The organism is Pedobacter nanyangensis, from assembly GCF_003313505.1.
GTDB lineage: Bacteria > Bacteroidota > Bacteroidia > Sphingobacteriales > Sphingobacteriaceae > Pedobacter > Pedobacter nanyangensis.
Window position 1 is genome coordinate 533,674 of sequence record NZ_QMHO01000002.1, and the last position, 115,343, is coordinate 649,016.

The following is a 115,343-nucleotide window of genomic DNA, read 5'->3' on the forward strand; positions in this document are numbered from 1 at the left end:
GTTTTTTTCAGGTAAACATCGCCCACAAAGCTCAACCTGTTTTTGAAAAAAGATAGCTCCAAACCTAAATTGCTGTGTTGTGTTGATTCCCATTTTAGAGATGGGTTTGGAATGCCTGACAAAATCACGGCATTTTGCCCCAAGTAAGAGCCATTATTGAGGTAACCTCCTTGTCCTGCGTAGTTACCAATCGACTGATTTCCAGTAACACCAAAACTGGCACGTAACTTACCTTCATCCAGGAATTGGAACTTTTTGAAATAAGACTCTTCGCTAAATCTCCATCCTGCGGAAACTGCCGGAAAGTAGCCAAACCTGTTATTGGAACCAAAGCGGGAGGAACCGTCTCGCCTGATCAGTGCCGAAAACAAGTATTTACCTTTGAAATCGTAGTTGGCCCTGGCAAAAAAGGAAAGCAGTGCATTTTGTGAAATATTTTGTACGTAAGTTGACAGCACCGAGGCTGCACCTACATTGGTCAATTGCGCATCTGGCAATCCCCTACCTACCAAATCAAGGTTGTCCCTATTGAATTTCTGATAGGATTGTCCCAATAGGAAATTAAAGGTATGATTGTTTTTTAGCGTTAATTTATAGGTTAACGTATTTTCATTAATGAAAGAAGATGCCTTAGTGGTTTGCAGATACGAACTACTTAACTGTCCTTGCGGAAGCAAGCTTGTCGGTGTAAAATTAGATAGATCGCTGTTTTCGTAGTCAAATCCAAAATTGGTGGTAAACCTAAGATCTTTGGCTATCCACACTTTAAATTCTTGGTTGCCAAACATCCTAAAACGCTTGATCCTGTTAGCTGCCAGTTGGGCAATGGCCAAAGGATTTGGCTTGCTTCCCTCAAATAAAGGGATCAACTGTCCGGAGATGGGATCGTAAGGATTATAAACAGGCATGGTACTTAGCGCCTGGAAAACCACGCTTTGCCCACTTAAACCAGTTAAAATCCTCGTATAATCTGTATTGGATAAGTTGAAAGACGAGCTTCCAGAAATGGTTTTGTTGAACGTGTAATAAACCTTTGCTGTGGCCGTAGCTTGTTCATAATCGGTTTCCTTAACTATTGGATTAAGGTTTTTGTAACCCGCACTTAAATAATAGTTGATGGAATTGTCAGATGAACCACCACTTACACTTACATCATATTTCTGCTGAAGTGCTTGCCTGTACATGATCTCATGCCAATCGATCGATTTGGAATAATAAGGGTGCAGCGAATCAATTACCGATGGTTTGGTGGTCATTTGCCCCGTACTGTTAAAAATAGCATCAATATAAGCGCTACGCCATTGAGGTGCGTTTAGCACCCCTACCGTTCTGGTCAATTCAGCCAAACTGGTATTGGCCGAGAACCTTAAAGTGGGCTTTCTGGAATTTTTTCCAGATTTAGTGGTGATCAAAATTACCCCATTTGATGCCCTGGAGCCGTAAATAGAGGCCGTACCGTCTTTCAGAAAATCTATAGATTCGATATCTGCCGGATTAATATCGGCCAAGGGACTAAAGGTTGAGCCATCGTCGTTTAAGCCACCGGCATAAGTTTCTGTGTTGATAGGAACCCCATCTACAATGTACAAAGGTTGGCTGCTGCCATTTACCGAAGAAGCGCCCCTAATCCTAACCGTTGCCCCCGCTCCGGGCTCACCTGAATTTGAAGTAATCTGCAAACCAGCAATTTTCCCCTGCAAGCTGGTATTGATATCACCTAACGGATGGGTTTCCAACTGATCAGCCGATACCGAACCTACCGCACCGGTAACCTCTTTCTTTTTCTGGGTGCCGTAGCCTACGGTGATATTTACCTCATTAAGGCTAACCGTTTCGGGCTGCAGGACAATTTGCAAATTATCACGGCCTTTTACCGCAACTGATTGAGATTTAAATCCGATGGATTTTACCAGCAATATGGGGTTATTGCCGCTTACGGGGATTTTAAACTTCCCCTCCTTATCGGTAACGACCGTTTTGCCAGTACTCACAGATGATATGGTGATTCCCGCCAAGGCATCGCCAGTGGTTTCGTGCTTTACAGTACCGGTAATGGTTTTGGTACTGTTTACCTGGGCAAACGCAATATTTTGCATTGCGAAAGCCAGGAGCACCGCAAAGAGCAACTGTTGATAGAATTTAATTCGCATATTCTTTTTTAAATAGTTTATAATAGACATTAGGTTGTTGAGGTTAAAGGTACTGGTAGCGCATTATGGTTACAGGCTGAAAACGTCGAAAAAGCTTTAACAGCCAAAGAAATTTTTTCGTTAACGTAAACGAAAAATGAAAATAAAATATTTGAACGGTTTTTAACATGGTTTACTAACTAAAAAGTTTTGAAAAAATTGGCATGCCACAGCCCACTGCGATGATTTTACAGAAATACGGAATTTTATCTATCATCAGTTTAGCTTGCATTTGCGGATCAATTTGATCGGGAAAATACTTATCGCTACTCCTATGGTAAACGACGGTCATCAATCCCAAAAAAACCTATCAGCCGGTTAATATTCATTTATTTAATTATACAATTAGGCATTGCCTGTTGTACATACAAAATTGAGAGTACAGTTATATTTGGTTAACGGTAACGTACACGAAAATAGTAATTATTATTCTACTTCCAAATTTTTGGTGATTTTTTTGCTCTACGGAAAATTCGCAAGTAACGGCTATCAGTTGCTGTAATACTGATAATTCTCTCGGGTGATGATGTCAATTGGCATAAACTGCTCTTTTTCGATGTGAGTATTTAATACCAGATGATAGTATAGGCTCATCACACCTCTATAGCCCTGTTCCTGTGGTTTTTGGCAAATCAGAAAATCAATGGTTTTATTTCTGAGGTAATGGATATTGTCTTCCAAAAAGTCGTAACCGATCAGTTTAATGCCTTCCACTTTATGCTCTTCAAAATATTTGGCTACGGTAGCTACGCGTGAGTTGGTAACAAACACAATATTATAGTCATCCTGCTTTAACTGATCAGAAAGTTTTTGTTTAATGTGGGGATAATCGGTTTGTCGGATATCTATTTTAGTGAGCTTATTGGTACTTCCGTGCTGTTCAAAATAATTCCTAAAGCCCTCTTCTTTTCGCAACAGGTGGTGGTGCAGATCGATTTCCTTAGAGATGTTCACGATCAGCGTTTTTTTATCTACTGGTGAAAGATAATGAACGATATGGGCCGACAAATAGCCACTTTGATATAGGTTAGGACCGATGTAACACAAATTATTATACCCTGGGATATCCGAATTAATGAAAACCAAAGGAATTTTTTTATGGTTACACAGCTCTATGAAAGCAATGCTTTCTTCCTCAAACATTGGCGCCATCAATATGCCATCAAATTCGCCGACTGCTATTTTTGAGGCGCTATCGCTAAAACTCTCCTTATTATTCTGATCAAAGAAAAATGTAACCACTTCTATACCAAAATCCTTGATTTCATTTGCGGCTTGTTTGATGCCGTGTAAAGGGGCTTCCCAATAGGTGGTTTCGTCGGATACCTGGGGAATCAGCGTGGCAAATCTTAGTTTTTTCTTAGAAGCAAGCCGTCTGGCGAAGATATTGGGCTGATAGTCCAACTCTTGGATTATCTTCAGGATTTTGGCCTTGGTTTTTTCGGAAACACCCACCCTATTGTTCAATACCCTATCTACAGTTCCGATAGACACATTGGCCAATCGGGCTATTTCCTTAACGCCTACAGTTCCTGAATTCTTCTTTTCCATTGTAACAAAACTAATAAAAGTTTATTTGAAGTATTTAGCGCCTGTTTAAATTTTATTCAAAGAAAATACACGAATGGCGGAAATATGGTTTCTAGTGAACTAAAGCCGCTTGCCAAACATTTTATGGCGAAAGAATCACGGTATTGAACAGGCCAGAAACGTTGCAGTTAAGGACGCTATTTTAAAGTTAAAGAGGAAAGACTTACGAAGTTTTGAGCGCCTCGTAAGTCTTATTAGCCCGTATCTCCAGGAAAACGGGCTTTAAACTCCTCTCACTTATTTATTTAACCATTATTGATTGCCCAAAGTAAGGTAACGTTGGTACAATTTTTTGTAAATCGCCGCTTTTTCTGCCTGTGGCAAATATTCGGCGTCGTAACCTGAGCTCATTGCTTGTTGCGCTTGGGCAATATCTTGATATACTCCTCCTATTACTGCGGCAAACATGGCAGATCCCAAGGCACAAGCTTGTTCGCTGGTAGCCACTTTAATGGGAACATTGAGAATATTGGCCAAAGTTTGCATGACATAAGCTGATTTTTTAGAGATCCCGCCTAAAGCAATCACTTGTTTAATCGCTACTCCCTGATCTATAAAACGGTCCATAATGGCTTTAGAACCAAAAGCAGTAGCTTCTACCAGGGCTTTAAAGATATGCGGGGCGCTGGTTCCCAAGGTAATGCCGGCAATTACGCCTTTTTTGGTCAAGTCAACATCTGGCGTTCTGCGCCCGTTGATCCAATCCAGTGCGATCAAATCATGCTCCGTTACCGGAATTTGTGCGGCCTTTTCGGCCAGTTTAGGCAAAATTGCATCACTTGCGGCTTTTAACTGTTCTTTGCTAAGGGTTTCGGCCAAAATTTCCTTCATCGGAAATTCCAATATTTGCTTAAACCAACTATATACATCGCCAAATGCAGATTGTCCCGCTTCCATTCCCAACATGTCGGGAATGATCGAGCCATCCACCTGCCCACAAATTCCGTTCACCAGGCCTGTAAACTCCTGCTTAGGAACCACCACCATATCACAAGTGGAAGTACCCATTACCTTAACCAAGCTATAGGCTTCTATACCAGTTCCCACAGCGCCCAAGTGAGCATCAATAGCGCCTATGCCTATCTTTACGGTTGCCGGTAAGCCTAATTTTTCTGCCCATTCTGGCGATAGGTTACCCATCACTTCATTGGTTGTGTACGTATCATTGTAAAGCCTATCTCTTAGCGCTGCCAAATCTGGATGTAACGTACCTAAAAATTCTTTGCTAGGTAAGCCATTAAATTCTTGGTGCCACATGGCTTTATGCCCGGCGGCGCAACGGCTACGTTTTACCGTGAGCACGTTAGTGTTTCCAGTTAAAAAAGCGGGCATCCAATCACAGTGCTCCATCCATGAAAAGGCTTTTTGAGCTACCGCTCCATTCTTTTTGGTGATATGTAATATTTTAGACCAAAACCATTCCGAAGAATACAATCCGCCAGAATACTTGGTATAATCAATGCCCCATTTTTTTGCTAAGCTGTTAATATCATCAGCTTCTTTTAAAGCGGTATGGTCTTTCCACAAAACAAACATGGCATCTGGATCTTCCTCAAATCCGGGCAATAAGGCCAAAGGTGTCCCGGTTTCATCTACCGCACCCGGAGTTGATCCCGTGGTATCAATGGCCATGGCCACAATGTTGTCCACAATTTCTGGATTTAGCTTGGCTACAATGTCCTTAACGCTTTCTTCCATGCCTTCGATGTAATCCAGTGGATGTTGCCTAAATTGCGACTGCTCAGGGTTGCAATATTTCCCCTCGGCCCATCTTTTGTATAAACTTACGGAACATGCAACTTCGGCACCACTGTGGGCATCAACCAGTAATGCCCGTACCGAGTCGGTCCCGTAATCTAACCCAATGACATATTTTTTGTCCATCTTTAATTAAATTTTGAACCTTCTACGTCTACTGATCCACAAAAATGCGTTTTAATGCCCAGTTCTTCCAGTGCCGCAGCCTTAATCCTACATGCTTTGTGCGCCGCGGCTTCGTCTGTAGCATAAACCACTTGAATATGGTTGGCTTTGTGACGGGCCATCATTTGATCGCGGGTAACACCATCCAAAGTAGCATGCATCATTGGCCACTGGTAATTGGTTTCGTTCCATCTTCTCTCCGTTTCTTCTTTTGGCAGCTCAACGGATTTGCCTACACCTAAATCGCAATGCAATTCGTTATTGATAACATATATGCGGCTCCAAACTAAATTTCCGGGCTTGGCCACTCCCCGTAGCGTACCACCACCAAACTTAAAGAACATGGCCGGTTGACGTATGCTGTCCGAGCCTGCATAACCACCAATATGGTGTGCAGGTGGCGCCGCACCCGAAATTTCGAATACCCAAACAAAATCGTCTACGTTATTGCTTTTAAAATCTTCGCCCCAACGTAAATCATGCAAGGTATTTTCTCCCGGCATACCAAGCTTTTTCCATAGCTTGTAAGTAAGCAACCCATCAATCCCAGCGCATTCATCTACTTCGTTAAAGTGCGGGAGCGCCTCTCCGGCATAAAGTTCCTTGCCATTTTCATCAAAAACGGGTGGACGGTCCTGGTTGTTCAACAAGCCCTCTACCAAGTCGCTGGCCGGCACCAGGTCCTTTAATCCCTGTTGGTACTGGATACCAATGGTATCACAACCAAACTCATCAGCCAAACGTAAAGCAGCAATGTACATTTTGCACTGCGTTAAAGTTTGTGCCTTGGTCAGTTCGGTTGCGTCGTCGGTTCCCCAATCAAATTTCATCCCTTTATCCAACAACCAATTTAATACCTTTTCGGCATCACTGTCGCTTACGGTAAGCATTTTTGCATAAAGCGTTGATTGGCTCAATCTTTCTTTGAAAATTCCGGTGGCGTGTAAAAGATCATCGGGAACTATGGCATTGAACATTCCCATGCAGCCTTCATCAAAAACGCCCATAATGGCCTTATCTTCTTTGAGCTTTGCGGCAAAATCACGCCCTATCTGCTCATCTGCAGCTGGAATTTTGGCCGAAGCAAATGATTTCACATGCGTTTCAGGATGTTTGATATCTCCTTTTTCCAACCAGCTTTTAATGCCGTTTAGGAAAAACTCATCTTCAAAATTTACGCTCCATAAACTGCTATATTTTACATTAGCCTTGGTTAGCGAGCCATTTAAGTTGAGCAGGCCAACCAAACCTGGCCATTGTCCGCTAAAGTTTGCCAGGGTTAAAATTGGTCCACGGTGGGTGGTTAAACCGGCAAGTACATGGTGGCTATATTGCCAAACACTTTCCGCTACAATTAGTGGTGCATCTTTATCTATATTTTTAAATACTTCAATGCCCATACGTTGCGAGTCGATAAAGCCATGTTTTTTCTCGGGATCGTAAGCGTGTGCTCTTTTAATGCGGTAGCCAAATTTTTCGATAACGGCCGCTAATGCGTTTTCCATTTGGTTTTGCGTGGCCCAACAATTTTGGTTGGCCGCAATTCTTAAATCGCCACTGGCTACTAGGAATATCTCTTTGTTCATGTGCTAATAATATTTTGGTTGCTATTTAAAAGCCAGATAGCGTAGTTGTGACCCCAGCATTTTTGATGTCAACAAAGGGATTGCCCACCACATCTATATTTGGCTGTAACCAAGTTACTTTACAAAGATGCCCTTTGGAGCAAAGTATTTTTTGCGGCTTATTAGCTATTTATTGTAGGATGTTAGCATAATAACTATCCAATTTGGCAATATTCGAAATTATTTAGCTATAATTAAGGAATAATTACAAACCAAATATAAAACGAGTACCATGAAACCACACTTTCATAAAGTGCCTGTTAGTCTTCAAAATTCTTTCAGCATTAGGCACGATATTCAGGAAAATTTTGGCAAGATTTGGCATTACCATCCGGAATTGGAACTACACTACGTAATTAGAGGTGAAGGCGTGAGATTTATTGGAAACAACATCAGTAATTTTTCTTCGGGCGAGATTATTCTTTTGGGTGATAATTTGCCCCACACCTGGCGTTGCAGCGATGAGTATTTCCAGAACAACCCCAGCCATGAGGTGGAGGCCATTGTAATTCATTTCCTCCCCGATTGCCTTGGGAAAGATATCCTTAATTTACCGGAAGCATACTTAATTCCAAAACTTTTCGAGAAAGCCAAAAAGGGTATCTTATTAAAAGGCAAGCACCGAGACAAACTGGCCCAGTTGATGTTGCAGGCTAAAGATGCGCAAAATCTGGATAGGTTGATTGTATTGCTATCTATTTTGAAAACATTGGCAGAGGCCGACGACTACGCCGTACTTAATCCTGGCAATGTGCAGTATCAATCAGACGAATCGGACGTGATTAGGCTGAACAAGGTTTATAATTATACGCTAACCAATTTTAAGAAGGAAATTAGTTTACAGGAAGTGGCTTCCATCAGTAATTTAAGTGTAACCTCTTTTTGCCGCTATTTTAAGCAGATGACCAAAAAAACGTATTATGATTTTTTAATCGAAATTAGGGTGAGCCACGCCTGTAGGCTATTGATTGAGGATAAACATCCTACCAACATGATTTGCTACCAATGCGGCTTTAACAATGTTTCCAACTTTTACCGGCATTTCAAAAAAGTTAACGGAATTACGCCTCTGGAGTACAAACGTAAATACTTGGCCGAATAGCTACTAGCTTACCAAGCGCTTTACTTTCCTCATAAATTCATCAATATCAAATGGTTTGGCAATAAAATCATCGGCCTTGTAATAACCATTCAAATCGGAAAGCCCCTTATTGGCCGACATCATTAAAACAGGGACATGCTTTAATGCCCCATTAGTTTTCACGTCGTGGCACAATTCAATCCCATTACCATCAGGTAACATCACATCCATCACCATCATATCGGCATCGGAATTAGACAGCTGTTCCTTAAACATCGAGGCGTTGGGGAACAGGCACACCTCAAAGCCCTCATCATTTAGCAGGAAGGAAATAACTTCTCCAATATCGGGATCATCCTCCACTACCCAAACCTTCTTCTTCATCAAGTTTCTATTGTATATTTAGTTTTCAAACAAATATAAAAACATATTGTTTAACTAAAATTCGCAGATTTTATCCAAAACTAATTATTTAGGTCATCATCAGCCAAATGGCTTTGCGAACAGGCCATTAGCTGCTATTTTACAAACCTTAGCGTGCAGCCGTTTACTGTAGAACACTGTGGATTTGGTTGCATCATTTGAGGCAAAAATTTCGCAGTTGCCATTACAAACGCAGGAGAGCCTTGTGGATAAAAAAAAGACATTGATTAGCATGAAAGGCAGTAATTTAGTAACCCCATGAACAACCTCAACTCCAATATATTTGAATATTTGTACGTTTTAGAAAGCGATGATTTGTTTCTCGCCGAAATTAAACGAAACGACTTGGGCGAATATGCTGCCATTGGCGAGAGATTTCAATGGCTAAGGGTTGAGAAAAGCACTTGGGAAATCTCCAAGCTAACTTTTCGCTCCATGGATTCTTCCGAAGAAATAGAAGAAAGATATTTTGAGGAAGGTTTTTTGAAGTTCAATCCCGAGAGCGGAACCTACATTGAGAAATTCAACTCGGCGCAACATGCGCTTTCAAATGTAAGCAAACAGGAAGTACCTAACGGGCTAAATGAACACATCAGGGCCTTACTTTTAGGGAACGTGCTTAGCGCCTAATCCTTAACCGATCATCCTAATATTTTGTGGATAACGCTGCGCAAAGGCCATGACCAATTGTAGCATGTAGTGATTTCCCTTTACACGTGTTAAGCAGGTTTTAATTGCCAGGGCATCATCTAATTGTTGCTCCATTGATAAATATCCCATTCCATACAGCTCACCCTTTTCAATCCAAATACAGCTTTGCTCCTGGGGCTCCCGCCCTTCATCCAACAACATAAAACTCAAATGGTCTTCCTCAATACTCCCCAACAAGCGGTCAATGTTGGCATTATGTTTTTCCAGATCAGGCAATGGCTCATTGGTTTTAAACACAGCGCCCTTGCCATACCGGCAAAAACGTTGGTCAATATCAAACTGTTTACTTTGCGAAGCCAAGAAGTTAAGTCCATCCACTTCCCTATTAAAAATTTTGGCACATTTCAACTGTTTTGGTAGTCGGCCAACAGCCAGGTGGCTATAACCGTTTACAGCTACATAATGGTATAAACCAAATTTAGGTTCGGCACTTTTAAGCGCACTGTTATATATTGGCCACAAACGTTGTATTTCGGTGCACTCCAGCAACAGGGCCATCAGTTCCGAGCCGCATCGTTCAAAGGAAATTCCATGGATCTCCTTCAAAAAATGTTGTCGCCTAGCTCCTTCATTATGCCCCACAAAATGCGAAGCCACTCTCTTTTTAATGTTGATGGCTTTTCCCACGTAAATTACCTTTCCTTGCTGATTGTGAAAGTAATATACGCCAGGACCTGGCGGCAATGCCTGAAAGTCGGCCAAAGGAACATGTGCAGGCAAACGCTGTTCTGGCGATGCACGCCGCAACATTGCACCCACTAGCTGCTGTTGGTCTTTTGCCAATAATATCGAAAACAACTGGGCAGTGGCCTCGGCATCACCAAGCGCCCTGTGCCTATCGGTAATGGCAATACCTATGTTGCTACATAGTTTCCCCAAACTATAGGAACTAAATCCAGGCAACAATTTACGGGAAAGCCTAACCGTACAAAGCTTGGGCGCATCCCATTGGAAACCGCAAACAGCCAGCTGTGTTTTTACAAAAGAATAATCGAAGTTTACGTTATGGGCAATAAAAATCTTATCCTTGAGCCTTTCAAACACCTGAAGCGCCAATGTTTCAAAGGTGGGTGCTTGGGCCACCATTTGGTTACTAATTCCTGTTAAAGTGGTAATATGCAAAGGAATGTCCATTTCGGGATTGATCAAACTGCTCCAACGGTCTACCACCTGCGTTCCATCATGGCATAAAATGGCTATTTCGGTCATTCTACTACCCGCAGCACTCCCACCGGTGGTTTCAATATCCACAATGGCATAAATAGGCTTCTGTACGGATGCTTGATTTTTATTCCCTTTTGACATACCGCAATTTTACTAAAATTATTAGTAAATATCAATAACCCTTTACCGTTTTACGCCATAAATGAGTATGCGCTTAAAAGCATAAATGGCAGGTAACTTGGTGAATCTGTTCGCTATCCTTAATTTAAATTCGTGGATCAACTGTTGTTTTTCATTGCGTTGCAATCGGTCTAAATATGGGATGAGCGCAGTACCTGAAATAAAATTGTAAAGCGCGTCGTGATCTTGAGCTATAATTGGATATACTTTTTGAAAAATTTGGATGTTAGACAGTCCATGATCAAAAAGGATCTGGGCATAATCGTCCATGGATAATACCGGTGAATCCCTGTGCCAATTTTCCAAATGGGAAGCGTAAGGTTCTTCGCCTACCAAATTGGCCAAAATCTGGTTCAGGACATTCTCCTTTTGCACGGGCATTTGTATGGCCAGCTGCCCGCCGGTATGGAGCAAAGTGACCAGCTTGGGGAACAGCAGCTCATGCTGATCTACCCATTGTAAAGCTGCATTGCTAAAAACAAGGTCGTAACGTGTTGCCAACTTCACTTCCTGTTCAATAGTTCCAAGCCTAAAATGCAGGCGTTCATTTTCGAAACGTTTGGACTGCGCCAACATTTCTGCCGACGAGTCTATCCCTGTAAAACTTGAATTTCTAAACTTTTCGCTCAACAGGGCCGTTTGCTCCCCTGTTCCACAACCCAAGTCTATAGCTTTAAGCTTTTCTGCCGGCGAAATCAGGCTGGCTAAATCATAAAATGGCTGATAGCGTACTTCCTTAAAGCTATCATAAAGTTTCGGGTTCCAAGCCATAGGATTTTTGTAACTGGGTTTAAAAAAAATTGCTGGCACTGATATCAACAGATGCTGCTAAAAATGCGATGTATCTTATTTCCGCAATCGTTTAAAGGTACAAAATCTCCAACGCTTACAGGAGATCTCATGTATCATGTTTTTGTAAATACCAGATGCAAATAGTAGTTTCGAACAAAACTTAGGAGCTTTTAAAAGCTTTGTAAGCTTGGTTTAAACCTCATATTGAAAGCCCTGATTTGATCCAATGTTCTGCTAAGGATTTAGGTAAACGACATCTTGGTAGATTTACTGCATGATTTGAAAAGCCGCATTATAGAAGTGAGCGGCACCTTAGCAAACAGGAAAACACAGGTGTTAAACCAGCTTGCCCAGGTTCAAAATTAAATGCCCACAAACTTTATACCTGCAGTGTTTTTAAATCGCGGATAAACTCGTCTACCTTGGCTTCATCAGTAGCCCAAGAAGTAATTAAACGGATGGCAGCGTGGTGGGCATCGACAGGTTTCCAAACGTAAAATTCATATTTTTGGTTTAACTTGCTGATGATCCCATTGGGCAAAATGGGAAAAATTTGGTTGGTGGTAGATTTAGTAAGTGCAGCATAACCTTTTTCTTCCATTGCAATTGATATTTTCATGGCCATTTGGTTGGCGTGTGCCGCAAGAGAGAAATACAGATCATCTTTAAACAGCTCCAAAAACTGGATGCCCAACAATCTTCCCTTGGCCAATAAAGCTCCTCTTTGTTTAAGTGCATAATCAAACTCCGGTGCCATAGCAGGATTATTGAAAACGATGGCTTCTCCCAACAGCGCACCGTTTTTAGTTCCGCCAATATAAAAAGCATCGGTTAACGCCGATAGATCAGCCAGGTTCAAGTCGTTGTTACTTGCCGTGAGTGCATGACCCAATCGGGCACCGTCCATAAACAGATAAAGGTTTTTTGATTTGCAATAAGCCGACAGTTGGGCCAGTTCTGATTTTTGATAAATTGTGCCAATTTCGGTAGAGTTGGAAATATATACCATTTTAGGTTTTACAACATGCGGTCGTAGGCCATATTCCTTTAACACTTGCTCAATATCGGCAACCCTCAATTTGCCATCTGCAGTTTCTACGGTAATTACCCTATGGCCTGTAGCTTCAATGGCACCTGTTTCATTGGCGTAAATATGGCCAGTTTTGGCACTAATTACTGCTTCATGGATGCGCAGAAGCGAAGCTATTACGATCAAATTGGTTTGTGTACCGCCCGATAGGAAATAAATACTGGCCTGTGGATTTGCGATCTTTTGCTTGATCAGCTCCTTGGCTTCAAGTGTGTAGGCATCCTCACCATATCCCGCTTGTTGGCTAAAGTTGGTTTCCATTAATTTTTGGAGGATATTGGGATGGGCTCCCTCGGCATAATCGTTTTTAAAACTATACATGGACACTTTAAATAGAAATGAAGTTTATTGCGCAAGGCAAATCTCTTAAAAATCCATTAAACTTAAAGTTGTAATTATGAAAACCTAAAAATATTTTAAACGCTGATAAACTGGTGCATAATGTTTGTTTGGAATGCGTGCTACAATATCATTCCCGATTTGAGTAACGCATAGGACAATTTTCAACGCTTATAAAACAAAATCTCATGCAAAGGCCATATTAAAACAAAGTTAACACACAAATAGACAAGCAGATACATAAATACTTATATTTATGCACGACATTTGCGTTGCCTTAATTGGATTAAGCGAGAGGAAACATGGACATCAACTATTTTATCGAAAGTGGCCTGTTAGAACAATATGCCAAACATCAGTTAGACTGTGTACAAACAGCCGAAATTGAACAGCTTTTGCAAACCAACTTGGAACTTGGAGAGGCCTTGGAAAAAATATACCTCCGATTGGAAGGTAATGCACATGGCGACGAACCGCCAAAGAGCGAACAATAAAGCAAATGGCCTCGAACAAAAAAGCCTTCAGCGTAATGCTAAAGGCTTTTGGGTGGTACTGCCAGAGGACTTACTGCGAACCAAATCCTTAAAGAAATGCACAAAACTGCCGATTTACCCAATTTTGATGACAACCTGATGGTATTTATTTCGAACTAACTTGAAGCCATTGATATACATTTGGAGGCGGCTAAACATTACCACCAAGGGCTACACAGATCCAACTCGCAAAATCCAAACAAGGCTGTTTGCCGATGCGATTTTCAATGCAAATGGAATTTATACTACTACAGTATATCCAGATCAGAAGCGACGTAAAAGCTTGGAACCAATGGTCGAAAACCGGTCCACCTTCTCAGTTTTGTACTATCCATGGTACCTTCGAAGGGATCATTTAGTACCGTAGGTGCATTATCGAACACATCGCCAACCTTGCCAACAGATTCTGCAAGTTCATATAAGGTGATCGGTGCATCATCAGCAATGTTGAATATTTGACCATTTAATCCATCCAATTGCAGCAATAACATTAAACCCTGCGCCACATCTAAATGGTGTACCATGTGCATTCTATATCCTGCCGGACGTCCCCATTTTTTGAGTATTGGCATAATTTCATCAATATGCGGATCTTTGTCGCCATATACAAAACCCAAACGCAATATCCTTACATCTAAATTCATCGTTAGCAATTCTTGTTCGGCAGCTATTTTACTGGCTGCATAAGCCCTTGGATCGTTTATATTCACTACATCGTCTTCTTTTGCCGGATGACCATAGCCCGAACCATACACGTTACTGGTACTTACAAAAACAAATCGCTTTACGCCGGCACCAACTGCAGCATTGGCCAGGGCTATGGTGCCTGAATGATTGGTTTTAATAATGCCCTCATCATCAGTAAAGGTTCTGAATAATGCTGCCAAATGAATGACCGCATCTATGCCTTCTACTGCCGCTGGCAAACTTTCTGGCTCAAACAAATCGCCAACTACATATTTGGCGCCTGGAATGGCCTGAGCAGCATTCCGTATTAATATCGTAACATCATAGCCCTTGGCTATTAGGCGGGGAACAAACCTGCTCCCTACTTTTCCTGTTGCTCCTGTAACTAAAATTTTCATTCCACAAAGTTCGCCCAAAACACAGCATTGGTTAAATGATTATCAAACCAATAACTATAATTTTCAAACCTTGCGAATGGAACTAGGGGTGTTACCGGTTAATCGTTTGAAAAAATTATTGAAATAGGCAGGATAGGAAAAACCTAATGCGTAGGCAATCTCAGACACACTCCAATCCGTATGTTGCAAAAGCGCTTCAGCTTCTGCAGTAATACGCATGGAAATATGCACAGAGGTGGGCTTTCCTGTGGTGGCTTTCACAGCACGGTTAAGATAATTTACATGCACGGCAAGCGAAGCGGCAAAATCTTGGGCTGTCCGCAGTTGAAGCGCATCTGTGGCATGTTCGATCGGGAACTGTTTTTCAAGCATATCCAAAAACATATGCGTTATACGGCTGGCACCATTTTTTGGAACAGAAAGGTGTGGAGGTGGCTGTATGCTTAACGCTTCATGAATAATTAGGGCAATGCAATTCTTGATCAATTCTGCCTTATGTGCATAATCCCCTTCATAGGTTATGAGCATTTTCTGGAAAATATGATCCACAAAAGCTGCCTGCTCGCTATCTATCGGAATTACCGGGCTTTTTTCAATATTGAACAAGGGCGAGTCTCTTAATTCTCGATTGCTCATGAATGTTTCGGCAAAAATGCAAGCATAACCACTTGTTCTGTTCACTTTTCGAACAATCGATTTTGGTGCTTTTGGGTTAACGAAAATCAGGAAAGTGCCCTTAATATCTTTCAGTTGCCCATCTTGCTCGATGCTTATTTCTCCATTAATGAGGCCTAATTTATAATAGTCACGCCTACCAGTATGTACGGGCAATTCAGCTGAGGGCGATAACTTATGAACTTTAAAACCTTTCAATTTTAATTCTTCCAAATTCAGTCCCGGAATACCTGTATCCATGACACAAAGTTAATAAAATCAAACCTATTTAAGAATAACTAAACCAGAATGAAGGATTTGATTTGCGGCGTATGGACGAACAAATTCTAAGACATAAAAAAGGAAATGCCTTTGATCGGTACGAATGCGATAAAATGGCTAACCGCTATTCATTTGGGGATATACTAAAAGTGTGTCTTGTCTTGAAATAGCTTGTAGCTAATGCAAGCAAAAAATGATAACAAAAACAGAGAAGACTATTAAACCTACCATTGCCTCCCGAAAACCATGGAGCAGATTGGACGAGGAAACCAAGACCAAGATTGTTAGTGAAGTCAAAAATCAAATTTATTTTGCGTTCTCACAATTAAATCGTAATATTGCGATATATAATTATGGGACTTACAAAATCAGAAATATTCACCGACGAGCAGAACCAGCTTTCCACATTGCTGAAAGCAATTGCACACCCTGCCCGTATTGCTATCCTGCAAAGGATCATCATATCCAACACCTGCATTTGTGGCGATTTGGTGGGTGAGCTTGGGTTGGCACAGGCAACCATTTCCCAGCATTTGAAGGAATTGAAATTAGCTGGTATCATACAGGGAACAATAGAAGGTGTAAGCGTTTGCTATTGCATCAACCCTAAGACCTGGAAACTGTTGGAAGAACAACTTGGTGGATTTTTGGCATCCTATAAAGGCGAAACTACCTGCTGCTAACCTTTTTTTATCTATATCAATCGTTAAATTGCAATATATTATTAACACCTAAATCATGAAACTATCAGAAATAAAAGAAATCCTTGCTACGGCTGAAGGAGTGAATTTTAAATTGGAAAACGGCAATTCGGTGCCAGAACATTTCCATGTAACGGAGGTTGGAATTATCACAAAAGACTTTATAGACTGCGGTGGAACCGTACGCCATGAAAAAGTGGCTAATTTCCAGTTATGGGATGCCGATGATTATGAACACCGCTTAAAGGCTGGAAAATTGCTACATATCATTTCGCTTTCGGAAAAGGTTTTGGGGATGGAAGATCTGGAGATTGAAGTGGAATATCAGGCAGAGACCATCGGCAAGTATGACCTTGGGTTTGATGGGGAGAACTTTCTTTTACTGGCCAAGAAAACCGCTTGCCTTGCGACGGAAAAATGTGGTGTGCCGGCCGAAAAACAAAAAATTGAAATGGTAAATCTGGCTTCGGCTTCAACCTGTACACCAGGTGGAGGGTGCTGCTAATTTTAAGGCCGATAAATATAAAATGAACACAAAACTTTTTCAGGAACTTGAAAGTCTGGCCGGCGCTTTCAAATTTGACAGCATCACTTCGGAACGCAAAGCGATTTTACAGCCTTTGGTTGATTATATCCAAGACAAGCATGACAATAAAAGTGAGGTAAGACTCAACCTCATCTGTACGCACAATTCTCGCAGAAGCCACCTATCACAGGTTTGGGCGCAAACGGCAGCAGCTTATTATGGCATTAAAAATGTTTTTTGCTATTCAGGCGGTACCGAAGCTACTGCCCTGTTCCCGGTAGTTGCGGAAACGTTAAGACAAACGGGGTTTAAGGTACAAGTTATTGCGGAAGGAAGTAATCCGGTATATGCCATAAAATATAGTGAGAATGAACATCCTGTGATTGGCTTTTCAAAGGCCTACGACCATGAATTTAACCCTTCAGGCGAATTTGTGGCAATCATGACCTGCTCGCAGGCTGACGGTGGCTGCCCATTCATTGCAGGGGCCGAAAAACGTATTCCAATAACCTTTGATGACCCAAAGGCATTTGACCACACACCTCAGCAGGCAGAAAAGTATCAGGAAAGAAGTTTGCAGATTGCAACCGAAATGTTTTACGTCTTCTCACAAATCAAATAAATATGTCGGCTAATAACTGTGCCCCTGCGGCAGAACGTAAAAAATTAGGGTTTCTGGACCGTTATCTAACTTTGTGGATCTTTCTGGCAATGGCCATTGGTGTATCAATTGGCTTTTTTATTCCGTCCTCAGCAGGTTTCATCAATTCTTTTTCCAGCGGTACAACCAATATTCCATTGGCCATTGGACTGATACTGATGATGTATCCACCGCTGGCCAAGGTAAGGTATGAAAAAATGGGCGAAGTATTCCGCAATACTAAGGTGCTGGGCACTTCGCTGGCCCTGAACTGGATCTTCGGTCCAGCACTCATGTTTGTACTGTCCATAGTATTTTTACAGGATTACCCCGAATATATGGTGGGGCTGATACTGATTGGCCTTGCCCGTTGTATCGCAATGGTGGTGGTATGGAATGAACTGGCAGATGGAAATAGAGAATATGCAGCTGGTCTGATTGCGCTGAACAGTATATTTCAGGTATTGCTCTATAGCGTTTATGCCTATGTTTTTATTACCGTACTTCCACCGCTATTTGGTATTGAAGGACTGGCGGTAAACATTACTATTGCCGAAATTGCAAAAAGTGTAGGGCTTTACTTGGGTGTTCCGTTTGCCGCAGGACTAATTAGCCGTTATGCGCTGATCAAACTTAAAGGTGAGCAATGGTTTCAGCAAAAATATGTGCCATTTATTTCGCCAATAACCCTGGTTGCCCTACTTTTTACCATTGTGGTGATGTTCAGCCTAAAAGGCGAACTTATGGTACAGATACCAATGGATGTACTCCGCATAGCCATTCCGTTGGTCATCTATTTCGCAATTATGTTTATCGTTAGCTTTTTTGCAGGGAAAAAGATGGGTGCCGATTATTCGCAGAGCACATCCATTGCCTTTACTGCCGCTGGAAATAACTTTGAACTGGCCATAGCAGTAGCCATCGGAGTTTTTGGCATCAATTCCGGTCAGGCGCTCGTGGGCGTAATTGGGCCATTGGTCGAGGTACCTGCACTTATTGCATTGGTAAACCTTGCTTTCTGGTTCAGAAAAAAGTATTATGGTTAAACAACTGTTGAAAATGGCTGGTTTGGTTTTCCTAAATTAGTGGGACAACTTGTCTTTCGTCCTTGGCCGATAGAGCCTGTCCTCTTTTATACAGCCGAATAGGCGATGGATCAGTTTTTTACCATTTCTTCTAAAAGCTTCTCCAAAAATTGAAAATCCTGTTTCGTCCCTATCATCCCATAAATAATGAAAACTAACTTCATTTCCTACCTGGTCTTTTTTAACTTTTATTGTAAAAATTATCTGGTGTTGTTAAAGATGTTGATACCAATGCAAAACCACCAAACGGCTTAAATTTCAAATTTCTTTCATTATGCTTTACAACCTGTTTAAAAGGCTAAAATATCAATTAATTGCTCAATTATCTTCTAGAACTACTTTAAAAGTAACCTTCTTATTTGCCGGTATTTTAGCATCAAAACCTATCATGACTGTACCGATATTTTTTTGATTGTATTCGCCATAATTAGAATTACCAAATTCGTTTTTATACTTAGCAGGATCTTCTGACGGGCGTATAACCAAATTCAAAGGGATGTCTGATTTGAATTTCACCACAAGGTTTTTGCCTTGCTGAGATAACATGATAGTCTGCTGATCTATAATTTTAGCCGCAGCAGGTGTCAACATATTCCATCTCAAATCAACCGGATCAGCTCCAGTTTCTAACACATCTTCTATTTTAAGATAAGCACCATCAACAATAGTTGCCTTTCTAGTTGCTACTTTCAATTCATTTTTAAGGTTTAAGGCTGGTTTAATATCAACTAAAGCTCCTAATTCTTTTCTATTATCGAAAGTTGACACCATTTTTGCAAAACCATTTACATTATGGCGCTGATTATTGATCGTTAAAGTGTTATGATTTAAATTATTATACCTAAAAATATCCCATCTCTCTGAGTTTTGCGACATATTCCATAAATCAACTCCTTTTGATTCGAGTGTAATATAGCTTTGTAAACCAAAATCTGCAGCCCACCTTAAGTAGCCAACATCGTAAACAAAAGTTCCTTGATCCATGTGTCCGTGTGCGTCTTCAGCCTTTCCTCCCTTTATCCCTAAATATCTTCCTTTTCCACTCTCCCAATCCGTACGTACTATTGCTATCGGGGTAATTCCATTCCCCTTATAAAGCTGATTTATAGGAGCTTTCAATGCTGATAATTTCAAATTTTTAGCAAAAACCAGCATATTAGGGATTAACCTTTCTTCGTCAGACTTATTGGTTCTGGTATACAGTCCGTTCTTAATTGCTTTTATCTCAGTATACACCAAGGAAGGATCTTTTAGCTTACTAGCAAACCAAAACATAGATGGTGAAGCAGCTACGGAAGCGCCACCATCGTAATAATTAAAATACTTTCCCGAAGTACCTACTGCATATAACATGTAGTTTGCCGTATTCATAAAACCTGGAGCTTTGGAAAGCCCGTTATCGGACCCCAGGGCGCTCTCTAAAGCCGCAAACAACATTACCTGAAAAGACGTTCCATAATTCCAATAGCCTGGTCCTTCAGGGTAATTGCCATCTGGCCCATAAGCTTCTAATGGTAGTTTGTTAGAGGTTAATGTTCTTTCTATAATGGCTATCGATTTTTCTTTTTCGCTCTCAAAAATTGCCAATGCACCAAATAATAAGCCCGCGTTACATACCGAATTCCAATTGTTATGTCGCTCTAAAAACCATGCATCTTCCTTTATATAAGATGGTTCAAATGCTTTTTCCAAGATTGCCTTTCTTACATGCTGCTTCGTGCTTTCTTTTAAATCATCATATAACCAATCATAAGCTATGGCAACGGCCATACACATTTCTCCAACATCTAAAAAATGCGAAGGGTTCCAACTTTCGAAGTTACATACAGCATTAAGTTCTTCTTCTACTTTATTTAAATATTTAACCTCTTTAGTCATCCGATAGCTAAAGGACAAATAGTATAAACGAGTTAAAGCCTTTCTTGAAACTGCCAAAAGACGTTTACCATCTTTCTTAAATTCTAATGGTTTTTCTGCCAGCAATTTGTTAGAAAAACCAATAATATGGCTATAAACCGTTAAAAATTCTGGGTTACTCGCTATCGACTTTTTCACCAATTGCTCTTCTCCTTTATTTAACAATATTCTGGGGTGAGGAGCAATTTTCGAATAATCGTAACTATGAGAAAGGTTTGCATTTTGAGCTACTGCAACTTTTGCACAAATAACCAGCAGCAAAATATGAATTGCAAATACTCTTTTTGACAAACAGTTTTTTACCATCATGTGCTTTATTTTTTTAAAGACCTGTTGATTACCAACCAAGTCGTTGTTTTAGTTTCGTATTAATTAAGGTTTCTTGTAACGGGTAAGGTAAAAGTAAGTGTTTTGCCTTATTGAAGTTAACAGAAGGTTCCAAGTAAGCTTGATGATACTGATTTGTTGCACTATAATTAGGAAAATTTTTAATGATTGTATTGGTTTCCATCAATTTATCTCCCAGCAAATTCCATCTTATCAAATCCTGTTTACGCAAACCTTCAAAACAAAGTTCCCGTAAACGCTCATCTACTAATTCTTTAAAGAAATCATCATGGGCTACGCTACCACTGTAAGGATCCAGTCCCGCTCGCTCGCGAACAATATTAAGACTATTCACCGCAGTTGGATCCGCATTATTTGTACCATATCTACCACCAATAAGTGCTTCTGCATGCATTAACAAAACATCAGCATATCTTAAAATTGGAAAATTTATACTCGTAAAGTTTGGATCTGTTGCGGAGCCGGCAGTACTGTTAAGAATGGTGTAGGGCGCACTAACAAGTGTGGTACTTGTTTTTAATGCAGCCAAATTTGTAGGCTCCCAGCGCCTAAATTTTCCTATCCCGTACTCTTGATCTAACGGGCTGTTGAAGATATACCTCATGGTAAATGCTCCGGTAGCAGAACTGTAATTATTTTTATATCCTGCTATACTCCACGCTCTTCTAGCATCTTCTATAGCATATAATTGATACACTGGAACCCCAACATTTACATTGGCAAACCCCCTTGGAATTTCTGTAGCCCCTACAAACTCCACACCATTAATATTCCCTATACGACCACTAACGTTAATTCCCATGGCGTACAAGTTTCCAAAAGATATTTCAAATAACGATTCTCTTAAATCATATTTATCTTGTAAATAATTCAAAAAGTGAGCTCTATAGCTGTCAGGGTTTGTAGCGTACGAGGTAATATTATGCCAGCCATCGTTAATAATTATTTCGCACTGCTGTTTAGCTTTATCAAAATATTGCTGAGGATTATCAAAATAACAAGCCTGATCGCTCGCCCCCAGATAAGGTTGATAGCCTCCCATTTTAAGATAAAGACGAGCCAATAAACCATGCGCTGCCATTTTATTAGGCTCGCCAGGCACATAACCAGAATCTTTGGCGTGGTCTAGGTGCTCGGCTGCAAATAAGTAGTCTTTTTCTACCTGCGTGTAAACATCAAATACCGGCGAAGGTGGGAACAAATTATCTGCTTGAGATGTACTAGGGGTTAATCTTAATGGTACAGGACCGAACCAATTTGCCAAGTTAAAATAACAGAAGCCTCTTATAAAACGAGCCTTTGCTAAAAGCTTGTTATATTCTGCCGCGGTAAAAGCACTTGCCTTTAAGTTTTTCTCAAATTGATTAATTAGTTGAATACAGGTATAAAATCTTAACCAAACGTTTTTAATCTCATCGCTAGATGATGTATAAGCATATTTTGCAGCATTCCAAGCTGCACCCGGATCGTTTGTATACATCTCATCTGTTCCTGCTTCTAACGTAACATTAAACCTAAAACCATATAAATCTTCTTTGGCTAACTGACTGTATATACCCGATAATGCCAAACTTGCTTGTTGTTTATTCGCATAAAAGGTTTCATCTTTCCATGCAGATTTAGGATCTAGTTCTAATACTTTTTTACAGCCAAGCGAGCAAAAAAACATGGTAAATAATATGGTGATGTAAATATTTCTCTTTTTCATTTTATTTCTTAACTAAGCGGAGTGGTTAAAAAGTAATGTCAATACCTGCTGATACGGTTAAACTTTGTGGATAGGCAGAATAATCTAACCTAGGCGTTAATGCGCCGTACCTACCTACCGATACGTCTGGATCATATCCTTCGTAATTTGTTAGCACGAATAAATTCTGTGCGGCAAGTGACAATCTGCACTTCTTCATCTTGAATTTATTGAGCAACTTAACAGGAAGATTATAACCTATAGCTACCGTTTTTAACTTGATATAAGAACCATCATCAATGTGGCGCGTATCTAATTTATATCCCATAGGTGTGGTAAGGTTGATACCGTCAAACCTCATCCCTCCTATTTCAGTGTCTGTATTTGTTGGTGTCCAAATATTGGTAAGCGACGTTAAACCGTTTCTACCCTGGGCATAAATACTTCCGTATTGCGATTTGTTCCCATTAAGGATATCAAAATCGTAAGCCCATTGAAGTAAGAACTGCAAATCGAAACTCTTATATCTGAAGCTATTAAACAAACCTCCGGTATGTTTAGGATAAGGATTTCCAATAATTGTTCTATCTGCTTCGTTAATAATGCCATCGCCGTTTAAATCTTTAAATTTCACCATACCAGGACGCATTGCTGTTCTATAAGATGGCACACCGTTTCTTAATTGGTAATTGCCACTTGTTTGCACAAAATCATCTGCTTGGTAAATTCCGTCAAATACGAGCCCGTACATCATACCAACGGGTTGCCCCACTTTGGTGATATATTGATACTCGGTTTGCATAAAACCAGCATCCCAAGCTGGATCAGTTAATATTTGCTCTTGACCGCTATTTAAGCTTACTGTTTTTGTTCTATTGAATGAAATATTAAAATTTGTATTCCAACCAAAGTTTTTACGATCAATATTATTGGTGCTTAACGTAAATTCTACCCCTCTATTTGATACTTTACCTACGTTTTGTTGTACTCTGTCGAAACCTGTACTTAGTGCCATATCGGCATTTAGCAATAAGTCTCTAGTGTTTTTATTGTAGTAATCTACGGTAAGATCAAATCTTTTAAAAAGCTTTAAATCTAAACCTAAGTTGGTTTGAGCCGTAGTTTCCCAAGTTAAATCAGGAACGGCCATATTGCTTTGAAACGCCCCTGGAGAGTAGGTTTGTCCATTGCCCAAAACATAGCCGCTTGATGAACTTACGTTAAAGAGGTTATAGGCTACAAAATCTCCTATCCTATTATTTCCCGTCAAGCCCCAACCGCCTCTCAGTTTCAGATCAGATATGGCGCTGATATTTTTAATAAAATCTTCTTGAGAAAGTCTCCAAGCTAATGAGAATGAAGGAAAATATCCCCATCTGTTTTCTTTTCTAAACTTAGAAGAGCCATCTACCCTGAAATTAACGGTAGCCAAATATTTGTTATCGTAAGTATAGTTTAACCTACCAAAAAATGATAATAAAGCGTTTTCGGAATAGTTTGTTGTTGCCAAAGTTGCTGTGGTAGCGATACCAAGATTGTAAATACCAAATTCATCGGTTGGTAGGTTTGTATTTTGTAAAGTGGATGTTTCAAAATCTATATGCTGGGCTTCAAAACCAACTAGCGCAGCATAATCATGCTTTCCTTTTTTATCCTTAAAACGTAAAGTATTTGAGGTTGATAAAGTATTAAATCTTCTATCGGTAATGGTGCCATTTATACCTCTGTTTGTTCTGCTCGCTTCTTGCGTATCTCCATTATGAAAAATAGTATTCTCGGAAATTGTTGTTCTGTAATTTCCCATTAGGCTTAAGTCAAATTTCTTTAAAAACCTATAGTTTAAACCTAAAGTACCGGCCAGGATATCGTCTTTTCGAGTACGATCGGTATTTTGTAAAGTTTTTACCGGATCATATAAAAATGGATCTTGGCTTGAGATCAATTCTTCCTCTTCATCCACATCATCTGAGGTCCAATTGAAGGGATTTAGTGGCCTAAAAGATACGGCATCTCTAATTACCGAATTACGCGTATTTCCCGAAACTTCTATTCCTGTATAACTTACTCGGCTATATTCTACCTGTCCGTTAGCTTCTAAATTGTCTTTTAGTTTGTGCGTAAATTTTAATCGGTTGTTAATTTTTTTAAAACCAGTGGTTATCAACGTACCTTCTTGATTAAGATAATTACCACTATACAACAAATTGGTTTTACTATTTCCTCCCCTTAAAGAAAGGTTAAAGTTGTTTGCTCCAGCTGTTCTAAAAATCTCATCTTGCCAGTTTATTCCAGCGGTATTTCTGTACATTTCAGGGTCGCCCCATCTATTTGCAAACATCTGCAAGTTCAAACCTGGCACATAACTATCGTTAGCGTAAGCCAATGTTTGTTGGTATTTTACATATTGATAAGGGTTCATCACGTCCAACTGGTTCACGATCGACTGCATCCAAGCCGATGTACCTACCATAATATCTGTTTTTCCATCTGTGCGGCCACTAACTGTTGTAATTACTACCACTCCGTTAGCACCACGAGAACCATAAATAGCTGTGGCAGAAGCATCTTTAAGAATATCGAATGTTTTAATATCACGAGTGTTAATACTAGATGGATCGAAATTTTCTAGCGGAACTCCATCTACCACGTACAATGGAGAGTTATCTCCTGTAATAGAGTTGCCTCCTCTAATCACAATATTAAGGGGGCTTCCCGGCGTACCATCACTCGCGGTTACCTGCACTCCTGCAACTCTTCCCGCCAAAGCCTGATCGAAATTTGCTGTGGCCGTTAACGCAAGGTCTTTCGCGTTTACCGTTGCTACCGATCCGGTCAGATCGCTTTTCTTAACAACATCATAGCCCACAATAACCACCTCATCTAAATTTAAATCATCGCTTTTTAGAACCACGTTAATGGTGGCTTGCTCCAACACCATTTTCTCTTGCGTTTGAAAACCCAGATAGGAGAATACCAAAATATCAGAAGGCTTTACATTGTTAACTGTATAACTACCATCTTGCGTGGTAGAAACAGCTTTGCCTGTACCTTTCACCTTAACACTCACACCCGGAATTGGACCTCCCTTTATATCCTTAACACTTCCTTTTACCACTTTTTGGGCAATAGCAGGTAAGGCAATCATACTGCATAAAAACAATACTACTTTTAAAAATTTCATATTTCTAGGATTATACTTTTTTAAATTTTAAAGGCTTTTAGCCTTAATTAGAGATTGACATATATCACTTTCAGATTATTAAAAGCTAATTTTCTACTGCCTTGTAGTAAAAATCTGATAAGAAATAAGTGCCTCCACGACCAGGAGCTGACGCATTATTGGATATTTGTCCCTGGAAGTAAGACGCCACTTTAAATGCAACCGTAACGTTTTTGGTAATTTGAGAACTACTGATGACGTAATTACATTTCACCCATTTATTGTAAAATGTAACGCCAGGTCTTTTCTTCCCGTCTGGATTAGCGCCGTTCTGATCGCCAGGATATGGTGTTCCGGTAAACTCTGTACCCCAAGGGGCTCCTATTGAATTACTTCCGCTAACACCTTCAGAACGTTGACACTTCATTACATCATTCACTTTTGTCCAGGTACCGCTCACCCAGTTACCATTCACATCTTGAATATCTCCTCCTGTATAATCTGTAGATATATAAACTTCTAAATCTGTTGGTGTTCTTCCATCAGACATATAAGTTTGATAAGCTGGCATATAATAGTAGTTAAAGGAAAGCTGATAACCATACTGAAATGGCGTAAGATCCTGGGTAGAAGTTACCATCCAAGTGCTCACTGGAGTGGTAACCGCAGAGGCGTTAAAGGTATTTGTTTCTATAATAGTTTGTCCGGTATTGCTAGTAGGCCTTTCTGTTGGAGCTACTAAATAAGATGCCACGGAATTGGTTCTGTTACCCCAAATACGCGGCGAAACCCCTGCAATATCGGTTTGTACGGTATAGCCTACACCACCACTAGGCAGTGCCGCATTCACATTAAGGGTAGGATAAAAAACATAAATGGTTTCTAAAGGCATTACCTCTGGGGCATTGGTAATAATAACCGTCAATTTATTTTCGAAAATTACAGCTTCTGAGCTTATATTGCTCACTACCTTAACTGTGGGCTGTAACACTTCTCTTGCTGTGTAAGCATAATTACTAGCTAAAGAAATTACCCCTGTTTGTTTGTTTATACTTAGTTTATCGTGATGGTTAGTTAATTCAAAATAAACATCCGGATTAGCGTTTGGCAATATTGGCGCACTGGTTTTACTGCCTGCGCCTACAACCAAATTTTGGTTTTTGGGCGAGTAAATTAAATTAGTTGGCAACAATGGTGCAATACGTAAGTGAAATGCCTTATCAAACACTGTTGAATATTGCCTGCCTTCAAACTCTGTAGAAACTTTAACCGTAAAATAGTAATCGCCTGCGGTAAAATTATGTCCCGAGGCAATACGGATAATGCCATTAGCAGCCGAGTTTGTTGCAGCTACAGCGTTTACAGGATTTCCATTCGCATCAATCAGGCCAGAGGTAATGCTAATGTTTGCAGTACTACTTGAGCCAACAGTTACATGCTGTAAAAAAGATTGACCTAAGGTTGTTCCATCTTTTGTAACAATACTTACTAGCTCAAATTTAGGTGTAAGCCCCCCGGTTTGTACGGTCGGAGCAAAAGTCGTGATCGCTCTGCTTTCTCTGGCATCAGTAATTTCTATATACTTTAAGTTAGACGGATTACCGATACTGATAAGGTCTTCCTTTTTGTCTTTACATGAAATTACCATTAAGCAACTCAACAATAAAAATAGCAGTTGTTTTTTCATACGCTGTAAGTCATTCGAAAGCAAAGCAACACTTCGCCTTCTCATGTTCGGTTTATTTATTTGGTTAGTTATTCGGTTATCAATACAAAAATGAAAAACAGTGTGATTTACCAGAGGGGGTGTATCGTCTTACTTAGGGAGGTATTTTTTTTATTGCTAAAAACTATTCCCTTTTACCCCTTATCCAAAACAGCACTATTAACATACAAATCCAGCTACTTACGTTAGTCGTTTTACACCTTAATTTTAGCTTATACCTCCCCTTTTCCATAGCGCTAAACGGACTAAATTGGCTAATGCAACCAAATTAATTTTAAATGCCGACAACACACATTTTTTAAACAAAAAATTAGCGGTGTTAAATAGTTTTCGTCGCCTTTCAAAACCCAAATAAGAATAATGTGCCGTATAGTTATGCCCTTATAAAAACGATCATACCTATTTGTAAATAGAACATATTTCAACCAATATAAACCAAATCAATATGAACAGAAATTATCTCTTATTTACTCTTTTGCTTTTTTTTATCGGCATAGATAGAAATTATGCCCAAAACACTATCACGCTTACCCCTAATATAAACGGCACAGAAGGAAACACGGTCTTTACCGATGCGTCTACGATAGTGATAAGCTCATCTGGCGCCGCCTCGTATTACAATAGCAATAGCAGCGACGACTGGAGTGTGGCCGCTACTACGATAACTCAATCGGGAGCATTGAACAAAACCTTCGACATTACTTGGGGTGGAATGGCCAGCGTGATAACTTCCGGAGGAGATAATTATGGAAAAATGCTTACTGCTGGGGGAATAGACAGATCTAGCTCAGGCCAGTTGGGTATACGCAATGGAACAAATGCTGGTATAGATCCAGGTGAAGGCTATTTTTTTGGGCTAAATCTAAGCAATTTAGCCGTTACCGCTGGTGTACAGATTACTAAAATATCTGTTGCTTACTTAAATGCAAGCAACGAAACAGGCATTATCGTTAACAGGAAGAACACTTCAAAACGTATCGTTTTTGGAAATGCTGGGGCACCGGGAATAAACTTTACGCTTTCCAGCGGTGCAGGAGACGTTGATGTTTCTTCATTGGGGCTATATATCGGTGGCGGAAGCGTTGATGACGAGATTGTATCCATATTCAACAACTCTGCGGTGGCCAGTGATTGGCGAATTACTAAAATTGAGCTAAAAGTACTTACAAATATTTTCAACGCTGCCGTAATTACAAACACTGCTCATCCAAGATTGTTACTAAAAGAAAATGAAGAAGCTGCTATACAAACACTTATTAGTCAATCTCCAGAATACCATTCGGTACACAGCTATATTATAGAACAGGCAAATACATTTTTAACGGCCCCTGTATTGGTATATAACCCAAACATCAGCAACAGAATTCTGGAAACATCAAGAGAAGCCATCACTCGTATATTTTACCTATCATACGCATTTAGGATGACAAACAATACCGCTTACCGGGTTAAGGCAGAAGAGGTAATCAACACTGTTTGCGACTTCCCTAATTGGGTAACCTATAGCTTAGATGTAGCCGAAATGTGCTTTGCAGTAAGCATAGGATACGATTGGCTCTATGACGGACTATCGACAGCCACCAAACAAAAAGCCAGAGAAAAGATACTCAACTACGCCTTTCTCACCCAAAAAACAGCTGCCTTTTGGGATTATACCTCCAATTGGAATTCTGTTTGTATTGGTGGCCTTACTATGGGCGCACTGGCCATTTTAGGTGATGGAACTACCCAAATGGATGATGAAGCCAAGTATATCATCAACCGTGTACTGATAAAAAATCCAAATGCGTTAAATGCTTACGCCAATGGAAATTATCCCGAAGGCCCCATGTACTGGAGTTATGGCACAACGTATCAAGTGTTGCTATTATCGGGGCTAGAGAAAATTTATGGCGTAAACCACGAAGGGATTAACCGTTTAATTTACACACCAGGTTTTTTAGAATCTGCGAAATTCATGCAATATGCTAGCGGAACTTCTTCACTGTTTTTTAATTACAGCGATGGAACGGACAAACGAGTTCCGCTGCCCGCCACAATGTGGATGGCTAAAAAGCTGAACAATCCTTCCATTCTTTCTATAGAGAAAGAACTGCTTGAAAATGGAAAGTATGCAAGCAATTACTCAGAGGATGCCAGGTTTTTGCCTCTAGCCCTTATCTACGGAAAAGATATTAGCATCACAAATTTAACGCCTCCCCTACAAAAACTGTGGTATGGCTATGGCGAACAGCCTGTGGCTATGGTACGTACCGATTGGCAGGGGCCCAATGGCAAATTCTTTGGTGTAAAAGGAGGCACACCTAACTATAGTCATGCCCATATGGATGGCGGAACTTTTGTCTATGATGCTCAAGGTTTACGTTGGGCAACAGATTTTGGAAAGGAAGACTACGAAGCAATAAAAGCTAACATAAGTCCACCCGGAGCACAAAATGATTTTTCACAAAATTCGAACAGATGGAATGTTTTCAGAACAAGCAACATTAGTCACAATACGCTATCCATCAAAAGAACAACAGAAAGCATCTGGCAACACCATAAAGTAAATGGAAAAGCAACCATTAGCGAAACTTACGACACCAATGCCAAAAGAGGTGCTAAAATAAACTTACTGAGCTTAATAGGCTTAAATAATGAGGTTGATGCTATTGATAGAAGCATTTATTTGGTAAACGGATCTTACTTAGAAATAAAAGACTACATAGATAATGGCGCCGAGGCGATAAATCTTTATTGGAATATGGCAACTACCGCCAACGTAACAGTTTTAAATGCTACTCAACTGAAGCTTACACAAGGTGGAAAAACAATCGTATTAGAAGTTGTCTGTTCAAACCCCGCAGTTACTTTCACTTTAGCAAGCAACAGGTCGGCAGACCCTGTGAGCTACTTCCCTTCGGCTACTTACGAAAGAAAAAACCCAAATGCCAGCATGGTTGGTTTTGAAGCAACTATTCCGGCAAACGAAGTGGTGACTTTTACGGTAACGCTAAAAGACGATGCTGTAGTCCCTCCTTCAACTACCGAGGCGGTAAATTACGTGCTACTAGAACTCCCCGCTCCTGTTACTGGACTAGAAGCCAACAACTTGTACTACGACACCTCTGAATTTCATGTAAATGAAGCAGGAGAAATAAATATTGGAGGAACTTCTACAGAATATGCCTGGAACGTTTACGGGAACACCAATTTCAGCGAAGTATTCGGCAAGAAATTTCTGTTTAGATGGTCGGGTATGGCCTCTACCAACTTAAGCTCTGGATCAAATTATGGTGCCATGCTTGCTCCTGCGGGTATAGACAGAAGTAGCATAGGAGAACTAGGGATACGTGGCCTAAATGGAGACATTAACATTAGTGCCAATGGTATTGATGTTAATGAAGGCTATCAAGTTGGTTTCGATGCATCTAAACTGCCTAGCAACTTTGTACTACAATTGGCAAAGGTTGGCTTAAGCTTAGTGAGCGGTAGTAAGAAAGGAATTATCGTGAACAGAACAGCAACTTCGAAAACAAAAACTTTTGGAGGTAGCAGCAGCTCGGGCGTAGACTATAAATTTCCTTCAAATGGTTTAGGTTTTGTAGATGTAGAAAACCTAGATATTAAAATACAAGGTGGCCATAGCAACTACAATTTAGCTTCGATTTTTAATATTGGTACCGGCACAGAAAATATAAGGATAAACAAATTTGTGTTTAAGATTGTACTGGATGAAACAACCCTTGCTTTACCCCTAACAAGCGAAGCTAATATCCTTAAAGAAATTGGAAAAGAATTAACCGTCTATCCCAATCCTTTCAAAGATCACATCACCCTTCAAAATATAGTAGATAGAAAAGAAAACATCCAGATCAAAGTTTTTTCGCTTTCTGGCCATTGTGTCTTTAACAACAGCTATCCATTAAATGCTAAAATAAATCAGGTAAAACTCGATCTACAAAAAGTCTCACCTGGCACTTACCTTATTCAAATTACTGATCGTACCGGCGTAGTAGCCACCAAAAAAATAATTAAACAATAAACATCCTATATCAAATCTAATTGCAGAAAAATATTTGCTATTACAAACAAAAAAACATGAATAAACTCAAATTAAGTCTACTATTAATTTCTTTAGCCGCTTTAAGCTGCAATTCAAAAACAGACACTCAGTTACGTTTAGACAAAAGTGAAAAACAACTTACCAATCTAAGAAACACTGCCATGGAAGCCAACAATATTCCAAGGAGTATTCACAAAGATGGTAAAGTACGCTGGATAGAAATACCTTATGACTGGACCGAAGGCTTTTGGCCAGGAACCTGTTGGATGATGTTTGAAAATACCAAGGATGAACAATGGAAACAAGCAGCAATAGCTTCTCAAAAAATCTACGAAGCGCACAAAAACTTAACCAACGATCATGACCTTGGCTTTATATTTAACAACTCTTACGGCAAAGCTTATCAAATTACCAAAGAGGAGCATTACAAGCAAGTATTAATTGATGCCGCTAACTCACTTATTACACGTTTTAATAAAAACACAGGTACCATACAAAGTTGGGATGTAGTGGGCAATTGGCAAGAGAAAAGAGGTTGGAAATTCCCTGTTATTATTGACAACCTAATGAATTTGGAAATGCTTTTTGAAGCAACCATGCTTACTGGCGATAGCACTTACCATCAAATTGCCGTTGAGCATGCCAACACAACCCTTCAAAATCATTTTAGACCTGATGGTAGCTCTTACCACGTGGTAGACTATGACCCGGTAACTGGGAAAGTGGTAAGTAAAGTAACTGCCCAAGGATATGCTGATGAAAGCGCTTGGTCGCGTGGACAAGCTTGGGGTTTGTATGGCTACACCATGTGTTATCGTTATACCAAAGACAAGAAATACCTCGATTTTGCACAAAAAATTGCCAACTTCATCCTTACTCATCCCAATTACCCGAAAGATGGTGTTCCTTATTGGGATTTTAATGCTCCCAAAATTCCAAATGAACCAAGAGATGCATCAGCTGGAGCGATCATAGCATCGGCATTAATAGAGTTAAGCAGCTATACAGATAAAAAATACTTAAAAAATGCCGAACACATTTTAAATTCGCTGGCATCAGACAGTTACACCGCAGCGTTAAACACCAACGGAAACTTCATATTAATGCATAGTGTGGGTAGTATTCCGCATGGCAATGAAATAGACGTACCCCTAAATTATGCCGATTATTACTATGTAGAAGCTTTGATGCGTATGAAAAAGTAGAATAATATTAACTGTGTCAATTTAAGTATAGCACTAACAGCTCAAATTTTCTGTACACTTTAACTCGCAACAAAAAACATATCCTATAAACATTCAAAAAAATAGTAATGAAAAAACAGATCATCAGCCTCTCAAACAAACCTTTACTTATCATGCTATGGTGTGGCATAAGCATATCTTGTTTCGCCCAAACTAAAGTGGCATCAGTATTCAACCATCACATGGTACTTCAACAAAATACGCAGGTGGCCATTTGGGGTATAGATAAACCAAATACAAAAATCACGGTATCGGCAAACTGGAATGAAAAACAAACCACCATTAGCGACAAAAATGGGCATTGGAAGTTACATATCAACACCATAAAAGCCGGCGGTCCATACACCTTAAAAGTTTCGGGCTCATCAAATGTTACATTAACTGATGTTTTATTGGGCGAAGTATGGTTATGTTCCGGACAATCTAATATGGAAATGCCAATAAATGGGTTTCCTGGCCAACCAGTAATAGGAAGCAACGAGATAATATTGAACAGCGATTACCCCCAGATGCGGCTTTTCACCGTTAAGAAGAACATGAGTAATAATCCTCTAGACAGCTGCACCGGTATATGGCAACCGGCCAACCCAGAAACGGCAGGCAACTTTAGTGCGGTAGCCTACCTGTACGGAAAAATACTACAAGCAAAATTAAAAGTGCCCGTAGGTATAATTTGCAGTAGTTTTGGAGGCACACGGGTAGAAGCATGGACAAAGAAAGATGTATTAGAGCAAATAAATTTCGAGTATAAAAAAAATCAAAACCCAACTGAAAAAATAGACAAGAATGATCCATCTGTATTATTTAACGCAATGATACACCCCCTTGTTCCATTTACCATTAAGGGGGCAATATGGTACCAGGGAGAAAGCAACATCAGTAACGCATCACAATATGAAGAAAGGTTTTCGGCAATGATAAACAGCTGGCGTAAAGATTGGCAAATTGGAGACTTTCCTTTTTATTTTACTCAGATAGCTCCATTTGAGTACGGCAACCAGGTTAATGCAGCTTATTTAAGAGAAGCACAGCTAAAAACCATGCAGCACACGGCCAACACGGGGATGGCTACTACCAGCGATATTGGAGAAAAGAATTGCATACACCCAGCTCAAAAAAAACAGGTTGCAGAACGTTTGGCCTACTGGGCACTTTCAAAAACTTACGGATTTAAGGGTTTCCTTTACAGCGGGCCAGTTTACAAATCCATAACAGTTAGGGGCAACAAGGTTGATGTTGAGTTTGACCACGCCCCTAACGGACTAACCAGCTTTGGCAAATCGTTAAATCAGTTTACCATTGCCGGCGCCGATCAAAAATTTCATCCAGCTAAGGCCGAAATAATCAAAGGTAAGCTCACTGTTTATAGCGAAAATGTGAGCGCTCCAGTTGCGGTACGCTATGGTTGGGAAAATTATACCGAAGGCACGCTCTTCAATTTGGGAGGTCTACCTGCATCGTCTTTTCGTACAGACAATTGGTAGCTTTTATTCATTTGTAAAGGTTAACACGAGCAAGCATATTGTGTCCATTAGTTATTAAAGTACAAGTCCTTTAGATAAACATTAGCGTAAAGATTTCAATTTCCATTACACTAATGTTTATCTCGCAAGTTTTTATATTTTTATGCAAATAAAGCCAATAGATAACCTTTTCACCTGATATAAACCTTCATAAGTTTACACTCAATGCTCAAGAGAATACTTTACATCATTGTTTTATTGTTTGCTGTAAACTATCTAAATGCCCAAACAAAAAATAATTTCCACGACGACCTTAAATTTCAGCATTTCACCTCTGCCAATGGCTTATCACAACGCTCAGTTATGGCCATCTTACAGGACAAAAAAGGGTATTTATGGTTTGGCACAAGAGATGGACTAAACAAATTTGACGGCAACAAGTTTATTGTTTACAGGCACAATTTAAGCGATCCTCAAAGTATCAGTAATAACAATGTTCATTGTATTTATGAAGATAGCTATGGCAATTTGTGGGTAGGCACTCAAAGTGGTCTAAACAAATACTCCGCTAAAACCGACGGATTTATCCGTTATAGAGATACTGCAAAGCAGTTTTCCATCAATGATCACATCGTTAGAGATATTATTCAAATTAGTGGCGAACTTTTATGGGCAGCAACAGATAATGGCATTATTCAAGTAAACATAAAAACTAATGAAATTAAACGGATAAAAAATCAGGGCAATAAACCAAACTCCTTAAGCAATAACAAAACCCGATATTTTCTAAAAAGCAAAGATGGCCATATTTGGATATGCAATATCAAATACATCGATATATACAACCCAAAGCAAAAGTCTTTTAAAAAGCTAAACTACCCCAATAATATCCACCTTAACGACCTACCTACACTGTACGTAGACAACAAAAACACCTTATGGTTGGGCCATGAGCAAGGTTTGGCATATTACGATACTGCCAGCAAAAGTTTCATAGACTATTTGTTCAAAGGCAAAAAAGCGGTAAGCACCGCCGTTAGAAGTTTATCGGAAGATTTACACGGCAACCTTTGGATAGGAAGCTATTCAGGGTTGTACATCCTAAATCACCAACGTACGGAACTAAAGCACGTGGTACACAACGAAAACAACGCTAACAGCTTAAGCCAAAATTCAATCTATAAAATTATTCGCGACTCGAGAGGCGATATGTGGCTGGGAACCTGGGCAAATGGGGTAAATTATTATAACAGAGATAACGAAGCCTTTAAAACCATTTCCTTTGGCAATACCAATAACAAACTAAATTACTGGGTAGTGAGCGGTATGGCCGAAGATGCAAAGGGTAACTTATGGATTGGTACAGAAGGCGGTGGTTTAAATTTTTACGACAATACAAGCAAGAAATTCACTTATTACAAAAACCAAGCTAACCAAAACAATAGTCTAAGTGCCAATAATGTAAAATCGGTAATTATAGATCGTAACCAAAATGTTTGGATAGGTATACATGACGGCGGCCTAAACTTTCTTAATCCCCATCAAAAACCTTATGTGTTTAAAACTATCGATTTTGAAAAAAATAATTCATCGCCCTTAAAGGAATATAAAGTTTTAACCTTACTAGAAGACAAAAATGGCGATATATGGATTGGCACACTTACCGGCGGACTTATATTTTACGATGTAAAAAATGAAAAGCTATCCCGGATAGATAAGGATATTAAAAGTGTAATGAGCATTGCACAGACTAAAAACCCTGATATTTTACTTATTGGTGGCGATAATGGTTTGGAAACTATCGACATCAAAACTAAAGTAAAAAAAAGACTGATACTGAAAGATAAAACCAACCCAAATGTAAACTGCATTTACATAGACGATAACAATAATTATTGGATTGGTACCGAGGGCGAGGGAATTTATGTGTACAACACCTCCAATAGAAAGGTTAAAAACTATGGAATTAATGAGGGCTTACCTAATGACATTATATATGGAATACTAGCTGATGACAAAAAAAACATTTGGATAAGCACAAATAATGGTATCAGCAGGTTAAATCCCCAGACTGGAAAAAATAAAAACTACAATCAATACGATGGTTTGCAGGGCAACGAATTCAATTATGGTTCCTTCCTAAAGAGTAAAGAGAATATATTGTTTTTTGGTGGTACCAATGGTATTACCTATTTCAACCCTAACGAAATTGGGAAAAACACCTTTCTACCAACCATTGATATTACCCACATCGAAGTCAATAATACCTCATACGCAAAAATCACAGATCCTTCCCTACCCATTATCTTAAGCTATAACGAAAATAATTTAAGTATAGATTTTACGGCATTGAGCTACATGCATCCTGAAAAAAATGAGTTTGCATATATATTGGAAGGCAATGATAAAGAATGGATTAACGCAGGAACGAGAAGAAGAGCCGTATATACCAACTTAAAAGCTGGAAACTATACCTTTAAAGTTAAAGGCAGTAACAACGAAGGTTTATGGAATGAAAAAGAAGCTTCTTTAAAAATTGAAATTAAATCTGCTCCTTGGCGTACTTGGCAGGCATATCTTATTTATCTAAGTATAGGTGCCGGCATTTTCCTATATATCAGAAAACTTATTTTGTTACGTCTAAAAGATCGAAAGGAAAAAGAAAAATTAAAGCAAATAAACCAGCTGCGTTTACAACTATTTACTGATATCTCTCATGATTTTCGAACCCCACTAACATTACTTATCGGACCATTAGAAAAAATGATCCAAGAAAACATAGGAGACGATTATATCAAGCATCAACACGAAATTATGCTGAAAAATGCCAAGATGCTCCTCGAATTGATTAATCAAATATTAGATTTTAGGAAAAGTGACGAAGGAAAGCTGTCTCTACAGGCATCGAAAGGTAATATTGTTGCTTTTACCGAAGAAGTTAAAAAATCATTTGATGCGCTGGCCGAAAAGAAAAGCATTAATTATAAACTAAATGCCAGCCAGCCAGCTATTGATGTTTGGTTTGATGAAGCTAAACTAAAAAACGTATTATTCAACTTACTCTCAAATGCATTTAAATTCAGTAATGATCATAGTTCGCTAACTATCAATATTTCTACAACAGCTAAAAAGATAAATGCCAGATTGATCAACTACGTTAAAATAACCATTACCAATTTTGGACATGTTATTCCGAAAGAACATATTCATTTAATTTTTGACCAGTTTTATCAGCTAGAACATGATCAGAAGAATTTAGGCTCTGGCATAGGACTTTCTTTAGCAAAACGCCTTGTAGAACTTCACAAGGGAATAATCTATGCAAAAAGCTCAGAAGACAAAGGGACAAGGTTTAGCGTATTACTTAGATTAGGGCACGAGCATCTGAATATTAACGAACAGGTATTTGAGACAAACGCGGCCACCAACACCCTTGGGCCAATTGTAACGCACTCAATAACAAATATAGAAACAGAAGAGCAAGAGCTCTTACCCGATGAGGAAAGACAAAGCTTATTAATTGTAGAAGACAACATTGATTTACAACATTTCATCAAAGAAATTTTCATCAAAAAATACAATGTTTTTGTAGCTAACGATGGCGAACAAGCTATTTCTATTGCCAACGAAAATACCATTGACCTTATCGTAAGTGATGTAGCAATGCCCGTTATGGATGGTTTTGAACTGTGCAACCATATCAAAACGACCTTGTTAACAAGCCACATTCCAATAATACTACTTACGGCGAAAACCTCGCCAACCCATCAGGAGCAGGGTTACCATATTGGTGCTGATGCATATATCACCAAACCTTTTAACGCCAAAATTTTAGAATTAAAGGTTCACAACCTGTTAGAAACCAGAGCAAACCTTATTCGAAAATTTAAAAAAGATGCCATATTAGAACCTAAAAAGCTAACGGTTACTTCACCAGATGAAGTGTTTCTAGCCCAGGCAATTGCAATCGTAGAGGAAAATATTAACAATTCTAACTTTAATGCAAGTGCGCTCATTACCGAAATGAACATGAGCCGCACAGTTATATTTACAAAACTGAAGGCACTTACAGGTCAAAACCTAAGTACTTTTATCAGAACAATACGATTAAAAAAAGCAGGCTTGTTGATCACCCAAACCTCAATGAATATATCGCAAATTGCTTATGAAGTTGGCTTTAATGATTTAAAGTATTTTAGGGAATGCTTTAAGGATTTCTTTAAAGAAACCCCTTCCGAGTATAAAAAAAATCATTAAACAAACTCCTTAAACCTAGTTGCATAATAATAACCAAACACTATTCTGCCACAGAAAACTTATATACAGAACTTGTACGGTAAATTTCTCCTGGCTTTAATACCGTAGACGGGAAATTAGCATGGTTCGGGCTATCAGGAAAATGCTGCGTTTCTAAACAAAATCCAGTTCTAAAATAGTCGAAACCTGTACGTAGTTTATTTTTACTTTGCATAAAATTGCCCGAATAAAACTGCAAACCAGGCTCGGTTGTATAAATATCCATCTTTATACCAGTCTTATCTCCTATTACCGATGCAACTACCCCGTTGGTTTTATTAAGCACATAATTATGATCGTAGCCTTTACCATAACCTAATTGCTCATCAGCAACATTTATTTCTTTCCCTATAGCCTTAAAAGTCCTAAAATCAAAAGGTGTTGCACTTACCTTTTCTAGCTGTCCAGTTGGTATCAATAGGCTATCTACTGGCGTATAATCCTCTGCATTAATGAGCAATCTGTGGTTTAATATAGTTCCAGAACCGTTCAAATTAAAAAACGCATGATTTGTTAAATTAATAATGGTTGTTTTATCAGTTGTGGCTTCGTAGTCCATTTTGAGCTCACCATGGTTGGTTAACGTATAAGTCACTTTCACTTTCAAGTTACCAGGAAAACCATTATCCCCATCAGGCGAATGTAAAGTACATACTATACTACTATCAGAGTTTTTTTCCAATTCCCATTTTTGATACTGAAAGCCTGTTTTTCCTCCATGCAATGTATTAGGTCCATTATTAATAGTCAATTGATATCCGGTTCCGTCCAAACTAAATTTCCCTTCAGCAATACGGTTACCGTATCTACCTATGGTAGCCCCAAAATAAGGCTCAGTAGCTTTATCATAATCCTTTGGATCGTCAAAACCCAACACTACATCAACTAATTCCCCATTTTTATCGGGTACTGATAAACTGGTAAGCCTTGCACCATTACTGACAAAAATGGCTTTCATGCCAAGCTTATTTTCTAATACCACCTCGTTTATGTTATTTTTTTCTTCGTTATCACTACATCCTAAAAAGAGGAATAGAACGTAAAAAACAAATGATAACTTGTAAAATAAAAATCTATATCCTTTAGTTATTTGCTTAGAAAAGTGATGAATATACTTCATAATATTTGTGCTTAAATTGTTTTTGATGGCCTACTAATTTTAAACACAAATAAAAACGAATGCTAAGGTTTTAGAGGGGTAATAATGTCTTTTTAAAGGGGATAAATTACCTAGAGATAAATAAAACACACTATTGAACCATACAAATAAACCATTTGAATAATTTAACTTGAATGGCCAAATTCAACGCTTCAAGCTCAGAAAAAAAGTGTTCAAAGACAATCTTCTAGTCCCCTGCAATTGAAAGAACCTTCACAAGAAATACTTTGAACAAGCCTGACAGTATCGAAAACAGTGATTTTTAAATAAAAATTGGACTTTGAATTGTTCAAAGTCCAATTTTTTGCCCTTAGAAGGGTTAGTTTGAATGTACCCCCAATAGGATTCGAACCTATGACCTACGGTTTAGAAAACCGGTGCTCATGCGGGCAGAATAGCATTTAAAGCCGTATTTTAGGGTTTGGCGTTTGATAGCGCGCCAACAGAGCGCCAAATGCACACTGACTTAAAGATTAAACTACCAAAGAACGAAAACGGAAGAGCCTACATTGAATTCTATTTTAATGGCAAAAGAATAAGAGAATACACAGGAAGAAGTATTGGCTTGCCGATAGAACCTAACAAAGCCAAAAGCAACGAAAAAAGGCTAGAGCTATTAATGGAGCTGAAATCTGCATTAAGTATCCATATCAAACAAGGCAAATATCCTTTAGAACCCGAAAAACTACCTAGAGTTTCTGAAACTGTCAAAGAGGTCGGCTACCCTGTCGAAGAAAGCCTACGACGAGCAATTGCCAATAAAGAAAAACTAAAGTTAAGTAAGAGGTATATGAGCGACCTGAAAGAAATACAGCTTCAGTTCACTAGTTTTCTAAATGAAGACGAAAAGCGATTACCTTTTAAAGACTTAAGGCTAGAGCGGATAGAGGAATTTCTAACTAAGTTTTCATCTTCATCCACCTACTACATGAAAAAGAGAAGTGATCTATCGATCTTAGTGACTACTGCTGCAAAGATCAACAATTGCAGGAGCATCGCTAGAGATACGCAAACCATGAAAGGCAAAGCCACGCTACACAAGGCGTATGAAAAATCAGCAATGCGAAAACTTCTCTCCTACCTTAAAACTAGGGACAAACAACTGCATTTGTGTTGCCTATTCACTTACGGATGTTGGTTAAGACCACATGTAGAAGTGTTATCACTAAGAAAAGGGCATTTTAAATCCGATTATACTGAAATCCACTTATCCGGAGGAGAGAATAAAAGTGGCAAAGTAAGAGTGGTTTATGTTCCGGAATATATAAGAGCAATTATAAAACCGCTAGCTGATGGCTTGAGTGATAATGAAAACATATTCAGTGGATCATCTGCTAACCTAAATCGTTTCTTCTTTACAACAAAATGGAAACGTCTGCGAGCTGAACTATTGTTTAAAAAGCTCTTGGAACCAGACCAAACTATATACTCGTTTCGTCACACAGCAGCAGTTGAGGTTTACAAGAAAACTAAAGATATATATCTACTTCAACGACTAATGGGACATAGTTCAATAACGGTTACGCAAAAGTATCTCAGAAGTTTAGGTCAGTTTGATATTCAGGAGCTAATGAACCATAGCCCTACTCTCTAAGCAAATTGATATCTTTACGGCGGAGTAGAAAATGCTCCGTCTATTATGTACGACACCATTCTAACACCTGACTTTACCAAACTTTCAAACTATTTTACTTTAACCGAACAGGAACAGATTGAATTTAACAAATTTGGAGGCGTTCCGGCTTGGTTGGATTATCAAACGGAAGACAGCTTTAAACTGATCGAAGAACGGTTTAAGGCGGTTTGCTCTCAATATGGCGTCGAAGAACATTTTAATGAGCTGTTTTACCTGCTGATCAAGAAGAACGAGGATATTCGGGTTAGGTACGATGCATACTGGAACAATTACAACGACAACCTCACCACCAGAGAGGTAGCCAAGTTTTTGTTAGCTTATAAAGAGGCAGATGGAAAAACACACCTATCACTTTCTATCAAACCGAATAATGGTGCCACAGCTTCGATAAAAGATAACCAAATCGTCAGGTGGATGTGTGGTGCTATAGTTGAAAAGTTGGAAAAGGGAGATTATACATTTGATGTATTTGGCGAGAAGTTAGCCCATGATCTGTTCGGAACTATTGAGCCTAACGCTCCGTTAGATTTGCAAAAGCTGAGGGCTGCCGCTTCCACAAGTCCAAGAAAGCCAACGGTAAGGATAAACAGGCTTTTGGTCGAATTATGCCGCTACCTACAGGATTTTTTAATTGCACATACCATACTTACGATGCCCAAGGAGAAGCTGCTCACTGATGCGCAAGCCAACTTCTTTTTCGATACACTAGAGGCGTTAGGCTATCTCGATAATGATACTATCCAATCGGATCCAAAAGACTACATGTGGGCGCTGTTCAATAACTATGTAAACTACTACAAATCAAGGCAATAATTTAATTTCTCACTATCACTTTTGTATTGCCTCTTGAGTTTTAGAGTTACGCAATATTTGCATCATTATCCTCTAATGGATACAGCAAATACATGTCTTTATATAAACTAAGAGCTCTATATGAGCAGCTAAAAGCAGGTGAAAAACGCCACTTCTGCCCACGTCCGGGCATCTACAAAGTAATCAGCACTTACAAAGGTCAATGCTACGAAAAGCCTGCAATGATGGCCAAATGTCATTGGCGTACAACGTTCGCAGATGAATATAACACTGCTTTTATACGTTCAATTCAGTTGGAGAGCTTTAAGATAAATGCCACCGAAGAGCAACTTAAGCTTTTAAACAGTCAAGAATTGGAAGGTAGGGAAATTGACGTCTTTGCGGTGGAATTGACAGGAAAAGGCTTAGTTGTAAGTTGGAAGTTTGTAGAGCAGAAGACCAACTTGGATGAACTTAACAAACGCCTATCTTCTGGAACATTGGGCAGCTTCGACCTAAAGCAGCTAGACAATTTTGATTTAAGCGATAGTGAAGAATTCTTCGAGGACGTGTAACCATCACAAAAGGCTGTGGGGGTACCGCCCCCACATTTAACAAATCCTGATTTTCATTTTTTAATTCGTAATGGCAAGACTTTACCAATTGTCTTTCCCTTTGCGGTTCAAGAGCATTATATATGTCATCAATTGACTTAGCAACATTATACGGTGTTTATAACCAGCGGAAGGTAGATGGTAGAAGCGACCTGTGCCCCAGACGGGGTGTCTATAGAATAAAAAGAGTTGAGCCGCTCGGTTGGGCTTGTAGAAAGCCAGCTACGATTGCTATTTGCCAATGGAAACCTAGCTTGTCTGATCCGTTTCATCCTGACTTTGAAGTCGGCATACAGATACAGTCCCTAAGACTTAATTGTAGTGCCGAACAGTTTTTGTTATTGTGCGATGCTGATTTGGTTAGAATGGAGATAAATATCACCTACGCTTCATATGATAAACTACAAAAGCACTTCCTTGTCAGATGGGCTTTTGTTTAGTCGTAATTAATTGATTTTAAAGGTTATAAAAGAAAATTAAAACACTGTTGAGCTATTGCCTTCCGCACCTCAAAAGAGGGAGAATTTTGCATTCAAGGGACAGATAAAATACCCTTTTGCAAGATGAAAAAGTACAATACATATAATGAGATTGATGTTACAATGAACCAGTTGTTTGGCGATATATTTCCAGATGGCATCCCGAACAATTCATACATCGACAAAACGAAAACTGCACTTGGGCTTACCTACTCAGAATTTTATGCTAAGCGGAACAGTATCATTATTGTTCCCACTAAGCAAATCATAACGGACAAGGTGCAATCATATGCCGCTTTGAACCCTTTTGAACTACATGGTGAGAGTAAAAAAGGGGATGATGACCTTAAAGCTTATTTGAAGGATAGTAAGATCAAGGATAAAAAAATTGTGACTACACCCGACAGTTTTGGAAGGCTAATTAAGGTGGCTAAGGATGAAAATATGTTAGATGAACTACTGGACAACTATTTCTGCCTTTTTGATGAGGTTCATTGTCTCGTAAGTGAGCGTTATCGGGGGCAGATACTTACACCATTGAAATGGTTTTGGAAGTTTAAAAATAAGGCGGTAGGATCAGCGACCCCATATCACTTTAGTGATCCTAACTTTCACAAATTGGACTATTTCAAGTTGATGTTTAATGAGACTTTCGGTACAATAACATTGGTAGAACACGATGATGTAGTGGAAGCGTTAGCATTTCTCCTATCAGACCTCAGCAAATTCGAGGGTAACATACATATATTCCTAAATTCTGTGGAGCTGATCAATAGGGTAATCAACAAAGCTTGTCTCAAAGGAAAAGATATTATAGCTGTTTTCTGCGCAGATGAGGATAGGAATTCTAATGCACTTGGGGATAATATGGAATACTTTAGGAAAGCACCCAAGACTGGTAACTATGCTAAGGTAAACTTTTATAGCAGCAAGTATAATGAGGGTTGGGATTTAGTCGACGATGAGAAATGTACTTTTGTACTAGCAACTGACGTGGGTTATAAGCATTCTCTATCACCTGTGCAATTCAAAGGTTTTCAAGCGGTTGGCAGGTTGAGGTCTGCTGAGAAGGCTAACGGTCGTCCAAAGCCTATCAGACCACATGCAATATATCACATCACAAATACAATACCCGTTACAAAACAACAAGTGCTAAAGGACTTTGAAACGGTTGAAAAAGAATGGTACTTTGAAGCTAATGAGCATATTGCTCACTATAACACATTTAGAGGAAAACTCAAAGAGGACGGTATAGATAGTAAAGGTTTGGTTGAGAAGTTGGCTGATCAATTTGCGGATGTTGCAAGTGGAATCGCCGCAGTTCTACCGACCAAAGTTGATCAACACGTGTATGGAGAGTACTATGTTCAACATTACTATAATGCTGAGTTGATTAAAAAAGCTTGGGAGGATATGAATTACGATGTCGAAATTAAAAAACTACCTGAGGATATCGAAGTACGAGGTGAGAGTCGTAGAGAGGTAAATAAGCGTATCATTGAGATGTTGGAGTTGACCAAGGAAAGTGCTGAGTATGATGAGCGATTAACAGAAGGTTACTTTAGAAAGTTAAGCATGACCCATAAGAAACTTTTTCTGTCATATCACGGTTTAGGGGCTAAAAAACTGGCTGAACTAGAATACGATGATTATAAAATGGATAAGGCAAGGATTTCACTATCAAACGAAAAGAAGTTTAGGCAAGTCGAATCAGAACTATTGAAAGAGTTGGAATATAATCAAAAATATGCCAAACCATATCTCAAAGAGCTGCTTCAAGGAAAATATGAGAAGCACTTCTTGTATGATAGCAGAATGCAAATAAAGAACGCTAAAGTAGAGCAAATGAAAGAGCACATGAGCATTGTTTATGCTCAAAAGGGCAAGACTGCTTACAAAGGGAAGCAAGTTCCAGCTATCATAATTTTAGATACTAGGGCTATTACTAATCCGTCCAATAACTAGCTTCCAAGTTTCTGCAAACAAGCTGTTATTATATATTAATAAAGTAGATATTGCAAGTTTTTGGAAGCTAAGTTCAGCTTTTAAAAATGCAGAATGCAAAGTAATGTATAATGGAATCGACATGGGAGTATCGCTTCGAGGTATTTTCTGACTTCTTAAAAGCTAAACATTTCACTCTGCAATACCCATAAGAATAGTGCCCAACTTGAAAATTCGAAATTGCACCCCCTCCCTTAATTTGTTTGAAATTGAATCAGATATATGTAGTCGGCTTACTTCAATTCCAGATCAAAATAAAATGTGTGAAATGCTGTGATAGGTAGTTCTGACATAACCCCCTGACTGGCTTGCGATAAAAAGCGAATTGATTTACCTAAGACCTACAGAAATGAACAATACTGATTTTAAAAAGCATCCTTTTGAACATCTTAAGCTTATAAAAGAGATGAATGCCATTGAAGCGCAATGGCAGAGCAAACGCAAATCCTACAAGAACTACTACCGTGCTTCCAAAGGGGCGATGGAAAGGCAAAAGCTTGTCAACAAGACCGTTGAAACACTTTACCATATTGCTGTACCAAAGATTAAACAGATGTTTTCCAAGCTGTCAAAGTACAATCGGATTGCGGTTGAAATGAACCTAAAGGAGCATCCATTAAATGTTGATGAGCTTTATTCGATCTGCTTTTCGACTTTCTTTTTCGATTTAAGCTGCAACGTTGAAAACCAATATTGCATCACATACAGGTTCAATAACTGCCCAATAGAAGCCGATATACGTGCGCTGATGCACCGACTTTCGCTGACATATTACTGCATTGAAGATGCAAAAACGATTGATTACAGCGAGGGATTTAAACGCATTCTGCAAGTGCAGCCCGAACGGTTTATCACTTTACTTTAGCACTTTCTTTCGTACTAAGTTTGGCTTTTAAAGCAGAAAGTACGGGCATCAATAACAAATGGACGCTGTTTGAAAAATCTCCAATATCCACCTACCTCTTTATAAGCTTAACAATCTTTCAATTCCAGGCACCTCAATTAGGGTGCTTTTTTTATTTACAATCAAATCCAGTTTAACCATGGTAACAAAGACCAAGAAACAGCCAAAGGCACAACAACCCAAGACAAATTATGTGATGCTTACACCTGAACTACAGCACAACAACGATGCTGTGATGAAAGCCTACACCAAGATCGTGCAGAAGGCAACCGAACTGATGAAAAAGTTCGAGCTCAGCAAGTACAGAACCTACGTGGAGGTAGACCACACCAAAAATCCACAGAATGCGCAGTACGTTGCCGAATTCGTCTGCCACTTCTGGAACATTACCTTATCCAACAGTAAGGAGGGAAAATCCTACATCTTCATCAATTACGACTCTGCTTTCATTGAAAAGTTTGGGAGCAATTTGACCAACCAACTACTTAGGGAAGCCTACAGGGTGACAAATTCTGAAGATGGAACGATAGGCATTGAATATGCCTTAAGGGTGCAGTTCACGGACTATGATGTACACAACTATTTCTACAGGCTTACGTTCGAGGGAGAAACCGACATCATCAGCATTGGATGTGCGGAAAGACCAGTCGAGGCATAAAAATTTGGGCGTAGCAATGCGCCCATTTCCCTTAACTTTATATCTTTGCGTTTAAACCAATAAATAAAGCGGTAGATATAGATTACATATAATTAAGATATAAGCGTTAGCTATTTGTTCTTGTAACTGGAAACCTGAGAAATTTCAAAAGTGCAACAAGGAACAGATAAGAGTTAACGTTCCATGCTATAAGCGTGGGGCGTAACCTTTTCTGTTGCACGAGCTTCTCAGGGCTCCCAGTTCAGATTATGGTTATTGTCCTGCGCTTATTGTGTTTATAGACGTGCAGATTAGGGACAGTCGGCATTATCTAAATTTAAAATGAAAGTTATCCTTACAGTTTTGCTGGCGACATTCCTAGCCGCAAACAATCCCAACGCGAGCATTCCTCGTACCACAACTAATTTGAAGCTTGCCCCTACAGTTTATTCCGGCAACTGTACCCTTTATAAGCTAACACTTGTCAAACCTAACAAGAAAAAGTATACGCCAGTTAAGACTGCATTCGCAAAGGTGGTAATCGATAAATCATCCAAAAGGTTTACTTTCTTCTTTGATGGCAAACAGGTTGGCAGTTGGTCAAGTTTTGACAGCTATGTAGATAATCAACAAGGTGGTGAAGGCTTTACAATGGATTATGAGTGGTCTGCCCACAGATTTACAGCTGAAAGAACTTTCAATATCTACAATTCGGGCAGGTCTTATGGTGGCGAACTTGGCTACGAATATGAGATAACCAACTACAAGGTCAATTAAAAGCAAATAACAATTTAATCAATATGAAAAAATCAATCTTAACGCTCTCGGCAGCTATGCTGCTGATCGTAGCATCATGTTCAAAGAACAACGAAAACCCTACAGAAGAAACAAAGACCTGTAGGCAGACAGAGGCAAGGTTTAATGATGGAACCGTTTTCCAGTACACCTACGATGATAAGGGACGGGTGGTAACGTGGAAGCAGATTTGGAACGGTGGAAGTACAGAAACCATCACCTATCAGTATTCAGCCAATGAAATCATTGAAACTGAAAAAGGCGATTATAACAATGTAACCAAGCACACGCTTGACGCTTCGGGCAGGATAACGGCTTCCGGAACTACTACCTACACCTATGATGCCAATGGTTACCTACTTAAGATCAAGGATGGTTCGACAACGACAGATTTTGTCTACACCAATGGGAACATCACTTCAATCAACGATGGCTACAGTACCTATAACATTACCTACGGTGCGGATACCTACAGTGGTAGTTTCTTCCGTTACAATACCAATGATACATTTCCGGAAGAATTGGAGACACCTTTGTTCAGCTATTATGGTAAACGTTCGAAAGCACTGCCAACCAAATCAACTGTAACCCGTGGAGGAAACGAAACAACGGAAACTTTCACTTACGAGAAAGATGCGAACGGCAATATCACAAAGTTTGTAAACGGCATCAAACAGGGTGCTAATACACAAATCAATACAGCGCAGTATACTTACAGCTGTAATTAATTAATTTAATGGCTTAGGGGTTGCTCTAGGCCATTTTCATCTTAACTTAGTGCTATGGATTTTAATGTAGAAAGTCTTCCGTATCTGTTGCATGTAGAATATACAGGCGGCTGGACATGTAAAAGCAAAGGTGTATTCATTGATCCAGATGGTATCGAGTACAGGTACGAAGATACTAACGGTTGGAAGTCGTTCTACGAGGAAAACTTTAACAACTTAAATGATGCGATAGACATTGATGCAGAGACCTATTTTGACAACATTCAAGAGGTCATAAGACCTGATGCATTATTCCACAACCTAAGCCTTTGTAGGATAAAGAGATCTTCCAAGGGTCGATATACAAACAACAACTTGGCTATTTCTGAGGAGATGATTGGCGATCTGATGAACTGTAAGGTCGTTTATAAAAGTGATTTCGTAATCCATGATGCTCCCACAAAGACCTTTTCGCTGCTGGTTTATGATGGCAAAAACGGATGCTATAAAGATGTGTTTCTAAGCTCGACTGGCTCTCGAAATGTACAAAACAGCAGCGTTTATACCGATAGCTTAGTGGCTAAACTTGCGATACATCGGTTGAGCTGACAACTTTCATAAATGTAAGAATGATAAGTATCTGGGGTTTCCCAGATACTTCAATTACTACTTATTGCCCTTATCTGTAGACGGCTTCGGTAGTATTTGGTCTGATTTCTCTCGACGCACCGGACTTGGTGGTGGCGGCGGAGGTGTTTGATTATTACTCATTTATTTATAGTTATTTAGGTGACTTTGATGGACGAGGGTGTTGAGTAGTTGATGGCATGTTTCGCTGTTTTCTAACTGGACTTGGGGGTGGCGGTGGAGGTGTTGGTTTGCTCATTATATAGCTTTTATAAGTGAAATCATAATTAAAAGTATTAGACCGATACTCAGAGATATGCACAAAAACAACTTAGCATAGTACAGAGCATTCCCTCGCCTATCATTTACTTTAGTGTTGTTTGTATTGCAATCGACATACCAAACAATTACCCTTTCATTTAGAAGTTCCTGTAATTTTGCTTCACTGTTTTCGGGATGATGTTCATTCGCGTATTTTTCAAGTTCTTTGTAGTCAGTATTATAAACGATGCTGCTTTCTGGGAAAAGACAGTAGCTTCTTTTAAAACCAAAATAAACAACAAACAACATTATAATTGACAAGCTACAACCTATCATAAGCAAAGTCAATAGCAGCCACTTGAAAGTGTTCAATGAACAAGCAATTGATTTTAGCTTGTCGTCGCTACAGATAAAATATATGCCTGCGAATAGCGCTGAAAGGACAGCTATCGGAGTTCCTAATGCACTTTCGTACGATTCCTTTCTATTCAGTTCGTAATCATATTTATCTTTTAAGAGGCTGATTAGTTGCTCTTTACTTCCGTTCATAAATGTAAAACTAATGAAAAACATAGCTGATTTGGTCACCAACTTTTCAACATTCCTAAACTAAGCCTTTCACTCATTTGCTGCTTACCAAGTGGAAAGGCTTCCTTTAGTCATTAGATTGGTGCTTCAACGTTCGTCCTTTCTCTTTACAAGCGGAAGTGCGTACACTTCTTAGCCTGTAGTCCTTAGGTTTGACACTGCGTACCCGATTAGGTAGAAAGGTATTCGTTGCTACTAATGTTTGCATAAGGTACCGCCAAACATTCGTTTGTCACTCCTTATGCTTAAACAAAGCGGCGCAACTCATGGAAACTCTCAGTCTTTAACAAGTTAAATCCCTACGTTTCCCACTCTTCAGCTCACCTGCTGCCTCACAAAGACGTCGCTACGCTTGTGTAAAACATAGCTATAGTCGTGCTACGCACTTTACCTATAGCATCTTTGCTCGATGAGCAGGCGGTGAGCATCATGTAAGCCACATAAAACTGTGTCAAAGCAGATAAAAGTATATATCAATTTGATGGTGAGTAGAATTTTATATACTTTTAACTGTAATTAATAACGCTACTCTTGTTCGCCAACTTACCCAATTCTGGGCAAGCATGCGCTGCATTATAGCGTATTTTACTAGACTCTCACAACCGTATGACAGACATTAATGTAATAAACTCAGTTAAAATAGCTCTTGATACTTTGCTACAGACATCTGACGTTTGGCTATTGAAAAATGATTTAAGTGAACAAAGCGTCTCTCACAGAATTGCTTTTCATTTAGATGCACTGTTTCCGGATTTTAACGTTGATTGTGAATATAATGGCGATATTGATAGAGCTAACAATAGAAAGGCAATCTCAATTCTTAAAAATGAACTTAAACAGTTTGGGCTATTGCGAGGCAAAGAAGCCAGCGACTTAGAGAAGGAATTTACCACAAGAGCTGTTTTCCCCGACATAATTATTCATAAAAGAGGATCCAATGAAAATAACTTATGTATTCTTGAAGTAAAGAAAAGTACGAGCATTGTGGATTATAACTACGACATAATCAAATTACGGGCATATACATCGAATCGATATGATAACAACCTTGTATATCAGATTGGTATTTTTATTGAGGCGATAGTTGGCAAAAACAAACCTTCATTTAATCTGAGATTTTATAAGCACGGAGAAGAAATAGTATTTGAAAAATAAAAGCTGGTAGCTCGGTGTTTCTGTAGGCTTCGATTAAAGTTCAGTTAAATGAGCAGTTTATACTTCGATTTTTGTACTGCCACAAAGCCCAAAACAGTAAAAGTGATACAAACGAATAATGTAAAAATACAAACAGGAAGAAAATTACATGGACTTAGACGCATTACTCAAACAACTGCAATCATGGACAAACAATGTTCCATTGATAATTCTCGGTAGCGGCGCGTCTGTTCCGTTTAGCCTTCCGTCCATGTGGACTCTCGGCGAACATATTAAAAACAATATTGCATTTACAGATGGTGACGACCAAATCCAATTTGAGAGGTTCAAAACTTTATTTGACGCAAATGGTGATTTAGAAGCAACACTTTCTGAACTACATCTAAGACCAAAGGTCTTAGAACAAATTGTATTTAAAACATGGGAGTTGGTAAATAAATCTGATATAGCAGCGTATGAAAAATTTATTTCTAAAACGATAGAATTTCCGTTAACTGAACTAACGGATTATCTTTTGGGAACGGCAGGTAAAAAGTTGTCGATCATTACTACCAACTATGACCGGATGGCTGAATATGCTGCAAGCTTTGCAAAAGCAGTCATTTGTACAGGATATGCACAAAATTACATCGGACATTTTTCGAGCAGCATACATTCAAATAATTTAGCGGTTCTTAAAGGTTATAAAGGTCAGGTTAATATTTGGAAAGTGCATGGTTCTTTGGACTGGTTTAAAACGAAAGATGATGAAGATATTCAGCTCCCACTTCGTCATACAATTCCGGATGACTTTATGCCTTTAATCGTTACCCCCGGTTTGAGTAAATATTACGAAACTCATAATGAACCCTACAGAACAATATTTACCCAAGCAGATAAAGAAATTGAAGAAGCTAATGGTTTTCTTTGTATTGGCTACGGTTTCAATGATATTCATGTTCAACCCAAACTAATAACTCAAATCAAAAACAATAAACCTATCATTGTCTTAACAAAAGAGCTTACACCCAAGACAAAACAATCTATAATTGATAATAAATGTAGACAGTATATTTTAATTGAAGAGGCTAATGCGACTGATACCAGAATATATTCTTCTTCACAGGGAGAGCACATAATTCCTAATGTAAGTTATTGGACACTGGCAGAATATTTAAAACTTATAATCACATAAACGAAAGATGGCAATATTTAAATTTGAAGATCATAATTCAATCGGAACGGTTTTCAGCGTTGACACGGCAACCATTATTGTAAAAGTTGCAGAGCTTGATAAATTAAGAAAACTTCAAGTAAACCATTTGGTTGCAGTGAAAAGTTCAAAAGCAGGGCAACATTTAATCGGTATCATAAATAGGATAACACGGAAAGTTTCAGATGATGAAAAACCTGTTGGTGATGATTTAGGTCTAAGCAATTTCTTGCTAACTGAAAACATTGTTAAAGTAAATTTAATAGGGACTCTTCTTGACAGACATGGGTCAAAAGAAAATGTTTTTAAAAGAACACTTGATACTGTTCCAGAAATCGAAGCACCTTGTTTTCCCATTGAAGGTGACAATATTACAAAATTCATGCATACCATTTCAACTGCAGAAAATTATAAAATACCGCTTTCTATCGGTAAATATTCAATAGATGAAAATGCGGAAGCATTTTTGGATGGAGATAAACTTTTTCAACGCCATGCAGTAATTGTAGGTAGTACAGGTTCTGGCAAATCTTGGTGTGTTGCAAAGCTAATTGAACAAATAGCCAAATTACCAATGGCTAATTGTATCCTTTTTGACATTCACGGGGAATATAGTGGAGCAGATTTTAAAGCAGATGGAATACAGCATTTTAGAGTTGCAAACCCCTCGGATTTAGGTAAAAAAGGTAATCTTGAAAACAATGCATTGATGCTTCCTTATTGGTTGTTGACTTACGAAGAAATGTTGGCTATGTTACTTGACCGAAGCGATAGTAACGCACCAAATCAAGCAATGATATTCTCAAAAACCGTTTTTAACGAAAAAGATAATTTTCTTACTTCTATTAGTGACACCACACTCAAAGGAAGTATTACAATCGACAGTCCTGTCCCTTACAAACTAGAAGATGTCCTTTCAGAAATAAAAAGGTTGGACGAAGAAATGGTACCAGGTGCAAAAGCTGGTACAGAAAAGCAAGGTCCTTTCAATGGGAAGTTGACGAGATTTATTCAACGCTTAGAGGCAAAGAGCCAAGACAAACGCCTAGGTTTTATGTTTCAGATATCAGAGGATGAATTAGATATTGACTGGATGAACAAACTTTGCAATTCCTTGATGCACGGTTCTATTTGCAATAACAAAAAAGCGGGAGTAAAAATAATAGATTTTTCAGAAGTTCCATCTGATGTCCTACCACTTGTAATAGGATTAGTCGCAAGAATAGTCTTTACTGTTCAGCAATGGACGGCGACAGATAAACGCCATCCCATCTGTTTACTTTGTGATGAAGCACATTTATATATACCAGAAAGAACCAGCCAAGATTCAGCAGCTGAGCTTGGACTTAAAAATTTTGAACGTATTGCAAAAGAGGGTAGAAAATACGGAGTAAGCCTTACCGTTATCAGTCAAAGACCTGCAGAAGTAAATAGAACAGTTTTGAGCCAATGCAACAACTTTATTGCTTTGCGCCTTGCTAACGCAGAAGACCAATCTGTCATTAAAAAGCTTTTACCTGATAATTTGGCTGGGTTAACGGATGTGCTACCAATACTTGATATCGGCGAAGCATTAGTAGTAGGAGACGCTTCATTATTGCCAACAAGAGTTATTGTTGGTGAGCCGACTATTAAGCCGCAAAGTGCAACAATAAAATTTTGGAAAGAGTGGAGTAATGAAAAAGCTGAACAAGATGTTGCAGCAGCAGTTGCTGGACTTAGAAAACAATCAAAAGGATGATATTCTAGAGTTAAACGATTAATATCGCATAGAAGCATATCAAATACCCCGACTTTTGGGGTGTTTAGGTAATTGGATATGTGTAATAAAGAAAAATAAAATGAAAGAAAAGATTGTAAGAATACCGGCCAACAACAGTGAAATTACTTTATATGCTTGCTTAGGAGAAGCTTTAATGAAAACTCAAGTAGCTGAACAAGCCTTGAGTCATTCAATTACTCTGAAAAAGAATCCTGACGAAACAAAAGAGCAAGCCGATGAGTTTTTAAAACGTCAACAGCGATATACTTTAGGCCATGCTATTAAAATTGCAAATGAAGAGAAGCTATATAATATATCATTGCTAGAAGATCTAAATGCATTTCTAGTGCAGAGGAATTGGTTAGTTCACAATGTCATCCCAGGAAACGAAGAGGATTTCAATGCAAGAGTTATAAAAAATGAGTTGCTTGATAAAATAGAATCTATTAGGGACAAAGCTGAAGTTATCCATCGTAAGATAGAATACGATTTGATTGATTTTTGTGAATCTAAAGGGAAAGATATGTCTAAAATTAGAGCTGCATTGGAATTGCAAGACCAAGGAATGAGGATTAGAAAGCAATCCTAAGATTGTCTACATCGCTATGTAAAACTGTGCAGTTTACGTTAACTCTTTAAACGCTAAGCCATTTCGTATTGTATTTACATTTTTCTAGCTTATAAAGGATAAGGTTGGAACATAAATAACAGCATCAATACACCTTGCAATGCCCTTCAAACCAACTTCTAATACCATTAAAAAGTTAACAATCTATCTATCAGTTTAATCCAAAAATATGTACAGCCCCCTTAAATAGAGGTATATTACAAAATCTTGGATTCCATAGTTATCATTTAAGTGCTACCTTTAACATTCCATTAGATACCTAAGTCCCGTTATGCAAATACACTTCGATAATATAAATCTGAGCCAAAGCACAGTAGATTACAAACTTATACTCAATAACGACGGCTTAGGTAAACTTATCTTCTCTGGAGTTTATAAGCAAGGAAGTAAGGGCAATGTAGATGGGTACTTTATGGAGGCGGTTGTTAACTGTACTATTAAACATGAGCTTGTTAAATCGCTTATAGTTGATTTACAGGATGTAGATTACACATGGGGAAATACAATTATCAATACAATGTCTTTATTATCGGCTGCTAACATACCAGTTGCTATTATCTATGGTGAAAAAAGCAAAGGAATTGTAAATGGTGATGAAAGCTTCTTCGTAAGGACAGAACTCGAGGCGTTAGATGTCATCAACAGGTTAAGCCTATCCAAAAATCTGTCTAACCCCCTTAAGTAAACGATATTGATTAAATCTTGGATAAATTGATAGATTGATGTTTATTGTTTCTTGTCTGTTTAAAAGGTAGATAGTTGAAATAGAAAAGTCAAAAAAGGAAGTTAATCTATCTATTAATACATTACTCAAAGATAAGCTTGTCCAACCAACACGCTTAAAGAAATTCCGCCATAAACCCACAACTCCCACGCATCAGTCCATTTATTGCGTTGCTTCTTTGCTTAGTTGGTCAGAAAGCTTGCTCTGGTTCCATTATTAATTTAAAATACATTAACATGGAACAGAAAGAACTATTCAAGGTTGCTGAGGTGCAACTGAGTTACAAACCTCATTTCAAAGCACAGGAACGACCACAAATTAACTCCGCTAAGCAGGCTTACGACATTTTACTAAGCCATTGGGATAAGGAATTGATCAATTATTTAGAACAAGCTAAAATGATATTGCTGAATAGGAATAACAGGGTGTTGGGCATTGTAGACTTATCAACTGGAGGTGGAGGTTCAACCGTGATGGATAGCAAAGTGATTTTCAGTGTTGCTTTAAAAGCTACTGCTACTAGCCTGATCATAGCGCATAATCACCCCAGTGGAAACCTCAAGCCATCAAATCAAGATATTACAGTTACACAGAAGTTGGTCAACGCTGCAAAGCTTTTAGAGATGGATATCCACGATCATTTGATTATAAGTGAAAATGGTTACTTTAGCATGGCTGAAGAAGCAATGATATAACGGAATAAACGTGATTCAATTAATTAGATTTATAAACTGCGCGCCAAATGCGCGCCAAATCCGAGAGATATCCTTTAAAAGCTAAAAACAAAAAGGGCTTCTAGTGTTACCTAAAAGCCCTTCGCTGTACCCCCAATAGGATTCGAACCTATGACCTACGGTTTAGAAAACCGGTGCTCTATCCAGCTGAGCTATGGAGGCCCTTACTAAAATGCTAACGACGAGTAGCCGTTTTCATTATGGTGGTGCAAAGATATGATTTCTGCACAATAATCTAAAAAAAGTTGAAAATTCTTTTTCTAATAATTGCCAGTAATGCCCAGTTCCAGTCCACGTAATTCGGCCAATCCACGCAAACGTCCTATGGCTGAGTAGCCAGGGTTGGTTACCTTATTCAAATCATCAAGCATTTGGTGCCCGTGATCTGGCCTAAAAGGGATAGGCTCTATCCGTTTGGCATTTTCGGCAGTTACAGCTTTCATCACTTCGTACATATTTACATCGCCCCCCAAGTGGTCGGCTTCATAGAAATTACCTTCTTCATCTTTAGTTACATTACGAAGGTGCAAAAAGTAAACACGGTCCTTAACCGCTTCAAAAATCTCTACCAAATTATTCTTGGTTCCTGCGCCCAAAGAGCCCGTGCAGTAGCAGATGCCATTAAAAGCCTGATCAACACTACGTAAAATACTTACCAAGTCCTCTTGGGTGCTCGCAATACGAGGCAAGCCTAAAATTGGGTACGGCGGATCGTCGGGATGGATGGTCATCTTGATCCCCAGTTCCGTACAAGTTTCGGCAATACCTGCTAAAAACCAAGCCAAATTTGCCTTCAGCCCATCTTGGCCAATAACTTTGTATTCCTCAATACTGGCACGTAAAGCCTCTAGTTCAATTTCTTTCTCATTAGGGATGCCCATTAGCACATTAATACGCAGTTCATCCAGTTCTGCCTGGCTCATCGCCTCAAATTTTGCTTTAGCCTTTTCAACAATTTGAGGATCATAATCAGCTTCTGCCCCTTCCCTTTCAAAGATGAACAGATCAAAAATGGCCAAATCCGTCCAATTGAAATAAAGTGCTTTTGCGCCATTGGGCATCTCCAGATCAAGCTGTGTACGCGTCCAATCCAATACCGGCATAAAATTATAGCAAACCGTTGTAATTCCACATTGTGCTAAATTTCTTAAGGATTGATTGTAGTTCCGGAGATAATGTTCCGCATTTGGTCTGCGGGTTTTAATGGCCTCATGCACAGGTACACTTTCTACCACGCTCCATTTAAGCCCGGCAGCTTCGATGATGCTTTTGCGTTCCAAAATATCTTCCACAGGCCAAACCTCTCCATGTGGAATATGGTGCAAGGCACTTACAATGCCACTTGCCCCGGCTTGTTTAACATCTTGCAGTGAAACCGGGTCATTTGGACCATACCAACGCCAAGTTTGTAATAATTTATGTTTTTGGTTGCTCATGTTATTTATATATGGACCACCAATATTACATATTTTAGCATACAACCTTGACAACATCGGTTAAAATAGTTACGGAAACGTTATCGTAAACAAAAAATACAAGACTAAGTGTATGGCAGTAAGAAAACCCGCCGCAAATTAAATCATCAAATTATCAGAAACAGAAATAAAAGCGGCGGGCACGGTGGGTTCAACACCGATTCACCTTAAAATGCCCGCAGAAATAAACCTAAGATATGTATGAAAGGCTGCGGGCCAAAAGGTTAACGTTTACGGCCACAAATAGGCCATCAAAGCTGAAATTAAATCAACTATAATATTTTAAATAACCAATCCTTAAGGCATAGTTTTAAATGCCGCACCGGAAAACCGTATTGCCTATTACAAAAATTTACTTACCTTGTGTTTGTGAAGACAACTAAGCAAGAACCCTAAAGTATTAAGCTTTTAAGGACTGGTGCCAAGGAAAATTTAGCCTGCCTTTGATTTTTAGCTCTCTCTCTCATTGGCGCGGCAACAAAATTCACTTGGAGTTTCTTAAACTTACGATGGAGAATTCTTAAAAATGTTTTTCTGGAAAGCTTTCTGTTTCACCTCCCTGATATTGAAGCAGTAAAAGTTGATTTTTTTAGTTTTCATAATGGTTGAATTTTGACCACATGCGGAGTAGATATTTAAAAACATTGCTACAAATTCAACAGTTTCTGCTAAACATTTCTACCAGGAACAAGCCTTACTTGTTTTCGCACTATGGTTAAACAATAATACAAAAAGTTTCTCATTAAACGATAAACTTTTTTTAATTTTTTTTCTCTAAAATGAAGAAAATTAATCGTTTGGACGAAATATTGACAGAAAAAGGCATTTACAATAGGGAAATCGCCAAACTCCTAAACAAGTCAGATCAGACTGTCTCGCGATGGATCAACAACCACCGGCAGCCTTCGGTTACCGATTTATATGAAATTGCGAAATATTTGAAGATAGATATTAGAGACCTTCTTTATCCAAGCGAGTGGGTAAAAAAGGCCTCAAAGTGATTGGAGCTGCTGAACTTATTTTAAAGTTTCGGCTACAATTTCATAAGATCTTAGTCTTGCTTGTTGGTCGTAAATATGAGAGGTAACCATTAGCTCGTCAACTTGGGTATGTTTTAAGAACGATTGAAGTTGTTCTTTCAGTTTATTGGGACCGGCAATAAAGGTAAAATCCAACATTTGCTCTACCGCCGCCTCTTCCATATCGCTCCAAATACCATCCATACTATCTACTGGTGGCTGCAACAAACGGCGCTTATTGGTTACAATGCCCATAAATAACATTTTCAAAGAGGTTGATAGCTTTTCTGCTTCCTGATCGGTATCTGCGGCAACCACATTTACACAAGAAAGCACGTAAGGTTTCTGCAAAACATCGGATGGTCTAAAGTTTTGACGATAGATTTGGATAGCTTCAAAAAAATGGGTTGGTGCAAAATGACTGGCAAAAGCATAAGGCAAGCCATAAGAAGCGGCTAAATGTGCACTCTCCGTACTCGATCCCAAAATCCAGATCGGCACATTGGTGCCTTCTCCTGGAATAGCCCTTACCCTACTGTCGTAATTATCATCGCCTAAATATTTTTGCAACTTAAGCACATCTTGCGGAAAGTTTTGTGGCGAATGAAAGCGCTCGCCTCTAATTTCAAAGGCGGTCAATTGATCGGTGCCTGGCGCTCTGCCCAAACCTAGGTCTATCCGGCCAGGATAAAGCGTAGCCAATGTTCCAAATTGCTCCGCTATTATTAACGGCGTATGATTGGGCAGCATAATTCCGCCAGAACCTACTCTAATGGTATTGGTATGGCCTGCAATGTGGCCAATTAACACCGAAGTTGCCGAACTGGCCACACTGATCATGTTGTGATGTTCGGCCAACCAATAGCGCTTGTAACCTAACTTTTCGGCATGTTGGGCCAAACTAACACTATTATTAAAGGTATCGGCAATGGTATGTCCTTCTATAACGCCTGCCAAATCTAATACAGAATAAGGCAATGCTGATAATTTTTTTTCGCTCATGTGTTCTTTCTATAAAGTATCGATCAGGTTGCCTAAAGTGGCAATGGTTTCTTCGTTACGCTTGTAATAGGTCCACTGCCCTACCCGAGTGGCTGAAACCAATCCCACCCGATGCAATGTTGAGAGATATTCGGAAATGGTAGATTGCGTTAAGCCCGATTTCCTTTGGATATAGCCTACGCAAACGCCAACATCTGCTGATCCGCATGCGGGTTCATAATCTGGAAAATGCTCCTCTGGCGACTTTAGCCAGGTTAAAATCTGCAACCTAGTTTTATTTGCCAATGCTTTAAATAGCGCTACCTGATCCATGGCACAAAGATATATCGACTTTTTCCGATATTCCAATAATGGGTAGCAGAGATGACATAAGGGAGATAAATTAGGGATGGGCAGTTCCGCTATTTTACCGTCATTGGGAGTTACAACCTGTCCAGATTATTTGGAGAAGCAATTCTCATAAGCTTTAGCAGACAGATTCGCCAAACGCTAAACGCCAATCCATTAACCCTTATCCAATCATCAAATTATTTCATTAGCCAATTGTTTACTACTTTTGGACCAAACCCTAATCTACAAGCACATGTACAAAATTGGACTGGCCGAAGATGACCCAAAGATTGCCTTGCTGATTAAAAGTGGCTTAGAAGAACATGGCTACCAAGTAAGCACCTATCCTGATGGACAAAGTGCGCTAAATGCCTTTCAATCTGAAAATTTTCAGCTACTCATTTTAGATGTCATGATGCCTAAAATGAGTGGCATAGCCATTTGCCAGCAGTTACGTGAGCAGCAAAACCATACGCCAATTTTAATGCTTACCGCTTTGGGCACCATAGATGATAAAGTAAACGGACTAGCTACGGGTGCCGACGACTACCTGGTGAAGCCTTTCCATTTTAGGGAGCTACTGGCCAGGATTGAAGCTTTGCTACGTAGGCAAAACTTTGCTGAAACAAATAAACAGCCCAACAACCATTTACAATTTGAAGATTTAGTCTTAAACATCCAAAGCAAAGAAGTGAAAAGAGATGGGATACTTATTGAGCTTACAGCAAAGGAGTTTCATCTGCTCGAATTATTTTTGAGAAACCCCAACCGCCTACTTTCTCGTCAGTACATTGCGCAACAGGTTTGGGAAGTGAATTTTGATACTGGCACTAATGTAGTAGACGTATATATCAATTTTTTACGCAATAAAATAGAAAAGGGATTTGAACGAAAACTCATCCACACCAAAATTGGAATGGGTTATATCCTGAAATAGCTTCTATCCAGCTACAAGCCCCTTAAAACAGGAATGCCTATCTTTGCTGCCACAACCATAAAATGAAGATAAAAGACCGCTTAGCCCTTTACTTTACTCTAATTAGCACTACGGTACTGTTGGCAGTGCTGTTTGCGGTCTATTTTATTTTCATTAAATTTCTGGAAAGCGATTTTTATGACAGGCTTAACGACAGGGCTTTTATCAACGCCAAATTATATCTCGAAGCGGATGAAATTTCCGCCGACTCTTTAAGGCGGGTGAAGATTGCCTACTTGGAAACCTTGAATGGCGAGGTTGTCCGTATTTATGATAGCAAGAATAGACCTCGTTTTATTAAAGACCAGCAGCAGTTTTGGACCAGCGACGTCATTAACCAAGTGCGTAAAGTAGGTAAAGTAAGATTTAAGGACGGCATGCGGCAAACCGTTGGCGTTTTTTACAAGGACAACCAAGGTGATTTCGTTATTCTCGCATCAGCCATTGACCAAAGTACCTATTCGCGGATCGGCAAGTTACGCATCAGCATGATTGCAACCTTTTTTGTAATCGCCATTGGGCTATTGTTATCATCCAGATGGATAGCCAACCGCATTTTAAAGCCATTGAATGTATTCATTTCCGATGTCAAAAACATCAAATCCAATAACTTAAATTATCGTGTACAGGAAGGGAACAACAAAGATGAAATAAACCTGTTGGCACAAAACTTCAATCAGCTAATGGACCATTTGGAGCAGGCTTTCATCCTTCAAAAAACCTTTGTGGCCAATGCCTCTCATGAGCTAAGAACACCCATCACCAGCTTACTGATGGAGGCAGAAATTGCCCTAAACCAACCCAGAAGCACAGAAGAATACCAAAAAATCTTAAAATCCGTGATTGAGGACGTGGATAAAATGAATGCCACCATTAACAGCCTTTTAAGTTTGGCACAAGCCGATTTGGAACTGGGCAATTTACAGACCAATAGTATTAGGATAGATGAGCTTTTATGGCGGCTGAAAACGGAATGGCAGCGAAGAAATGCGGGAAAAGCTACCTTGCACATCCAAATGGAAAACCTGCCAGCGCAAAGCGAAAAACTGACCATTGTTTTCAACCAGCCGCTGCTGGAAATTGCTTTAAACAACATCATCGCCAATGCTTTTAAATTTTCTCACCAGCAAGATGTTGATTGTATATTAAGTACGGATGAGTTGGGACTTGAAGTTGCCATTAAAGACCAAGGCATGGGTATCCACCAAGACGATGCTTCGCAAATCTATCAACCGTTTTATACCTCCAGTAAGGAAAATATGCCGAAAGGAAATGGCATGGGCTTATACATGGCCCATAAAATTATCTCGCTGGCCAAAGGCGAACTCAGCTTCAAGTCTACCGAGCAAGGCACTACCTTTTATATTCGGTTTGCCTATCCATAAAGCTATAAATAGCTGTTTTTAATGGCTTTTTAATTTCGATTTAATTCGCGTTTAATTCCTTCGGAATAGCTTTGGCGGCAATGAAAATAAAGCTATTTTTTTTATGCTGCTTTTTAGCATGCGCCCATTTGGTTGTCGCACAGGATACGCTCAAGCTAAGTATTTCTGATGCCGAAAAGCGTTTCCTGGCCAACAACTATCAGCTTTTATTGGCCAAATACGAAATAGAACAGGCCAAAGCTGACGTAATTACCGCACGGCTTTTCGACAACCCAGAAATCAGTCACGAGAACCTTTTCTATAACCACGAAACCAAACGTTTTCTCGAAACTTCTTTTGCAACGGGGCAGTTCAACACACAGATTTCGCAGTTGTTTAAGTTGGCTGGCAAACGTAACAAGCAAATCAAGCTGGCGCAAACTGCGGTTAAAATGGAAGAGTACGAGTATTACGACCTGATGCGCACGTTACGCTACCAACTTCGCCATAACTTTTTCAAACTTCACGGCTTGCAGCAATCTGTTAAAACCTACAGCCTACAAATCAAGGCATTGGAGCAACTGTTGCAGGTTTCGAATAAACAATTGGCCCTGGGCAATATCGCCCAAAAAGATATTATCCGGATCAAATCGCTATTGTACAACTTGCAGGTAGAGCGCCAGCAAATGCTGGCCGAAATTGCTGATTTAGGCACTGAACTAAAGCTTATCACTCAAATCAGTCCAAACATGGTGATAGAAACCGTTTTAGAAACCGATCGTCCAAAGCAAACCACGCTCCTTCCCTACGCTACCTTATTAGATTCGGCCATGAACAACCGGGTTGACCTTAAAAACTCGCAAATGGCCATTACCTATGCACAACAAAACCTCAGGTTACAAAAAGCTAATGCCATTCCCGATGTACAGCTTTCGCTGGCTTATGATTTGAAAGGGAATTATCCTGAAAAATATACGGGGATTGGAATCAGCATGCCTATTCCTTTGTTCAACAGAAATCAGGGAGAAATTAAAAAGGCCAAAATAGCCATCGAAGCACAGCAAGCAACACATCAGCAACTAGAAAACGCTTTGGCTAATGAGGTTTTTAAAGCTTACCAAAATGCCAGCCGTGTAGAAGAACTTTACGCTAATATGGATAATAATTTTGGCGCCGACTACCAAAAACTCATTGACGAGGTGACCATCAACTTTAGCAAAAGAAATATCAGCTTATTAGAATTCCTAGATTTTTACGAGGCCTACAAAGACCACGTTTTACAATACAACCAACTACTTTTTGAGCGCAACAATGCCAAGGAGGAAATCAACTTTGTTACCGGAACCAGCATATACAAATAACAGCATGTCTAATATTACATCATCAAAAAAATACTTCTTCATCCTCTCATTAACAGGTTTAATGGCACAAAGCTGTACGAATAAAAATGCCCCTGAGAGTAAAGAACAGTTCGAAATCACCGACTCTCTGCTCAGTAAGCTTATGATTGATACTGTACAATCGGCCAATAACCGAACTGATTTGAACTTTTCGGCCAAAATTACGGCTAACGAAGACCTACAAGCCTCGGTATATCCCATGGTGAGTGGTATTGTAGGCAACGTGAATGTAAAAATTGGCGACAGGGTTAGCCGTGGACAACTATTGGCCACTGTAAACAGTGCAGAAATGATTGGTTTCGACAAAGAAGTAGTAAGTGCCAATGCCGAGTTAAAAAATGCGGAAAGGGCATTGAGACAAGCGGAAGAGCTTTATAAAGGAGGTTTAACCTCTGCCAGAGAAATGGAAGAAGCACAAAACGACTTCGTAATCAAAAAAGCGGAATTGCAAAGAGCCAAAAGCGTGCTAAAGCTAAATGGCGGCCACGGTAAAGGTGCTTATCAAATTACTTCGCCCATTAGCGGCTATGTTGTAGAGAAAAACTTGAACAGCCACATGCAATTGCGCCCCGACCATGAGGGGGTGGTTTTCAAAATTGCCGATTTATCCAGCGTTTGGGCAGTCATCAATATTTACGAATCGGAACTTGGCATGCTCAAAGAAGGCGATGCCGTAGAAGTATCTGTATTGTCGTACCCAGAGAAAATGTACCCTGGTAAAATCGAGCGTATTTACCAAACTATCGATAACGAAAGCAAGGTGATCAATGCTCGTGTAAGCATCAGTAATAAGGATTTGAGTTTAAAACCTGGCATGATGGCTACGGTAAAAGTGATGGCAAAGTCAGACATTAACCTGCCTTCCGTAAATCCACAGGTGGTTATTTTCGACGAGAATAAAAACTACGTGCTGGTGCTTGATGACAAACAGAAAGTACGCATTCAAGAAATAGAGATTGGCCGTAAAACCAGTAATCGTACTTATGTAAGTAAAGGTTTAAATCCAGGCGACAAAGTCATTGCCTCTAAGCAGGTATTCCTTTTTGAAAGTTTGAAATAATCTTGTAGTTGCCTTGCTAACTGATGCTCACCTGTAGCGAAGCGAAAAGCTACGAAGTAAAACGAGTTCAGCATAACGAAGTGTCGATTTACCGTCACCCTGAATTCATTTCAGGGGCTGTTTCACTAGAGTCGATTTTTAAAAATAATCCCACATGAACAAGTTCATCAAAACCATTATCGGGTTTTCCCTAAAAAATAAATACTTTATTTTCTTTACCACGTTCATCCTCATTTTGGCGGGCTATCTCAGTTTCAAGAAAACCACCATTGAGGCCTTTCCCGATGTCACCAATACCAGTGTTACCATTATTACGCAATGGCCTGGCAGAAGCGCCGAAGAAGTAGAGAAATTTGTAAGCCGTCCGCTGGAAATTGCCATGAACCCTACGGAAAAACGGACCAGCATCCGCTCCTCTTCCCTTTTTGGCCTATCCATTGTGAAGGTTACTTTTGACGATGAGGTAGATTACGCTTTTGCACGGGTGCAAATCAACAACCATATTGAGGAAGCAGATTTACCTGATGGCGTACAGCCCGAGGTTCAGCCCCCTTATGGGCCTACTGGCGAAATTTTCCGATACACGCTTACCAGCGATAAAAAAAACATCCGGGAACTTAAAACCATTCAGGATTGGACTATTCAACGTGAATTGTTGTCCGTTTCAGGCATAGCCGATGTAGTGAGTTTTGGTGGCGAAGTAAAAACCTACCAGATTACCGTTGACCCGCAAAAAGCCATTCAATACAACATTAGTGCAACCGAACTTTTTGACGCTGTTTCCAAAAGCAACATTAACGTTGGTGGCGATGTGATTGTACAAGGTGGACAAGCCTATGTGGTACGTGGCATTGGCGTACTCAACAATATTGAAGAGATTAAGAATGTAGTGGTAGACAACTACAATGGCACACCGATTTACGTAAAAACCATTGCAGAAGTAACCGAATCGGCACTGCCGCGTTTAGGACAAGTGGGCAGAGATTACGACCCCGATGTGGTAGAGGGCATTGTGGTGATGCGCAAAGGCGAAAACCCGAGCGAAGTGATTAAAAAACTGAAAGTAAAGATTGAGGACATCAACAACAACATCCTACCTGATGATGTGAAAATCAAAGCCTTTTACGACCGCGAAGATCTGGTGAATTTTGCTACCCATACCGTAATGGGCAACATGTTCGAGGGCATTTTGTTTGTTACGGTGATTGTGTTTCTTTTCATGGCCGACTGGCGGACTACACTCATTGTATCGGTAGTTATTCCTTTGGCCCTATTGTTTGCCTTCATCTGCCTAAAACTAAAGGGGATGTCGGCCAATTTACTTTCTATGGGTGCTATCGACTTTGGAATCATCATAGATGGCGCCGTGGTAATGGTGGAAGGCATTTTTGTAGTGCTCGACCATAAAGCCAAAGCCGTGGGCATGGAAAAGTTCAACAAAATCAGCAAGCTAGGCCTCATCAAAAAGGCTTGTTTAGAAAACGGAAAAGGGATTTTCTTTGCCAAACTGATCATCATTACAGGTTTGATGCCCATCTTCACCTTCGAAAAAGTAGAAGGTAAAATGTTTTCGCCTTTGGCCTGGACCTTGAGCTTTGCCCTATTGGGAGCCTTGTTACTTACCTTTACTTTAGTACCAGCCATGGCCAGTATGCTCCTTAAAAAGAACGTAAGGGAAAAACATAATTTCTTTCTGGAATTTGTCACCAAGCATACCTTAAAAATTTACGATAAATGCTTTAAATTCAAAAAAATAGCATTCGCAACCTCAATTGTCATTTTAATTATCGGCGTAGTGAGTTTCAAGTTTTTGGGAAGTGAATTTTTGCCGAATTTAGATGAAGGTTCCATTTACGTTCGTGCTACTGGCCCACTCAGTATTTCATTGGATGAAACCAAAAAGCTATCCAACGATATGCGTAAAATCTTCTTAAGTTTTGAAGAGGTAAAACAGGTACTCTCCCAAACCGGACGTCCTAACGATGGTACTGATGCCACTGGTTTTTACAACATGGAATTCCACGTAGACATTTACCCAAAAAAGGAATGGAAGCGCAAACAAACCAAGGAACAGCTGATTGAACGTATGCAGGAAAAACTGAAAGGATTTCCAGGCATTAGTTTAAACTTCTCCCAACCTATTTCAGATAATGTGGAAGAAGCCGTTTCGGGGGTGAAAGGTTCTATTGTAGTGAAACTGTTCGGTGATAATTTCGAATATATTGAGCAGGAGGAAGAAAAAATTTACAACATCCTTAAAACCGTTGATGGTATTGAAGATTTGGGGATCTTAAGGAACTTAGGTCAACCAGAGCTACAAATAGACCTTAGTCAACGCAAAATGGGCTTATATGGCGTAAGTACCGCCGATGCCAATGCGGTAGTAGAAATGGCCATTGGTGGTAAAGCGGCTACCCAAATTTACGAGGGCGAGAAAAAATTTGATTTGGTCATTCGTTATCCGGAAGATTTCAGGAACGACGAAACAGCCATTGCCAACCTACGCGTGCCTACCATTTCGGGCTCAAAAGTACCACTGGGCGAAATTGCCCGCATCAAAAAAATCACTGGCCCCAGCATGATTTATCGTGACAAACACACCCGCTACGGCGCCATCAAATTCTCTATCCGTGGTAGGGATATGGGAAGTGTAATTGCCGAAGCACAACAAAAAGTAAACGCAGCCATCAAGTTGCCAAAGCCATACCGTTTAGAATGGGCAGGAGACTTTGAAAATCAGCAAAGGGCAAGCAAGCAGCTTTCCCAAGCAGTTCCTATTAGTTTATTACTGATTTTCTTTATCCTGTTCATTTTATTCGGCAATGCCAAAGACTCCCTGCTAGTACTTAACAACGTACCTTTTGCCATGATTGGTGGCATCCTAGCCCTACTCGCCGCAGGTATCAACTTTAACATCTCGGCAGGGATAGGATTTATTGCCCTGTTTGGGATTTGCGTACAAAATGGCGTAATCCTGATCACCAAGTTCAAAAGCAACATTGCCGAGCTTAAACACCATCCCAGTTGGACTTTTGCCGATGCCGTGAAAGATGGCGTTGCCAATCGTATGCGACCCGTAATTATGACTGCCTTAATGGCCGCCATTGGGCTGCTGCCAGCAGCACTTTCCACGGGGATAGGTTCCGAAGCCTCCAAGCCGTTAGCGGTAGTAGTCATTGGAGGTTTAATCACCAATACTTTATTTAATTTATTTGTATATCCTATTGTTTTTTATTGGAGTTACCGAAAGAAAGTTAAACATTTACAGCAGGTGATTAGTTAGGGCTAACCTTTGCGTTCTTTGCGAATACTTTGAAACTCTTTGCGGTTAAATTTTAACGCGAAGGAAAAAGAAGAGTGACGCAAAGAACGCAAAGATGTTTCGTCGTTAAAAAGCAAGCATTCAACCATAACCAGATGTATTTGACGAAAATCATTCATTACTATTTAATATTTACCATATTTGTAGATATCATGAACTAACCACCAAAAAATGAAAAAATTAAGCTTACTGATATTATTTGCAAGTTTTGCCTTTTTCGCAAATGCACAAACCACCCCTAGTAAAGCAGCGGCTCAAAAAATCGAGAAAAAAGCCGTTGAAGTAGCCTGCGGCGAATGTATGTTCAAAATGCCGGGCAAAGGCTGCGACCTGGCCATAAAAATTGATGGTGCAACCTACTTCGTTGACGGCAGAAAAATTGACGATTTCGGGGATGCCCATGCTGACGATGGTTTTTGCAATGCCGTTAGAAAAGCAGTAGCTACCGGCGAAGTGGTAGATGGCAGATTTAAAGCAAAATCAATCCAATTGGTAGAAGAAAAGAAAACTTCCAAACCAAAACCATAATCATTACAGCCGCAGATGCGCCGATTTTAGTTTGAATTTTTTATCCGTGTATCTGTGGCTAAACCATATCTTTGTGGCATGACAAAGTTATCGGTTAACATCAATAAAATAGCCACTTTACGCAATAGCAGAGGCGGCAACAACCCTGATTTGGTAAAAGTAGCCCTAGATTGTGAACGTTTCGGTGCGCAGGGCATTACAGTACATCCCCGCCCCGATGAGCGACATATCCGTTACCAAGATACTTTTGATCTTAAGGCTGTTATTGCTACAGAATTTAACATAGAAGGCAATTGCAGGGAGCAAAAATTTGTAGACCTTGTATTGGCCAACAAACCCGCTCAAGTCACTTTAGTTCCAGATGCAGAAGGCCAAATTACCTCTAACCATGGCTGGGACACCATTAAACACCAGGATTATTTAAAGGAGATGGTGGCTGTATTTAAAGATGCAGGTATCCGTGTTTCTATTTTTGTTGATCCCGTAGTGGAAATGGTTGAAGCGGCCGTAAGTACTGGAACCGATAGAATTGAACTTTATACCGAAGCTTACGCCCAGCACTACCATATCGATAGAGAAAAAGCCATTGCTCCTTACCTAGCGGCAGCCATTAAAGCCAACCAACTAGGCCTTGGACTTAACGCAGGACACGATTTGGATTTGCACAACCTGAAATATTTTGCAAAAACCATCCCTAATTTACTAGAAGTTTCCATTGGCCATGCCTTAGTAAGTGATGCCCTTTATTTAGGATTAGAAGAAACCATTAAACGTTATTTGGCACAACTTAATTAAGGACCAGGAGTTAGCGATTAGTGGTAGTAATTAAAACTAATATCCGATCTCTCAACAGTTTAAATTTCAACTCTTAATTTTCAACTTAATGCTTAGAGGCATTTTATTAGTTCTATTTGGCGCTTGTAGTTTTGGTATACTTTCCACCTTTGTAAAACTGGCGTACAAAGAAGGCTATACCCTTGGCGACGTGACAGGTACACAGGCGCTATTTGGCGTGATCCTTTTGTGGAGTGTTTATTTTATCCAGCGCAAAACGCAAAGCAAAGATCAGCCAAAACCTATTATTAAAACACATTGGCTTAAACTGATCTTGGCAGGCACTTTTACTGGATTGGTGAGTTTAACCTATTACCAATGTGTAAAGCTAATCCCTGCTTCTGTAGCCATTATTTTGTTGATGCAATTTGTTTGGATCAGCTCCTTATTAGCGTTTATTTTCTTTAAAAAGATACCTAGCAAACTTCAAATATTAGCCATTATTTTCATTTTGATTGGCACTGTTGCCGCTAGTGGTTATTTCGAACATTCAGGTAGCGAACTTAAGCTACTTGGCATAGGCTATGGGCTGGTAGCCGCACTTTGCTATGCCATATTCCTATTGTTCAACGGCAATTTGGGCAACGAATATCCACCCATTCAGAAAAGTGCGCTGATGATTACGGGTGCATGTATTTTAATTTTTGTTGTACTGCCACCCAATTTCCTAATCAATGGAGCTTTAGGGGGCAGTTTATTTAAATGGGGATTGATTTTAGCAGTGTTCGGTACCGTAATCCCTCCTTTGTGTTTTGCCTCGGGCATTCCTAAAATTGGCTTAACTTTAAGCTCTATCCTAAGCTCTGCCGAACTTCCGGTAGCGGTGAGCATGTCGGCTTTGGTGTTACATGAAGAAGTTAGTTTTATCCAATGGATTGGTGTTTTGATTATTTTATCATCCATGATTCTTCCAAATTTGGAAAATTTAAAGAAGGCGAATAACTTTAAAAGAAAAACTTAAATTTAAAGACTCCTCCCCCTGCCCCCTCAAAGAGGGGGATATGCATTTTGCTTAGGCATCTAGTGTCTCCCTTTGGAGGGAGAATTAAAGAGGGAGGATTAAAATAAAACGCTATGAAAAAGACCATATTAGCAGCATTATTAGCCACTACCATATTTGCCTGTAAAAACACTTCTACCATTAATACAGATGAAGCTGGAAAAGTAATCACCACTTACCTGAAGGGAAATCCGGAGTACAAAACCACCAAGTTCGATTTTGGGGAACTCAAGTTCAATAGCGAAAAGGAATATGCGGAACTGGAAAATTATCGCCAATTGGCGGATGAAGGCTATATTACCCTAACTTTGCTTAGCTCTAAAAAGAAATTCTTATCCAAAGACAGCAGCTATGTGTACAGTGCAAAACTTACCCAAAAGGCCAGCGAGTTTGTACTGAAACAAGATGCTAATCAAGCTACGGTTAAAGCGGTAACTTATGAACTCACCGACGAAAAACCTGTAGACTTTTCCAAAGTGAACGATGCTACGGCCAAAGTAACGGTATCCTTAAAAAAGACGAATACGCCCTTTGCTCCCTTCCAAAGAAAACCTGAGGAAAATAGTGAGTTTTTAACTAAAACCTATCGTTTGAAATATGATAAGGAAGAGGGTTGGAAAGTGAGGAAATAGTTTTTTTTTACGAGTTAGGTATTGGGGACAAGTAATTAGTTTTAAGGATTAGAAATGCTGTCCACCATTTCGACTGTAGCAAATTAATGTTGTAAGATTGCTTCGCAAAGCTCGCAATGACGCTCCTATTTTCGTTTCTACAATATCACACCAAACGTTGTAAACTAAACCTGATAGCAACGGAAATACTTTTTGTTGTACTCACTCGAACAAGCCTCGCGGGTTTTAAAAACCTGTGAGGCTTAGGCAAATCCGTTCATAAAAAGATTGAAGTGAATAGCAGGACTACTGGAAGCGATGAAAACCAAAACTTGCTTTTCAAAACAATTAAAACAAGAAACCTCTCTTTCCCCTACAAAAACGATAGATTTTATCAGCTCAAAAATGACTTTTATTAAGGATTTGTTACGATTATATCTCCTTTAAAATACTTACCTTTGCGGGCATTAAAAATGCTAGCATTCAATGAGCTTAAACATCCATTACCAAGAAAACTTTAAAGACCGCCATATTGCGCCAAATGAGGCCGATACCAAGGCAATGTTAGAAACCGTAGGCGTTAATTCTATTGACGAATTAATTGAGCAAACAGTTCCCGCAGCTATTAGATTAAAGCAAGGTTTGAATTTACCGGAAGCAAAATCTGAAGTTGATTATTTAAGTAGCCTTAAGCAAACGGCTTCTTTGAACAAAGTTTTCAAATCATTTATTGGACAGGGTTATTACGACAACATCACCCCTGGTGTAATTTTACGTAACGTATTTGAAAATCCAGGATGGTACACGCAATATACGCCATATCAAGCTGAAATTGCGCAGGGCCGCTTACAGGCTTTGTTGAATTTCCAAACCATGGTCATTGACCTTACTGGAATGGAAATTGCCAATGCGTCGTTATTGGACGAAGGCACTGCCGCTGCCGAAGCCATGTTTATGCAATACAGCTTGCGCAAAAAAGAGCAAGGCAACAAGTACTTTGTGTCTGAAGCTATTTTTGCTCAAACCATTGATATTTTAAAAACCAGGGCCAATCCTTTCGGGATTGAGTTGGTGATTGGCAACCACGAAACTTTTGAACCTACTGCTGAGTTCTTTGGTGCCATTGTTCAATACCCGGCAGGCAACGGAGAAGTTTACGACTATAGCAGTTTTGCCACTGCCCTACACGAGCAAAGCGTTAAATTAACCGTTATTGCCGATTTGTTGAGCTTAACCTTGTTAACTCCTCCAGGAGAATGGGGTGCCGATGTAGTGGTAGGTACTACCCAACGTTTTGGTATCCCTATGGGATTTGGCGGCCCTCACGCGGCCTATTTTGCCACTAAGGATGAATACAAACGCTCAATCCCTGGCCGTATTATTGGGGTAACCATTGATAGCAATGACAATTATGCTTTACGTATGGCGCTACAAACTCGTGAGCAGCACATCCGTAGAGACAAAGCAACGTCTAACATTTGTACCGCACAAGCTTTATTGGCCATTATGGCTGGCTTTTACGCCGCTTATCATGGTCCAAAAGGTTTAAAATTAATTGCTGAACGTACGCATGGCTTAACCATTTCATTGGCCGAATCGTTAAAAGCAATTGGCTACAAAGTAAACAACCAAGCTTATTTTGACACGATTGAAGTTGAGCTTGGCGATTTAAAAGGTGCCATTCACAAAGATTGTTTAGACAACAATATTAACCTTAACTATCAAGGTGACAAAGCCACCATCTCATTAGACGAAACCACCAACTTTGCAGATGTTAGTCTACTGGTTCGTATTTTCTCTAAAGTAAAAGCAATTGCTACAGATAGTGTGGTGGTAGTTGACAAGGTAAGCACCACTATCCCTACTGAATTACAACGTACTTCTGAATATTTAACTCACCCAGTATTTAATTCGCACCACTCTGAACATGAGATGTTGCGTTACATCAAATCATTAGAGGCTAAAGATTTATCTCTTTGCCACTCGATGATTGCTTTAGGTTCATGTACCATGAAACTTAATGCTACCACAGAGATGATTCCGGTAACCTGGCCTGAGTTTAGCAAAATCCATCCATTTGCACCTAGCGACCAGGTTTTAGGTTACTATACTGTATTTGATGAATTGGATAAATGGTTAAGTGAAATCACTGGATTTGCTTCAATGAGTTTCCAACCTAATGCTGGCGCCCAAGGTGAATACGCTGGTTTAATGGTGATTAGAGCTTACCACCAAGACCGTGGCGACCATCATCGTAACATTGCCTTAATTCCTGCTTCGGCACATGGCACCAACCCTGCTTCGGCGGCGATGGCTGGTATGAAAATCGTCGTAGTAAAATCTACCGAAAAAGGTGAAATTGATGTAGAAGATTTGAAAGCTAAAGCGAAAGAACATGCAGAAAATCTTTCTTGCTTAATGGTGACCTACCCTTCTACCCACGGTGTATTCGAAGAAAGCATTATCGAGATCTGTAAAGTAATTCACGAAAACGGTGGACAGGTTTACATGGACGGTGCCAACATGAACGCACAAGTAGGCTTAACTAGCCCTGCCAACATTGGCGCCGACGTTTGCCACCTGAACTTGCATAAAACTTTTTGTATTCCTCACGGTGGTGGTGGTCCAGGTATGGGCCCTATCGGTGTGGCGGAGCACTTGGTAAAATATTTACCAGGTCACGCGGTGGTAGATATTCAAAAAGAGAAATCTATCCACGCGGTATCTTCAGCACCTTGGGGTTCGGCGAGCATTTTGTTAATTTCTCACGCTTACATTGCGATGATGGGCGCTGACGGTTTAACCAATGCTACCAAATATGCCATTTTGAACGCCAACTATATGAAAGCTCGCTTAGAGCAACATTACCCAGTATTGTACGCAGGTGCTAATGGCCGTTGTGCACACGAAATGATTTTAGATTGCCGTGGTTTCAAAAACTTTGGTATTGAAGTGGTTGATATTGCAAAACGTTTAATGGACTATGGTTTCCACGCTCCTACCGTATCATTCCCAGTAGCCGGCACCTTAATGGTTGAGCCTACTGAAAGTGAGCCTAAGCATGAGTTAGACCGCTTCTGTGATGCTTTAATTGCCATTAGAAGCGAGATTAGCCAAGTAGAAAATGGTGGCTTGGATAAAGTAGATAATCCATTGAAAAATGCTCCTCACACTGCTGCCGTAGTGACCGGAAACGAATGGAATCACGATTACAGCCGTCAAACTGCTGCGTTCCCACTACCTTATGTAGCCGCTTATAAATTCTGGCCTTCGGTAGGTAGGGTTAATGATAGTCATGGCGACCGCTCATTAATTTGTGCTTGTCCTCCGTTGGAGAGCTATATCGAAGAGGAAGCAACTGCATAATCTTCACCTCAACTGATACAAAGCCCGAACCTAAACCGTTCGGGCTTTTTTTGTGTAACCTACTTTTTTATTTCTGCGTCTCAAATTATAAAATTATAAGACGTGAAGAAATTATTCCTGATCATCGCTTGGATGATACTTTTATGCCCAGTATATGCACAAATTAATGAGCAAAAAATAGACAGCTTACTCTCTGCCCTATTTAAGGATAAGAATGGTCCTGGCGGTGCCTTTCTAATTGCCAAAGGTGGACAACCTATCTACCAAAAAGCTTTCGGTAAGGCCAACATCGAATTAGGGGTAGCGATGAACACCCAAAACATTTTCCAATTGGGTTCTATCACCAAACAGTTTACAGCCATCGCTATTTTAATGTTAGAGGAAGCCAATAAACTTTCTACTCAAGACCCTATCTCTAAATATATCCCTGATTATCCCAGCGGAGATCAAATCACCATCCATCACCTCCTCTCCCACACTTCGGGCATTAAGGATTTTACCAAGATGAAATCCATCTCACAAATTGCCCAAAAAGACCTAAGCCCAAAAGAGCTGGTAGATTTCTTTAAAAATGAACCTGCGGATTTTTTACCTGGAGAAAAATTTGAATACAACAATTCGGGGTATGCAATATTGGGTTACATTATTGAGCTCACCACACAAGACACCTATGAGCATTATATCCAGAAAAACATTTTTGCCAAAGCAGGCATGACCAGTTCCAGATACGCAAGCGATGTGGCCATCATCAAAAATAGAGCTTATGGCTATCAGCAAAAGAACAATCAATATGTCAACAAAACGAGAATCAGCTTTAACATTCCTTACGCCTCAGGTGCCTTAATGTCTACCCTGGGTGACATGTTGAAATGGCAAAATGCCTTAAATCAAAACACCTTACTTAAAGCCAGCAGCCGCCAAAAAGCTTTCACTGCCTACCAATTGAACAATGGCATTTCCATCAATTATGGATACGGTTGGCACATCAGCCAAATCAACGGTTATCCGTCCCGCGAACATGGCGGAAGTGTATTTGGTTTTAAAACCATGGGCGTTTATTTGCCCCAACAAGATATTTATGTGATTGGTTTGAGCAATTGCGATTGTAATTCTCCTACTCAGGTCACTAGGGATATTGCTAAATTGATATTAGAAACGTTTAAAGACTGAGCGATAACTCAACAAAAGGTTTACTAAAATTTAAGAGAGACTTCCGAAGTTTATAAAACTTCGGAAGTCTTAAATCTGAAGCAAGCTGGCACTAAGGATAAAGCACATACTTTAATCTCATTTTTTTGTAGGCTTTTAAACCTGGCTCCCAACCTGCCCGTATAGTTTCAATAGGTACATCATCAATAATCTGTTGCCTAAAATCGCCACGACCAATTTGAATTTCTATGTTGTTCATTTGGTTGCTGAACTTAGATTCGAAAAACTTCTCTTTTTGAGGATGCGCTTTGTAGAGTTCCTTAATCCAACTGAAATTAATCTTTTTGCTCTTTCTTAAAAGCTCAGTATCATAGTTACGCAAGTCGATACCGTAACAAACTTCATCCATAAAAATGGGTGATTCTGCCATTCCTTTAATACTTTTTGGGGTAAAGCTAAAGCTGTAAATTCCCTTGTAGGCCGGGCTACCCAATACCGTGAAAGGGTTATAAGTTCCCCTGCCATGATTTACATAAACACCCTCAAACATACACACACTTGGGTATAATAAAATAGCTTGTTGCGTATTCAAATTTGGTGATGGCGGCACTGGCAATGTATAAGGCATATCATGTGTATAATTGGCCACTGGAATAATTTTGATATCGGCCTTAACTTTATTGGTTAACCAACCTTCGCCATTTACCATTTGCGCAAACTCGCCTACGGTTAAACCATGTGACATTGGAATTGGAAACATACCGATACCGGATTTATATTTCATATCCAATACAGGTCCGTCAATTAAATAACCATTTGGGTTTGGCCGATCCAAAATGAGTAATGGCTTTTTATTGGCTTCGCAAGCTTCCATTAAGCGAGCCAAAGCATTAATATTGGTGTAAAAACGGACACCAACATCCTGCAAATCATAAATTAAAATATCTACATCCTGTAAATCTTCATTACTTGGCTTGTTCTTTTTTCCGTATAACGAGATGATAGGAATTCCGGTCCGCTCATCTACAGCGTCTGAAATTTGCGCACCGGCACTCGCATTTCCTCTAAAACCATGCTCTGGACCAAATACTTTCACGATATTAACACCCAATTTTTGCAGGCTATCTACCAAATGGGTTTTACCAATAATTGAAGTTTGATTGGCTAATATGGCTACTCTTTTTCCTTTTAATAAAGGCAAGTATAGTTCGGTTTGTTCCGCACCTGTTTTGATACTTGAATTAGCGGTATCGGTTTTGATTGCCTTAATTTTTGGCGAGCAAGAGAATAATAGCGTAGCAACAGCTAGAAAGGAAAACAATTTCATGGTTATTTATTTGATTGAATGATAAAGATAAATAAGAAATGCAAGAAACATAATCGATATTACAAGTTTTTGCAGGTTTTTGCAATATTTAATCAAAAATTCTTTTTTGGCTGTTTCTATTTCAAAGGTATCCATCCTACTTTTCCATCTGTAGTGCTAACCAGTTGAAAGTCCTCAAAATCCCCAATCACATTTACGGTTTTTCCAATTGCCAGGCTAGTTTTAATACCTGCATTTACATCAGGATAATCTAATAAAGATTGGCTGTTTGTCGTTATTTTAAGTGTTTTGATAGTTTTTGCGTCCACAAGAGATTTATTGGGGACATAAGCAGATTTCCCGTTAGGCAATTCTATTTTATAATAATTGCGGGTTACGGCCAGCACACGAGCTATCGTATTTTGTTTCAAGGTTTCTGTTTGCTGCAAGGGCAATTGATCTGAGATTTCGGCTGACTTACTTGCACGCATAGTGGTGTTTAATTTAGCAATATCGCCATCAATAGTAGGAATTGGCGTAATTAATGGATCTATAAAAGGAAGTGGATCAATTGCACCGCTACTGGTATAAACGCCAAAATGTAGATGAGGCGGGGTAGTTTTAGCGTTACCAGTATTGCCCATCAATCCTAAGGTATCTCCTATCATCACCTCTTGGCCAGGAGTTACCAATTGTTCATCTAAATGAGCGTAATATAAGGTATAATCTTTTCCTTTTGGCCTGAACCAAACCACCTTGCCACCTAAATTATTTTCGTTAACCCCCGTAACCGTACCTTCTGAAACGGCTATAACAGGTGTCCTGAACGCTGAAAAAATGTCTATTCCCTCATGTCGGCGGCTATTGTTATCCCTACCCACCCCAAAAAAACTCTGAATTTGTTTTCGGTTCACGGCTTTTAAAGGATAGGCTAAGGATGGACCAGTCGTCAATTCAAGGGTGTAAGATCCGCTGGCCAAAAGCTCTGGTTGTAAACGCAGCAAATAATCGCCGCTCCGCTTTGCCTCTATTTGTAAATTTGAACCGATGCTATCGGCAAAAGCCAATAGTTTAAATTCGCCATCGTCATTTTGCTCCCATATATCCATATAAATGGAAAAACTATTTACCGATTGCTTGGTTAACTTGGCCGTAAACATTTGGCCTCGCTCCAGCCTAAACTTGAAACTAGCGCCATCAAATTTATCAGCAGCAAAATAGCCGGTTTCTTTGTAGGGAATTTTAATCCCTGATGCGTTTTTCAACAAATTATTGGCTTTGCTAACCCATCCGCTTCCCATGGCACTTTGGTTAAGGCCCGCATTTACCAACTTTCTCTCATATTGCTGGTGCGGCGACGAAGGCCTCAACAGGTTGAAGGGCCCGCTTTTGCATGCTGCCACTAAAGCGCAGGTACAAACAAGCAACACATTTCTCCATCTAGGGCTCATCAATTATTCATTTATTTGGTTAACAAAACTTCTATCATGTGTGGTAAAACGCCAATTTCCCAGGTATGCTGAGAGGTTTCCATCAATTCATCGTCTACATGAATATCCTTCGTATCTAATTTTATTTTAAACTGATTTACGGAGCTGGGCTGTATTGGAAATTGGGGCTTTTTCCCCGCCACTATTTCTTCTAGGTATTTGATAATCAATGGGCGCTGTTTGGCCTTGATGAGGATTAGCTCCAGCATGCCATCACCTGGATCAGCGTTTTTAGCAAGCATCAACTTAGGTCCCAGCCTCGAAATATTGAGCAATTCGATCATCAGGAATTCATCGCTTAGTTCTTTTCCGTCAAAAAGTACCGTAGCAGGAATTGGCTGGTAATGCTTAGCCAAATGCAATAAGGCGTTATGAGCTTCAAACACCTCATCGTTAGGATCTTCAAATGGTGTTTTAGGCTGCTCGTCCATCCATTTTATTAAGGCAGGAAACAGGCCAAAACCAAACGATTCGATAAAATGCTTTTCTTCTCTACGGGTTTTTGCTACGCCAACATCTAGCTTTTGCAGCTTTTCTTGCTTCCACGATTGGGCATTCAATCTCAAATTTTCTTCGATATTTAATGAACTGGTAATGTTATTTGCTGTGCCCAAGGGCAAAATGGCCAGCGGTCTCTTATATTTCAATTTTTTGTCCAGCATTGCCAAGGCCACCTTTCGCACTGTACCATCGCCCCCTGCAATGGCAATATATTTTACATCTGTAGCCATCTTCTTCGTAAATTTCTTTTTAGAAGAAACGTAGTTACAACGGTAACCGGCTGCATGAAGCATTTCTGTTAAATGCTCAGCCTCATGCTCCTCGGCACCCGCTGTTGGGTTGTGAATCAATTGAATTTTTGTCTGCGCTATCTTCATATACAACAAGCTATTTTCATTTCTTGTCAACAATAACAGGCTTATAATAGTTTTTAATACATCACTAAAAATATTGGCAATGAATATATTGATCACTAACGATGATGGAATTTATAGTCCAGGGATAGCCGCTTTGGCACAAATTGCACTTTGTTTTGGAACCGTCAGGATTGTAGCACCCGATGTGGAGCAATCCTCCATGGGACATGCCATTACCCATTCGAGACCACTTAACTATAAAAAATCGCCCATTACTTTTGAGGGCATCGAAGCCTTTCGGGTAAACGGTACACCTGCAGATTGTGTAGCTTTAGGCCTGCACATGTATCCAGATACTCAGGTGGTGCTATCAGGGATAAACATGGGACCAAACCTAGGGAACTCAATGTGGCATTCGGGAACGTTGGCTGCCGCCAAACAGGCCGTGTTGTTGGGGGTAAAGGGAATCGCTTTAAGCACACCTGTAGGAAAAACAGAACCAGATTTCTCGATATTGAAACCCTTTGTGGAGCAATGCCTTGAAATGCTTTTCGAAACGAGCGAAACGGCTTTATACAATGTGAATTTTCCGCAACATCCTACGCAAATCAAATGGACAAGGCAATCGGTAACTTTATATGATGGCACGGTTATTCCCGGTGAAGACCCAATGGGCAGGAAAAACTTCTGGATTTCAGTAAAAGCCCTAGAGCAAGCAGAAGAATATAGCGACAGATGGGCCATGGAACACAACTACGTTTCCATTACGCCTTTAAGGTTAGATTTGACAGATGAAGTGAGGTTAAAGGAAAAAATTGGAAATTAGGAATTAGTAGCTAGGAATTAGGGGTTAGTCCCGAACCTTCGAGAGTGGTTGGTAACTACTATTTAAATTAATCTATCTGGCTAGTTCCTAGCTCCTATCTCCTAACCCCTAATATATTTTACCTACAGAAAACATTGAATACGTATTGATTTTGCAATTTTGATTTCAATTTTATTTAAAGAATATGAGTTTAGAAAACAAAGTAGCCTACATTACCGGCGGCACAAAGGGAATTGGTTTTGGCATTGCCGAAGCTTTAGTTAAGGCAGGTTTAAAAGTTGCCATATCTGGCAGAAAACAGGCTGACGTAGAAAAAGCTAAACAACGTTTAGGTGGAGATAATGTGCTGGCCATTGCTTCTGATGTTAGACGTTTTGAAGACGAGCAAAAAGCGGTGGGACAAATTGTTGCCACTTTTGGTAAATTGGATATTGTGATTGCTAACGCAGGTTTGGGCAAGTTTGCACCTATTGACCAATTGAGCTTGGAAGATTGGAATGCGATGATAGACACCAATTTAACAGGTGTTTTCCATACGTTAAAAGCAAGTGTTGGCCAGCTTAAAGCAAATAAAGGTTATTACATTTCTATGGCGAGCTTGGCAGGCACTAACTTTTTTGCAAACGGCGCCGGATACAATGCTTCTAAATTTGGCGTAGTTGGTTTCACGCAGGCAGCCATGTTGGATTTAAGAGAATATGACATTAAAACCACTACGATTATGCCGGGCTCGGTAACTTCATATTTTAATGAGCACGAACCTAATGAGGCCGACGCTTGGAAAATACAGCCAGAAGATTTAGGCCAAATGGTTGTTGATTTACTGAACTTAAATCCTAACGTGCTTCCTTCTAAAATTGAAGTACGACCAACCAAAACAAAATAGCCTAAAAAGCCACATACACACAGAAGCATTCTTCTAAACCTGTGTGTATGTGGCTAAATCAAAACGACTAACTCAACTGCTCTACCGCACTAAACTGTTCCATTAAGTGTTGTTGGTACTTTTCTTTATAGTTCGCAATTCTTTCTGGGGTAGCATTTTTTTCCAAATCATGGAAATGAAATCCCGGAATACGGGTCATTCCGGTAAATTGGTTCATTTTATGGAAACCAAACAATACGCCCTGATCTACCGAAGTTTGGTCGAAAAACTCTCCCTCTAAAGTAAAAGCAGTTTCAGGCGCATTCCAAGTAGAAGTAACCATATATTTTTTACCGTGCATCAGTCCACCAGTGCCGTAATTAATTTCAGGGGTTGCTCTTGAACGACCATCGCTGGCATAAATACCATTTTGATGCCCTGCGGTAAATACCTCGTCAATATAATGTTTCAATTTATTAGGTACCTGAAACCACCAGATTGGGGTATGGTAAATGATTACATCTGCCCATTTGAAATTTTCTACTTCAACAACAGGTTCGTAAACATCGTTGATATTGGTTGTCCTCACTTCATAACCATTAGATTTCAAAATAGCGATGGTCCAGCCAGTTAAAGTACTATTAAATTTCCCGCCAGAATGGGCGAAATGCTGGCCTCCGTTGATGATGAATATTTTTTGCATGTCAATTTTCTTTAAACTGATGCAAATGTCCTAAGTATTTTTATATAATTAAAATAACTTAAATTGTATATTTGTATCATAATAATTATAGTTATGCAATTAAATCTGGAATGGTTAAGAACTTTCAAGGTGATATATGAAACAGGTACGCTTTCTGCTGCTGCGCAAGCATTATATATTTCTCAGCCCGGGGTAAGCTTGCATCTTAATTCGTTAGAAGCCTATACCGGATATAAATTATTTGACAGAGCAGCCCGTAAAATGGTGCCTACCGAAAGGGGAAAAATCTTATACAATTTCATCATCGACCCGATTAAGAAACTGGAAACTGCAGAACAGCATTTCCATAAACGCTCCCAAGCAGACCGAGCCACCATTAGTGTAGGCATGTGCTTTGAAACCTTTCAATACACCTTGGAGGAACACATCCCAGAACTTCCATTTAATGTGATTATTAAATTTGGTGAATATCCGCAAATGCAGCAAGATTTAGATAGCGGCGTACTCGATTTGATCATTACCCCACAAAAAGGGGCTCAGAAAAACCTATTATATGATGCCTTTTCTAAAGAAAAAATTGTGTTGGTTGCGGGAAAGAACACAGAAGTAGATTTTTTGCAGCAATGGCTAAAAGAAGGCAGGTTTCAAGAAGCCACGCAATTTTTAAAAAAGCAATTATGGTACAGCACCGCTGGCGATATGGAACACCTTAAAAATTTCTGGTTAAAAAATTTTGGGGAACACCCCGATTTTCGTCCCAACTATATTGTGCCTAACATTAGCTCCATACTGCGCTGCTTGAGCAATGCCAACGGTTTTTCCATTGTTCCCGATTTCCTCTGCAAAGAAGCTATTGAAAACAACAACGTAAAAATGGTTTGGCAGGGAACAAAGCCCTTGGAAAATACCCTATATTTTGGCAAAAGGAAAAACACCATCTACCATCACGAACTTAATCAGCTGGAAGATATCTTTAAGCAAAAATGGGAAACTCAATAAGGATTACTTTTCTTTAAGCAATTGATCTTTATAGCCCGCTAAGGCTTCTACCTCTGCTTTTGGCAGCTTGGGATATTGCAAATTCAGGCTTTCTAGCTTTTCAGCAATAATTTGGCTCACAGCCAACCGGGTGTACCATTTTTTATCTGCTGGAATAACGTACCAAGGTGCTTCATCCGTAGAAGTTTCATTTAAAGCTTCTTCATAAGCTTCCATATACTTGTCCCACAGGGCTCTTTCTTTAAGATCTCCAGAGGAAAACTTCCAGTTTTTTGCGGGGTCTTCTATCCTATCTAAAAAACGCTTTTTCTGTTCATCTTTAGAAACATGCAAAAAGAACTTTAAAATTACCGTACCGTTATCGGTTAAGTGCTTCTCAAAATTTCGGATGCTCTGATAACGGTTTTTCCAAAAATCCTTATCAATTTTAGCTACAGTATCATATTTAGGCAATCGTTCCGCTAGCACATATTCCGGATGCACCTTGCAAACCAACACATTTTCGTAATGCGATCTGTTGTGGATGCCTATCCTGCCCCTTTCAGGCAGCGCTTTATAATGTCGCCACAAAAAATCGTGGTCATATTCCTCGGCATTGGGTGTTTTAAAGCTGTAAACTTGACATCCCTGGGGGTTCAGCCCCGACATCACATGAGCTATGGCACCATCCTTGCCTGCGGCATCCATCGCTTGAAAAATCACCAATACTGCCCGCGAGTCAGCGGCATATAAAACCTCCTGGTATTTGGCCAATTCCTGTTTTACCCTGTCCAATTCGCTCTTGCCCGTTTCCTTATCTAGGTGTCCATGATAATCGGTGTCGAAATCGGCCATTTTAATTTTCTGGCCTGCTTTCACCTGATACTTATCGGTATTTGTTTTAACGGTCATAATAATTAGCTAATAGTTAAAAAGATGCGTTTTTACGGATATTTTTAAAGATAGAACTAAAATTAAGAAAATTAAATACGTTAATTTGTATTGTTTGTTTTAACACTATTTAACAAGTACTTTTTTACGTTTTTTATCATCTTTATAGCATGTTTAAAGAAATCAAAAATAAATACCTCAGGTATTTTATCATCTTTATATATTTTATCATCCTTTTCTTTTGCGCGCTTCAAATCAATTTTTTATGGTTGTTTGGCTACTCTCCATCATACGCCGACATTAAAAAGCCTTCACAACGTGTAGGTTCGGAGCTATACACTTCTGACGGAAAGCTGATTGGGCGATATTTTAAGGAAAACCGTACACCGGTAGCTTTCAAAGAAATTTCCAAAAACGTAGTAAATGCACTGGTAGCTACCGAGGATGTACGTTTTTATAAGCATAGCGGTATCGATATCCAAGCATTGGGCCGTGCCGTAGTAGGTATGGGCAAAGAAGGTGGCGCCAGTACCATTACCCAGCAATTGGCCAAAAACCTTTATCGAACACGCTACAACAAATCATCGGGATTGGCTAAACGCATCCCCTTGGTTAGAACCATTATCCCGAAATTGAAGGAATGGATGACCGCCATTAAACTTGAATCCAACTACAGCAAAGATGAAATATTGACCATGTACCTTAACACGGTTTCATTTGGCAACAATACTTACGGCATTAAAACCGCATCACGCATCTATTTCAACAAAGAAGCTAGTCAGCTAAGCGTACCTCAAGCGGCTTTGTTGGTGGGCATGCTAAAAGCTACCACTTCATACAACCCCATTAAAAACCCGGAAAGATCCTTAGAAAGAAGAAATGTGGTACTGTCGCAAATGAGCAAGTACAACTACCTTCCTAAAACCGAGCTCGAGCAATACAAAGCCCAACCAATAGGCATTGAAGCTGGAAATGATGATGAGGGTAGCGAAAACGATTCGTATTTAAGGACTGCTGTAGACAAGTATCTGGAGAAATGGTGCGATGAAAACAATTACAACCTGTATGAAGATGGATTGAAAATTTACACCACTATCGATTCGAAACTACAGCGTTACGCCGAAGAAGCTGTTAAAGACCAAATGCGTATCCTACAACGCAGATTTTACAGTGTTTGGGGAAATGAAGACCCTTGGGAAGACAGTGAGCGCAAAAAAGTAGACTACCCGGATAGAGCGAAGAAGTCACTGCCCATTTACGCATTACTGCAAAAAAAATTCCCCAACCAGCCTGACTCGGTAGAAGCCTATTTCAACAAAAAGAAAAAGATGAAAATCTTTTCTTACAAAGGCGACCGAGACACTTTGTTTTCGACCATGGATTCGATTAGATACTACGGCAAAATCCTGAATACAGGAATGATGACCCTGGAACCTAGAAGCGGAAAAATCAAAGTTTGGGTAGGTGGTATTGATCACAAGTTTTTCAAATACGACCATGTGAACCAGGCCAAACGTCAGGCAGGTTCTACTTTTAAGCCGTTTGCTTATTTAGCGGCATTGGAAAGCGGCATGAGCCCTTGTGATAAATTTACCGACAAGCCCGTACGCATTGCCTATCAGGATAAAGGTGAAACTAAATATTGGGAACCTAAAAATGCAGATTGGAGCTACAGCTACCAAGAAATGTCGTTACGTTGGGCCATGGGCCGATCAGTAAATACCATTACGGCACAGGTAACCGAAAAAGTTGGTTGGGACAACGTGGTAAAATGGGCACACGAATGTGGTATCGACAGCCATTTGGAATCTGTTCCTTCGGTAAGTCTTGGTTCTAATGATGTAACCGTTTATGAAATGGTAAAAGCCTATGGTACATTCCTAAACGAAGGAAATAAGGTAGATCCTATCTTAGTAGAGAAAATTACCGATCAAAACGATAATGTGATCGAAGAGTTTGTTGCCAAAGCCAAACGTGCGCTGAGCGAGGAAATTGCCTGGCTAATGCTTTACATGTTTAGAGGTGGTATCGAGGAGCCTCGGGGCACTTCGCAAGCATTATGGGAATGGGATCTATTTAAGAAAAACAATCAAATTGGCGGTAAAACAGGTACATCGTCCGACTATGTAGATGCTTGGTATATGGGCATCACCAAGGATTTGGTTACCGGGGTTTGGGTGGGCTGCGATGAAAGGACCGCCCATTTTAAAAATGGCGAACAAGGCGAAGGATCAAGAACTGCCCTACCTATTTTTGCCAAATTTATGGAAAAAGTTTATCAGGACCCTAACAGCGGATACACCTATGGCCCTTTCCCAAAAGCTAAGGTAGAAATTACCCGTACCTATAATTGCCCTAGCCCTCGGATTCAGATAGATACCGTGCAAACCGACTCGGTATCGGTAGACTCCACTGTAATTGATATGCCAATTATAGACCAACCTGAACCTATTAAAATTGAACAGCAACAACCTAAGGTTGAAGAGAAAAAAAATACTGAAAACCAGCCTAAGCAAGAACCTGTAGCTACTGTTCCCCTAACTAAAAAAGAAGAAAGAGAACTAAGAAGAAAGCAGCGCAGGGAACAAAAAGAGAAGGAAAAAGAAAAAAAGAACACCAATAACCAATAAGCCTTCTTAAATTTAAGTACGCTCAAGAAGAAAATGCAATAGCCTTAAATTATTCATTTATGAACAATTTTCTAAAACAATCTATCTTAATAGCGGTAATAATACTGACCTGTATCACTACCGTAAATGCGCAATATTTCGGACAAAACAAAGTCCGTTATAAAAATGAAAAGTTCAAGGTGATGGAAACCCCACACTTTGAAATCTATTACTATCTAAAAAATGAGAAGATTGTAAAGAAATTTGCGCAGGATGCTGAAACTTGGTACAAAATGCACCAGGAGATCTTCAGGGACACTTTTTTCAAGAAAAACCCCATCATTCTTTATAACAACCACCCTGATTTCCAACAAACCACGGCCTTACAGGGCGAAATTGGCGTAGGAACAGGCGGGGTTACCGAAGCCTTTAAAAACAGGGTGATTATGCCGGTTATGGAGCTTGGCAGCCAAACCAGGCACGTTTTGGGCCACGAGCTTGTACATGCCTTCCAATATCATATTTTATTAGAAAAAGACTCTATTCCATTGGAAAGCATCAGCCAAACACCTCTTTGGATGATTGAAGGGATGGCCGAATATTTATCCGTAGGTAAAAAAGATGCCTTCACCTCCATGTGGATGCGCGACGCACTTTTAAATAGAGATATTCCCTCTTTAAAAGACCTTACCAATTCCAACAAGTACTTTCCCTACCGTTACGGACAAGCATTTTGGACTTTTGTAGGTTCCCTATATGGCGATACCACCATTGTTCCCCTATTTAAAGCCACCGCCCGATTTGGTTATGAAAACGGCATTAGATACACTTTCGGTTACGACGACAGAACCTTATCCGGTTTATGGAAAAACGCCATCGAGCAGCATTACCGCCCGATGTTAAGGGCAGACAGTTCCCAAATCAGGATTTCGGGAGCCAAGATTATCGACAACAAAAATGCGGGGAACATGAACGTTGCCCCTGCCATTAGTCCAGACGGAAAATATTTAGCTTTCCTTTCTGAAAAGGATCTATTTGGAATTGATTTATTCCTTGCCGACGCCAAAACCGGGAAAATCATCAGAAAACTGAGCAGTCAGATATCCAATTCCCACATTGACGATTTCAACTTTCTAGAATCTGCCGGAGCTTGGTCACCTGATAGCAAGAAATTCGCTTTCAGCATTTTTAGCAAGGGCCGAAACCAGTTAATGATTATAGATATTGAAACCGGTAAAACTTTGATGCGAGAGAAAATGGGCGAAGTAGAACAATTTGGTAACTTAACCTGGTCGCCAAATGGTAAAGACATTGCTTTTTCTGGGATGGTGGAAGGTCAAAGCGACATCTTCTCTTACAATTTGGACACTAAACAAGTAACCCAAATCACAGACGATGAATACTCAGATTATGCCCCAAGTTACTCGCCTGATGGCAAAAAGTTGGTTTTCTCCTCAGATCGTGCTGCTTTACAAGCCAAAAACCAAAATGCTGTAAACCCCATTAACCTCACTATTTACGACATTTCAAGCAAGACACTAAGCAATGTGCCTGTTTTTGTGGGTGCAAACAACCTCAACGCCCAATTCTCTGGCGATAGCAAACGAATCTTTTTCTTATCCAACAGAGATGGTTTTAGAAATCTATATGAGTACAATTTAGAAAATAGCAATTTAAAACAGCTTACGGATTATTTTACCGGAATTAGCGGCATCACAGAGTTTTCACCAGCCATTACCGTTTCCAGAAACGACGACATCATCTATAGCTACTATCGTTATCAACGTTATACGCTTTACAACTCGCCTTATAGTAATTTTAGGGCCAAGGATGTAAATGCCAACGATGTTAATTTTGATGCCGCTATTTTACCACCAATGGAAAATGTAGGCGTAAACATCGTAAATTCTAACCTTGGCAATTTTAACAGGTTTGAGCGTACACACCTTGATTCGCTCAGAAACATCAAATATCGACCAAAATTTAAGTTAGATTACCTTGCAAATAGCGGTGGTATTGGCGTAAGTACCAGCAGGTTTGGCACCGGTATGCAAGGCGGTGTAACAGGGATGTTCAGTGATATTGTAGGGCAAAATCAGATTGTGGCCAATTTAGCCATCAACGGCGAAATTCAGGATTTCGGCGGTATGGCAGCTTATATCAACCAAGCTAGCCGTATTAATTGGGGTGGTTCGGTTTCGCACATCCCCTATATCACCGGATTTCTTACCAGGGATATCACGAGAGAAGACCCAAAGGAGAACCCGATATTGATTGAACGAACAAATATTTTAAGGACTTTTGAAGATCAGTTACAACTTTTTGCGGCCTATCCGTTTAACAAAGTACACCGATTTGAATTAGGAGGTGCGGTTTCCCGATACAGTTACCGTGTTGATCGCTTTAACGATTACTATCAACTAAGCCCCGATAGTCTTCAAATTTGGGGCTACCTGGGCGCCGATAGAGAAAAACTAGATAACGATGAAATCAAAAGCTACTTGGGTACTCCGTTAAAATCATTCAATATATTTCAAACCAATGCCTATTTTGTAGGCGACAACTCCATTTTCGGGGTTGCTGCTCCACTGGATGGTTTCAGATATAGAATTGGGGCAGAAAAATACTTCGGAGATTACAACTTTACGGCAGTAACCGCCGATTTGAGAAAGTATTTCAGGATTAAACCCGTTACCCTTGCGGTACGTGGCTACACCTACATGCGCCTTGGCAGAGACGGCGAAAATCTTTATCCGCTTTACGCTGGTTACAATTATCTGATCAGAGGTTATGAGCCCAACTCATTCTATAACAACCAAAATTTTAACAACGGTAATTTCGACATCAATCAGCTTTCGGGAAGTAAACTGGCTGTTTTCAATTTAGAGCTCAGGTTACCTTTTACGGGTCCAAAAAAATTGGCCCAAATACCGTCCAATTTACTTTTTACCGATCTCAACATTTTCTTTGATGCCGGTGTAGCCTGGACAGAAGATTCGAAAGTAGTTTTTAAAAGCCAGCCAAGTAATGTTTTGCTGCCCGATGGGCAACCTTACGAACGTGTACCCGCACTAAGCGCAGGTATATCCTTAAGAGTAAACCTATTTGGAGCAATGATATTAGAGCCTTATTACGCTTTTCCTTTTACTCGCAAAGATGTTAACGGTGGTGTATTTGGCTTAACCTTTGCCCCTGGCTGGTAGCCTAAAAAATATAGCAAATACTACAAAGGAGCGCTAACAGGTTTAGTGCTCTTTTTGTTTATATGGCAAAAGGCAATAGCGACTGGTTGTTAATCTTCTGGTGCATGTACATGCTTTCAAAGTCTAAACCAGCGGTCAAGTCTATCCAATCCGGATTGCATGAGCGCACCAATCTTTCCTTTTGGGCTCTGGTAAACCTGCTTACCATCTTAAACCTTCCCAGGGCTTGCGCTTCGGTTCTAAACTCCTCAAAATATACCAAACGGGTAAGTTGCTGCGCACTATCAAAAAAGAGGTTTGGCATTTTCTTATAAAAATCGAGCGTTTTCATCAAATCAGCACTCATGCCTACGTGTAATGTGGTTCTGTTTCTGTCGGTAACGATATAAACGATCTTTTTCATTTTTGCTACAACTAATGGTTAAAAACTAATTATATTAGATAATATTTGGCGGTACAAATTATAATTACTAATTTTATTGGCACAATAATACTAACAATTTTAGTAAAAACAAATTTATTTTAAATTATTTTTATATGTCTAACATTTCAGCCAACCTTAAATATCTTAGAAAGAAAAAGGGCTTAACACAGCAACAATTTGCTGATAACATGGAAATTAAGCGATCTTTGATAGGTGCCTATGAAGAAGACCGGGCCGAACCAAAATATGATTTACTAAAAAAAATAGCAGAATACTTTGAACTAACAATTGATGAGTTCATTAATGAAAAGATAAACGACAACTGGAAACCTAAGCCCAAAAGCCAGGGATCCAACCTCAGGATATTGAGTATCTCGGTAGATAAAGATGATCACGAAAACATCGAACTGGTTCCGGTTAAAGCAAGCGCAGGCTACCTCAATGGTTTTTCAGATCCACAGTACATCCAAGAGCTGCCAAAATTCCAGCTTCCCATCCCCGCTTTAAAACAAGGCACCTACAGGGCTTTTGAAATCAAAGGCGATTCCATGCTCCCCATACAGTCTGGCAGTATCATTATTGGTGAATACCTAGAAAATTGGGGCGATGTAAAAATTGGCGACACCTATGTAATCATCAGCAAAAATGAAGGCGTGGTTTACAAACGAGCCGGAAATAAATTTAAGGAAGATAGGGAACTAAAATTAATCTCAGACAATAAGGTTTATGACCCGTATGCAATTCCCGCCGAGGATATCTTAGAAATATGGAAAGCAAAAGCCTATTTCTCTACCGCCCTGCCTGAGCCAACCCCGGAGCCAACCATCGAAACCTTGTCAACCATGATGGCCCAAATGCAAAAATCCATTTCCCAGCTCAACAAGAATTAACATTTTTTAACAGCAGCACATTTAAACCAATTGCCCCATTGGCACATCTCAACAATAAAATGAAACTTAATTAAAATTGAGATGAAAAGATTATTGTACACCGTAGCTTTTGTTGCACTAGGTTTTGCAACAAGTTACGCACAAAGACCTGCGAAAAATAAAGCTACCGCCGAAGAAAGGGCTGAACGGGCCGCTGCCACAATGCAACAGAAACTAAGCTTGAACGACGAACAAAAATCTAAAATCAAGCAAATAGAACTGGATAGAATTAAACAGCATGATGCTTTGCGTGAAAAAGATGAAGCGGCAATGAAAACCAAGTTTGCGGCAAGAAAAGCAGAGATGAAAGCCCATCAAGATAAAATTGATGCGGTACTTACCCCTGAGCAAAAAACTAAATTAGCTGCCTCCAGGGAAGAAATGAAAGGCAAAATGAAAGAACGCTTCAAAGAAAGAAAAGGTAGGCCTCAAAAAGCCCCGAAAGCAGAAGAAGGCAAAGAATAAACGAAACTTTTTAGCATGTTGGCCTTGACAAGCCCAAGCCAACGGCGTTCGAAAAGCACATCCTGTACATCATTGCATAGGATGTGCTTTTTTTTATAAACTACTTTAAATATCCGCCTTTGCTCAAAATCTCGGCCCATAGCTGATATCCTGCCGGGATCAAATGTAAGCCGTCTTTGGTAAGCTCGGCCCTTAACCTATTCTGTTGGTCCAAAAAATGAGGATACAGATCAATAATGGTGACGTTTTTAGCGGCCAATTTTCTAATCTCATCATTTAAGTACAGGATATGCTCATCTTTACCGTAATGGTTCTTAAATTTTTGAAAGGAAGCATTCACCGGCAACATGGTATAAAAATAAATCTGCGTTTTCTTTGAACCTTTCCTAATTCGCTGGATCATCTTCTTGTAATTCCTCAAAATAAGACTATCAGGGATATTCCTTGAAATATCATTGATTCCAATTAAGATAAATACCTTTGATGGTTTTCTATCGATCACTTCTTGCAGGCGCTCCATCACCCCAAACGTAATGTCCCCAGAGATCCCCCTGTTTTTCGCCTTTGGCAAATCCAGCAATTTACTCCAATCCGTTCCGGCGGTAATACTATTTCCCAAAAAGATATATTCCTTTTTTGCCTGGGGCTCAGCGTTAAATTTCTGGACCAGTTCCCTGTATTTTGCCGGACGGTAAGTAGTATCATAACTCGGGGATTGTGCGCCTGCACGACCAATTAGCAACAAGATGCTTACTGCCACAAGGGTAAATCTATTTTTAATGATCATATTTTTGATTAGTGAGACAATGGTGTAAGATTAGCTAAATTTTTCTTCTCTCTATTCCAGGTGAATGCGGTAAAGAAGATGGCCAAAACGCTAGAAACAGCAATGGTAATGAAACAGGCATCCCATCCATAGCTATCCACCAAACCGCCCAAGGCTGCATTTGCCAACAAATCACCAATAAAATAACCGAACAGGCCCGTTAAGCCCGCTGCCGTACCGGCCGCTTTTTTGGGAACCAAGTCTATCGCTTGCACCCCAATAAGCATTACAGGCCCATATATAAAGAATCCGATTGCCCAAAGAGAAAGATTTTGCAGCAAATGATGATTTGAGGTTTTCCAGTAAACAATTACTGCCAGCAAAGTAAACAACATATAAATGATCGTTACCGGGGCTCTTCTTCCTTTAAACAGTTTATCGCTCATGATACCACAAAGTAACGTACCCGGAATAGCGGCCAGTTCATAACCGCCAGATGCCCAAGCGGCCTCAGCTTGTGTATAATTTTTCGCTTCCTGTAAAAAAGTTGGCGCCCAGTTAATGATCCCGTTCCTTACCAAATAAACAAAAGCATTGGCTATGGCGATAAACCAAAGCAACCTGTTGTTAAACACATACTTGAAAAAGATTTCCTTTGCCGAAAATTCCTGTTCCTGTGTTTTTGCATCGTAGCTTTTTGGATAATCGTTATTGTATTCTTCAATGGCAGGCAAGCCTACAGATTGGGGCGTATCTCTAACGAACAAAAAAGCTACGAAAGCAAACAGAATAGCCACCAATCCTGGAAAGTAAAGCTTTGCATGCCAATCGGCAAATAGCTCGAAAGCCAAAACCGTTAAGGGGCCCACCAAAAAGCCGCCCACGTTATGCGCCAAATTCCAGATAGACATGGCCGTACCTCTTTCCCTTACCGAATACCAATGCGCCACAACCCTGCCACATGGCGGCCAGCCCATGCCCTGCACCCATCCGTTAATAAATAGCAAACCAAACATGAGCGCTATGGATGAGGTAGCAAAGGGCACCAAGCCCATAAAAATCATGGTAAATGCGGATAGGACCAAACCAATAGACAGAAAATAACGGGCATCGCTTCTATCGGAGATGTTGCCCATTAAAAACTTGCTAAAACCATAAGCTATGGAAAGTGCGGAGAAAGCAAATCCCAGCTCCTTTTTACTGAACCCACCATTCTCTTCCAATTGAAGATCCGGAATGGCAAAAGAAAAGTTCTTCCGAACGAAATAATAAGCCGCATATCCTACGAAAATACCTATAAAAACCTTGATCCTTTCTTTGCTGTATATCAACTTTACTTTATCGTTTGGCAATAATGGCTGATGAGCCGCTGGTTTTGGAAATATTCTGAATCCCATGTTTGTTGGTTAGTTGTTATTCTGGTTAGTAGAGAACGTTAGAGAGCGTAGAGAGCGTTAGCGCACTAAAAAGCACCAAGTTGACCGATTATAGCAAGTTGGTATAATCGGTGATTACGCCATCTATGCCCAACTGTTTTAGCTGGGACATTTCTTCGGCAGAATTAACGGTCCAGGGAATTACCTTCACGCCGTCTGCATGGGCACTTTTCACAAACGCAGCATCAACCATTTTCGAGTTTGGACTGATAATAAAAGGCTTGAAGCCTAAATCGGCTATGTTTTCAGCATAGGTTTTCTTGTTAGAAACCAAAAAAGAAGTTTTAATATGCGGATATTCTTTGTTGAGGATCTGAATGGTTCGCTTATCAAAAGATTGGATCACTACATACTGCTCTATTTTTTTCGCTTTAACGACATCCATCAACAGTTTCACGAAAACAGCTGGCTCCGGATTGGTTACGCCATCGCCTTTGGCGCTACATTTTGTTTCGATATTATAGAAGTACTGCTTTTTGTTTTTGGTTTTGATTTCATGCTGTACGCTATCGATCAAATCTGCCAAAAGAGGAATGTAGGTCTTTACTTTTCTTTGCTGAGGGAAATCCTTATGAAATTTGGTACCAATATCGAAAGCCTTCAACTGCTGGTAATCCATCTGGAAAACATTGTACTTCTTAGCATCCGACACCGGAATTTCCTTTCCATCGGCGGTAAGCATAAACCCAGGGCTTAAATAATCATCGTGCGTAACCACTACTTTTCCGTCTTTGGTAATATGGGTATCCATTTCCAAAGTGGTTACGGCCGGATAATTCATGGCATCTTTCATCGCCAAAATAGTGTTTTCAGGCACTAAGCCCCTACCTCCGCGATGAGCTTCGGCACTAAATTTCGGAAAGTCGGTTTTCTTAGCGTTTGGTGCTTTTTGTGCAGAGCAGGCGCTAAAGGCCGCAAATAAAACCCCCAGGGGGAAAACTATTTTATTCATTTGAACAGGTCTTTTATTTTGAGGTTTAAGATAACTTTTTTTCTGCGGCAAACTGTTCGCCAAAACGGTCTGTTGCGACTATTTTTACGGTTTTTACTGCTGAACTGCAATGTGTCATGAAAAGGTGCTCGGTCCTGGTAGGCTCGGCAAAGGGCCTACTGGCGGGTAATTTATCACCCAGATATAATCTTACCGATTCTGGATCAAAGCCTTTCATCATCTCCATTGGCGTTGATACCCCATCTAAAAAGCACTCTACTTTCCATTCAGGATCATAGTTCCATACATTGGCAATGATACGATTGTTGCCCGTTAAGGGTTCAATATCAATACTTACCTGGTGTTTCCTATCAAGTCCAGTCCCCTTGTAATACCACTTCAATTTCTTTCCCGTTACTTGGTAAACACCGTAACCACGAGGAGTCCCGTCGCTGCAAACAGGTCCTGTCCACCAAGCCCCACAAACTGCCCCATGATTGTGCTCAAATACACCATCGCGGATAACGTTGCGGTTGTAGTGCGTATGACCAGACATGACGTGTACATTGGTAAAGCTCCTTAAAAGGTCATAAAATGCCTGGTTGTTTTTTACACTGTTGTGGATGGGGATATGCACATTGATAATTACCAGGTTGTCTTTTGGTACATGCTGGAGATCTTTCTCCATCCATGCCAATTGGTCTTCCGTGATGTAGCCATCATATTTACGATCTTCGCCCAAATACCTTACATCGTCCAAAACAATGTAGTGGGCCCTTCCCCTGTTAAAGGAATAGTAAGTTGGGCCGTAGTATTTTTTAAAAGTCCTGTCTGAAGTATCGTCTCCACCTTGGCGGTAATCCATATCATGGTTGCCTATACATTGAAAAAACGGGATGCCCATTTGCTCTACCGCTTTGTTGTAGTCGTCAAAAAGAGGAAGGTTGTCCCAAACCAAATCACCTACCCCAATGCCGTGTACCAGCTCGTTGCTTCCTATTTCCTTGATTAAGCGTTTCACATCCGGAACAGATGTCTCCATCATTTGGGCCACATCTTTCTTGTTTTTAACCTGCGGATCAGCCCAAATGATAAAATGGTGTTTATCATCGCTTTGCTTAAGTTTTTTCAACTTGAAATTGATCTCGTTACGAGCGCCCAGGTTTTCATATTGCCTGTTAACACTACCTACATCGGTTTTAAAATCATAACCGGAAGGGGTACTCAAAAATAAAAATTCCGATTTTTCATTGAGCTGTAAGGTATATCGCCCGTTGGCATCGGTTTTAACTACAGCAAAGCCATCAGATAGTACTACATTGGCAATTGGCTGCTTTCCATCGGTTACGGTGCCACTAATGGTACCACCATGGCTAAGTTTTTTGAAAGCGCTGGATTTTAAGCTCACGACCATTCCGGTGGCCAGTAACCCAAATCGCTCTAAGAAAATTCTACGGTTCATTACACTACGCGTTAGCTAGAAAAACAACAGCCAACCTATTTTTCTGGCTGGCCGTTGTCTTCACAATTATTTTTTCTAATTTTCTAAAACTGTTATCCCAGTTCCTGTTTCTAAGGTACTTATGGTTGCGCCCACACTCATCGTTACATTATTCAACGATCTGCCAGTTCTCCATCTACCCGAGTTCGCATCATAAATTCCACCTAGCCTTACAAAGCTGCCTCCCGTAGGATTAGCCTGTGTAGCCTGAAATCCGAGCCTGTTCGTATTGGTGCCATTAGCGAAGAAAGGTTGTGCCTGTCTGGATGAAGGATTGATCGTGGTATAGTAATCCGTATTTGTAATTCTATATCCTACTGCTGGGGGACCTGGCGAATAAACATTTCCAGAATTGGCCGTAGACCCGCCATACATCATCACATCCAAAGGAACCGTAGTAGCGGTAACTGTAGTACCTTCAAATACGGCTATACCCGCTATGTTACCACTATTAGCCAATAAATTTGCTGTAGCGGCACCAAAATCGGCGCCTGGGTTACTGGCATAATTCACCGAAGCGATCCACTTGGCACTCGAAATATTAGTAGAGCCTGCGCCCCAAATCAATTTGGTAGTTCCTCCAACATAGAAAAACTGGCCTTTGGTAACTGTACCGGAAGTCAAATTGATCTTATAAGTACGTGCAGCACCCGTAGCCCAACTATTTACCGGGAATGGATTAGTAGACCCAGCATTATTGGTCGTTACCACAGAAAAAGGTGTAACCGAAAAATCTATATCCTTAGTAGCCATAAGCTGGATATATTCATATTGGGCTGATGCAGAAGCGTCGGTACCTGGAGGATCAGGCAAATAGCCCGTAATGATTACAGGCGAAGGCTTGATCAGAGGCAGCTCAAAGGCATCGTCAGCGGTACGCATCCAAAGCTGCGCCTTTTTCACATTGTTTTCTGTCTTAAAATAAACTACTCCGGTAAAATTGGCGCTGGCAGGCAGCTGGTTGGCAGCAAAACTTGCATTGGCTTCGGTATGCAAGGTAGCTCTCCCAAATCCATCGTTAAAGGTTTTATCCCCTGCAAAAGTTTCTCCTGTTGTAGGCTCTGGCTCCAATACCGTATTACTCACGGTAAGCAAAGTGTTTTCATAGTTACCAGGTGCAGCCATTAATTGCGCCACATTAACCACTGGTATTTTGAGGGGCCTATTTGCGCCTACTTTATTAACGGCACTTGAGCTTACGCCGGTAATTTGCAATATGCCGTTAACCCTCTTTAAAACTCCCCCTTCAACTTTCACATGAACAGAGTCGCCTAAGGCAAATTTAGCCGCATCATTGCCAATATTGATGGCCATCCCACGCACAGAGTCGATATTGGCCCCGCCTACCAACCTTGAGTTTTGCACCACCAGCAATCCAACTGGAGAATTACCTGCAGAAAAATCCGATACCACTACACCTTTTACAGAAGTAGCTCCTTTCATCAGTTCAGCAGTTAATGTCAAATCCGTTTCCTTGAATGCTTTTTTCAAGTCAAAATTTGATATGAACGGGCTTACTGATCCAGCAACGTAGTCGCTATCTCGTTTACAGCTTAGCATAGCACTTACCGTAACTACAACTAATCCTATATATTTAAATGTCTTTTTCATCATCGTACAAATAGTAATCGTTAAGGTTTTTGCCACCAAACTTGCGTATTGATTAAATCAGGGCCTTGATTTGCAATGGCTTTTTTATAATTATCGGGATTTGCAGACTGTGTGATGGTAGGATAAAACAACCTGGCTGGCATAACACCTCCATTGGACAACCCTGGCCCCTTAATCAAGAAGGGATACGAAGTACGACGATACTCGAACCATTGCTGGAAATCAACCAAAAACAATGCGTAATATTTTTGCTGGTGAATAAGCAACATCTTACTCATTGTACTGGCATTGGCACTATTAAGTGGCAAGGCGTCATTCCATTCTATGTCTGCCGCATCAACATAGGCCAGTACAGCAGGATCGGTAGCACCCCCGGCCATGATATTAGGTATCCAATAATTAATCGCATCAGCAATGCCCTTATTGTAGTAAGTTTGGGCACTACCACTAATCCATCCTTTTGCAGCCGCTTCTGCCAAGATAAAATCAACCTCTGCGCAATTCATGATAATACCGGTATATGGATCTGTTTGCAGCGTTAACACGCCATTTTGACTTTGTGAAGAAGTTGCCGAATAGAAATAGGACTCTTTTTCAGGTTTAGTACCTGAAGGATAGCCACTAGGCACACCAGCAAAACCACTGGTTCCAGGCGCAATCCTAAAACGATTGATACCGTTTGTTCCATACGATGGCAAAATACGCGGATCATTCCAAACCAATAAGTTATTGATGAAAAACTCGCCTAGCGCAGGAACATAAAAGTCGTTTCCACGTACACTTGCCATAAACGGCGAAGTATAAAGAGCAGAACTGATATTTGAGCCCGTCCAAAGCAATTTGGCCGTGTGCTGATTATTCTGCATAATGGGATAGTTGGCCGGATTAGTATCAACCATTTCTTTGATTTTTGCAATAGCCGAAGCCGACACCTCGGTTTTACCCGAAACGCGAAGCAGCAATCTTAAATACAAAGAGTTTCCCAGCCTGCGCCACTTGGCCACATCGCCATTGAATACAGGATCACTGGTTGCAACAATTGAGGTACCGTCTTTAAGCAGGTTATTTGCTTCTTCCAACTTTTGGAACATTCCCGAATAGATATCTTTTTGTTTATCAAAAGCTGGCTCGTAGTTACCTTCCCTACCAGAAATTGCCTCTGAATATGGCACGTCCCCGTAGGTATCCGTCAATAAAGAGAATATCCACGATTGAACGATTAAAGATATCCCCTGATATGATTTATTTAATTTGTTCGGCTGACCGGATATTTTATATATATCGGCAATATTAGTCAGATTTATGTACCAGTTGTTCCAAGTGTTGTCGGCTACGTTCCTTCTAATATCGTATCTAAAAATCTTCCCTTCAGCATCACTAATATCAACAGTTACCTGCATCAACTCATTATTTAAGTTACGGTTGCGCAACATGTTGGTTGACATCAAATTCACCAAAGTTGGGGCCAATAACTGACTTGACTCTACGGTAGGCTTACCCAGAGGATCCGTATTTACCTCGTTAAAGTCTTTCGTACATGAAAACATCGAAAGACAAAATGAAGCTAAAAATGTATATATGATTGTGTTCTTTTTCATAACTATTAAATTAAATACCTACCACTAAACGTACGCCATAAGTTCTAGTAGATGGCAACTGGCCAGTCTCAAAACCTTGCTGAATATCAGAGCCTGCTAAAGTACCAAATTCTGGGTCAAAGGCAGGCCATGGCGACCATATAAACAAGTTCCGTCCGTAAACGCCTAAAGTCATTCTGGTAAACCCTAGTTTTTTCAAAAAGCTCTTGTTAAATGAATAAGTGATGTTGGCTTCTCTAAATTTAAGATAATCGGTACTAAAAATACCACCTTCTGCCTGGTTATAGTAAAGTGAGTTATAATACTGTTCTATGTTGGTTGCTACCACATCATTTGGCCTATAAGCATCTATATAATTACCATTAACATCCTTTAACTGAACAACTCCGGTTCCAACAACACCATTATACCTGCCCGGTAGGGTAATGGTTGATTTGCCCAAAGACGCCATACGCGCAAACGTGAATGAGTGTCCAACAGCTCCAAGCTGCGCATCAAACAACACATTTAAGGTTAATTGTTTGTAGGTAAAGCCCGTTCCAAAACTAAACCTAAATTTAGGGATCGTATTTCCCAAGTACATCACGTCTGCTGTAGGTCTTGCAAAGCCAGTAGTGTCGTTAAAAACGATTTGGCCATCAGGCGAACGTAAAAACCCAGTTCCATAAAGGTCGCCCATGCTTCCCCCTACCTTGGCCACCACCTGGCCTGCATTTCCAAAACCTCCGGTACGAAGCACTACAGAACTATCCGCCAATTCCTTGATCTTATTTCTATTGGCTGTGAAAGTTCCATTTAAGGTCCAGCTAAAATTCTTTGTTTTGATAGCCGTAGCATTTACCGCAACCTCAAGGCCTTTATTATCTACACGCCCTACGTTAAAAACCCCTACGCTATAACCGGTAGATCTATCAATAATCCTGTTAAGGATTTGATTTTTAGTATTACCAGTATAGGCCGCTATATCAAAATTTAAACGATTGTTAAATAATTTCAAGTCCAGCCCCAATTCTATGGTGGTTGTAATTAATGGTTTTAAGTTAGGGTTTGGTAAAATGGTTGGGTTGGTCATTACATTACCAGGATACACATTATTAGCTGCAATCAGATAATTATACTCCGTACGATAAGGCACGGTGCTTCCACTACCAACCTGTGCCAGGGACGCTCTAAATTTCGCAAAGCTTATGGCTTTAGGCAGCTTCCAAAAATCAGATGCTATAAAAGAGAAACTTGCGGATGGATAAAAGAAACCCACATTATCAGTACGGGTTAAAGTAGCTAATGTACTATTCCAGTCCTGACGACCCGTTAAATCCAAAAATAAATAGTTTTTGTAAGAAAATGAAGCCGCCGCATAAAAGCTGTTGATTCTAAAGCGGGCCGTATCAGGTACATATACCAGAGAATTAATATTATTGTCCAGTCTGAAAACCCCGGGAACTTTAAGTCCATCTGCGCGTACTTCTAACCGGTTATATTCGTTACGCATTTGACTACCTCCAAAACTAGCTGTCATATGAAAATCTTTATTGAATTTCTTGTCATATTTCAACATAAAATCTGCATTGATTTCATAAGAACGGATATTTGATTCCCGATACGATCCTTGTGCAAAGATACCACCCGAAGAAGTATCCCAAGGGCGCAACGTTCCGCGTGTATCCTTGTTGTAATCTGCCGAAGCCCTAACCATCAAGCTAAGTTCGTTGGTGAACTTATAATTGGCCTGAATATTACCCAACCAACCGTTACGTCTTTGCGTATTTAGATACTGTTCTGATATCGCATACGGACCTTCCGGAAAAGACGTGGTTAAATTTACAAATTGCTGTTGCTCTTTTCCCGTAACCCAATAATCTCTATACCAATCTGTATTGATATTAGGCTGTGCAAAAATGAACCAATACATCAACGACTGGTTTCCATAACCAGTTGCAGGCAGGTTATCACTATTTCTGTTGCTATATTGGGCTTTAAAGTTTAGGCTTAATTTTTTGGTGATGTTTGTATTTGCATTCAAGGAAACATTTGTTCGTTCCAGTCCAGTGTTTGGCACGATCCATTCATTGCTACCATGGCTGGCAGTTAAACGTAAACCAACTTTTTTATAGGTACCGTCCAAACTTACCGAGTTCATCGATTCGAATCCTGTGATAAAAAACGCGTCAACCGGATCTTTGTAAGCTACCCAAGGCGTAAGCGATGTACCGCGTGTTTTGGTTGCAGGATCATACTGATAGAACTGATAGCCATCCGCGAAAGCGGGACCGTAAGTAGAACTTGTGTTTGCCACACCAAATTGATAAGAAGTAGAACCATAAGTTCCGGCTCCATATTCGTTTTGTCTTTCTGGACCACGATTGACATCTTCCCAAGAGCTATTGGAGGTAAAAGATATGCCCAGTGTTTTTCTGTTTTTTTGAGCAGACTTAGTAGTGATCAAAATAGCACCGTTAGCGCCTCTTTGACCATAAAGTGCTGAAGCTCCAGGCCCTTTTAACACTGTTACCGACTCGATATCATCAGGGTTTAAATCGTTCAAACCACTACCATAATCCACAGGCATGATATCTCCAGAAGTGCCATAAACCCCTCCACCGGTAGCAGCAGTTCTTTTTGAGCTACTCGATGCCACCACACCATCTATCACAATTAACGCCTCATTATCGCCGGTTAAATTGTTTTCACCACGCAAGATAATTTTATTAGAAGCAGCTGGCCCGCTATTACGCACCAGGTTCAAACCAGCAACTTTTCCCGACAGAGCATCGGTCCAGTTACTTGCAATGGCATTGGTAACCTGGTTGCTATCAACCGTAGTAACCGCATAACCTAAGGCCCTAGCCTCCCTTTTTATGCCTAAAGCCGTAACTACCACTGTATTTAATTCGTTGGTAGATGACTTCATGCTGATCGCAACACCGGTTTGCGCATTATCAAAAGTTCTGCTAACCGTTGCATAACCTATCATTGTGAAACTAATTGTTGCACCTTTTGAGATATTAATGCTAAAATTACCTTTATCATCCGTTAGCCCAAGTACTTTCCTGGTATTATCGGTAATACTAACACCTGGTATACCTGTACGGTCACCATTGTCAACCACAGTACCTTTTACCGTAATATTTTGTGAAGTAGTTTGTGCCACGGCTTCAAGCATCGTTAAAACTTGAAAAAGCAAAACAAATAGAAATGTCAATCCACTTACATTTCCATACGAACGCTTTTTTAAGGTACCGATTACAGAAAGCTGTGACTGCGGTTTGCTTTCGCTTTCCGCGGCATGTGGGCACATGCAAGCTTTGTGAGTAACTGTTTTGTTCATAATTAATTTATATCGGGTTATTTACTAGTTTCAATTATAATTTATCCCGATTGCCGCAAAACTAGGTCACCTTTGTTAACTATATATTAACTAGAGGTTAACCTATTTGAAACAATTCGCAATTACAATTTGTATTATTTTATTCAAATATAGAATAATAAACAATAAATAAAAACAAATTGAAACTAAAGATAATTTATAAATATCCAAAAAAAATATAAAAAAGGCCTAAATTAAGCAGTTAGCGCAATAAAGGCCTGCTATGGATGTTCATTTAAAATAAAAAGTATAGAAATATAGAGACACGAGCAACAACTCGAAAACAAACAAAACAAAAAAAAGCGCAATGGTATATTGCACTTTGATAGGATATCGGTTTAAATGGCTAGACCATCGTAACCGTAATACCCAAACCTTCTAAATGGTTAATCATTTGCTGAGAGATGCCTTTATCCGTGATGATATGGTCAACATCCTCAAAACCACATATTTTACCAAAGCCCCTTTTGCCAAACTTTGTAGAATCGGCCAGCACCACCACTTTTTGGGAAACCTTGATCATTTGCCTATTTAAATGTGCTTCCATGGCGTTGGTAGTGGTAAAACCGTGCTCAAGGTCAATGCCATCTACCCCTAAAAACAGGGTGCTAAAATAAAAATCCTGCAATACCTGCTCCGCATAAGCGCCCATCACCGAAGATGAACTTTTCCTTAGCAAACCACCCAACTGGATTACCTCAACCTCCGGATTGCGCAAAAATTCTATAGATATATTTAAGGAAGAAGTTACCACCGTTAGATTAAGGCCAGTTGGAATGTTTTTGGCGAAATACAACAAGGTAGTACCCGAGGCAACCACTATGGAATCGTTCTCTTTCAGCAACTTGGTTGCCGCAATCCCTATCTTGTTCTTTTCGTTCGACTGCATCTTCTCCTTTTCGTTTACCGGACGATCAACCGCATATGGATTGTTCAAGGTAGCGCCACCATGAGTCCTGAAAAGCAAGTTTTTATCTTCCAGCAACTTTAAATCCTTTCGAATAGTCACCGAAGACACTTTCAGCTCCTTACAAAGCTCCACAACATTAATATATTGATCTTGATGGATACGATTAAGTATAAATTGATGCCTTTCGGCAAGCGTCATGCTCATAGCGTTTACATTTAATCGCAAGTTAATAATTAATACAAATACCCTCATCATATTTATTGCAGAAAAAATATTTTTAGCAAAGTATTTATTATTTCGATTTTGATTACTTATAATTGCTTATTGTTTCGTTTTATTACAATTTAACTATGCAAAGAATACACAAACATAACCTAGTTGACAAATCCGAGTGGGACATCATTATTATAGGCGGAGGCGCAACAGGTCTTGGAACCGCATTAGATGCTGCCAGCAGAGGATTAAAAACCTTGTTGGTTGAACAGGCAGACTTTGCAAAAGGAACGTCAAGCAGAAGCACCAAATTGGTTCACGGCGGGGTTAGATATCTAGCGCAGGGCGACATCGCATTGGTAAAACATGCACTGAAGGAAAGAGGCTTAATGCAAAAAAACGCTGCCCACCTGGTACATAAAGAGGAGTTTCTCATCCCTTGTTATGATTGGTTTTCTGTTGCCAAATACCTTATCGGACTGAAACTATACGATTGGCTTGCGGGCCGCTTCAGTTTCGGAACTTCGAAGTTTTTCTCTAAAAACGAAACTTTGCGAATTATGCCAGGAGTTAAGGAACATGGCCTTAAAGGTGCTATCCGATATTTCGACGGACGTTTTGATGATGCAAGACTGGCCATCAACTTAGCGCAAACAGCCAAAGAACAGGGTGCTACCTTGATCAATTATATGAAAGTGACCAATTTGATTAAGAACAATGATCAAATCATCGGTATCACCACCATCGACACCATCAACAACGAAACCTTTAACCTATACGGCAAAGTAGTGATCAATGCCACAGGTGTATTTGTGGATGAGATCCTACAGATGAGCAATGCCGAGGCCAAAAAGACTGTTAGACCAAGCCAAGGTGTACATATTGTTTTAAAAAAGGAATTTTTGAATAGCGATTCTGCGCTGATGATTCCAAAAACATCCGATGGAAGGGTTCTTTTTGCGGTACAGTGGCATAACCATTTATTGGTAGGCACCACCGACACCCCTTTAGATGAACATAGCCTGGAACCCAGGGCACTGAAAGAAGAGACAGATTTTATTTTAAATACGGCGGCAAGCTATTTCAAAACAAAGCCTACGGAAAGCGATATCTTAAGTGTTTTTTCTGGGTTGCGCCCACTGGCCGCCCCTACCGACGGCAATGCGAACAGCACAAAAGAAATTAGCAGGGACCATAAATTAATGGTTTCGGCAAAAGGCCTTATCACCATTACCGGAGGCAAGTGGACCACTTATCGCCGCATGGCTGAAGAAACGGTTAACCTGGCCATTAAGGAAGCAAAACTACCAACAACCGCCTGCAAAACAGTTGATTTGCCCATTCACGGCTGTAATGAAAGCACCGACCATAACTACCTGAACATTTACGGAACGGACCGGGCAAACATTGAAGCGCTGACGAAACAAAGGCCGGAACTGGCCCAAAAGCTACATGCCGATTTCCCTTACACTTTTGCCGAGGTAGTTTGGAGCGTTAAAAACGAAATGGCAGAAACGGTAGAGGACATTTTGAGCAGACGACTAAGGGTGCTGATCATAGATGCAAAGGCGGCCATAGAAATGAGCACAACTGTAGCCGCTATTATGGCCAATGAAACAGGTGCCAGCAAGCAATGGGAAGATGAACAAGTAGAATCTTTTATTAAATTAGCAGAAGGATATACCTACAAAGCAAAAAATAAGAAAGAAAATCCGGTTTTAACGGAATAAGCTTTCCAAACCAATATATAAACTATGAGCAATTATATCTTATCTCTTGACCAAGGGACCACAAGTTCACGTGCCATTATCTTTAATCACAGTGGCGAAATAATTGCCATAGCCCAAAAGGAATTTACGCAGATATATCCTGAGGCTGGATGGGTTGAACATGACCCGAACGAGATTTGGTCAACACAGTTAGCCGTTGCCACCGAAGCTATTGCCAAAGCTAATTTAACCGCCACCGATATTAAGGCCATTGGCATTACCAACCAGCGGGAAACAACCGTTGTTTGGGATAAACGTACCGGAAAGCCCGTTTACAATGCTATTGTTTGGCAAGATAGGAGAACTTCTGAATACTGCAATTCAGTCAAACAACAAGGCTTATCTCAAACAATACAAGGGAAAACTGGTCTAATCATCGATTCATATTTCTCAGCCACCAAGGTTAGATGGATTTTAGAAAATGTGGAAGGTGCCAGAGAAAAAGCAGAAAAAGGAGAATTGGCCTTTGGCACCATAGACAGTTGGCTAATCTGGAATTTAACTGCGGGCAAAGTTCACGTTACTGATGTAAGCAACGCTTCACGTACGATGCTTTACAACATCCATTCGCTATCATGGGACGATGATTTACTAACATGGTTCGGTATCCCTAAATCTATGCTGCCCGAAGTGAAATCATCGAGTGAAGTTTACGGTACTACGGCAGGGAACATCCTGGCTGCACAACTTCCCATTGCTGGCATTGCCGGCGACCAACAGTCGGCCTTGTTTGGGCAAATGTGCACACAAACCGGAATGGTTAAAAACACCTACGGAACGGGCTGCTTTATGCTCATGAATATTGGCAAAACACCCAAAACTTCCACCAACAACCTGCTTACCACCATCGCATGGCAAATTAATGGCGAAGTTAACTATGCCCTAGAAGGCAGTATTTTTATCGCTGGCGCAATTGTACAATGGCTAAGGGACGAACTGGGCTTGATTGAAAAATCAGCAGATGTGGAGTTGCTTGCGCAACAGGTTAACGATACCCAAGGCGTTTACATTGTTCCGGCCTTTGCCGGATTGGGAGCACCCTATTGGAACCAAGAAGCCCGAGGCACCATTACCGGAATTACCCGTGGCACTAACAAATCACACATGGCTAGGGCTGCTTTAGAAAGCATTGCCTACCAAACCATGGATGTTTTAAACGCCATGCAGGCTGATGCTGGCACTCCTATCTCGGAACTAAGGGTAGATGGCGGCGCAACAGCCAACAACCTATTGATGCAGTTTCAGGCTGATTTATTGAACTGTAAAGTGGTACGTCCAGCAGTAACCGAAGTAACGGCCATAGGTGCTGCCTACTTAGCGGGGCTAGCCACAGGTTTTTGGAAAAACATTGATGAAATCAGATCTCAGTGGCAAGTGAACAAAGCCTTTACCGCTAATGCAAACCTCGACAACAGCAAGCGCATCAGCGGTTGGAAAAAAGCCGTTAGGGCTGCCATTGCAAATACGGAGTAATAGCCAGTTCACAACTGAATGTTTTAGCTGGCACATTTTAACAATCAACCAAATAACCAGTTCATACAACTAACCAATTCTTATGAACATTTACGCTTCAGAATTTATAGGTACAGCCATCATGATTTTATTAGGAAATGGTGTAGTGGCTAATGTGGTACTAAAAGAAACCAAAGGTAACAACAGCGGTTGGATAGTAATTACAACTGCCTGGGCATTGGCCGTATTTGTAGCAGTGGTAATTGCCGGCCCGCACAGCGGAGCCCATTTAAACCCTGCTGTAACGTTAGCCTTGGCCATTACAAATACTTTTGAATGGGCCAAAGTACCTTATTATGTACTTGCACAACTAGGCGGCGCCATGACGGGCTCTTTATTGGTGTGGCTTTTTTACAAAGATCATTTTGATGTAACGGAAGACAAAGGGCTCAAAGCAGCCCCTTTTGCCACTGGACCAGCCATTGCCAATAAAGTTTCAAATTTGTTTTCTGAAATTGTAGGCACCTTTGTACTGATTTTTGCGATTTTTTACATTACCGGAGGTGAGTTGGGCAGTGATAAAACCCCCATAGGTTTAGGCTCTGTTGGGGCACTTCCTGTAGCTTTTTTAGTTTGGGTAATTGGTTTGAGCTTAGGTGGAACTACCGGTTATGCGATAAATCCTGCGAGAGACCTGGGCCCTCGAATTGTACACAGCATCATCCCTATGAAAGGAAAGGGCCACAGCAATTGGAGCTACGCTTGGGTACCCGTTATTGGTCCAATAATAGGCTCCAGCTTGGCCGCATTGCTCTATCTGTTTCTAAAAATCAATTAACGTGCTTGCGTATTTCTTCAAAAAGATCATCTGGATGGAAAGGCTTGGATAGGTAGCCGTTCATTCCAACTTCGAGTACCTCATCTACCACTTGGCTATTTACGGTGGCCGTAAGTGCAATAATAGGTGTACGGGCTTTTTGCGGATCAGCCAAGCCCCTAATTAATTTAGTGGTTTCGTAGCCGTCAAGCTCGGGCATGTACAAATCCATCAAAATGAGATCGTAATCATCAACGGCAATCATTTCCAGGGCCATTTTCCCATTTTCGGCCACATCCGGACTGATCTCCATCCTATTGAGTGTTTTACAAATCACCAGGATGTTCACCGCATTATCTTCTACTACCAAAACCTTCAATTTCGACAAATTAGCAGACTTGCCCTCCTTAACGGCACTACTTTTCACGTCGTCGGCAGCATCCTTTCGGTAAGGAAAAACAATATCAAAACTAAACCTTGAGCCATTTCCAATACTACTTTCGATTTGTACTGTTGATTGGTATAGCTCCAACACTCTTTTCACAATAGGAAGCCCCAACCCAGTACCACCATAATTTCTCGTGGTACTTACAGAAGCCTGTACAAATTCATCAAAAATACCTCTTTGCCTGCTTTCCTCTATCCCAATCCCCGTATCCTCCACCAAAAACCTTATCTCAACACGCTCATTCCTGATTGCCAGTTCGCTGCAACTTAATTTCACACTACCCTTTTCGGTAAATTTAACCGCATTATTCAATAGGTTTAACAATACCTGCGTAATACGAGTGGGATCACCTATTAATATGAGCGAACGCAATGGCTCTGATACTTCAAAAGTAAAATCAAGCTGTTTTTCAGAAGCTTTTAGCTTTGTTGCAGCATAAATGTTCTCTATTAAATCATAAAGGTTAAAAGGTGTACTTTCCAACTCTACCACATCCGAATCAAGCTTGTTAAAATCTAAAATGTCATTCACCAAAGCCAGTAAATTCTCTGCTGAAAATTTAAGTACCGAAAGCGTTTCTTCTTGATCTTTACGGGGTTCTTGGTGCAACAACACATTGGTTAGCCCTATCACTCCATTTAATGGGGTCCTAAGCTCGTGCGACATGGTCGACAAAAACCTCATCCGCACATTAGAAAGTTCCTTGATTTCTTCAATGGTCTTGTTCAACTTCGCATTAGTACTATTAAGCTGGTTTTTTGTTTCTGTTAAAGTGGCGATATTTTTATTAAACACCTTGAAAAAGAAGTAATGCAAAAATGCAATCGCAAAAAAATCATAGATTAGAACATAGATATAAATAGGCCTGGCAACCACCTGTGGACCAGCGCCTAAAAAGAAATAATCTTTACTGAAAAATGCAGCATCAATCAGTACCGGGGCAATATTAATCACTGCATAAACCCAGCCTACCTTCGAACCATGCATGTAAAAACCAAAGGCACAAGCTAACCAGATATATTGTAAAGTGGCCGCGTTAATCCCCTGTACATAAATCAAAATATTTGCCCACACCCCTATCACCGTAATCAAAATCAGCACAATGTGCGACAATATTCGCCACACATTAAAAGTGTAATGCACATATAGGGTTACAACAGCTAAAATGGAAATGACAATTGCCCTAATCAGTTGGGGAATCTGTCCCGTGTAAGCATAAGCAACGGTTAGTGATAAACCGAAAAAGAAATAGGCCATCACCAGATAAAATAACATCTGAGCACGAGCTTGATTGATTGGGTCGCTTTCGCGGGCGGTTATTCTCTCAATAAAATCTTTTACAAGAGGCATGGAGGTAAATTTAGTGTGTCAATCAATAATACGAAGCTTTGAGGTAAAATCCATCATATTGCACACTTAATTGACAAAAAATAAATAATCAACTAAATTTAGGCCAATTATTCGGCCTCATGGAGATGATATTTCACCTGCGGATCATATATTTCTATCTCTCCTAAACCTTTGCGATAAACAAGCCAAGCGATCCAAATAATTAAAAGAACCGTACAAAAAATGGAGCCTTCGATACCAAAATCGCCGCCAGAAAGATAAGCTGAACCCACGGGGGTGGCTTTTACCACTCCAGGCATTTCATTGCCACTTACACGATAACCAAGAAGTATTCCCTGAGTAAAATTCCATCCAAAATGAATGCCGATTGCCCAGAAGATGTTTTTCTTTTGCAAGGTGTAAATGCAGAATAATGTTCCTGCCAATGCAATATTAAGCAGGCCTATAGCAGTGGTATTTGGGTTTCCAAAATGTGCCAGTGCAAATAGTACTCCGTTAAAAAAGATAGCGAACCACAAAGGATACCGCTCAGCGCAGGCGAATAAGGGATATGCCCTGAAAAGTAATTCCTCAAAAACAGCTATCAACAGAAAATAAACAAAGTACAGCAATATGGCCAAAACCGCCATGTTTTTGAAACTAAAACTAACATTCCCATTAAAATAAAGTACTGCGGCACAAAGCAACATAAATATTAACCCAAGGGCAGTACCTTTAATGAAAGCACCAAGTGCTCCTTCCCTTCTCACAAATACCACGTAAAAATCCAGATAGGACAAAATCCTAAAAATCATTAAGGAAGCGCTTATCACTACGATGACCAAGCTTAACTGTGCCGAAATATCGGCCATAAGTTGGTTTGGAGCCATAGGCAAAAAGCCCAATTGTGCCACTAGCCCAAAAGGAAGGACACAAACAAAACACAGAAAAATAAACAGCGTAATCCTAAATACGGGCGCCAGGTAGTAGAAAATATTATTTCTCATGCGCAAGTGCTTTTTAACAACTTCACTACAGTTTTATCTGTTCTAAAAGTAACATCATCTTCGGTAAGCTCATTAATTTTCTTCCACCTAAAAGACTGGGCCAATCCCTCATCAAAATCAAACGCTTCAGCTTTAAAATTGAGCTGCAATGTACCAACTGGCTTAACCAGATAATAAATACTGATCACCTGGCTTTCGTTAAATGAAGATTTTTCGTAAAAATCTGTGGTATAAAAATGGCGGTCAACCGCTATTTCGGCATTACACTCCTCCATAAATTCACGTTTTAGGCCTTCAATTAGCCCCTCGCCCAATTCAAGGCCGCCTCCAGGAAATTTGGTAAAGTACATGCCCACCTCAAATTCATCACTTAATAAAACCTCTTGATCTTGGTTAATCAGCAATCCGTAAACCCTAATATTAAAATAGCTCATTTATTGAAAATGCTTTTGGTTTTTGGTAACGTTTTCCATATTCCACTTTATTTCGGCCCTAAAAGCCTCTGCCCTAACCGGGCAATCCTGCATTTTGCAGTAATGGCAACAGGCGGGCAAACATGGATCGGCATGAATAAACAGCTCTGTTTGATGATCAACAGACTGATTAATGAGCTTATCTATAGCCGATATTTCCTGATGAACGGTATTCAAATCAAAATAGTATGGCAAGGTTACATGGCAATCAATATGGAGGTCGGCACCGTATTGCTGCGCCCTTAAGTTGTGCACGTCAATCCAACTGGGCTGCCTATTTTGCTGCAAAATTTCTACCACCTCCTCAACCAGCTCTAGGTTACTTTCATCCATCAAACCACCTACCGATTTACGGGTGAGTTTATAGCCATTAAACACAATGTAAATTCCCAGGAGAACGGAAATAACGCTATCCAACCATAAAATTTGGGTTAACTGAATAATAATGATGCCCACCACCAAACCTGCACTGCTCAAAGCATCGGTCAGTAAATGTTTGCCATCAGCTTCCAAGGTTAACGACTTGTTAGCTTTCCCCGTTCTGATCAGAAAAAGCCCCACCACAAGGTTAATCAGCCCGGTAGCAGCAATAATAAGCGCACCGTTGTACAAATCACTTACCTCGTTCCCATAAAACAAGCTGTACACTGATTTGCCCAGGATAACCACGCCTGCAACGCAAATGAGTATTCCTTCTACAAAAACCGAAAAAAACTCAACCTTTCCATGTCCATAAGGGTGATTTTCATCTTTTGGCAAAGTGGTTAAGTAAATGCTATAAAAAGCAAAACCGCTGGCCAGTACATTTACGATGCTTTCCGCGGCATCGGTTAAAATAGCATTGGAGTTTGTGATGAAAAATGCGGTAAACTTAGCCAGCATCAATAAAATGCTTGTACACAGCGATATTAATATGGCTCTTTTATTAGTTGTCAAAGCTAGCTCGTTTTACGCTCCAAAATTACGCTTAAATGTATTAATTCCCACAAAAAACATGGTTTGTTTTGCCCAAGCGAAAGAAAAAGATTTTTTGCGACCAAGCAAACAGCTGGTACCTTTCCTTGAAAAAAAGCATATTGTCAATTTATCAACAAAATCACACAAACATTAAACAAATGCCATTAAAATACATCTTTTATTAGGGTGTTATAAATAAGGTTTCTATATTTGTTATCTCACAAAAACATCATGAGTATTTTATCAGACAGAATAAATAACCTTTCAGAATCCGCTACGCTAAAAATGACCAAACTTGGTCGCGAATTGGCTGCAAAAGACGTAAATGTAATTAGTTTAAGTGTAGGCGAACCAGATTTTAACACGCCAGAACACGTTAAAGAAGCCGCAAAAAAAGCATTGGACGAAAACTATACCCGTTACTCTCCGGTACCGGGCTATCCAGATTTACGCCAGGCCATTGTAAACAAGCTAAAAACCGAGAACAATTTGGATTATGACATTTCTCAAATTGTAGTTTCTACTGGCGCTAAGCAGTCTCTATCGAACGTTATTTTAACCTTAATCAACCCTGGCGACGAGGTGATTATCCCCACGCCATATTGGGTTTCTTATTCTGAAATGGTAACCCTTGCCGAGGGGAAATCTGTTTTCATCAATACTTCTATCGAAAGCGATTTCAAAATCACACCAGCGCAACTGGAAGCTGCCATTACCCCAAAAAGCAAGTTGTTCATGTTCTCGTCGCCAAATAACCCAACGGGCACCGTTTACAGCAAAGATGAATTGGCTGCTTTGGCAAAGGTATTTGAAAAACACCCTAACATCTACATCCTTTCTGATGAGATTTACGAGCACATCAACTTTGTTGACAAACACGAATCAATTGCTCAGTTCCCAAGTATTAAGGACCGTGTAATTATCGTAAACGGTTTTTCAAAAGCTTTTGCCATGACCGGATGGCGTTTGGGCTACATTGCAGCCAACAAGGAAATTGCCGCTGCAAACGACAAGCTTCAGGGCCAAACCACCTCCGGAACCTGCTCCATTGCACAACGTGCTGGCATAGTAGCTTACGAGCAAGGATTAGACACCGTAAATGAAATGAAAAAAGCTTTCGCTCGTCGTCGTCAGCTGGTGTATGATTTGTTGAAGGATATCCCAGGTGTTAAAACCAACCTGCCCGAGGGCGCTTTTTATTTCTTCCCAGAAATCAGTTCGTTCTTTGGTAAAAAAGATGCAGATGGCAACGTGATTAAAAACTCTGCCGACTTAGCGCTTTACCTGTTAAACGTAGGCCACGTGGCTACCGTGGGCGGTGATAGTTTCGGAAACGACAATTATATCCGCTTGTCTTACGCAGCTTCAGACGAGAGTTTGGTAGAAGCCTTAAGAAGAATTAAAGAAGCGCTAGGAAAACTGAGCTAGCAGCATTTCTCATAAAATAACAGGAGAGTCTCGGTCAATGCCGAGGCTCTTTTTTGTTTGAAAAGCAATTGCATCGCCCTTATCTCCCGAAAGTCGGGCTATTCGTTTCAAGTCCTCATTGCGCTGCGCTTCATTGCGGGCTTTCCACTGCTATCCCGTTTAATAAACAACTGTTCCTATTTCAAAAGCCCAAACGTTATCTCTGCAAAAAAACAACCAGCATCATAAAACCCTCAAAATAGCCAACAGCAAAATCACGTAACTATTTATTATATTTGTACGTAATATCAATAAAAACATGAACACGAAGCTAACATTAAACATTAACCAGCATGTAGTTGAAGAAGCCAAGACTTACGCTAAAGAAAACCATGTTAGTCTTTCAAAGCTTATCGAAAACTATCTTCACTCCCTAACAAAAAAAAATAAAGGAAAATCTAAAACCACTCCTCTGGTTGAAAGTTTAACGGGCGTTATCAAACTAAACGACAAAGATCATAAAGCAGCGTATTCTAATTATCTAAAAGATAAGTACAAATAATGGATAGAATATTTGTCGACACCAATATTGTTATTGATTTACTTGCCAAGCGTGAAAAATTTTACGAAGCGGCCCAAGAGCTATTCTCAAAATCAGATAGCAAAGAAATCGAATTGTACATTTCAGCACTAACTATAGCCAACACGCATTATCTATTAGCAAACACGTACAAAGCAGATGATGTCAGAAAAATCCTTATCAAATTCAAGTTACTTGTAAAGGTCTTACCTATTGATGATAAAATATTAGAATTAGCTTTGGCATCTGATTTCAAAGACTTTGAAGATGCAGTACAATATCATACTGCATTGGAAAACAACATAGATATCATTCTAACGCGTAATAAAAAAGATTTTAAAAACGCCGTTCTTCCAATCTTAACGGCAAAAGAGTATTTAGAACTTAACAATTAATATTCATCTTTAAAAAAACATAGGCTAGCTCCTAATTGCCTCTACGGGATCTAACCTCGAAGCTGAATAAGCTGGCCAAAAACCAGAAATAATACCAATGATTACCGAAACCCCAATGCCCAATACAATATTACTCATATAAAGAATCACTTCTACATCGGCCAGGTTGGTGACGACTACCGTAAGAAGATAAACCAGTGCCAAACCACATAAACCACCCATTAGGCACAGCACTACCGATTCGAAAATAAACTGTAGTAAAATAAAGTAGTTTTTGGCACCCAAAGATTTTTGAATACCGATAATATTGGTACGCTCCTTCACCGAAACGAACATGATATTGGCAATACCAAAACCGCCCACCAAGATAGAAAAACCGCCAATAATCCAACCGCCCCAATTGATCGCTGAGAACATCACATCCAATTGATTAGAAAGCATGGTTGTTTTGTTCAACGAAAAATCATCTTCCTGTCCAGGGCTTATTCGTCTAACGGCACGCATTTGTCCCTTCAGCTCGCTCTCTACCTCCTCCAGGCCAATGCTCTCTTTCCCTCTTACCGTAATCTGCGGGTTATATCTTTCATTATTAATGTCAAAAATACCTTTGGCAAAATTCATGGGGATCAGCACATTTTTATCTTGCGACATGCCCATCATATCCTCGCCTTCTTTTTTGAAAACGCCCACCACAGTTACCCGCCTGCCCATTAACTTAATTTGCTTCCCAACCGGATCGTCGCTTCCAAAAAGCCCTTCGGCAATTTCAGCGCCCATAATACAAACCGGGCTTCCCGATCTGCTTTCATTTTCCGTAAAATAACGGCCAGCCTGAAACTCTAAGTTCCAAGTACGGTCGTATTCCTGTGTTGCGGCATTTAAAGTAGCCCCTTCTACCGAGTTACTCCTGTATTTGATGGTCCTGCTGCTGGCCGATATTTCAAAACATACCCCTTGTGCGCTTTCCATCCGCTCCTTTAACGCCAAATAATCCCTGTACGACGGTTCCGGACGGTTTACATATTTCCACCAGGGATAGTTATCGCCGAAAAGCCAAGGCCATTTTTGCACAAATAAAGTATTGGAGCCTAGTTTATCTACACTGGCCTGTATTTTATTACGCATGGTATCTACCCCAGTAAATACAGCAATAATGATAAAAATACCAATGGTTATCCCCAAAAGGGAAAGCGAAGTCCGCAATTTGTTCTGTCTAAGAGCGTCCCAGGCAAACCTAAAACTCTCGCCAATAAGTCTAAATACTAGCACCATAATCGTTAGACCAAATGTAATCAAAAAGGTTACACCTATTACAGCTTAAAAGTAAAAAGGCAAATACAAAAGTGTTGTAAACCATTTATAGCAATCAGTTGTTAAAAACATCTGACGCATGGCTTACTTATCTACTGATATTTAATTGCAAATACAGAATATAATTTAGTAAATTTGCGCCCTAATTTACTGTATCTAAAGTATGAAATAAGTAAAATACGTGCC

General features: G+C 40.0%; 89 protein-coding genes and 2 tRNA genes (1 of these 91 running past the window's edge). 51 read left to right on the forward strand and 40 right to left on the reverse strand.

The genetic code is table 11. The features are described from left to right. From DUT71_RS05410 to DUT71_RS05425, 4 genes are all read right to left on the reverse strand, one after another. On the reverse strand, nt 1-2,180 hold the 5' portion of the coding sequence (locus DUT71_RS05410; RefSeq protein WP_113661492.1) for a SusC/RagA family TonB-linked outer membrane protein. 952 nt of this gene lie to the left of the window's left edge; 2,180 of the gene's 3,132 nt are visible here — the first part of the coding sequence; it begins with the start codon at nt 2,178-2,180; the stop codon falls past the left edge of the window. A 498-nt stretch (nt 2,181-2,678) separates the two neighbouring features. Then, nucleotides 2,679-3,740, reverse strand: coding sequence for a LacI family DNA-binding transcriptional regulator (locus DUT71_RS05415; RefSeq protein ID WP_113661493.1), 1,062 nt, complete (start codon nt 3,738-3,740; stop codon nt 2,679-2,681). 291 nt (nt 3,741-4,031) lie between these two features. Then, the gene (locus tag DUT71_RS05420) at nt 4,032-5,663 is read right to left on the reverse strand and encodes a ribulokinase (protein WP_113661494.1); all 1,632 of its coding nucleotides are present in this window, start codon (nt 5,661-5,663) and stop codon (nt 4,032-4,034) included. 2 nt (nt 5,664-5,665) lie between these two features. Further along, nucleotides 5,666-7,288, reverse strand: a complete 1,623-nt coding sequence (locus DUT71_RS05425; protein ID WP_113661495.1) for a fucose isomerase — start codon at nt 7,286-7,288, stop codon at nt 5,666-5,668. Between the two features lie 271 nt (nt 7,289-7,559). On the opposite strand from DUT71_RS05425, the gene DUT71_RS05430 reads away from it, so the two are divergent. Beyond that, nucleotides 7,560-8,429, forward strand: a complete 870-nt coding sequence (locus DUT71_RS05430; protein ID WP_113661496.1) for an AraC family transcriptional regulator — start codon at nt 7,560-7,562, stop codon at nt 8,427-8,429. 3 nt (nt 8,430-8,432) lie between these two features. Here the strand turns inward: DUT71_RS05430 and DUT71_RS05435 are convergent, their stop codons facing one another. Further along, nucleotides 8,433-8,792 carry a response regulator transcription factor gene (locus DUT71_RS05435; protein WP_113661497.1) on the reverse strand — a complete coding sequence of 120 codons (360 nt, stop codon included), beginning with the start codon at nt 8,790-8,792 and terminating at the stop codon, nt 8,433-8,435. A 297-nt stretch (nt 8,793-9,089) separates the two neighbouring features. Between DUT71_RS05435 and DUT71_RS05440 the strand changes: the two genes are divergently transcribed. Next, a complete protein-coding gene (locus DUT71_RS05440) occupies nt 9,090-9,461 on the forward strand; it encodes a hypothetical protein (protein WP_113661498.1) in 372 nt (123 codons plus the stop codon). Between the two features lie 3 nt (nt 9,462-9,464). On the opposite strand, the gene DUT71_RS05445 is transcribed toward DUT71_RS05440, so the two are convergent. From DUT71_RS05445 to DUT71_RS05455, 3 genes are all read right to left on the reverse strand, one after another. Then, a complete protein-coding gene (locus DUT71_RS05445) occupies nt 9,465-10,847 on the reverse strand; it encodes an exonuclease domain-containing protein (RefSeq protein ID WP_113661499.1) in 1,383 nt (460 codons plus the stop codon). A gap of 42 nt (nt 10,848-10,889) precedes the next feature. Next, on the reverse strand, nt 10,890-11,657 hold the full coding sequence (locus DUT71_RS05450; RefSeq protein WP_113661640.1) for a methyltransferase domain-containing protein: 768 nt from the start codon (nt 11,655-11,657) through the stop codon (nt 10,890-10,892). A 400-nt stretch (nt 11,658-12,057) separates the two neighbouring features. Continuing rightward, nucleotides 12,058-13,089, reverse strand: a complete 1,032-nt coding sequence (locus DUT71_RS05455) for a threonine aldolase family protein (RefSeq protein ID WP_113661500.1) — start codon at nt 13,087-13,089, stop codon at nt 12,058-12,060. Nucleotides 13,090-13,409: 320 nt separating this feature from the next. On the opposite strand from DUT71_RS05455, the gene DUT71_RS05460 reads away from it, so the two are divergent. Continuing rightward, the gene (locus DUT71_RS05460; RefSeq protein ID WP_113661501.1) at nt 13,410-13,601 is read left to right on the forward strand and encodes a hypothetical protein; all 192 of its coding nucleotides are present in this window, start codon (nt 13,410-13,412) and stop codon (nt 13,599-13,601) included. Between the two features lie 287 nt (nt 13,602-13,888). On the opposite strand, the gene DUT71_RS05465 is transcribed toward DUT71_RS05460, so the two are convergent. Together DUT71_RS05465 and DUT71_RS05470 are read right to left on the reverse strand one after the other, a co-directional pair. Then, entirely contained in the window at nt 13,889-14,725 is an 837-nt protein-coding gene (locus DUT71_RS05465) for an NAD-dependent epimerase/dehydratase family protein (protein ID WP_113661502.1), read from the reverse strand. A gap of 63 nt (nt 14,726-14,788) precedes the next feature. Next, nucleotides 14,789-15,640 (reverse strand): helix-turn-helix domain-containing protein, encoded by an 852-nt coding sequence (locus tag DUT71_RS05470; RefSeq protein ID WP_113661503.1) that lies wholly within the window; start codon nt 15,638-15,640, stop codon nt 14,789-14,791. Nucleotides 15,641-16,014: 374 nt separating this feature from the next. Between DUT71_RS05470 and DUT71_RS05475 the strand changes: the two genes are divergently transcribed. The 4 genes from DUT71_RS05475 to arsB are packed head-to-tail and all read left to right on the forward strand — an operon-like array spanning nt 16,015 to nt 18,574. Further along, entirely contained in the window at nt 16,015-16,344 is a 330-nt protein-coding gene (locus tag DUT71_RS05475; protein ID WP_039478798.1) for an ArsR/SmtB family transcription factor, read from the forward strand. Between the two features lie 55 nt (nt 16,345-16,399). Then, nucleotides 16,400-16,867, forward strand: a complete 468-nt coding sequence (locus DUT71_RS05480) for a DUF6428 family protein (RefSeq protein ID WP_113661504.1) — start codon at nt 16,400-16,402, stop codon at nt 16,865-16,867. 22 nt (nt 16,868-16,889) lie between these two features. Then, nucleotides 16,890-17,510: an arsenate-mycothiol transferase ArsC gene (locus DUT71_RS05485; RefSeq protein WP_113661641.1), complete on the forward strand. Its 621-nt coding sequence runs from the start codon at nt 16,890-16,892 to the stop codon at nt 17,508-17,510. Nucleotides 17,511-17,512: 2 nt separating this feature from the next. Next, on the forward strand, nt 17,513-18,574 hold the full coding sequence (arsB, locus tag DUT71_RS05490; protein ID WP_113661505.1) for an ACR3 family arsenite efflux transporter: 1,062 nt from the start codon (nt 17,513-17,515) through the stop codon (nt 18,572-18,574). 357 nt (nt 18,575-18,931) lie between these two features. Here arsB and DUT71_RS05495 read toward each other — a convergent pair whose 3' ends face one another. The 4 genes from DUT71_RS05495 to DUT71_RS05510 form a co-directional block, all read right to left on the reverse strand. Further along, the gene (locus DUT71_RS05495) at nt 18,932-20,839 is read right to left on the reverse strand and encodes a heparinase II/III domain-containing protein (protein WP_113661506.1); all 1,908 of its coding nucleotides are present in this window, start codon (nt 20,837-20,839) and stop codon (nt 18,932-18,934) included. A 28-nt stretch (nt 20,840-20,867) separates the two neighbouring features. Further along, nucleotides 20,868-22,586 (reverse strand): RagB/SusD family nutrient uptake outer membrane protein, encoded by a 1,719-nt coding sequence (locus DUT71_RS05500; RefSeq protein ID WP_113661507.1) that lies wholly within the window; start codon nt 22,584-22,586, stop codon nt 20,868-20,870. 25 nt (nt 22,587-22,611) lie between these two features. Then, nucleotides 22,612-25,746, reverse strand: coding sequence for a SusC/RagA family TonB-linked outer membrane protein (locus tag DUT71_RS05505; RefSeq protein ID WP_113661508.1), 3,135 nt, complete (start codon nt 25,744-25,746; stop codon nt 22,612-22,614). A gap of 85 nt (nt 25,747-25,831) precedes the next feature. Beyond that, nucleotides 25,832-27,412, reverse strand: a complete 1,581-nt coding sequence (locus tag DUT71_RS05510; RefSeq protein ID WP_113661509.1) for a hypothetical protein — start codon at nt 27,410-27,412, stop codon at nt 25,832-25,834. Nucleotides 27,413-27,896: 484 nt separating this feature from the next. Between DUT71_RS05510 and DUT71_RS05515 the strand changes: the two genes are divergently transcribed. From DUT71_RS05515 to DUT71_RS05530, 4 genes are all read left to right on the forward strand, one after another. Beyond that, a complete protein-coding gene (locus tag DUT71_RS05515) occupies nt 27,897-31,475 on the forward strand; it encodes a T9SS type A sorting domain-containing protein (protein WP_113661510.1) in 3,579 nt (1,192 codons plus the stop codon). Nucleotides 31,476-31,531: 56 nt separating this feature from the next. After that, nucleotides 31,532-32,701: a glycoside hydrolase family 88 protein gene (locus DUT71_RS05520; protein WP_113661511.1), complete on the forward strand. Its 1,170-nt coding sequence runs from the start codon at nt 31,532-31,534 to the stop codon at nt 32,699-32,701. Between the two features lie 107 nt (nt 32,702-32,808). After that, nucleotides 32,809-34,224 (forward strand): sialate O-acetylesterase, encoded by a 1,416-nt coding sequence (locus DUT71_RS05525; RefSeq protein WP_113661512.1) that lies wholly within the window; start codon nt 32,809-32,811, stop codon nt 34,222-34,224. A 204-nt stretch (nt 34,225-34,428) separates the two neighbouring features. After that, complete coding sequence (locus DUT71_RS05530; protein WP_113661513.1) at nt 34,429-38,460, forward strand: hybrid sensor histidine kinase/response regulator transcription factor; 4,032 nt, start codon at nt 34,429-34,431, stop codon at nt 38,458-38,460. A gap of 40 nt (nt 38,461-38,500) precedes the next feature. On the opposite strand, the gene DUT71_RS05535 is transcribed toward DUT71_RS05530, so the two are convergent. Both DUT71_RS05535 and DUT71_RS20170 read right to left on the reverse strand, forming a co-directional pair. After that, the gene (locus DUT71_RS05535) at nt 38,501-39,619 is read right to left on the reverse strand and encodes an aldose epimerase family protein (protein WP_113661514.1); all 1,119 of its coding nucleotides are present in this window, start codon (nt 39,617-39,619) and stop codon (nt 38,501-38,503) included. A 373-nt stretch (nt 39,620-39,992) separates the two neighbouring features. Next, a tRNA-Arg gene (locus DUT71_RS20170) sits at nt 39,993-40,110 on the reverse strand. 2 nt (nt 40,111-40,112) lie between these two features. On the opposite strand from DUT71_RS20170, the gene DUT71_RS05545 reads away from it, so the two are divergent. The 9 genes from DUT71_RS05545 to DUT71_RS05590 all read left to right on the forward strand — a co-directional run bounded on the left by DUT71_RS05545 (nt 40,113) and on the right by DUT71_RS05590 (nt 48,835). Next, entirely contained in the window at nt 40,113-41,252 is a 1,140-nt protein-coding gene (locus DUT71_RS05545; protein WP_162795950.1) for a tyrosine-type recombinase/integrase, read from the forward strand. 45 nt (nt 41,253-41,297) lie between these two features. Further along, on the forward strand, nt 41,298-42,107 hold the full coding sequence (locus DUT71_RS05550) for a hypothetical protein (RefSeq protein WP_113661516.1): 810 nt from the start codon (nt 41,298-41,300) through the stop codon (nt 42,105-42,107). 92 nt (nt 42,108-42,199) lie between these two features. Then, nucleotides 42,200-42,661: a hypothetical protein gene (locus tag DUT71_RS05555; protein ID WP_113661517.1), complete on the forward strand. Its 462-nt coding sequence runs from the start codon at nt 42,200-42,202 to the stop codon at nt 42,659-42,661. A 602-nt stretch (nt 42,662-43,263) separates the two neighbouring features. Beyond that, on the forward strand, nt 43,264-45,144 hold the full coding sequence (locus DUT71_RS05565) for a DEAD/DEAH box helicase family protein (protein ID WP_113661519.1): 1,881 nt from the start codon (nt 43,264-43,266) through the stop codon (nt 45,142-45,144). A 388-nt stretch (nt 45,145-45,532) separates the two neighbouring features. Next, nucleotides 45,533-46,048, forward strand: a complete 516-nt coding sequence (locus tag DUT71_RS05570) for a hypothetical protein (protein WP_113661520.1) — start codon at nt 45,533-45,535, stop codon at nt 46,046-46,048. A gap of 178 nt (nt 46,049-46,226) precedes the next feature. After that, nucleotides 46,227-46,745, forward strand: coding sequence for a hypothetical protein (locus DUT71_RS05575; protein ID WP_113661521.1), 519 nt, complete (start codon nt 46,227-46,229; stop codon nt 46,743-46,745). Between the two features lie 321 nt (nt 46,746-47,066). After that, nucleotides 47,067-47,501: a hypothetical protein gene (locus DUT71_RS05580; RefSeq protein ID WP_113661522.1), complete on the forward strand. Its 435-nt coding sequence runs from the start codon at nt 47,067-47,069 to the stop codon at nt 47,499-47,501. Nucleotides 47,502-47,524: 23 nt separating this feature from the next. Continuing rightward, nucleotides 47,525-48,247 (forward strand): DUF4595 domain-containing protein, encoded by a 723-nt coding sequence (locus tag DUT71_RS05585; protein ID WP_113661523.1) that lies wholly within the window; start codon nt 47,525-47,527, stop codon nt 48,245-48,247. Nucleotides 48,248-48,301: 54 nt separating this feature from the next. Beyond that, a complete protein-coding gene (locus DUT71_RS05590) occupies nt 48,302-48,835 on the forward strand; it encodes a hypothetical protein (protein WP_113661524.1) in 534 nt (177 codons plus the stop codon). Between the two features lie 276 nt (nt 48,836-49,111). Here the strand turns inward: DUT71_RS05590 and DUT71_RS05595 are convergent, their stop codons facing one another. Beyond that, the gene (locus tag DUT71_RS05595; RefSeq protein WP_113661525.1) at nt 49,112-49,663 is read right to left on the reverse strand and encodes a hypothetical protein; all 552 of its coding nucleotides are present in this window, start codon (nt 49,661-49,663) and stop codon (nt 49,112-49,114) included. Between the two features lie 645 nt (nt 49,664-50,308). On the opposite strand from DUT71_RS05595, the gene DUT71_RS05600 reads away from it, so the two are divergent. From DUT71_RS05600 to DUT71_RS05625, 6 genes are all read left to right on the forward strand, one after another. After that, on the forward strand, nt 50,309-50,857 hold the full coding sequence (locus tag DUT71_RS05600; protein ID WP_113661526.1) for a hypothetical protein: 549 nt from the start codon (nt 50,309-50,311) through the stop codon (nt 50,855-50,857). A gap of 148 nt (nt 50,858-51,005) precedes the next feature. After that, complete coding sequence (locus tag DUT71_RS05605) at nt 51,006-52,031, forward strand: SIR2 family protein (protein WP_113661527.1); 1,026 nt, start codon at nt 51,006-51,008, stop codon at nt 52,029-52,031. A 7-nt stretch (nt 52,032-52,038) separates the two neighbouring features. Further along, nucleotides 52,039-53,790 (forward strand): ATP-binding protein, encoded by a 1,752-nt coding sequence (locus DUT71_RS05610; protein ID WP_113661528.1) that lies wholly within the window; start codon nt 52,039-52,041, stop codon nt 53,788-53,790. A 100-nt stretch (nt 53,791-53,890) separates the two neighbouring features. Next, nucleotides 53,891-54,400 (forward strand): hypothetical protein, encoded by a 510-nt coding sequence (locus DUT71_RS05615; RefSeq protein WP_113661529.1) that lies wholly within the window; start codon nt 53,891-53,893, stop codon nt 54,398-54,400. A 310-nt stretch (nt 54,401-54,710) separates the two neighbouring features. Continuing rightward, nucleotides 54,711-55,124, forward strand: coding sequence for a hypothetical protein (locus tag DUT71_RS05620; RefSeq protein WP_113661530.1), 414 nt, complete (start codon nt 54,711-54,713; stop codon nt 55,122-55,124). 275 nt (nt 55,125-55,399) lie between these two features. Then, complete coding sequence (locus DUT71_RS05625; protein ID WP_113661531.1) at nt 55,400-55,858, forward strand: JAB domain-containing protein; 459 nt, start codon at nt 55,400-55,402, stop codon at nt 55,856-55,858. Between the two features lie 127 nt (nt 55,859-55,985). On the opposite strand, the gene DUT71_RS05630 is transcribed toward DUT71_RS05625, so the two are convergent. Both DUT71_RS05630 and uxuA read right to left on the reverse strand, forming a co-directional pair. Continuing rightward, nucleotides 55,986-56,059: transfer RNA gene (locus tag DUT71_RS05630), tRNA-Arg, on the reverse strand. Nucleotides 56,060-56,157: 98 nt separating this feature from the next. Next, the gene (gene uxuA / locus DUT71_RS05635) at nt 56,158-57,333 is read right to left on the reverse strand and encodes a mannonate dehydratase (RefSeq protein ID WP_113661642.1); all 1,176 of its coding nucleotides are present in this window, start codon (nt 57,331-57,333) and stop codon (nt 56,158-56,160) included. Between the two features lie 818 nt (nt 57,334-58,151). On the opposite strand from uxuA, the gene DUT71_RS05640 reads away from it, so the two are divergent. Next, complete coding sequence (locus DUT71_RS05640; RefSeq protein WP_113661532.1) at nt 58,152-58,373, forward strand: helix-turn-helix transcriptional regulator; 222 nt, start codon at nt 58,152-58,154, stop codon at nt 58,371-58,373. A gap of 15 nt (nt 58,374-58,388) precedes the next feature. Here DUT71_RS05640 and DUT71_RS05645 read toward each other — a convergent pair whose 3' ends face one another. Together DUT71_RS05645 and DUT71_RS05650 are read right to left on the reverse strand one after the other, a co-directional pair. Next, nucleotides 58,389-59,393 carry an LLM class flavin-dependent oxidoreductase gene (locus DUT71_RS05645; RefSeq protein WP_113661533.1) on the reverse strand — a complete coding sequence of 335 codons (1,005 nt, stop codon included), beginning with the start codon at nt 59,391-59,393 and terminating at the stop codon, nt 58,389-58,391. A gap of 9 nt (nt 59,394-59,402) precedes the next feature. Continuing rightward, complete coding sequence (locus tag DUT71_RS05650; protein ID WP_113661534.1) at nt 59,403-59,705, reverse strand: ArsR/SmtB family transcription factor; 303 nt, start codon at nt 59,703-59,705, stop codon at nt 59,403-59,405. Nucleotides 59,706-59,976: 271 nt separating this feature from the next. Between DUT71_RS05650 and DUT71_RS05655 the strand changes: the two genes are divergently transcribed. The 11 genes from DUT71_RS05655 (at nt 59,977) to DUT71_RS05705 (ending at nt 75,354) form a co-directional block, all read left to right on the forward strand. Continuing rightward, complete coding sequence (locus tag DUT71_RS05655) at nt 59,977-60,660, forward strand: response regulator transcription factor (RefSeq protein ID WP_113661535.1); 684 nt, start codon at nt 59,977-59,979, stop codon at nt 60,658-60,660. A 62-nt stretch (nt 60,661-60,722) separates the two neighbouring features. Further along, nucleotides 60,723-62,084, forward strand: coding sequence for an ATP-binding protein (locus DUT71_RS05660; RefSeq protein ID WP_113661536.1), 1,362 nt, complete (start codon nt 60,723-60,725; stop codon nt 62,082-62,084). An 80-nt stretch (nt 62,085-62,164) separates the two neighbouring features. Beyond that, nucleotides 62,165-63,424: a TolC family protein gene (locus tag DUT71_RS05665; RefSeq protein WP_113661537.1), complete on the forward strand. Its 1,260-nt coding sequence runs from the start codon at nt 62,165-62,167 to the stop codon at nt 63,422-63,424. A 4-nt stretch (nt 63,425-63,428) separates the two neighbouring features. After that, nucleotides 63,429-64,523 (forward strand): efflux RND transporter periplasmic adaptor subunit, encoded by a 1,095-nt coding sequence (locus DUT71_RS05670; protein WP_113661538.1) that lies wholly within the window; start codon nt 63,429-63,431, stop codon nt 64,521-64,523. Nucleotides 64,524-64,677: 154 nt separating this feature from the next. Then, nucleotides 64,678-67,806: an efflux RND transporter permease subunit gene (locus DUT71_RS05675; protein WP_113661539.1), complete on the forward strand. Its 3,129-nt coding sequence runs from the start codon at nt 64,678-64,680 to the stop codon at nt 67,804-67,806. 210 nt (nt 67,807-68,016) lie between these two features. Next, on the forward strand, nt 68,017-68,373 hold the full coding sequence (locus tag DUT71_RS05680; RefSeq protein ID WP_205313851.1) for a DUF6370 family protein: 357 nt from the start codon (nt 68,017-68,019) through the stop codon (nt 68,371-68,373). Nucleotides 68,374-68,451: 78 nt separating this feature from the next. Then, nucleotides 68,452-69,168: a pyridoxine 5'-phosphate synthase gene (locus DUT71_RS05685; RefSeq protein ID WP_113661540.1), complete on the forward strand. Its 717-nt coding sequence runs from the start codon at nt 68,452-68,454 to the stop codon at nt 69,166-69,168. 88 nt (nt 69,169-69,256) lie between these two features. Beyond that, the gene (locus tag DUT71_RS05690) at nt 69,257-70,168 is read left to right on the forward strand and encodes an EamA family transporter (RefSeq protein ID WP_113661541.1); all 912 of its coding nucleotides are present in this window, start codon (nt 69,257-69,259) and stop codon (nt 70,166-70,168) included. Nucleotides 70,169-70,281: 113 nt separating this feature from the next. Next, entirely contained in the window at nt 70,282-70,839 is a 558-nt protein-coding gene (locus DUT71_RS05695; protein ID WP_113661542.1) for a hypothetical protein, read from the forward strand. A gap of 465 nt (nt 70,840-71,304) precedes the next feature. Then, entirely contained in the window at nt 71,305-74,184 is a 2,880-nt protein-coding gene (gene gcvP / locus DUT71_RS05700; RefSeq protein ID WP_113661543.1) for an aminomethyl-transferring glycine dehydrogenase, read from the forward strand. A gap of 102 nt (nt 74,185-74,286) precedes the next feature. Beyond that, entirely contained in the window at nt 74,287-75,354 is a 1,068-nt protein-coding gene (locus tag DUT71_RS05705; RefSeq protein WP_240186866.1) for a serine hydrolase domain-containing protein, read from the forward strand. A gap of 91 nt (nt 75,355-75,445) precedes the next feature. On the opposite strand, the gene DUT71_RS05710 is transcribed toward DUT71_RS05705, so the two are convergent. The 3 genes from DUT71_RS05710 to DUT71_RS05720 all read right to left on the reverse strand — a co-directional run bounded on the left by DUT71_RS05710 (nt 75,446) and on the right by DUT71_RS05720 (nt 79,007). Next, complete coding sequence (locus DUT71_RS05710; protein ID WP_113661544.1) at nt 75,446-76,660, reverse strand: exo-beta-N-acetylmuramidase NamZ family protein; 1,215 nt, start codon at nt 76,658-76,660, stop codon at nt 75,446-75,448. Between the two features lie 116 nt (nt 76,661-76,776). Beyond that, nucleotides 76,777-78,090, reverse strand: coding sequence for a M23 family metallopeptidase (locus DUT71_RS05715; protein ID WP_113661545.1), 1,314 nt, complete (start codon nt 78,088-78,090; stop codon nt 76,777-76,779). Nucleotides 78,091-78,101: 11 nt separating this feature from the next. Beyond that, entirely contained in the window at nt 78,102-79,007 is a 906-nt protein-coding gene (locus DUT71_RS05720) for a diacylglycerol/lipid kinase family protein (RefSeq protein ID WP_162795951.1), read from the reverse strand. Nucleotides 79,008-79,086: 79 nt separating this feature from the next. On the opposite strand from DUT71_RS05720, the gene surE reads away from it, so the two are divergent. Both surE and DUT71_RS05730 read left to right on the forward strand, forming a co-directional pair. Further along, complete coding sequence (surE, locus tag DUT71_RS05725) at nt 79,087-79,812, forward strand: 5'/3'-nucleotidase SurE (RefSeq protein WP_113661547.1); 726 nt, start codon at nt 79,087-79,089, stop codon at nt 79,810-79,812. A 184-nt stretch (nt 79,813-79,996) separates the two neighbouring features. Beyond that, nucleotides 79,997-80,698, forward strand: a complete 702-nt coding sequence (locus DUT71_RS05730; protein ID WP_113661548.1) for an SDR family oxidoreductase — start codon at nt 79,997-79,999, stop codon at nt 80,696-80,698. Nucleotides 80,699-80,765: 67 nt separating this feature from the next. Here DUT71_RS05730 and DUT71_RS05735 read toward each other — a convergent pair whose 3' ends face one another. Continuing rightward, nucleotides 80,766-81,380, reverse strand: a complete 615-nt coding sequence (locus DUT71_RS05735; protein ID WP_113661549.1) for an NAD(P)H-dependent oxidoreductase — start codon at nt 81,378-81,380, stop codon at nt 80,766-80,768. A 93-nt stretch (nt 81,381-81,473) separates the two neighbouring features. Here DUT71_RS05735 and DUT71_RS05740 point away from each other — a divergent pair, with 93 nt between their 5' ends. Further along, nucleotides 81,474-82,379, forward strand: a complete 906-nt coding sequence (locus DUT71_RS05740; RefSeq protein WP_113661550.1) for a LysR family transcriptional regulator — start codon at nt 81,474-81,476, stop codon at nt 82,377-82,379. 3 nt (nt 82,380-82,382) lie between these two features. On the opposite strand, the gene DUT71_RS05745 is transcribed toward DUT71_RS05740, so the two are convergent. After that, nucleotides 82,383-83,270, reverse strand: a complete 888-nt coding sequence (locus DUT71_RS05745) for a polyphosphate kinase 2 family protein (protein ID WP_113661551.1) — start codon at nt 83,268-83,270, stop codon at nt 82,383-82,385. 149 nt (nt 83,271-83,419) lie between these two features. Between DUT71_RS05745 and DUT71_RS05750 the strand changes: the two genes are divergently transcribed. Together DUT71_RS05750 and DUT71_RS05755 are read left to right on the forward strand one after the other, a co-directional pair. Next, the gene (locus DUT71_RS05750) at nt 83,420-85,879 is read left to right on the forward strand and encodes a penicillin-binding protein 1A (protein ID WP_113661552.1); all 2,460 of its coding nucleotides are present in this window, start codon (nt 83,420-83,422) and stop codon (nt 85,877-85,879) included. A gap of 59 nt (nt 85,880-85,938) precedes the next feature. Beyond that, on the forward strand, nt 85,939-89,061 hold the full coding sequence (locus DUT71_RS05755) for a basic secretory protein-like protein (RefSeq protein WP_113661553.1): 3,123 nt from the start codon (nt 85,939-85,941) through the stop codon (nt 89,059-89,061). 58 nt (nt 89,062-89,119) lie between these two features. Here DUT71_RS05755 and DUT71_RS05760 read toward each other — a convergent pair whose 3' ends face one another. Continuing rightward, nucleotides 89,120-89,464 carry a GIY-YIG nuclease family protein gene (locus DUT71_RS05760; protein ID WP_113661554.1) on the reverse strand — a complete coding sequence of 115 codons (345 nt, stop codon included), beginning with the start codon at nt 89,462-89,464 and terminating at the stop codon, nt 89,120-89,122. Nucleotides 89,465-89,598: 134 nt separating this feature from the next. On the opposite strand from DUT71_RS05760, the gene DUT71_RS05765 reads away from it, so the two are divergent. Both DUT71_RS05765 and DUT71_RS05770 read left to right on the forward strand, forming a co-directional pair. Beyond that, the gene (locus DUT71_RS05765; protein ID WP_113661555.1) at nt 89,599-90,375 is read left to right on the forward strand and encodes an XRE family transcriptional regulator; all 777 of its coding nucleotides are present in this window, start codon (nt 89,599-89,601) and stop codon (nt 90,373-90,375) included. 81 nt (nt 90,376-90,456) lie between these two features. Then, the gene (locus DUT71_RS05770) at nt 90,457-90,879 is read left to right on the forward strand and encodes a hypothetical protein (RefSeq protein WP_113661556.1); all 423 of its coding nucleotides are present in this window, start codon (nt 90,457-90,459) and stop codon (nt 90,877-90,879) included. 100 nt (nt 90,880-90,979) lie between these two features. On the opposite strand, the gene DUT71_RS05775 is transcribed toward DUT71_RS05770, so the two are convergent. The 8 genes from DUT71_RS05775 to DUT71_RS05810 all read right to left on the reverse strand — a co-directional run bounded on the left by DUT71_RS05775 (nt 90,980) and on the right by DUT71_RS05810 (nt 103,197). Then, nucleotides 90,980-91,666: a GDSL-type esterase/lipase family protein gene (locus DUT71_RS05775; RefSeq protein WP_113661557.1), complete on the reverse strand. Its 687-nt coding sequence runs from the start codon at nt 91,664-91,666 to the stop codon at nt 90,980-90,982. Nucleotides 91,667-91,674: 8 nt separating this feature from the next. Continuing rightward, on the reverse strand, nt 91,675-93,042 hold the full coding sequence (pgtP, locus tag DUT71_RS05780; RefSeq protein ID WP_113661558.1) for a phosphoglycerate transporter protein PgtP: 1,368 nt from the start codon (nt 93,040-93,042) through the stop codon (nt 91,675-91,677). 88 nt (nt 93,043-93,130) lie between these two features. After that, nucleotides 93,131-94,033 (reverse strand): glycerophosphodiester phosphodiesterase family protein, encoded by a 903-nt coding sequence (locus DUT71_RS05785; RefSeq protein WP_113661645.1) that lies wholly within the window; start codon nt 94,031-94,033, stop codon nt 93,131-93,133. Nucleotides 94,034-94,058: 25 nt separating this feature from the next. Beyond that, nucleotides 94,059-95,474, reverse strand: a complete 1,416-nt coding sequence (locus DUT71_RS05790) for a calcineurin-like phosphoesterase C-terminal domain-containing protein (RefSeq protein WP_113661559.1) — start codon at nt 95,472-95,474, stop codon at nt 94,059-94,061. A 75-nt stretch (nt 95,475-95,549) separates the two neighbouring features. After that, entirely contained in the window at nt 95,550-97,127 is a 1,578-nt protein-coding gene (locus tag DUT71_RS05795; RefSeq protein WP_113661560.1) for a DUF5689 domain-containing protein, read from the reverse strand. Between the two features lie 17 nt (nt 97,128-97,144). Next, the gene (locus DUT71_RS05800) at nt 97,145-98,722 is read right to left on the reverse strand and encodes a SusD/RagB family nutrient-binding outer membrane lipoprotein (protein WP_113661561.1); all 1,578 of its coding nucleotides are present in this window, start codon (nt 98,720-98,722) and stop codon (nt 97,145-97,147) included. Nucleotides 98,723-98,732: 10 nt separating this feature from the next. Then, complete coding sequence (locus tag DUT71_RS05805; RefSeq protein WP_240186867.1) at nt 98,733-102,050, reverse strand: SusC/RagA family TonB-linked outer membrane protein; 3,318 nt, start codon at nt 102,048-102,050, stop codon at nt 98,733-98,735. A 385-nt stretch (nt 102,051-102,435) separates the two neighbouring features. Further along, nucleotides 102,436-103,197, reverse strand: coding sequence for a DeoR/GlpR family DNA-binding transcription regulator (locus DUT71_RS05810; RefSeq protein ID WP_113661646.1), 762 nt, complete (start codon nt 103,195-103,197; stop codon nt 102,436-102,438). A 152-nt stretch (nt 103,198-103,349) separates the two neighbouring features. Here DUT71_RS05810 and DUT71_RS05815 point away from each other — a divergent pair, with 152 nt between their 5' ends. The 3 genes from DUT71_RS05815 (at nt 103,350) to DUT71_RS05825 (ending at nt 107,271) form a co-directional block, all read left to right on the forward strand. Further along, complete coding sequence (locus DUT71_RS05815) at nt 103,350-104,942, forward strand: glycerol-3-phosphate dehydrogenase/oxidase (RefSeq protein ID WP_113661563.1); 1,593 nt, start codon at nt 103,350-103,352, stop codon at nt 104,940-104,942. Nucleotides 104,943-104,966: 24 nt separating this feature from the next. Further along, the gene (gene glpK / locus DUT71_RS05820; RefSeq protein ID WP_113661564.1) at nt 104,967-106,454 is read left to right on the forward strand and encodes a glycerol kinase GlpK; all 1,488 of its coding nucleotides are present in this window, start codon (nt 104,967-104,969) and stop codon (nt 106,452-106,454) included. Nucleotides 106,455-106,536: 82 nt separating this feature from the next. Continuing rightward, entirely contained in the window at nt 106,537-107,271 is a 735-nt protein-coding gene (locus DUT71_RS05825; protein WP_113661565.1) for an MIP/aquaporin family protein, read from the forward strand. Here DUT71_RS05825 and DUT71_RS05830 read toward each other — a convergent pair. The 4 genes from DUT71_RS05830 to DUT71_RS05845 form a co-directional block, all read right to left on the reverse strand. Continuing rightward, complete coding sequence (locus tag DUT71_RS05830) at nt 107,264-109,048, reverse strand: response regulator (protein WP_113661566.1); 1,785 nt, start codon at nt 109,046-109,048, stop codon at nt 107,264-107,266. The two genes, DUT71_RS05825 and DUT71_RS05830, sit on opposite strands and share 8 nt — an antisense overlap. 107 nt (nt 109,049-109,155) lie before the next feature. After that, nucleotides 109,156-110,034 carry a CPBP family intramembrane glutamic endopeptidase gene (locus DUT71_RS05835; RefSeq protein ID WP_113661567.1) on the reverse strand — a complete coding sequence of 293 codons (879 nt, stop codon included), beginning with the start codon at nt 110,032-110,034 and terminating at the stop codon, nt 109,156-109,158. Then, a complete protein-coding gene (locus tag DUT71_RS05840; protein WP_113661568.1) occupies nt 110,031-110,468 on the reverse strand; it encodes an NUDIX domain-containing protein in 438 nt (145 codons plus the stop codon). Before DUT71_RS05840 ends, DUT71_RS05835 begins: the two co-directional genes overlap by 4 nt. Then, nucleotides 110,469-111,443, reverse strand: coding sequence for a cation diffusion facilitator family transporter (locus tag DUT71_RS05845; RefSeq protein ID WP_113661569.1), 975 nt, complete (start codon nt 111,441-111,443; stop codon nt 110,469-110,471). Between the two features lie 252 nt (nt 111,444-111,695). On the opposite strand from DUT71_RS05845, the gene DUT71_RS05850 reads away from it, so the two are divergent. The 3 genes from DUT71_RS05850 to DUT71_RS05860 all read left to right on the forward strand — a co-directional run bounded on the left by DUT71_RS05850 (nt 111,696) and on the right by DUT71_RS05860 (nt 113,846). Continuing rightward, nucleotides 111,696-112,892: a pyridoxal phosphate-dependent aminotransferase gene (locus tag DUT71_RS05850; protein ID WP_205313853.1), complete on the forward strand. Its 1,197-nt coding sequence runs from the start codon at nt 111,696-111,698 to the stop codon at nt 112,890-112,892. 298 nt (nt 112,893-113,190) lie between these two features. Beyond that, nucleotides 113,191-113,433, forward strand: coding sequence for a DUF6364 family protein (locus DUT71_RS05855; RefSeq protein ID WP_113661570.1), 243 nt, complete (start codon nt 113,191-113,193; stop codon nt 113,431-113,433). Then, nucleotides 113,433-113,846: a type II toxin-antitoxin system VapC family toxin gene (locus DUT71_RS05860; protein WP_113661571.1), complete on the forward strand. Its 414-nt coding sequence runs from the start codon at nt 113,433-113,435 to the stop codon at nt 113,844-113,846. Before DUT71_RS05855 ends, DUT71_RS05860 begins: the two co-directional genes overlap by 1 nt. Nucleotides 113,847-113,870: 24 nt before the next feature. Here the strand turns inward: DUT71_RS05860 and DUT71_RS05865 are convergent, their stop codons facing one another. Next, nucleotides 113,871-115,115 carry an ABC transporter permease gene (locus tag DUT71_RS05865; RefSeq protein ID WP_205313865.1) on the reverse strand — a complete coding sequence of 415 codons (1,245 nt, stop codon included), beginning with the start codon at nt 115,113-115,115 and terminating at the stop codon, nt 113,871-113,873. Nucleotides 115,116-115,343: the final 228 nt, after the last annotated feature.

Bases quoted from the DNA above. Each gene is read 5' to 3' on its own strand.
- DUT71_RS05415 (WP_113661493.1), bottom strand. From the start codon at position 3,740: ATGGAAAAGAAGAATTCAGGAACTGTAGGCGTTAAGGAAATAGCCCGA.
- DUT71_RS05420 (WP_113661494.1), bottom strand. From the start codon at position 5,663: ATGGACAAAAAATATGTCATTGGGTTAGATTACGGGACCGACTCGGTA.
- DUT71_RS05425 (WP_113661495.1), bottom strand. From the start codon at position 7,288: ATGAACAAAGAGATATTCCTAGTAGCCAGTGGCGATTTAAGAATTGCG.
- DUT71_RS05430 (WP_113661496.1), top strand. From the start codon at position 7,560: ATGAAACCACACTTTCATAAAGTGCCTGTTAGTCTTCAAAATTCTTTC.
- DUT71_RS05435 (WP_113661497.1), bottom strand. From the start codon at position 8,792: ATGAAGAAGAAGGTTTGGGTAGTGGAGGATGATCCCGATATTGGAGAA.
- DUT71_RS05440 (WP_113661498.1), top strand. From the start codon at position 9,090: ATGAACAACCTCAACTCCAATATATTTGAATATTTGTACGTTTTAGAA.
- DUT71_RS05445 (WP_113661499.1), bottom strand. From the start codon at position 10,847: ATGTCAAAAGGGAATAAAAATCAAGCATCCGTACAGAAGCCTATTTAT.
- DUT71_RS05450 (WP_113661640.1), bottom strand. From the start codon at position 11,657: ATGGCTTGGAACCCGAAACTTTATGATAGCTTTAAGGAAGTACGCTAT.
- DUT71_RS05455 (WP_113661500.1), bottom strand. From the start codon at position 13,089: ATGTATAGTTTTAAAAACGATTATGCCGAGGGAGCCCATCCCAATATC.
- DUT71_RS05460 (WP_113661501.1), top strand. From the start codon at position 13,410: ATGGACATCAACTATTTTATCGAAAGTGGCCTGTTAGAACAATATGCC.
- DUT71_RS05465 (WP_113661502.1), bottom strand. From the start codon at position 14,725: ATGAAAATTTTAGTTACAGGAGCAACAGGAAAAGTAGGGAGCAGGTTT.
- DUT71_RS05470 (WP_113661503.1), bottom strand. From the start codon at position 15,640: ATGGATACAGGTATTCCGGGACTGAATTTGGAAGAATTAAAATTGAAA.
- DUT71_RS05475 (WP_039478798.1), top strand. From the start codon at position 16,015: ATGGGACTTACAAAATCAGAAATATTCACCGACGAGCAGAACCAGCTT.
- DUT71_RS05480 (WP_113661504.1), top strand. From the start codon at position 16,400: ATGAAACTATCAGAAATAAAAGAAATCCTTGCTACGGCTGAAGGAGTG.
- DUT71_RS05485 (WP_113661641.1), top strand. From the start codon at position 16,890: ATGAACACAAAACTTTTTCAGGAACTTGAAAGTCTGGCCGGCGCTTTC.
- arsB (WP_113661505.1), top strand. From the start codon at position 17,513: ATGTCGGCTAATAACTGTGCCCCTGCGGCAGAACGTAAAAAATTAGGG.
- DUT71_RS05495 (WP_113661506.1), bottom strand. From the start codon at position 20,839: ATGATGGTAAAAAACTGTTTGTCAAAAAGAGTATTTGCAATTCATATT.
- DUT71_RS05500 (WP_113661507.1), bottom strand. From the start codon at position 22,586: ATGAAAAAGAGAAATATTTACATCACCATATTATTTACCATGTTTTTT.
- DUT71_RS05505 (WP_113661508.1), bottom strand. From the start codon at position 25,746: ATGAAATTTTTAAAAGTAGTATTGTTTTTATGCAGTATGATTGCCTTA.
- DUT71_RS05510 (WP_113661509.1), bottom strand. From the start codon at position 27,412: ATGAAAAAACAACTGCTATTTTTATTGTTGAGTTGCTTAATGGTAATT.
- DUT71_RS05515 (WP_113661510.1), top strand. From the start codon at position 27,897: ATGAACAGAAATTATCTCTTATTTACTCTTTTGCTTTTTTTTATCGGC.
- DUT71_RS05520 (WP_113661511.1), top strand. From the start codon at position 31,532: ATGAATAAACTCAAATTAAGTCTACTATTAATTTCTTTAGCCGCTTTA.
- DUT71_RS05525 (WP_113661512.1), top strand. From the start codon at position 32,809: ATGAAAAAACAGATCATCAGCCTCTCAAACAAACCTTTACTTATCATG.
- DUT71_RS05530 (WP_113661513.1), top strand. From the start codon at position 34,429: ATGCTCAAGAGAATACTTTACATCATTGTTTTATTGTTTGCTGTAAAC.
- DUT71_RS05535 (WP_113661514.1), bottom strand. From the start codon at position 39,619: ATGAAGTATATTCATCACTTTTCTAAGCAAATAACTAAAGGATATAGA.
- DUT71_RS05545 (WP_162795950.1), top strand. From the start codon at position 40,113: ATGCACACTGACTTAAAGATTAAACTACCAAAGAACGAAAACGGAAGA.
- DUT71_RS05550 (WP_113661516.1), top strand. From the start codon at position 41,298: ATGTACGACACCATTCTAACACCTGACTTTACCAAACTTTCAAACTAT.
- DUT71_RS05555 (WP_113661517.1), top strand. From the start codon at position 42,200: ATGTCTTTATATAAACTAAGAGCTCTATATGAGCAGCTAAAAGCAGGT.
- DUT71_RS05565 (WP_113661519.1), top strand. From the start codon at position 43,264: ATGAAAAAGTACAATACATATAATGAGATTGATGTTACAATGAACCAG.
- DUT71_RS05570 (WP_113661520.1), top strand. From the start codon at position 45,533: ATGAACAATACTGATTTTAAAAAGCATCCTTTTGAACATCTTAAGCTT.
- DUT71_RS05575 (WP_113661521.1), top strand. From the start codon at position 46,227: ATGGTAACAAAGACCAAGAAACAGCCAAAGGCACAACAACCCAAGACA.
- DUT71_RS05580 (WP_113661522.1), top strand. From the start codon at position 47,067: ATGAAAGTTATCCTTACAGTTTTGCTGGCGACATTCCTAGCCGCAAAC.
- DUT71_RS05585 (WP_113661523.1), top strand. From the start codon at position 47,525: ATGAAAAAATCAATCTTAACGCTCTCGGCAGCTATGCTGCTGATCGTA.
- DUT71_RS05590 (WP_113661524.1), top strand. From the start codon at position 48,302: ATGGATTTTAATGTAGAAAGTCTTCCGTATCTGTTGCATGTAGAATAT.
- DUT71_RS05595 (WP_113661525.1), bottom strand. From the start codon at position 49,663: ATGAACGGAAGTAAAGAGCAACTAATCAGCCTCTTAAAAGATAAATAT.
- DUT71_RS05600 (WP_113661526.1), top strand. From the start codon at position 50,309: ATGACAGACATTAATGTAATAAACTCAGTTAAAATAGCTCTTGATACT.
- DUT71_RS05605 (WP_113661527.1), top strand. From the start codon at position 51,006: ATGGACTTAGACGCATTACTCAAACAACTGCAATCATGGACAAACAAT.
- DUT71_RS05610 (WP_113661528.1), top strand. From the start codon at position 52,039: ATGGCAATATTTAAATTTGAAGATCATAATTCAATCGGAACGGTTTTC.
- DUT71_RS05615 (WP_113661529.1), top strand. From the start codon at position 53,891: ATGAAAGAAAAGATTGTAAGAATACCGGCCAACAACAGTGAAATTACT.
- DUT71_RS05620 (WP_113661530.1), top strand. From the start codon at position 54,711: ATGCAAATACACTTCGATAATATAAATCTGAGCCAAAGCACAGTAGAT.
- DUT71_RS05625 (WP_113661531.1), top strand. From the start codon at position 55,400: ATGGAACAGAAAGAACTATTCAAGGTTGCTGAGGTGCAACTGAGTTAC.
- uxuA (WP_113661642.1), bottom strand. From the start codon at position 57,333: ATGAGCAACCAAAAACATAAATTATTACAAACTTGGCGTTGGTATGGT.
- DUT71_RS05640 (WP_113661532.1), top strand. From the start codon at position 58,152: ATGAAGAAAATTAATCGTTTGGACGAAATATTGACAGAAAAAGGCATT.
- DUT71_RS05645 (WP_113661533.1), bottom strand. From the start codon at position 59,393: ATGAGCGAAAAAAAATTATCAGCATTGCCTTATTCTGTATTAGATTTG.
- DUT71_RS05650 (WP_113661534.1), bottom strand. From the start codon at position 59,705: ATGGATCAGGTAGCGCTATTTAAAGCATTGGCAAATAAAACTAGGTTG.
- DUT71_RS05655 (WP_113661535.1), top strand. From the start codon at position 59,977: ATGTACAAAATTGGACTGGCCGAAGATGACCCAAAGATTGCCTTGCTG.
- DUT71_RS05660 (WP_113661536.1), top strand. From the start codon at position 60,723: ATGAAGATAAAAGACCGCTTAGCCCTTTACTTTACTCTAATTAGCACT.
- DUT71_RS05665 (WP_113661537.1), top strand. From the start codon at position 62,165: ATGAAAATAAAGCTATTTTTTTTATGCTGCTTTTTAGCATGCGCCCAT.
- DUT71_RS05670 (WP_113661538.1), top strand. From the start codon at position 63,429: ATGTCTAATATTACATCATCAAAAAAATACTTCTTCATCCTCTCATTA.
- DUT71_RS05675 (WP_113661539.1), top strand. From the start codon at position 64,678: ATGAACAAGTTCATCAAAACCATTATCGGGTTTTCCCTAAAAAATAAA.
- DUT71_RS05680 (WP_205313851.1), top strand. From the start codon at position 68,017: ATGAAAAAATTAAGCTTACTGATATTATTTGCAAGTTTTGCCTTTTTC.
- DUT71_RS05685 (WP_113661540.1), top strand. From the start codon at position 68,452: ATGACAAAGTTATCGGTTAACATCAATAAAATAGCCACTTTACGCAAT.
- DUT71_RS05690 (WP_113661541.1), top strand. From the start codon at position 69,257: ATGCTTAGAGGCATTTTATTAGTTCTATTTGGCGCTTGTAGTTTTGGT.
- DUT71_RS05695 (WP_113661542.1), top strand. From the start codon at position 70,282: ATGAAAAAGACCATATTAGCAGCATTATTAGCCACTACCATATTTGCC.
- gcvP (WP_113661543.1), top strand. From the start codon at position 71,305: ATGAGCTTAAACATCCATTACCAAGAAAACTTTAAAGACCGCCATATT.
- DUT71_RS05710 (WP_113661544.1), bottom strand. From the start codon at position 76,660: ATGAAATTGTTTTCCTTTCTAGCTGTTGCTACGCTATTATTCTCTTGC.
- DUT71_RS05715 (WP_113661545.1), bottom strand. From the start codon at position 78,090: ATGAGCCCTAGATGGAGAAATGTGTTGCTTGTTTGTACCTGCGCTTTA.
- DUT71_RS05720 (WP_162795951.1), bottom strand. From the start codon at position 79,007: ATGAAGATAGCGCAGACAAAAATTCAATTGATTCACAACCCAACAGCG.
- surE (WP_113661547.1), top strand. From the start codon at position 79,087: ATGAATATATTGATCACTAACGATGATGGAATTTATAGTCCAGGGATA.
- DUT71_RS05730 (WP_113661548.1), top strand. From the start codon at position 79,997: ATGAGTTTAGAAAACAAAGTAGCCTACATTACCGGCGGCACAAAGGGA.
- DUT71_RS05735 (WP_113661549.1), bottom strand. From the start codon at position 81,380: ATGCAAAAAATATTCATCATCAACGGAGGCCAGCATTTCGCCCATTCT.
- DUT71_RS05740 (WP_113661550.1), top strand. From the start codon at position 81,474: ATGCAATTAAATCTGGAATGGTTAAGAACTTTCAAGGTGATATATGAA.
- DUT71_RS05745 (WP_113661551.1), bottom strand. From the start codon at position 83,270: ATGACCGTTAAAACAAATACCGATAAGTATCAGGTGAAAGCAGGCCAG.
- DUT71_RS05750 (WP_113661552.1), top strand. From the start codon at position 83,420: ATGTTTAAAGAAATCAAAAATAAATACCTCAGGTATTTTATCATCTTT.
- DUT71_RS05755 (WP_113661553.1), top strand. From the start codon at position 85,939: ATGAACAATTTTCTAAAACAATCTATCTTAATAGCGGTAATAATACTG.
- DUT71_RS05760 (WP_113661554.1), bottom strand. From the start codon at position 89,464: ATGAAAAAGATCGTTTATATCGTTACCGACAGAAACAGAACCACATTA.
- DUT71_RS05765 (WP_113661555.1), top strand. From the start codon at position 89,599: ATGTCTAACATTTCAGCCAACCTTAAATATCTTAGAAAGAAAAAGGGC.
- DUT71_RS05770 (WP_113661556.1), top strand. From the start codon at position 90,457: ATGAAAAGATTATTGTACACCGTAGCTTTTGTTGCACTAGGTTTTGCA.
- DUT71_RS05775 (WP_113661557.1), bottom strand. From the start codon at position 91,666: ATGATCATTAAAAATAGATTTACCCTTGTGGCAGTAAGCATCTTGTTG.
- pgtP (WP_113661558.1), bottom strand. From the start codon at position 93,042: ATGGGATTCAGAATATTTCCAAAACCAGCGGCTCATCAGCCATTATTG.
- DUT71_RS05785 (WP_113661645.1), bottom strand. From the start codon at position 94,033: ATGAATAAAATAGTTTTCCCCCTGGGGGTTTTATTTGCGGCCTTTAGC.
- DUT71_RS05790 (WP_113661559.1), bottom strand. From the start codon at position 95,474: ATGAACCGTAGAATTTTCTTAGAGCGATTTGGGTTACTGGCCACCGGA.
- DUT71_RS05795 (WP_113661560.1), bottom strand. From the start codon at position 97,127: ATGATGAAAAAGACATTTAAATATATAGGATTAGTTGTAGTTACGGTA.
- DUT71_RS05800 (WP_113661561.1), bottom strand. From the start codon at position 98,722: ATGAAAAAGAACACAATCATATATACATTTTTAGCTTCATTTTGTCTT.
- DUT71_RS05805 (WP_240186867.1), bottom strand. From the start codon at position 102,050: ATGAACAAAACAGTTACTCACAAAGCTTGCATGTGCCCACATGCCGCG.
- DUT71_RS05810 (WP_113661646.1), bottom strand. From the start codon at position 103,197: ATGACGCTTGCCGAAAGGCATCAATTTATACTTAATCGTATCCATCAA.
- DUT71_RS05815 (WP_113661563.1), top strand. From the start codon at position 103,350: ATGCAAAGAATACACAAACATAACCTAGTTGACAAATCCGAGTGGGAC.
- glpK (WP_113661564.1), top strand. From the start codon at position 104,967: ATGAGCAATTATATCTTATCTCTTGACCAAGGGACCACAAGTTCACGT.
- DUT71_RS05825 (WP_113661565.1), top strand. From the start codon at position 106,537: ATGAACATTTACGCTTCAGAATTTATAGGTACAGCCATCATGATTTTA.
- DUT71_RS05830 (WP_113661566.1), bottom strand. From the start codon at position 109,048: ATGCCTCTTGTAAAAGATTTTATTGAGAGAATAACCGCCCGCGAAAGC.
- DUT71_RS05835 (WP_113661567.1), bottom strand. From the start codon at position 110,034: ATGAGAAATAATATTTTCTACTACCTGGCGCCCGTATTTAGGATTACG.
- DUT71_RS05840 (WP_113661568.1), bottom strand. From the start codon at position 110,468: ATGAGCTATTTTAATATTAGGGTTTACGGATTGCTGATTAACCAAGAT.
- DUT71_RS05850 (WP_205313853.1), top strand. From the start codon at position 111,696: ATGAGTATTTTATCAGACAGAATAAATAACCTTTCAGAATCCGCTACG.
- DUT71_RS05855 (WP_113661570.1), top strand. From the start codon at position 113,191: ATGAACACGAAGCTAACATTAAACATTAACCAGCATGTAGTTGAAGAA.
- DUT71_RS05860 (WP_113661571.1), top strand. From the start codon at position 113,433: ATGGATAGAATATTTGTCGACACCAATATTGTTATTGATTTACTTGCC.